Consider the following 115,343-nt stretch of genomic DNA (forward strand, 5'->3'; position numbering starts at 1 on the left):
TCAGAAATTTATCTCCTTGAAAATGTCCAGCTTTAGGATTTATTAGATAACCTATCAATCGAGTGTGAAAACGAGCTTCATCGCTTTCTAAATCCAGTGCATGGATAAAACTGAACCCGTTACCTGAAACCCGAAGGTTCTTTTCATAATTCTGAACTACCAAACCAACTCGGTTCAATAAACTTTCTGCAGCTAAAAATTCATTCATCGTATTAAGATTAGTTGTAAGATGCTTTTAATTACTATTAACTCCAAAGAAAACATCAAATCTCATTTAACTCCGAGACTATCCACTCATCTGCCTTTTCATAAGCACTCCTAAGAGCGAGATTCCCATATCGATGGCGTATTTCATCCAAGCAGTGGGAAGTGGGTTCACGGCGATTATCAGCCAAAACATAGATAGCTTGATCCGCATTTTTGCGACTGTATATTCCTTCAAAGTAAAAGGGCATGGTGGCAAGCCATTCCAATCCCTGCGTATGGGTTCGATAATGGAGGCCAAGGGACTGAAAAAGCAAGGTGCCGGTCGCTCTTCCCAAGCCTGCAAGGAATACCAACTCCCCTTCCAAAGTCCTGAGATGCGTCTCGATGTCTTGGGGAATTGGAAGAATAGGCAAAGGTTCCTTCTTCAGAAAACGCACATGTTCATAAGGCTCATAGAGGTATTCTGGAGGGATGAACCGGAAAAACTTCGCGTGAACATTCACTTGACTTGGTAATTCACCATCTATCAGCGTAAAAGAATCAAAATTTAGCTTCTCCCCGTCTTTTGCCACCGATCGGCATGCAGCCGTTCCCAAGGCAATCAGATGCCGTGAATGGGCGGGGGATGAAGCTGGGATTGCCGCCATGGCCAAAGGCGTCGCTGCGAAGACCGGAAACGTTTTGAGAAAGGTTCGTCTTTTCATTGGATGATTGATTGATGGGTGATGGCTGTAAACTTCCATCCACCCCGGAAATCGAGCTGGATGAAATTGGGTTGGATGGGTACTTTTTGGGTCGTTCTTGGATGCTGCCTGAATACCGGAAGAAAGAAATCTATGGCGGCACGTTGGAGTTGTACATTGCTGAGTCTTTTGTAAAAAATATAGGCCAGGAAGTAATCCATCGCATTGAGAGTTAATTTGACCTGTGTGCCAAGCATTTTAGATCCCATTTCCTCCAGAGCCTGTGTAACCCTTTGGAGTTCGATCGCCAGTAAGATGTGGATAGGCTCATCTTTGGAAAAGAATACCAGCTCCTCTTTTCGCAGATAGTCTTGCTCCATTAATCCCTGTAGTTCTACTGGCACATAACTCTTCCTGATTCGGTCCAAGTGACTTTCTTGCTGGCTCCACAGAAACTGGAACATGAGCCGGGTCCTTACGAAATCACAATCTCCAAAACAATCCAGGAAGCTAATTATCAAGCTTCCCCGCGCATCTGAGGGGCTGATTTCGAGTTGGGAGATATCGAGCTTTTTCCGCTCCCTGAGAAATTTTTGTACCCGTTGCCCTTCCCTGCATAAATTGGATTCCAAGAAGAAGTCATGGAAAAAATCAGTCAACACGACCTTTGGGAAAACAAGATAGGATTCCTGAAAAGCCTGAACCTGAGCCTTTGAAGAAGGTGCATTGTTATCCCAATTTTCCCATAGAATGATGGATTCACTTTGCCAGTCCAGCAGCTCCAGTAGATCAGTCAGGATTTCCCTTGCTTTTTGCCTTTTCCCGTACCCAATCAGGTGGATAAAGTGCACCTCCTCCCGGGACTGGATACCCAGCCAAAAGGGTTGCAGCAGATCCATCACCTCATCGATGAAAAGCAGCCATGAAGGGTGAAGTTTTTTCAATGCCTTTCGGGCCATGGAGAATTGAATCATATCATTCATACCTCCAAAGAAATTCGGCACCTCTGCCAAAAGCCGCCCGAGCTAAAAGTTTTTTCTATCTTCCTACCCTCAGCCATCTTTTGGCAAACCCTCGCGCTTTCTTTGAAGAAGAATTTTCTGCTATGAGCAAACTCACTTCCCTATATCGACAACTGGAAATCATCAAACTCGCCAAAAAAGGCCCGTTTGAATGGGACGAATTGGAACGCCATCTAGAACGGAGATCTGTTGGCAGTGACCTCAATCTCCTTATCTCCAAACGGACGCTCAACCGAGACTTAAAGGAAATCCAACAGCTGTTTGGCTTGGTGATCGAGTTTGACTTCAAACCCGCCAAATACACGCTGAAGGAAGAAGAAAGCTCAGAGGACCACATGGAACTTCTGGAGTCCTTTGAAACCATTCAGGCGTTTGGTCGAGCTAATAAACTGAGTGGCAGTGTGTTTTTTGAAAAGCGCTTGGCCCGAGGCACGGAGTACCTCAGACCTATTCTGGATGCGATTGAAAATCAGGAAGCGATTCAGATCGAGTATGAGAAGTTCTGGCTTTGGGAAACGGAAACCCGGCAGCTGCGGCCCATTGCACTCAAAGAATACCTGCATCGTTGGTATGTGATGGCCTGGAATGAAAAGGATGAACTCCGATTCTATGGGCTTGACCGGATCAAGACTTTGATGCCTATCTCGGGAAAAGTAAAACTTCCCAAATCACCTGACCTCGAATGCCGCTTTCTGGAAACCATTGGCATCATCAACGATCCCAACGAACCGGTAGAAACTGTCATCCTCACATTCACTGAATTCAAGGGCCGCTATATCCAATCCATGCCCCTCCATCCAACTCAGGAAATACTTGTTAATGATGGAAATACCCTAAAAATTAGACTTCGGGTAAAAATCAACTACGAACTGATCTCCGTGATACTTTCCCATGGAGACGAAGTCAAAGTAGAAGAACCAGAGCGGTTAAGGGAGATGGTAAGGAAGAAGGCAGAGAATTTTGTCAAACAAAAATTACAATTTTCAAGATGAACAAATCAATCAAAATCAATCCGGAATTATTGTTCCAAACTATTCAAGGAGTTGCCAGGTCGATAGAAAACGAGCTTGCTTCAATCAATGAAACAGGAATTTTCTTTGTTCCTGAACTTCATTTGGCATTCGAGGTAGGAAAAAAAATCTACATACACCGAAAAGAAATTTTTGGAACCAATGAACTGAAATGGGTCAGAGAAAAAAACCTTGGCAATGGCGGACCATGTGACCTAATCTTTGAAAATGATTCTGAATCGGTTGTTTTTGAGTTTAAAATAGCTGACACCTGGAATTCCTATGAAAAAGACATCAAAAAACTTCAGTCACTGCCAAACGAGGATTCGCATAGCTATCATAAATTCTTTGTGGCTGTCGTCGATCAATTTAGAGAAAAGCAGGATGGAAGGATTGATTACTTGAAAAGTTTTGATCAACTCCATTTAAGAATGGAATCCTTTGAAGTAGGATATTCAGGTTACCAAGGAAATATCAACTGTGTGTTGGCGCTCTATCGGGTTAATTGAGACCAAATCCAATCAATTAATCATTTCTGAAGACAACCAATACAAAATTGGTCAAATTTCAGAGCTCTTTTCTACATGATTTCTAATTAAACTTTTCAGCTATTTCGAAACAAAAGATCAGTTGAAACCTCGACTGAATACGAGATTATTAAAAAGTTCCGGTGTCTTAAGATACAATTTTTCAAGTGATTTTACAAGAGTTAAACAATTGCCGGTAGAATTTTGAATAAATAATAGGTTGATTATCAACACTGTTTAAAATACAGACCCTAGTAAGTCACGTAATTACCTATAATCCAAATACTCCACCATAGGCCAATGATATTTATCCTCAGGAAGGTTCATCTTCTTTTCATGCAGTGAACTTGTTAATGCTCGATCCATTTTACTGTAGGGCTTCATTTCTTCATCAGGATCTAAGTACGATATTTTGTACTCATTATTCACCGAGAGAATTCCTGTATCATAAAGCAAATGATGATTGGCGCAGAGAAGTATTCCATTTCTCACATCAATTCTCTCTTTACTACTACATGCAACCCAAGGCTTTATATGTGATGCTTGAAGTAGCCCTGGCCATGATATTTTGCAGAATGCACATTTCCCAGCATACGCTTTCATTACAGCCCTCCTGAATACAAGTTGAGCTATTCCGCGAGATTTAACTTTTACATAGACTTCGCTACTATTTTCTGGATATTCCAAGAGTTTCTCAACCAAAGAATGACTTGACTCTCCTCCTCTGGCAAATTCAAACGGGTTCTCATGTAACAACCAATTCCATCCATATACCTTCTTCTCTCCCTCTTCGATAGAATCCACTCCATAATAGTAAAACCCTGCGCCAACTCCACCTTTGTAATTTCTCACAAGTATTGTCAAAGGAGGCAAATTTTCCGAATTGCAATATTCTTGAATCAACCCCAACACAGGACCAAGCTTCCTATGATATACTCCAATTAGCCTCCCAAGCTCAGTATATGTATAAATTCGCCTTTCATTGACGGCAACTAATAGTGCATCCCAAGCGAGGCAGGCCCGCTGTTCTTGATTAACCATGGTCGTATTTATTGAAATTGATGAATATGCTTGGTGAAAAATGAATCAAATGCCTGGTTTCCAAAATTGACAACAAATAAATTTTTCCGACATCTGGTGATGGCAGTATAAATTAATTCCTCTGAGTTAAAACCTTCATCACTTTCTGATGCGGGATCTATTGATTCTTCATTCAAGCCGCTAGATTCTTCGTCGTTTGTGATCAATAAAATTAGTGTATCCACCTCCCATCCTTTAAAACTGTGGACTGTAGAAAGTTTCAATAAACCACGATTATCCCAGTAATTAAATTTCTTGCTTCTTCGCACCTTGTAGATGTCATTTTTAACCAATTTGACATTTTTCAGAATCTTTTCTTCTTCGTCATTTATAGATTCACCTTCTTTCATTTTCTTTCGAATGGCCTTGTAATCCTTTTTGAATTGTTCATTCGAAAGCTTTCTGTTTTTTAGAATCTCAAGGTAGGTTTCTTGCGATTCAAACATGGTATTTGTCTTCTGACTCGATGTCGTGGAAATATGTTCATCTATAAGTCTGAGAGGTTCAACTGATGCCGATTGAATGCAAATATCATTGTCATGTAAACCGTATTTCTTGGCTACTTTTCTATAGATTCTGAATATTTCATCAGCGCTAAATGCCTGAAAATTATGATAGCCAATCTCCGACTGATCAAACAAATCACCTTGAGTCAGTATTTCATCAAATTCATACCTCCCATCGAAGAAGTGTTTCTGAAATAGTTCTGCAAGCCGTCCAATTTTATTAGAAACTCTATACGATTTTTTCAATAGATTCCATTGACCGCCGATTTTAGTGAAAGGTTTCTTCTCTTGATCATCGAATACTCTTTGGTAGATATTCTGCTTTTCATCTCCATAGGCGACATATTCACTACTCTCAGCATTTAAAAAGTATTTGAGAACTAACTCCACCCAAGGCTTTTGATAATCTTGAATTTCATCTACGAGGATGGTGTCATATTGATCAATTGCATCCTTTACTATTTCAAAGAATGAAGTATTCTCCCATGAGTCGAAGGATAAAATTGGGCGGCTATGGTTATTGGCCATGTTGGAAAAAAACTGATGGTAATGGATGATGTGAAAATATTTCCAATCAAATCCTTCTCTCACTTCACTGATCTTATCTCGAATATAATTCCGAAGGGTGATATTGAAAGTCAGAATTAAAACGTTTCCACCATGCCTTAAATGGGCATTTACTGCCCTTTTAGCAAGGCATAACGTCTTACCGCTTCCAGCTACACCTTTTACTTTTTGCCATGATCCAGCCCTTGATTCGATGATCTTTTCTTGTTCCTTAGAATAGGTTATTCTAATTCCCTGTTCCGAAGTATGGGTTGAGGGTGAAAAACATCTTTTGAAACTCTCGTACAATTCCTGATCAAAAAGATAGGACTTCTTCGACACCCATCTTTTCTCCATTATTGATTGGATGTTACCCTCTGTAAAAGTGTTTATACCCAACAGATCAAAGTATGACAAGTATCCTAAGTACTTATTCCAGTGCTGAGAGTCTCTTTCATCTTTTTGAAACTTGGTCTTGACAAAATCATTTAATTCCTGAGTAGAAGCATTGTGAAAATAGACTACACAATTTACGATATTGAGCATCTTGAAATTCTGAATCTGCTTTTCCAACAAGCCTTCTACATGTAGGTTAAACAAATTCTCTTTGTAATTGAGCACTTGTTTGACTGGAGATTTTATCGGGTGTCGATCTCTACCTCCGACATTCACATGCCAATTTCTTTTTTCATCAATCGTATAATGCCTCAAATCCCAATCTTTGACCTCAACGATAATCACACCTCCTCCTTTTCGCATTACGACTATGTCAGGAATATCACCATTGATGAAGGGTTGGAAAAACACTTCATATTCATCAGACAACGCTTTTCCCAAAACATCAAGCGCATGCAGCTCGCCTTCAGTCGGTTTTTGCCGTAACTTCTTGATCGTTTCTAAATTTGGATAAAATACTGCCATAAGTAATCTTTTGGGGTATATTTCACTCCGACATATACATCGGATTTTCCTTTAATTACAAATCCCTTAACCTTTACCTCCCGAACGAAAAACTGAATCTATCAAACCCGGCATGGTCGGTGATGAATCGTCCTTCAGCAAGCCTGTATCCGCCCGGCTAAACAGAGATTGAAGTACCAGCTGCCGGTCTTTCTCGTCTATCTTTTTGTCATTCACCAAAGACAAATACACATAGGTAAGCTGATGCCGCTCTTCGGCATCTCGTTTTAGATGGTAGGTGCTATAAGCAAGTTTTGACAGGGTCTTGATACCAAATGCCAGAAAGGAGATAAAAGTGACATAGACAATCGTCCACTTGATTGCACTGGCCTCACCCTTAAAAATATTTAGAAGCATCCCATCTGGAATCTGCCATAGCAAAATAAAAAGTGATACTGCTCCTATTCCAATCAACGTGTAAAGAAGCTTCAAATAACTCTTCCCCTCAACGCCTAATTCATCAGCTCTATCTTTCCAATACTTTGCTGGCTCTTTAAGAAAAAATATTTCATTATAAGTTTTTTCAAGTTCCTTTCTTCTTGTATCCATTGAATCTGACAAACCCCTAAACTCCTTCGTGGACTTATCAAACCATTCTTTAAAAAGGTCTTCCTTATTTTTTTTCAGTTCATCGATTTGAGTTGAAAATTCATCTGACTTCGTCTTTGATTTAGCCAGATGATCTAATAATACTTTTTGAGATTGATCAATTGCATCCTCTATTTGTAGGGACAATTTTGATAAAGTTCCTTTCTCAGCGGGAGGTCTGGAAATCTTGGATCCTCCGTCTAATGAGAATTCATAAGCCTTAAGTGCTCCTGCAAACCCTTGCTTATCCTTTGGAATTTCCTGACCTGTAAAATAATAAAATGCCCCCTGTAACATTCCGGGAAAGATCTTGTTGAGTTCAACCAGAAACTTGGTCTCAGGACTGTCAAAGTTCAAAAGATTTCCAATTTCCCTTTGGTATCTATTTCCAACGCTCGGCCAGGAATGCGCTAATTGGTTCTTGGTAGAATGGTTATTTCTGACAAATTCCAGAAGTTCCTTTTTTAAGCCCGAAAAATAATCTTTGGACCAGTTGAGAACACTGGGCAATTCTTTCCCAATAGAATTGAAACCTTTAATTTGCTTCTCAACAAATTCAAAAATTGATAACAACCCCTTCTTTTTGACTGTCCCCAAGGAACATCGGAATGGGAAAGAATATTCCACATTTTCATACCAATCCTTTGATGGGGATGCAAGTACAAACTCTCTAATGTCTTTAATTTCCATAATGGACTGGTTTGATTGAATAGTTATATGCCGTCGAAAAAACATTAAAGGACAAGAACTTCATTCCAGCCTCTCCCGACAACCCCGCCCCCGCCCAGCACCAACTTGTCCTTGAGGGCTAATTCCAAAATCTTCTCAAATAGATTGTCCTGATCCGGTGGCATTCAAAAATTGAGCTTATGAAAAATGTATTTCATGCTAATTATAAGAATTTTTACATCTCTCTTCCAACGAATTCCCTAATTTTCATAGAAATGGCTTTTCCTGCTTCACGGGTTTTCTATATATTCCCCTTCCAAACCCCTGTTCCGAATAACCCCAATATCCGATGTCTGACAAACTCGACCTTCAAAGTCCCGATCTGGTCAACCAAAATATAGAGAAACTTGCCGCACTTTTTCCTAACTGTGTCACCGAAGATCCTGAAGGCAAGTCAATCGACTTCGACCTGCTTCGTCAAGAGCTAAACCATCAAGTAGTAGAGGGAACAAAAGAGCGCTATCGCCTGGAGTGGCCGGGAAAAAAGGAAGCCATCGTCACTGCCAACCTACCCACTACCAAAACCCTCCGACCGGTACGGGAAGACTCGGTGGACTTCGATACGACAGAGAACCTCTATATCGAGGGAGACAACCTGGAAGTTCTCAAACTGTTGCAGGAATCCTACCTGGGCAAGATCAAAATGATCTACATAGATCCACCCTACAATACAGGAAAAGACTTTGTCTATAAGGATAATTTCTCAAAAGATGCTCAGGAGGAACTACTCGAAAGTGGGCAAAAAGATGAATACAACCAACGCTTAGTGGCTAATCCTGAAACTTCAGGGAGATATCATTCTGATTGGCTAAGTATGATGTATCCAAGGTTAAAGCTGGCAAGAAATTTATTGACTGAGGATGGGTATTTTACTATAAGTATAGATGATTCTGAGTATTCAAATTTAAAATCTCTTCTCGATCAGATATACGGCGAAATCAATTACATCGGAACTTTGGTGTTTGACAAAAACAGGAAAAATGATGCTCGATATTTTTCAATTGGCCATGAATACATGATTGTTTATGCAAGACAAAAAAGTAAACTGGATGAAAAAGGAACAATACTAAGAGAGGAAAAAGAAGGGATAGACGATGCAAAAACTTTTTTTAGAAATCTCAGAGATAAACATTTAGATAATTGGCATGAAATTGAAAAAGAATGGAGGCAGTATTTCAGGAAACTTGACAAAAACTCTGAGGCAAAAAAAATCGGAAGATATTCAAAAATCGAAAGTGAAAGAGGTCCATTCAGAGACGACGGAAATATTTCATGGCCCGGTGGAAATGGACCAAAGTATGAGGTCATTCACCCTTTAACAAAGAAAAAATGTAAAATACCTGATGGCGGTTGGAGATATTCAAAGCCTGAGAAGTTTTGGGAAGAAGTAGAGAATGGAAATGTAGGCTTTGGGCCAGATGAATTAACCCTACCTCGTCAAATCAGATATCTATTTGAAGGAGACGGACAGGTGATGACTTCAGTATCTTTTAGTTATGCCCAAACAGCCACTATGGACTTATTCTCACTAATGGGCTCAAAAGTTTTTGAAAACCCAAAGAACTACAAAGATTTAAAGCGAATATTCAAATATTGTAACTTAAAAGATGATGATATAGTCTTGGATTTTTTTTCTGGCTCTGCAACCTCTGCGCACGCATTGTTGGATTTGAATTCTTTTGACAACGGAAACAGGAAATATATTCAAGTTCAATTACCTGAACTATTAGATGAAAAAAGTGATACCTACAAAGCTGGCTATAAAACCATTTGTGATATAGGTAAGGAACGAATCAGACGAGCAGCCAAGAAAATCAAGGAAGAAACAGAAGCAGATATCGATTATGGATTCCGGGTATATCGCCTTGATAAGAGTAATATGCAAGATGTGTACTACCGCCCTCAAGATGTACAGCAGGGTACCTTGGATATGTTTGCGGACCATATCAAGCCTGATCGTACTGCCGATGACCTCTTGGTCCAAGTGATGTTGGACTGGGGCCTTCCGCTATCCCTGAAGATCGAGCAGAAATCGGTGGCCGGAAAGAAGGTCTTCCAAGTCGCAGGAAACTCCCTGATGGCCTGCTTCGACTCGGGTATCGATGAGGCCTTTGCGAAGGAAATCGCCACGGACAAACCCCTGCGAATCGTCTTCCGCGATGCCTCCTTCCGCAGCGACACCGCCAAGGAAAACGTCAAACAACTACTCAAACAACTCAGTCCGGAAACGGAGATGAAGGTTATCTGATATGGCCCTACCGGTAAATATCGAAGAGCTGGTGCATGGAAACACCATCGAATGGGAACGACTCGAGTTCAAGCAAGGCTGGAACCCGGAGGATACCATCCATTCCATGTGTGCCTTTGCCAATGACCTGCATAATTGGGGAGGGGGATATATCATTGTTGGAATAGGAGAAAGAGAAGGACAACCCATTCTCCCTCCAGCAGGACTGCCACAAAATCAATTGGACACCATCCAGGGAGAAATCATTCGACTGGCTGTCAACATCCAGCCCAACTATTTTCCGATCACCCAACCTTATGTATTGGATGGCCAGCATATCTTGGTCATTTGGTGTCCAGGGGGCGACAATCGACCCTATTCTGCTCCCCGTACTTTAGGGGAAAAAGGTCAGAGACACTATTATGTGCGGATCGGATCACGAAGCATTGCAGCCCAAGGAGACACCCTAAGAAGGCTATTGGAATTGACTGCCCGCATACCTTTTGATGATCGGGTAAATAATCGGGCAAGACTCGATGATTTAGACTTCGGATTAATCCGTGAATACCTGCAGGAAATACGAAGCGAATTATTGGAAGAAAGCATATATATGCCGTTTCCGGATGTATGCAAGGCCATGCTGATTGCCAAAGGGCCCAGCGAAGACCTCCGGCCAGTCAATGTAGGGTTACTGTTTTTTTGCAAGCATCCGGAGCGTTTTTTTGAAAGAGCCTGGATTGAGTTGGTCTGGCATAGAGATGATTCCGGTAAAAACTTCCGGGAGGCCACGTTCAAAGGACCTTTGCATGAGCAGCTTAGAGATGCACTATCTTTTATTAAGAGCTATATCCTATCTGAGCAAGTGATCAAGCATGCTGATCAAGCTGAATCGGAACGGTTTTTCAACTATCCATTTGGAGCCATTGAAGAAGCCTTGTCCAATGCGGTTTATCATAAAAGCTATGAGCACGGTGCTCCCATAGAGATCCAGATCTTTCCAGACAGCATGACGATTTTGAGTCATCCAGGTCCTGTTCCTCCAGTGAATGCTCAGGTTCTTTCTACCCAAAAGAGAATCATAGCCCGGGAGTATAGAAACAGGAGAATCGGTGATTTTCTGAAGGATCTCAAACTTACCGAAGGTCGGGGTACTGGTTTTCCCACGATCTACAACGCTATGGAACGAAACGGTTCTCCCAGTCCCACTTTCGAAACGGACGAACAAACCTATGTGCTGGTCACACTTCCTGCGAGACGTCTCGAAAGTAACACAGCCAGTATCGGAGCTAAAGTACCTTTATTCAATATTATTGAGGATGTTATTGAATATGGTAACGGAGTTGGTATCGGAGTAAGTAACGGAGCTCGGGATGGAGTTTCGATCATAAATGATTCAGTTCATGATCGGGTTAAGGAGATGCTTATGCTGTTGCTGGAAAAGAAAAAGCGCGCAGAACTTTTTAGGCGTATGGGATTGAGTAATCAAACCAAGAATAGAGAAAGGTATTTGGACCCTTTGATCTATTTTGGCTGGGTGCAGAAAGAGCATGAAGAAGACACGCATCCCGGTCAAAGGTATTTTACCAGTGAAAGCGGCAAGAGAATTTTAGAACTGATGTAGATGAAACTCCAATTCAAAGAACAATTTTTCCAGCTGCAGGCTGTTAAGTCAGTAGTCGATGTATTTCAGGGACAGGCCTTGAAATCCAATACCTTCACCTTGGAGCGAAGTAAGGAACTGATCCGAAAAGCCAAGGAAGCTGCCTTGGGTACTAAAGGCATTGAGTTTGAAAATGACTTGATGGAAGATATTGGCTACCGAAACGCTACCATCCAAATCGGTCCGGATGTGATCTTGGATAATATTCAGGAAATCCAGAGAAAAGACAATCTTATGGAAATCCCGCAGCTCCAAAAGCCAAAAAGCAATTTGGGCTACAATCTGACTATCGAGATGGAGACTGGTACCGGTAAAACCTATACCTATATCCGAACCATGTATGAGCTCAACAAGCATTATGGCTGGAGCAAATTCATCGTTATCGTTCCATCTATCGCAATTCGGGAAGGGGTATACAAAACTTTCCAAATCACACAGGATCACTTTCAGGAGCTCTATGGGCACCGCATCGCCCCATTTATTTACAATTCCTCCAGACCCCAGGACATTGAGAATTTCGCTTCGGATTCAAGGATCTCGGTGATGATTATCAATACCCAGGCTTTCAACGCCCGTGGGGCCGATTCCCGAAGAATCTACATGGAACTGGATCAGTTTGGCAGCAGGAAGCCGATTGAAATCATCTCCCAGACGAATCCTATCCTGATCATTGATGAACCTCAGTCTGTAGAAGGAGAAAAGACCCTGGACAGCATGCAGGATTTTAACCCCTTGTTTACACTCCGATACTCTGCCACGCACAAAAACGAATACAACAAGATCTATCGCTTGGATGCTTTGGATGCATACAACCAAAAGCTCGTCAAGAAAATCCAGGTTAAAGGCATCAATATCAAGGGTTCCACTGGGACAACTGGTTATCTCTACTTGGAGCAGATTCAGCTCAGTACTTCCAAGCCTCCCCGGGCAGTGGTCGAATGGGAACTCCGATCTGCCAGCGGTCAAGTCAAACGGAAAAGACAAGCTCTCGACAAAGGGGGCAATTTCTTTGATCTATCTGATGGCATGCCTCAGTACAAGAACTGGATTTTGACCGATATCGATGGATACCGAAATCAGATTACGGTTAATGGAATGATCCTACAGGCTGGTGAAGCGGTGGGAGATTTAGATGAGAAGACGTTCCGCAGGATTCAAATTCGGGAGACTATTCAGTCCCACCTGCAAAAGGAAAAAGTCCTGTTCAAGAAAGGTATTAAAGTCCTTTCACTTTTCTTCATTGACTCGGTGGACAAATACCGGGTGTATGACAAGGACGGAAATGAGGAACTGGGGGAATATGTCAAGATTTTCGAAGAGGAATACAACCTGCAACGAAGCGAGTTCCTGGATCTTTTCAATGAGGAATACAACACCTATCTGCAGGAAACAGATCCTGGAAAGGTCAGGGCCTATATGCCCACGGATTACCTGGACTATCTCAATCGAGACGATGCCAGCAAGGTTCACAATGGATACTTCTCGATCGACAAGAAAAAGAAAATGGTCGATCCATCGGTAAAAAGAGGTTCAGACGAATCAGATGATATATCCGCCTATGACTTGATCATGAAGGATAAAGAGCGATTGTTGAGCTTTGAAGAACCTACGCGCTTTATCTTTTCCCACTCTGCTTTGAAAGAAGGCTGGGACAATCCCAACGTATTCCAGATCTGTGCGCTCAAGCAGTCCGACTCAACAGTCAGAAGAAGACAGGAAGTGGGCCGAGGGATGCGACTCTGTGTCAATGATCACGGGATTCGGCAGGATTTTGAGACGGTGGGTGATGAAGTCCACGAACTGAATAAACTTACCGTGATTGCTTCTGAGGCATATGAGAAATTCGCCAAAGGGCTTCAGGATGAAATTGCTGCTACACTAAAGGATCGGCCTGTTAAAGCAGACGAACGATTCCTGATCGGAAAACTCATCACAGACGGCAAAGGCCTTCAAGTCCGCATTAATGATGATCAAGCACGAAAGATTAACCGGCTACTCTACAAGGCGGACATTTTGGATGAAAATGATTCCATAACTACCATAGGCCGAGAAAAAATAGAAGCCAGTCAGATTCCTGTTCCGGAAGAACTGATTCCCTTCAAGGAGGACATCGTGAAACTGCTGAAGTCAGTGTACAGCAGCGAAGTGATGAAGCCGGAGAATGACCGGGGAATGGTGACTGTAGCTGTGAACAAGAACTATTACCGGGAAGAGTTCCGGGCACTATGGAACAAAATCAATATAAAGAGCATCTATGAGGTCCAGTTTGACTCCGAAAAGCTAATCAGAGATTCCAAAATCCGGATCAACAAAGACCTGTACATCTCAGACCGGATATATGAAGTCAAGACTGGGGAATTCAAGGGTGGAGAAAAAGCTGATGTCGAATCAAATTCGGCATTCACTGATACCAACAGAACACATGGAAAAATTCGGGAAGATATCTACACCAATGCCACCTATGATTTGGTAGGAGAACTGGTTCAGCAGACCAATCTGACTCGAAGAACCATAGTGGAAATTCTGAAAGCCATCGAGTCTAACAAGTTTGCTATGTTCAGGAAGAATCCTGAAGAGTTTATCATGAAGTGCGGTTCCCTGATCAACGAAGTCAAGGCAAGCCTGATCATTCACAACATTGTGTACCACAAGACCGACGAGCGATACGATGCCGCGACAGTTTTCACTAATGACAAGCAGGCATTAAGGCAGTCCGAACAGCTCAAAAAGCATATCTATGACTTCCTGATTTCGGACTCCAAGACCGAGGCAGAGTTTGCCAAGAACCTGGAACTGAGCACGGCGGTAACCCTTTATGCCAAGCTACCCCAGAGCTTTTACATCACAACTCCAATAGCCCGATTCAGTCCGGACTGGGCTATAGTATTTGACAAAGAGCAAACCAAGTACGTGTATTTTGTAGCTGAGACTAAAGGTTCCGAAGCAGAAATGGAGCTCAAGGGTATCGAGCAGCTAAAAATCCATTGTGCTGATGAGCACTTCAAAGCCATCTCAGGCGCCGAGGTTAAGTTTGCCAAAGTGGCGAGTTATGAAAGGATGTTGGAGATTATAAATTGAAAAAAAAATGCAAGCAGGGCATATTAAAGGAGCAATTCTTGAATTCATTATTAGAAACATCTTAAAAAGCTGTGGATTCACTAATGTAGTTGCGGATCCGCCCTACACATTCAAAGATGGTGACTTATTTAAAATAAATGGAAAGGGAGCGGCTCATGATGCAGATGTAATTATGGAACCACCAATTCAAATTCCATTTTCATACCCAATGAGAATTATTTTTGAATGCAAAGCTTATGCCGACAAAATAAAACTTGAGGTAGTGAGAAATGCCGCAGGCCTGAGAGAAGACATAAATAATTTTGAAATTGTCACAAAGGATTTTCTTAATCAGAGAATTAGAAAAAAAAGGTCAGAATTTGCTTTTGAAAACAGAAACCGACATTTATATCAAGTTGGAGTAGCATCGGTTGGTGAATTTACTAAACCAGCTATTGAATTTGCCGTTAACAATAAAATCCCGTTATTCTCAATAAATGAAAATTTTGATTCATTTACCGCTACTCAAATCAATTTGATTACCCAAACAATAATCGACTCATTTGATCAAGATGAGATTCAGAATTTATATACTTTTTTAAAAGATAGAGAGGGGGATTTGGATGACCCTAAATATCAAAGAGCCTTAAAAGTACTCCAAACAGAAGGTCCTTTAGGAGATATAACTTCAATTTCGGGCTATTTAACAAAAAGAACAAATGTCGGAATTCTTAACAATGGACAGATTATTTTCTTATACAGTGTCCAAGATCAAAATCTTCTTTTTGATTCAAACATGAATTTGAAATATAAAGCAGAACTTCATTGGCATCGTCCTAATTACAATAGTTGGACTTTGGAAGTATTTCCTGAAAATGATGCAACCTCAAAAATCGATTTTAAATTTTTTCTTCCCGCCCAAATATTAAAAGAATGGGGAGACTCCAATTTCGATAAAGCTAAGGCTCTTGAATTGAAAGGCAATTACTTTTCAAAAATCATGGTATTCAATAAGGGTGGTGATAATATTTTCCCATTATCAATAATCAAGTTAGATGAAAATTGGCTTTCCCGACTGAAAAGTGAATTAAATGAAAATCCAGGTAATGAACCTTATTGACAACATCACCACCCGTCTTGGAGACGATCTGAAGCAGGAAATCAAGCGAGGAAGTAGAATGGCTATTGCTGCCTCCTCATTTTCAATTTATGCCTTTGAGGCACTAAAGAAAGAGCTTCGGGGAGTTGAGCAATTGAGGTTTATTTTTTCCTCACCGGCATTTGTGGAAGAAAAGTTTCAAAAGCAATCCAGACAGTTTTACATCCCTCATATCTTCAAGGAAGCTGATCTATGCGGGGGTGATTTTGAACTCAGACTCAAGAATGAATTGACCCAACGTGCCATCGCCAAGGAATGTGCTGCTTGGGTTAAAGAAAAAGTACAATTCAAGTCGAATATTCAAGTCAACCAGCCGCTCTATGGAATGATCCATTCTGAAGACAAAGAAGGGCAAGGGGTAGCATACACGAATATTAACAACTTTACCACCGCTGACCTAGGATTTACGCCAAAGCTGGGTTTCCCCACATTAATTCATAAGATAGCCACGCCAGAAAGCAAGGCCTACTTGGACTGGTTCAATCAGGTTTGGAATAATCAGGAAAGCCTTCAAGACGTTACCTCACATGTTCAAGAATACTTTGAAAATGCCTTCAAAGAGAACAGCCCCGAATTCATCTACTTCATTACCCTTTACAACATCTTTAATGATTTCCTGGATGACATATCCAGTGATTCCTTACCTAATGATCAAATAGGATTTAAAGATACTCTGATCTGGAGCAAGCTGTACAATTTCCAAAAAGACGCAGTGATCGGAGCTATTAACAAGCTTGAGAAATATAATGGCTGCATCCTTGCAGATTCTGTGGGACTTGGAAAAACCTTCTCTGCATTGGGAGTCATGAAATATTATGAACTTCGAAACAAGGATGTGCTGGTACTTTGTCCTAAAAAACTTGAAGCAAACTGGAATACATACCGAAACAATGACAAGGACAATTTTTTAGCAAAGGACCGATTCCGATATGATGTACTTTTTCATACTGATCTGAGTCGAGATAAGGGCGAAAGCAATGGAAGAGATCTGGAGCGAGTCAACTGGGGCAATTATGGTCTAGTGGTCATCGATGAGTCACATAACTTCCGAAACAACAACCCAAACATTGATAAAGAAAATCGGTATCAAAGACTCCTTAGGAAAATTGTCAAAGAGGGTATTGAGACCAAAGTCTTGATGCTATCTGCAACTCCGGTCAACAACCGATTCAATGATTTAAAGAATCAACTTGCCTTAGCCTATGAAGGTAATCCAGGAAAGATTGATGGGAAGCTCGATACTGAAAGAGGAATCGATCAAATCTTCCGTAGAGCGCAAACTGCCTTTAATACTTGGTCCAGGTTAGATAATGTAGAAAGAACAACCGAAGTCCTCTTAGGCATGCTTGACTTTGATTTTTTTGAAGTCTTGGACAGCTTGACCATTGCCAGATCAAGAAAACACATTACCACTTATTATGATACCACTGACATTGGAGAATTCCCGGCGAGGAATCAGCCAGAGTCCATCCAGGTTCCATTGAGTCAATATGCATCTATTACCTATCGGGAAATTGCGGAGAGTCTGGTAATGCTCAACCTTTCAGTGTATTCGCCGATGAACTACATCAAACCAAGCAAAATTCCGTTTTACGAGGAGCGCTATGATCAAAGAGTAGGGACGGGTCGTCTTAGGCAGAAAGACCGTGAAACAAGCTTAAAAGTGCTCATGCGGATCAATCTTTTGAAACGTCTGGAAAGCTCAGTTGACTCATTCAGAATTACACTTCGGAACATCCGAAATCAAATTCAGTCAGGAATAATAGCAATTGAAAAAGGAGATTTATCAGATACCTATTCCGGCATCGAAGCCAATTGGGGTGATGAGGAATTTGATTGGGAATCAGCTTGGGGCGATGAAGAGCAAGTCTTTGGCAGGAAGGTTAAAATCCATGTCGCTGATATGGATACGAGGAGATGGGGAGAAGACCTCAGAGAAGACCTTGCGGTAATTGATGGCCTCTTGCTTGAGATTTCTGAAATCAAAGGAAAGAATGACTCTAAGCTTCAAAAACTGAAGCATATCATATCTACCAAAGTAGAGTCCCCATTCAACCCGGGTAATAAAAAAGTACTTGTCTTCACAGCATTCGCAGATACTGCAAATTACTTGTATGATGAGTTGAAGGATTTCATGTTGGAAAAATTTGAAATCAACACTTCAATCATCACCGGTTCAAAAAGAGCTTGTACCTCAAAGAGAATCCCAACAGAATTGAATGCGCTTCTAACCTGCTTCAGTCCCATTTCAAAAAACAAGGAATTGATTTATCCTGGTATAAAGGATTCTATAGATCTCATAATCGCCACGGATTGTATATCAGAAGGTCAAAACCTGCAGGATGGTGACTATATGATCAATTATGACATCCACTGGAATCCGGTAAGAATCGTCCAGCGGTTTGGCAGGATAGATCGAATCGGTTCTAAGAATAAGACCATCACCATGGTCAACTTTTGGCCGGATATCACCCTGGATTCTTATATCAACCTTAAGCAGCGCGTAGAAAGCAAAATGGCCATAACCAATATGGCCAGCACAGGAGACGATAACTTATTGAGAGTTGAGGAACAGGAAATGGAGTATCGAAAGATTCAACTTCAAAAGCTCCAGAAGGAAGTGATCGACCTTGAGGATTTGCGTGAAGGCGTCAGTATTACTGACCTTGGATTAAATGATTTCCGCATTGATTTATCGAACTATATCAAAACCTATGGGGATTTAAAAAGTATTCCTCAGGGGTTACATGCAGTGGCTGCCTCAAAATTCAATCTACCTCCAGGTGTGTTCTTTGTTTTGAAAAACATTAATACAACCGTGAATATCGACAAACTGAACAGGCTCCATCCTTACTACATGGTTTATATTTCCCAGGACGGTCAAGTTATACACAACCATGTTGACGCTAAGAAGAATTTGGACGACTTCCGAGCCTTAGCTAAAGGATTAAACACTCCTGACAAGAAACTATGCGATCAACTTGCGATCGAGACGGAAGATTACCGGGAAATGGCCAACTATTCCAATTTGCTCAAAAAGGCGATTGGCTCAATTCTAAAAAGCGAAGAGGAAAAAGATGTATTAAGCCTGTTTAGAGCTGGTGGCACCACTGCGTTGGTTGAAAAAATCAAAGGCATTGAGGATTTTGCGTTAATTTCATTTTTGATTGTGAAGTAGAATGACTCCGATCAGTCAACTACCCAAGCCAACCCAAGTTAACAAGGTAATCCCCAAAAATGCCTTTGATTCTTACTGTACTGCCCAACAGAAAAGACTCTTTACTGAAAAGGTTGAGAAAATCAGATGGACGAATAAATTGGCCTGGGAAACCATCAACTTACCGTCAGTTCAAATAAAAGAAATCCAATGCTTTGAAATCGACCTCAGAGATCGAGAAGGAATTGATGAGGTTTTGAAGATTATAGATCGTGCAATCCCCTACCCGATTCTTTTTAGTCTTTCATTTGGGACTTTCATGAAAAGGCTAATCTCTCAAAAACACCCTCACCCTACCAATGAGGATAATGCCGTGGTTGACTGGACTTTTGAGTCTCCCTGGACAGCAGAGCCCATTGAAATCCATTTTGATTTGAGAGAGAATTTAGATGAGGTTTTCCGGAGGCTATGTTTAGCGGTATCAGGGGAGAATGAGCTTCAAATGGGAATTGATCAGCTGGTCACATTCAAAAAAGAATCACAGGACTTAGAAAGCAAGATTCAAAAGATCAAATCCCGAATTGCAAATGAGAAGCAATTCAATCGAAGGGTTGAATTGAATCTGGAATTGCAAACTCTTGAAAGAAGGTTAAAGTATTTGGTTTGAATAACTGAACAACGAAATGCAGAAAACATTTTCCCAGCCAAAAAAAAAGCCCCGAAGGGCTTTTTTCAAGATTCATCCGAATCCTGTTCTTTGACAGAAACGTAAACCGTGTGGGTTTTTCCGTACTGATCAGGTTCTTTTAGCTTGGCGACATTGAACTTGACGAAGGTTTCTCCTTCATACTCGAAGGTGTGGTTTTGAAGCTCGGCCATGTTCAGGCTCACTTCTACGATGTCCATGTTTTCGACTTGCTTTCCTTTACGGGCCCACTACTACAGAACTAAAAATCGGATACTTTGGGTCTGTAAAATTTGCAAAGGCAAAGGACCTTTCTCTAGCAAATTAACTAGATCAAATTTGACCCTAATGGATCTTCAAAAGAAATTAGATACTTTTTAAAAATATGCTTTAACTGTCGTTTTTATAGCTCTGTTGTATACTGAATTGGAAATTTCGCTTATGTTAGCGAATCCATGTTCATAAATTAATTGTATCTGCAAGGTTTTTGAAGGGCTATACCCTAGACCAAAAACTCCTGCAATGTCGGTGTCTTTCCACAATGCCTTTGCTTCGGCTCCTTTTACTGTAATTTTAGTATCTCCTTCTCCGAAAATCATTGCAGAGGATAAAAGAAATGACGGCTGGGGTCCTCCAATAATACTGAACCGCTCTCCCAGTTGAAAATCAAAAAGTAAAGGAATATCTAAATAGCCATTTCTCACCAATGAATTAACATTGTCTAAATTCGTCTTAGCACCCTTAGTTGCAAAGTCAACACCAGGTTCAAAACGAATAGCACTTGAAATTGGAAGGGATGTAAAGGCACCCAACGAAAATCCGTTTCGGAAATTGGTGTCCTTCCCTCCAGAATCTTCTCCTTCAAAAGTGGTTATTGAAAATCCCAACCTGAATCCGTATTTAACATCTTGAGCATTGATGGACGTTGTAAATGCAAATGCGAGTACAAAAAAGAGAATCCTTAACATGGTCGTTATATTTAAGTGAATTGAATCAAATGGATTTTGAAATTTTCAACAAAAAAATTCTCATTGACAACTGAACAAAATTTAATATTAGTTGAGTTCTCATATTGTCTGATACGATATCCATGAGATTAATGTTTTTCCTTTACTAAGAAATTATTTTTCATGAAATTAATAGTTGTTGGTTCTATACCTTTTGTATCTCCACGTAATTTGGGCCATTAGCTAGTTTGATTCCGTTCTGACAACTTATTTGCACCAACAGAGAAAAAATAAACAATTATAAAGAAGCCCCGAAGGGCTTTTTTCAAGATTATTCTGAATCCGATTCTTTGACGGAAACGTAAACCGTGTGGGTTTTTCCGTACTGATCAGGTTCTTTTAGCTTGGCGACATTGAACTTGACGAAGGTTTCTCCTTCATATTCGAAGGTGTGGTTTTGAAGCTCGGCCATATTCAGGCTCACTTCTACGATGTTGCTATTTTCGACTTGCTTTCCTTTTCCGATGTACTTTTTTGAGAATGCCATAGTATTTTGGTTTTAGTTAAAATTTATGCAGGTCATTTAGGATAGCCGGGAAAGTGAGAAAAAATTAGAATTTAAAAACTGGGAGGTAGTCCGTAGGAGACCCTGTTTTTAGAAAATTCTGCTGGAAGCCTCAATTTTTTGAAACTGACAGGCTGTCCGACCTTTGTGCATACAATTGGATAAAACCGGAATAGGGCTTCGTTTACTCGGTTCGTATAGCTAGGAAAACTACAATTAGGAAGTCGATTGCCATCATATATTCAAGCCAGCCGACGGATGAAATCTTCTGTTCTGGACGAGAGCGGAAACTACATCAGTTTACCAAAATCACTGAACGAATTCTCTCTTAACAGTTCTTTCACCTTCCCTTTTCTAACCTTGTTGGCTTCAATTTGCTCAAAGGACAGCAAAAGCTTCATCAACATAAATCTCAGGTCCTTATCGGTTAGATCAATTCCGTTCTGCCGAAACGACTCCTCTATAAAGGATTTGGCATTGTAAGGATATACCACTTGACCTTTGAAAGCTGCGTCTGCCGGGTGTACCACTTCATTATACATGTTCATCAGAACTATTCCGTCATCAGCCTTGTCAAGTAGGTTCAAGGCATTTTCTACTACTTTTTTGATACTCATTGGGTGTGTTAAGTTTCTGATTTAAAAATAGGCAAATGTTCGAGATAAGGAGCTTTCCCCTGCTTATTGGATAGTGATCTCTTCAGCAAGTGGAACCGAAGTTTCACCAGGTGGCAAAGCCTCATAATCGTATTGTAGATAAACCTCACCATCGGCCAAAACACTGACTGTCGCCGAAAGCGGCTGGAAAGAATCGTTAGTATCCGTTCCCAAGTGAACGGCATTGAAAACTAAGCCCAGGCTGTGGATTGGGGCTGAGGAAGTGGCCGCAATGGTGGATATTTCAGGCTCAAAAGAAAGCGTATAGGTATTGCCCTGTTCAATTACCTGAGTCCAATCGAGTTCGGTCGGCTGGTCCAACACAGGAGCGACAAAAGTAGATGTGCCGCTCAGCATACTATGAACCGAAAATGTCACCAGATAGTCATCGTAACTACCATCCATTGCAATTTCGATGATAACGTCCTTTTCCACCAATTTGGGATTTTCATCTTCTGAAGAGCAGGCAAGGGACAGGCTGACAAGAAAAAGGAGGAGGAGGTAATTCAGTTTTTTCATCGTGAAATTGGTTTAATTTAAAAATTCTGGTTTAAGCATAGTGAGCTGATAAATATAGCATAACCATATTAATTGACCTCGTTCAAAAACCGTTTATCGTCTTGATTAAATGACTTAACCCCCTTCTGTTTTGGTTTTTATGTGCTAACTGTTGGCAATAATACCTTGTGAACGAAATAGGACCCTGGCGAAAAATTGAAAAATGAATACTTTTTCAGTTTATAGGCGTACAACGACAAATCTCTAAAATCAAATGTCAGTAAAATGTCGGTTGAATGTCGTGGTAAATCCCATTTTAAGATTAAAATTAAACTCTAAATTGTAGTTGGGATTTCTCAAAACATCTATCAGAATGACTAAAGAAGACTTTGGAAGAAAATTGTTTCAAATCAGGAATGCTAAAGGATTAACACAGGATGATCTTGCAAAAAAATGCAAAATCACAGCTAGGACAGTTCAGAGGATCGAGGCCGGCACAGTTACTCCAAGAGCTTTCACCATCAAATTAATTTCCGAAACTCTTGAATTTGACTTTTTTGATAGTCATTACCGCTTACCTGAAATTAATTCTGACAATCAAAAATTCAATGCTAGTCGAAACCGAGTAACCCACTTCTTTAAAGATCTCCTTAATTTAAAATCCAATGCCATGAAAAAGATTTCAATTCTGTCTCTATCCCTATTGCTGACCAGCTTTTTTTTCGCGAAAATCTTAAAGACTGATGCACAATCTGTCCCCTTGGATAAAACAAAAAATCTATCTATAGAGCTTAATAAGGATAATTCTATATCAAAGGTTAACGCATTTTTCACAAATGATCTTAGCCTAGATGAACTTACTGAAGTAAAAAACAAATTAGCTGAAAATGGTATTAACATTCATTACAGATCTCTTGAGTTTGATGAAAATGGAGGTTTGTTAGGCATTACTTGTGATGTTGATTGCACAGATGGTTTTAAAGGAAGTTTTTCAATTGGCATGTTGAACTCCATAAATAAAGATCGACGGGTAGGATTTGTTCGCAACTACTCGGATGATGCAGAAACACCATTTTGTACCGGTGGATGCAATCTTTAAACATAGCAAAATCAAATTATCAGACCGCATTCCAATACACTTGATTAAGCTGATAAAAGGACTCAACTCCCTTTTGCTTAGGTTTAAATGTCCGGACGGTTTGAGAGATTCCTTGTGAAATGCAGTAGGTTCGAAGCGAAAAGGTGAAAATCGATTCCTTCGAGACTTTATCGTTCTTTTGGTTTTTAAGTTGAACCCAATCATCGGACAAAAGATACCGGCAGTCCCTATCGTGAACTAGATCCTGGACTTTACAATCCATCACCCTTCCCAAAATCGAGGCACTAAAAACCGTATTGACCTTCGCTTTTTTTGAGACCTTCTTGAATGCTTGGTTCAGCAAGTTCCAGTCAAACTCGGCCCCAATGATTAAAAAGCCAGCTTCATGAAATGAAATTCTGGCTTTGAATTGATTGGCAAAGCAGATGAGAGAAGCATAGGAGTCGGAGACAAAAATTGACTGAGAATTTTCAGAAAGATTCAGGACAGAAATCCCTTTGGAAGCCTGCTTGTTCCGGTAAAAACTCAGGATTTCACAATCCACTTTCTTGCCATGTTTACCAAAGAAGTCAAAAACGATCTGGCCCGTTTTATCCTGATAGGCAAATTTGGAAAATAGACGTTGGGTATCTATTTCAACCCCTTTGTAGCTCAAAATATCAAAGGTCTCTGTCAAAGCCATTGTCTTGTTCGGAGCGTTTTCTTGGTTTTTTTCCTTCTTCAGTATCGATGCTGTTTAGCCGTTTGATGGAATTTATATCAAAGTCATCCCTAACCGCTTTTGGTAGTGTGGAATCTGCCGAAATTTTGGAATATTCCTTCTTGATGTTGTTCAAATCACGGACTGCATCCCTGTCATTTGGGTTTCGGGAAATCCTTTGCTCTACTTGTTTTTGAACCTCCTTGATCGCTTGAAGGTATCCTTCGCTATAGGCTTTATCCTCCTGCCTTTCCTTTCCGAGCAATTTCTGGACGCCTGTGAGCAGTAGGTAGGACAGTCCTCCATCCAGCAAAACCGAAAGAACTAATCCGGATTTATTTGATCTGATGCCCTTTGGAGAGGAAGGCGAAAGTTGAAATGCTGTTCCATCTGCCAACAGCACTGTTTCCCCTTCCTTGTATTTCTTCTTTTGCTGTGAATTGAGTTCTTGCCCGTTTACCAATTGGGGAGCTTTGATGTCTCGGGGATTGTAGGAGAGAAATTGTTTGGTTCGCTGGTCGTACTCAATGATTTCGGTCTGAATGTTACCTTCTTTGTCAACATAGCTTTTCTTGATGTTGGCCAATTCCTTTCGAACAAGCCGATAACGTTCAGCTTCATTCAAATCCGGATGAAGATTCGGTTCCCTGTAAACCGGATCAATCCGCAAGGCCGGATTCCCATCTTCTCCTCTTACTATAGAAAGTCTGGCCGGTAATTTATCGATGTAAATATCCTTCCCTTTCAGGTCGGTCAATTCCACGATATCGGTTATCCCTCCATTCTTCAGTGCGTTGACTTCCTTTTCTGGAATAGTAAACTTTCCGTTTTTGATGACTCCAAAAATCTCCAGATCCTTCATCGGTAATCCATTTTGGCTTTGCATGTTGTTTGCTTTATGGTTTTGATAAATAATTGATTGCCTCTTCTTTGGTCGATAGTCTTGAGATCAATTGAATGAATAAGACTGGATTGACATATTCCTTTCCCTTTTTGATGCTCAGGTGCAGATGATCCCCGGTAGCTCTTCCCGTACTTCCGGAAATTCCCAGGATTGTACCTGGTAAGACTCGCTCGCCCTTATCTACAAGGGATTGAGAAAGGTGACCATAGATCGATTCATAGTTGCCGTGTTGGACTTTGATAAAAATTCCCAAAAGCGGATCATCGCCCACTGACACAACGGTTCCGTGGAGCATGGAAAAGACCTTTGAACGATTGGTTTCAAGATCGATTCCCCGATGAAATTTTGGCTCTCCTGAAAATGGACCGGAGCGGTAGCCAAACTCTGAAGTGAGGGAAAAATCTTCCAAGGGAAGGGAAGCCAACACAAGCTCTTCCTCTTTTTCAAAGGGTAGTACTCGTTTTGACAAAGGGTGAATTTCGGATCTCTTCGCTTCTTGCTTGAATTCAGTTGGCTTGACCACTTTCACAGAAGTCAATTCCTTTCGAAATTCAATGGAATTGAATTGAGGATATGCCTGGTGAGCGGCAAAAAGAAGAAGTAAGATCGATAGCGTCCTTTGCATGATTTCGATGACTTAATTTACGGTTGCCATTTCCCTGTGCTTTTCAATAATGTCGGTAACCTGTCGGTGGATTTTTTCAAAGTGCTTGGTCAGGATCTCTTCTTTCTTGCCTTGGAAATCATAGAATTTTGGAGTGGTTCGATAGGAATTTTCTTCTTGCTTGATCTCTTTCATTTCAAGATTGACCCGACAATGAACATTTGAGGTTTTGTATTTCCCGTCAAACTGAGTCCCTTCCGTAGCGATAATTCCCGCAATTTCCCCGGTATGCATGGACGCTATTTTTCCCGCAGGAATCAGTGGATCGTATCGCTCACTATACGAAATCGAGGTTTTGTCCCGATCTATAGAAACACTCTGGCCCAACTGCCTACGCTTTCCAAACAACATCTCCAACCAAGACAGCGTATCCTTATGGCGGACTGAGCCACAAAGCACGTTTCCGATCACCGAGGTCATGGTCGATGCCGTATCCTTTCCCTGAAGCTGATTTAACTGGGGCAGTTCCTGCAAGCCGAGCAAAACAGCTACTTTATTGCTCCGGGCAGTAGAAATCAAGTTTTCGATTTTATGGATGTAAAAAGTCGGCGCTTCATCCGCTATCAAAGCGGTTGGCAGATTCCCTTTGGTGTTGATCAACCGGGTCAGCCGGTTGATGATCACAGAATAGCAGGTACCGGTGATACTCTGCGTTTCGGTACTGTTGGCAAGGACTAGAATGGATGGGCTACTTGGATCCGAGATCTTGAGGTCGAAATCATCCCCGCTGAAAACCCAAGCGGTTTCTTTGGTATTCAGTCTGGAAAGGAAAATCTTCAAGGTTCCGACCTGCCCTTCCAGCTGTTTGTAAACCTTCTTTTCAAAGGCACTTCGAAAGGGAGATACCATGGATCTGAGTTCGGGATATTTGGTCAGACAGTTAAAAATATCCTCGTAATCCCTGTTTAGAAAATCCAGCACATGGGCGAAGGTGGAATATTTGCCCTCCTCGTATCGAGACACAAAAAAGATACAGGCCGAGAGAAAGTTGATGGCCGATTGCTCGAAAAACTTATCAGCTCCTCCGGACGAATCAGATTTTTGAAGGGATTGAAAAATAGCTTCTGCTGTTTCAGAAGCATTGGCCACTGTTCTCAAATACCTTCTGTTCATCGGATTGATCCTTCTGGAATATTCTACCTCGTCCAGATTGATCACATGGAATTTGAAATTTGGGTTTTTCTTTTTGTCCTGAGCTTTCAGATAGTGGATGTAGGCAATCTGAGCCAAATCAGGAAACTTGAAATCGTAAAGACACATGGTGAATCCCTTGCCAATCATCTGTCGAATAAAGGGATTGATCACACCAAATGACTTCCCCGAACCTGGGGTTCCAATCACGAAAGTCCCTCTGAATGGATTGACTAGGTTGATCCATCCTTTTCGGACTTTTCCCCTGTAATAGAACTTCATAGGGATGTTTACTGAGTAAGGATTTTCGATTTTTTTGGTGTCTTGCATGAAGGACTCCCCTTCGACATTCCATTCATCCTTTCCCAGACCCGATTTTATCAATTTCGACACATTGTCCAATGACGTATGGATCAAAACAGCCCCTATAAATAAACAGAGACTGTACCCGAGGTCTTGGATGGAAGTGAGGTCCAACACCAAAAATGAATCTTCCAGTGTGTAGAGATAGATAGAACCAAAGAATAGGATCAACCCGATGGTAAAAGGAAAAATGATCTGACTTCTCGGGTTATAATCCAGGTTCTTCCTAGAAACTGTACCTATGGCTGATAGGCAAATTGCTATCAAAATGGCCACTTTGCCAATAAGTACATTATCGTAAATCTTCAAGTTTCGCAGCTTTTCAAAAAGAGGAAAAAGAAACCTCCCCATCCCATCCATGGCTAACAACTGTGGAGCATAGACAAACATCAGAATGTCCAGAAACACCATCAGGTAAACAATGAATTGAAAGGTTGCGTGAAGGCTTTTTAATTCTCTCTTCTCATTCATAGCACGGACTTAGCTGAGGGGAAAATCATTCATTGGTAGATTTTACAGTGTGTCTGCCGCCAAAAGATCGGCGTACTTTATCTCTAAGGAGAGCGTCCTTCCGCTGATTTGGGATTCCGAAAGCTCGATGGTAAACACCTTGGAATTGGGGAAGGTGAATTTTTTGAACACGTAGATATTGCGATATTTCTTCTCAAAGCTTTCTGGCGTGAAGAGCTGATATTCCGGTTCTATCTCAATGGATTGGACATTGGTTGCTTTGGTGATTCGCTTGTCCTCGATCTCAAATCTCACCTGGTCTAGATCAAATTTGAGATTAGTCTTGTTTGTGAAGGAGATGTCCAAAAAGATATAATCGTCAACGGTGTAGATACTATTTACCTGACCGGAAATCCCATACTGGCTGCTTTTGGTGATCTTATCCTTCTTCTTCCCTTTAAATGCCTCTATTGAAAAGTATCGAAGCTCTTGATCACTCAGGGGGATTTTACCGACTTCCAACGGACTGGTATTGATAGGAAGAATTTCAATTTGGGTCTTCAGCTGGCGCTCATCATGAGCATACCATAAATCGTACTGAGCGATGAATTTCTGTCCTATTATGGTGATCACCCCCAAGGATTTATTGTATCCATTTAAGTCGGAAACACTGTCACGAATTGCTTTTACCCGAAACACATTCTCCAATGGAATATCCCCGATCATATTGTCAGTCGAGATATCGACGTACTGGATAGGCTCAGGAGAAAGAAAGTGAAGGGAAATTTCCTCGTCGATATAGATCCTTGGAAGCTCTGTTTTTAACCGAGTTTCGTTTTGTTGAGCACAAACCGAAACGGAGAGGACCAAAAATAAGAGTGTTATGATTTTGAGTTTCATGGCGAATCAGTTTTGGTTTTGCATCCTTTTTTCGTTTTCCTGCAATTCGTTGGCATCAATCAGATAGACAGAAGTTCCATATTTGATATTTGCCTTGTTCTTTTTGATGGATTTAGAGACGGCTTGGGAAGTTGAGGTGAACATTCTCTGAAGAGCTGACATATACAGTTGGCTCATTTCATCCGAATTTTGCTGCATGCTGATATTCATTCCGCCCGCAGTATTGCTTCCGAGTTCTTTGGAAAACTCGCGAAATGCACTAGCCGGGACATACAGTCCTTCCATTCCGTCCACATCATAAATGGAAAGTTCAATCGGATAGATTTGATCGCCCAGCATCACGGATGAAATTGTCAATTTCACGCGTTGGGCGTCATACCCTGAAATCAATGCATAGAGATAGGTCCCTTCCCTGACTAGGGCATTGCCAATCAGTATATCATCTAAAAGTCGGATTCTCAATCTGGCTCCGAGGGTACCGCTCTTGATATCCTGGTCAATGATTGCTTCGATGAACTTTCCTTTTTTTTTTATGGTGACGGTATTGAATAAAGTAGCTGAACCTTCAGACTTTTGAACTCGATAAACTGCGTTTTCGGTGTCTTTTGCTTCTGGTTGGCTCTCCTTCTCTTTTTGCTGTAACTCCTGATAAGCCGGATCATTCGCTTTGGAAATGGAGTCTATCACAGCCATTTGAGCTTTGAAAAGATCCATGGGATCTTCGTATTTGCTTGCCGGAAGTTGGGTCTTTTTCCCTTCCAGCTGATTGATGGCATTCAGCAATTCTTCATCTTCCTTAGAAAAGCTTTGTCGTCTGGAAGGTTGGGGAGTAACCGACGGAATCGAATTGCCCGCATCAGCTTTGGCAGAGTAGCGGCCTGAGTTTTTTAAAGCGTTGTCGATGGAATCCAAGAGCCTTTTTTCCTGCTCATTATAAAGCGTTTTGATTTGGCTGGATTCTTCCACCTCGAGTTCCAATCCTTTGATAGCCGTGTATCCATCATTTGCCCTTTTATAGGTTTCTCTGGAAGCATTCAGTTTGGAATCAAGCGGTTTTTTCTGGATCTGTTCCGATACTTCGCCGATCTCAGATTGGATTCCACTGATTCCCTGAACAGGCTCATCAGGACTGTCTTGGCTGAATGATTTATACCCGTAAAACAGCAAACACAAAAACGGGAGCATGATAATCGGCAGAATGTATTTGGGTTGTTTGAAGTCAATTTTCATGGGAGTGGTTATTAAAGTATTGTAGATGTTCAATTGCTTTTTCCAGATAGGCTGAATCCGTCTTGGAAATGGAATCCTGAGCGATGATTCTGTCTATTTCAGCTTTTAACTCCGCCATTTTCGCAGCTCTAAGGGTCAAATCCTGTATTGCTGAAAATTCGCCTGACAGCTCTCCCGGGATGGGCTTTAGCTCTTTTTTGAAATTCTGAGCCTGATTTTCTGAGGTAGGCTTCAGCACAAAAAAGGTCAGTATGAAAGAGGATACGATGAGAAGGAGCATGACACAAAAAATGATTTTGGCATGACGATCCATCAACCCCTTCAAATGGCCATTAACTCCAGCCAGGTGAGGAGAAAGCTCATTTTTAAGCTCTTGGAAAATGGTTGTATCCCGATCCTTAGAATGTGTTTTTCGAAACATTGCTCAGGTCTTTATTTTCAATGGTTTTCCAATTCGTGATCAATACCCCGTGGCTGTTATTTTCACTTCTCGGGATATCAATCAATTCCCCCTCTGTGATGATCGACCTGGTGATCGTGGCACTTCTCCGATCAATCTTTTGCCTACCGTAATACCGAAACCTGTTCTGATCGAGGACAATCGAATCCGTCTGAATAGAAAGCACAGAACTTGAGGAGAGAATGGAATTGAAGTAGCCCTTTTCTTTCAGGTTATTGTATTGGCCAACCCCTGTCTCATCCACGAAGTACATAGCCCTGCTCATTTGATATTCGATGTGCTTATCGTCGGGAGTCAGGTTGAAAAAAAGGCTATGGAATAAGTCCACTGCTGCTTTGTACTCAGCTGGCCTATTCATTTGCATATTGGCCTGCTTGGCCAAAATGGGGATATCATTATCAAGGATATAAATGGACTGCCTTGCGTTGGCTACCTGTTTATAAGCGTAAACCGAAACGAACCCGCAGATAATGATTGAGGTAATCAGGCTCCCCAGTGAAAGAACCGTTGCCAATCTGATTTTTGATTCAATGTTTTGGATGATCATGGTTGAATTAGTTTAGCTCTTGAAATTGATTTTGACGCTGAAGATCCCATCCTTCCGGCGGTGGTTGCTGCCGAGGAGATTCCTGAAGTGGAAATGATCCAAGTGGAAATCGAGGGCACGGTGGTAATGGCAATAGCGCTGACAAAAAATGCCACAATCACCAGCCCGAAACTCAAAAAGCCATTGGATGCCAGCCAAGCCATTTTTTCAAGTCTATCCGCCCCGCCACCGGTTGAAAGCAAGTACTCGTACTTGTCAATCTCGACCTCCAACGCATATTGTTGGAGTCTTCCTGTGATGTAGAGAATCAAATAGGCCACTCCCACATAAAGGTTGACGGAGACGAACCTTGCTATCCAAGTGGTGAACGCATCTCGAAATGCAGGAAGAATACTCGCCACAACTGAAAATGGTCCGAGTATTACCAACACCGTCGAGTAGATTATCTGCAACATGAAGATGATATAGACACAAACCCTAAGAATCCATATGGCCACCAATTCGATGATTTGGGTAGCAAGCAGTTGAAGGCTGGTTTGCATCCTTATCCTCATTTGGACAATTGGAGCTAAAATCTGATCGGAGAAAAACCCTTTTACTCCATCCACCACCACCGTCCCTAAATCTTTATCGGATTCTTGCGCCTGTTCAGATGCCATCTCAGTCACTGCCTGATATTCTACCAGCTGATCAGCCATCTCGATCATGTAGGCCGCGCGGTCAAGTCGCAACGCATTATTGGTGTCGTTTTGAGTCCCGAAAAGCACTTCTGTTTTGGTTGCAATCAAATCGGTAGGAAAAGCGATGATCTGACAGAAAATTGGCCACCACATCAAAAGAATCACCAAAGCAAATGGCCTCAAGAGGGGCATAATTTCAAGTTTCTTGTCACCTGCCATCATTTCGTAGCATTTCAGACTGAAAAAAATCAGCATGAAAATACATGCCAACGTCTGCGCGTCTCTCATGAAAGGATCGGAGTGAGCAAAGCCATAATTCCTCATTTCTTCAAAGAAGGTCATCACTCCCCTGTCGTAAATGCTGTTTCCCTGCAAATAGCTTATGGTCTCCTTGTACTGGTCATGGTTGGCCGATTGTGCAAATCCGGAGATTGACAAGCCAAGGAAAACAGATAGTCCTGTGAACAACTTCTTCATTTTAGGACTTGGGTTTGGTTAGCAATTTTCTTGGCTCTGTCCTCCTCGCTTTTTGGATCTGAAATGATAATCTCTCCGCTGATTTTCCACTGGTTCAACTTCCGGAAGGCAAGCATATTTGAAGTCATGTCCAGCTTGTATTGCCACTTTTTAAGGACATCTCTCATTTCAAGCATGATTCTGTGATACATCAGAATTCTTTGCCCTCTTTCCATATCCAGGTTCTTGGCAAACTCATACCTCTCTGAAAGCGAAGCCATGTTGTCAACATACCATTGGTAAGCACCATGATCGGTCATGTAATTGATTTCTTCTGCCCGAACTCCCTGGAAAGCTGTGGCTTCAGGATCTTCCAAAGGCTTCAGCTCTCGCTTATAATAGAATTGGTAAAGAGGATCTGTTCCCGAAAAAGCGCCTGAAATGCGAGCCATCTCAGCTGTTGCAAGGTTCTTGACAGTATCTGAGTGCTGCTTGTAGTAGTTGGAGGAAATCTGCATGGCCGCTGCCAACCCTAACCTTTGAGTTTGTTCTCCCCTTGGAGATAATGGCCTTCTGTCCAGATCCGGATAATTGGGATGCAATCCCCAGGTGGCATACCAAATTGGATTCGTCGGGATCCCAAGTATTCTCTTCGGTTCAGGATAGAATTTATCCTCATCCCATTGCTTAAAGACCATCCGTTCCTGCTGAGCTACAATAGCTTTATCATGGATGGGAGTCTGCCCGTAGCTTTGGATACAAACAGAAAAAAGGATCAAAAATGAGAGAGTATGCTTCATCGGGTAAGGATTTTCTGTTTGACGATGATTTCATTGATCAATCCTAAATCACGATTGATGTAAGCTTGGTAAGGATTGAGGGATCGGATTATCCAGTTAGTCTTAGCCCAATAGATGCTGTTTTTTGCTGCAAGTACCAAGGCAAGAATTACCTGCAATTCCTTCTGGACTGTATTAAGCAGCTCGTCCCGGACATTGTAATTCATCAGGAGGTTATCCCCTTCCTTGAGAATAAGGGATGAAACGTCCGTGGCCAGGTTGAGACTTCTGTTTTTCGCCTGAACCGTGTACTCTTCCACAAAAAGAAAAAGGATGGGATTGTCGGCTGCCAACTGGAACGCCTCGGCGGAAATGGAACTGATATCCAAGACCGTCTCAACTATCATTCTTACCTGAATTGCGTTCTTGAACCCTTCATTAATTTGGGTCAGGGAGTTGACAATCATGGTTTGAACCAGTGCCAGGCTGGATGAATTGAGAATGATATCATCGGTGTTTTGCCTGATGATATCCAACGTTTGATGATACCCTATCTCGCTGGCATTCCTTACTGCAGCATTGGCATTGACTATCGAAAAATGTTCTTTGTCAAATACAACGGTCTGGGCGTAGGATTCAAAAGCCCAGAAACACATGAAAAGAAAAAAGAGATTCTTCATCGAGTCAGGGTTTTGGCGTTTTGAATGATTTCTTCTACCAAAGCCATTTCCGTTGCTACATACTGTAAGTATGGATTGACTCCCCGCTTCCTTTCGAGATGGTGTTGAAGTGATTTGGAAACGGTATAGGAAAGTCCGTTGATCTCCCTTAGTTCGTCCAGAATATGCTGGAAAAGGATTCTTCTTTCCGAAACTTTCATCTGGTTGACCACTCCGATACTTGCCGAAAGCCCAAGGAGGTAATTCAACAGCGAGTAGGATCTTTCGACGAAAACCCGCTCAGACTCTACAGCAAAGAGCAATAATTCCGAATCTTGGCTACAGTAGAAAACGATTTGCTGTTGGTTATCAATAATAGAGTTGACCAATGGCTCAGCCGCAGCACCTATTCCAAAAGCATCGATAACTATGGAGAGTTTTGCAAATCGATCCTGAACGGCTCGGTATTTCTCCTTTACCGACTTGACCAAATTGTTATTGACCTCTTCATTAACCGAGTTTCTTCCTTGATTTTCCTTTGCCTCTTTTTGAAGGTTATATTCGGATTTAGATTCCTCGACTAGCTGGTGGAGAAGGGCCACATTGGTTTGGGCAAAATTCATCCCAATGGTTGCCAACAAAACAAAAGGTAAAAGCCAAATTGATTTCATGGTTGCAGGGTTTTGGCTTTTCTGGCTATATCCTGAGCAAGCTGGATATCCATGTTGATGTAACCTTGAAAGGGATTTAAGGCCCTCACAAACCCTTTCATCTGAGCGAAATACATGGATCGATACATGCCATAAGTGTAGGATCGAAGGATGACCATCTCAGTCAAAATCTGATTGATCAGTTTTGACCTTTCTCCTGCATCCATGAGATTATTCTCTCCTCCCCTCAACACAAAAGACCTGACCTCCAAAGCCAAAGAAGTTGCCCTTTGCTGAAATAGGGTGGCATTCCGTTCGGCAAACAAGAGTAAAGCGGGATTCTCTCCGGCCAATTCCACCACTTGGCTGAGGTCACTTGAAATCCCGGTGGCTATTCGTGCGATTTCCTGCACATTGGAAAGATTGGTCAAAATCGAACTGACTTCAGAAAGCCCTTTATAGATTTTGTCCTGCATCGTGTTGACAATGGTCAGGTTTCCGGTAATCGCCAGCTGACCCCTCTCAATCAAAGTCAACCTTTCATTGGTGGCATTAAGCTGGGAATTGATCACCGCAGAATGAGCAGCCGTTGCACCCGCTACCGCAGGATCCACATATACAGTCTGCCCAAAAGCATATCCCGAGAGGATCAGAAATACCAGTATGTTCAAACTTCTCATCTTAGTCATGGTTAAAAAGTGGCAGCTAGTGTTTCTCTAATCGGAGCCCCTTGCTTGTTGACCTCCCCAAAAAACTCATGAAGGGAAAGCTCAGAAGCTTTGAAATCCTCGACAAAAGCGTCCAGTCCTTTTTCGTATCTTCCAAAGGCTTGGATATAGATTTCGATGGCTGATTTTTCGGGCTTTTCCGTGGTATAAGTCAGGTATTGGTACAAGGAAACTTCCACCCCATACACCTCACCGGCAGATCCTCTCCTGATATATACTTCCTTGAATCTTCCCCTCCCTTCCTGGTTATCCAGCTGATTGATCGTGAAAATCTTTTTCCTTTCATTTTCATTGATGGAAAGCAGAGAGGCGATTTGAGAATAATTGTCTTTGAACTTGGTCTGATCCAAAAGACAGATGGTATCTGAATTATTGACGATACTGTCTTTGACCACCGCATTTCCGATGATATCTCCCAGTTCTTGGGTTACCACTATGGCTTCACCCCAGAATTTTCGAACGGTTTTATAGAGATATAAAATATAGCCTGCCATGAGTGGGGAGGCGATGGCCTTCCAAGCCTCTTCGATGATGAGCGCTTTCCGGTATTTGGTTCGGAATCTCATTTTCTGGATGAAGACATCCATAATAATGAGTGTGACTATCGGAAAAAGTACCTTATGCTCCTTGATGCTGTCAATCTCAAAAACCACAAAAGATTCGGTAAATAAAGACTGGTCCACTTTCTCATTGAGCAGATTTTCAAACTCTCCTCCCTTATAAAATTTCTTAAGCACGAAGCGGAATTCTTCAAGTTCAAATCCAATGCTTTCACGGTCTTTGATTTCGGGGATTTTCTCCAGGGCGAATTCATAAAAGCTGTTGAAGCAAAGCCGGTCGATCGTACTTTCCTTGGAGAAAAAAGAGGAATAGTAGGCCGAAATCGTACTGGAAATAACATCAGCTTCAACCTGAGAAACTGTTCCTTCCGCTGTCTTCCACAAAAGGGAAATCAGGGTCAGGAGATAGTCTTTCTTCTCGATGTTATACTCTTCTTCAGTAATGGAAAAAGGGTTGGTGGTTATTGGCTTTTCCTCGGTGTAAGTGATGTATTTCCCTTGGTAGTATTGGCAAAGTCCGGAATACGAGTGGCCGGTATCGACAATGACCACATCCATCAGCCATTTCGGATTGGGTCGCTTATTCCACATGCAATACTGCTCGATCAGCGCATTCATAAAGAATGATTTCCCCGAACCGGAAGGTCCCAATACGAACTTGTTTCGATTGTTGATTCTGTTGGTTTGCATTGGCAAATCAGCCGGATCAATCTTCAAAGGGATTCCTTGCCTATCCGTAAATCGGATCTGGAAACCGCTTTTCTCATCCTTGTTCAGTGACTCCTTCAAGAAAAAACATAATGCACCATCAGAGGTGGTTAGGAAGTAATCATAAACTTTCAACTCAGCGGTATTGCAGGGAAGTAGAGTCCTGAAAAGCTCCAATTGGTTATAGGAATTCTTGTTTGCTACAATGCCTTGTTGGAAAAGCGAGGATTCCACATAATTACAAGCTCCTTGGATGTGTTCCTTCTTGGCAGAAACGACCACATTGAAGTGGCAATTGACCAAAAGTTGGTTATGCCTGGCCACGTCTTCCAATAACCTGTCAATATCTTCGACGCAAATATTATTGGCTGGATCGGGTATCCCGGAATGCCGCTTTCGCTTCAATTCAAGCTTGGTCAGCGTGGATCTCTGCTCAATAATTTCAATGACCTGGTTGTAAACTATGGTTTGGAAATTAGGGACAACGAAAAGGAAGGCCATATTATCTACCGGAAACCCTTTAAGGCTATCCTTGTCGTTACGCTCCAAATGGGTGGTTACTTTTTCCGGAAGTTCTACTTTGTCGGTATCAACCAAGGTGATCGACCGAAATGCTCTTTCTCCACTTTCCACTTGGCTTTCTTCGGCAAGTAGATTGTCCAGTACAATCTCTTCCTCATGGAAGTTCATACTGAGAATTCGTTTCACATATCGGTCAGTCTCAATTCTTGAGAGTGATTCCGCCTTAATTCCTGCACGTTCAAAAAGGTCGGTAACCTTACCAAGTGTCTGGATAAAATCAACCACTGACTTTTGATTGTACCTGCCTTTTGCCCGTTTGGTAATTACCAAAAATGTCTTCAGCGAAGTATATTGACGCCCTTGGAAATGATCATCATACTTTTGCTGTAGGTATTCTTTTGAAAATTTTTGGCTGTAGGTTTTTCTTGAAAAAATGTCCTGTTTTTGGATCAAATGCCCTTCTCCAAGTATTTTGATCAGGTTGGTGTATAGCTGGTGAAAGGAATCGTATTTGGATGAATCGGCCGAATACTGCAATACTGGATTTTCCAATTTAAGAATAACACCAAAATCGCCCTTGAGATTGAATAGACAATGAAACCCATGGATCTGATCTTCAACCCCCAAGTAGGGCAGCTTAAATTCATTCCTTTTTTTCCTGAACATGATTATTTAGATTTTAAGGATGTGGCGATCTGAAACACTCCTATGTACCTTGTTTTGCTATGCAGGCCTTTTTTCTGTTGCTGAGAAGTGATGAGTAGTCCGGTTGTCATCACTGATATTGTGATTACACCGCCTAAAACCATGCTGGTTAAGCTTCCAATCAATCCTCCCGAGACGACACCAATGACAAGTGAGGCGACTCCCCAGCCGATAAACTTTCCCTGAAAACCCCGATAAATAAGAGGCTTCTGAAGCCCCTTATAGATCGGAAATTGTTTAGCCATTAGACACCGAAAAAAGCTTTGATGATCACACTTACTAGGACTAGAAACAGGCAGGAACCTCCCCAGCCCATCAATTCTTTATTGATATCCTGATCTCCTGAATTCCACTTGATGTAAACTCTCACACCTCCAATGAGCCCGACCACGGCTCCAATTACTAGACAAAGGCTTGCCACTGGATCGACATAGCCGAGTAGTGAAGATTCAGCCGCCGTGATTCCTGCGACACCTTGAGCTTTGGCGGATATTGTTGCAAGCGTCATTACAAATGCGCTTGCTAGGATTTTTTTGGTTCTGTTGAACATGACTTTTGTGGTTTTGGTAAGAAAATATTTGACTAACTATATATGATTGGATTTATAGTCTCATGTGAGAGGAACTCCGAAAAGGCCGCTGAGAAAAAAGCCTATGATTGACAGGAATAGACAGGCGCTAAACCAGCTTATTACCTGAATATCTATATGATGCTTTCCCATCTGCCAATTATTGTAGACTCGAAGCCCACCCAATATTCCCGAGACAGCACCAATGACAAATGACAGTTGGGAGAGAGCGACATAGATCCTTTCCATATCTGATTCTACCTCATTAAATTCTGTTACTCCAGGAGGGGATTGGCCATAGGCCTCAGATCCCGACAAAAAGAAAAAGAGGGAAAGGATAGCGCATAGGGTTAATCGATGAAATACCTTCATGAGAACACGACTTTCTTTTTCATTTCGATAGTGCCTTCCTTGGCGAGCACAAAGAGGGAATTGAGGGTGGTCACTCCTCCCGTAGATTTGACAGGGCTGGGATCATTGATTTTAAATTCGACATCCTCTGAATCCTCATCGCTGTTGCCCCATATTTCAGTCTGGGAAGCCGATTCTATTTTGGGCTTCACAGGATCAACCATTGGATCATTATCCTCAATCACCATCGGACTTTCGTCAAACTCGTTTAGATCGGTTTGGAAAGTGTAGGCATTCCCTGCTGACATTTCTGAAAGTTGCGGTTTGCGCAAAACATCGAAGACGACATTTACAGCGTAGTACACCACATAGAAAAGGGATAGGTATTGAAAGAAGTCTGTCCAAGTCATAGCTTTATCTTTCGGTGTGATTGTTTGATTTCTTTGATCAATTCCGGATTTTCCTTCAAAAACTCCCAGCACAAAAAATTTACAAAGGAGGTCACATCCACTCGAAAAGTGGGATTCAATAACTTCAAGACCTTTTCGGTCCTGGAATCCATTCGGATCAATCTTTTGGTTTCTCCCTTCACTTTAAATTTTCTCATGCTTTCCAAAAGGCTGTTGATATCTGATTCTTCCTTGGCGACACTTTCATTTTCTTGAGAGTCTGAAGGCACCATATCTTGGTTTCCACTGATAGCCATCTCCCCTCGAACTCCTTGCACCAGCTTATTTATGTAGTCTCCGCTTCCCATGTGGATTCTGTTTCTATATGGTCATCAAAAAGTTTATTGAAAATTGGATCCAGAATTGGGACCAGAGTTTCAGGGGTGTAGGAGGTCGTCAGCCTCTGAAAATCAATTCTGTCAGATACCGGTGAGGATAGTTCCCCAAATTGACCCAATGCCTGGTTGACGCTTTCCAGCGTTTCGTATTTGACAGACGACTTGACTCGATTGGGAATCAAGATGATCTTGCTCGATGGATTCACCTTTTTGACCACATAGCAAAATTCAAAAGTGCTGGTCACGCTATATTCATCGTAGCAAAAAGGGCACATGATCAATTCAGCCTCTTTAAAAACTTGGATCAGATTATCGTCATCCATTTTCCCCGCAAGGTCTATGACGGTCAGCTGCGACGGATCTTGATTCGCCTTTTTTTGGATGGACTTAAATCCCGGAATGTTCGCAAGCTCGACCTCATATAGCTTTTCATTTTCTAGCAGATCCGAATTGAGGTATTTGTTGTACAAGGACTGCTGAAAGTCCATGTCAAAAACCTTCACCTTTCTTTTCCTTTTCTGGACGGCAAAATTTGAAAACAGAACCGCAAGGGTACTTTTTCCCACTCCGCCTTTTTGGTTTGCGAATAGAATGATCATGGCTAACCCTTTATCTCGTGATTTCATTGTCTCCCTTGCGTTTTTTGCTTCTTTTCCTGCCGTGCACCGCTTCATCATCGATGTCATTGGCAATATTTAGTACAGGAACCAGGTCAAAAATCTCATGACTCTGTACCCCTTTATCGGTTTCGCTTTCTTGGAAGTACTGCCTTAATGCCAGCTGCTGCTCGGGAGAAAGAATGTCGCTGGCGGCGATATCTCCTTGGACTGTTTTCAGATAAGGACTCCCCTCCCTATTCTCCACCTTCAATGAATGGTGCTCCAAGCCTTGGCGAATAGTCGAGAAATCATTGAGCGCTGATTGCAGTTTCACTTTTGCCTCGATCAAATCGACGGGCTTCTCCTTGCTTGACTTCTGTGATTGATAGAATTTTTTTTCGCCTTCCTGTTCAAAAAATCGCTGGATTGGAAATACTTCGCTGCCTTTTAAAATGACCTTGTTGGCATTATCAATCAGAGAATAACCATAGGGCCTTTTTTCATCTTTCCCATGGAACACAAGCTGAACCCCAAATTTGTCCTTTATAAAATCAGCGAGATCCGAGCGATACCCAGTTTGTTTTCCTTTTTTGCCGCCGTGTGTAGGTTCAAAAAGACAAGTGGGTTTGGTTTGGTAAACCTTGGAATACCTATCCAGAATCGCCTTCAGCTGCTTTGCGCGGTCCTTATCCAATTGATAGGACTGTATCTTTTGGTTGAATTCTGAAATAGGAATCTGACCTTGAATTGAACCATACTTAATCAATTCGATCTGCTCACCTTTTTCCCTCACTTTGAATCCCAAATTTTCGAGGATCATGAATCCTTGAGCTTTGGTACTGAAGCTAAATTCCATCAACCTATCAGCAGCCTTCACCGCTTCATGCTTTGGATTCAGTCTCATGATTTCATTGATCGCTTCTTGAGCTCTCAGTTTTTCAAAAGAATCGTTGATCTTCTTTCCTTCCTTATCAATTCTTGAGGAAACAATATGAACATGATTGTTTGCGGTGTCCTTGTGAAAAACAATCAGGAAAGGATTGCTTCCATATCCCATTTTGTCGATCCACTCATGGGCTATATCAGTCAGCTGCTCCTTGGAATATTCACGGCCCTTGCAACTGATCACCGCATGAAATTGCTTGTCCTTAACAATGGAATTTCTGTTGGAATGTGCCGTCAGATAGTTTTTTACTTCTGATGGCGTCACTCCTTTAGAATCCTGTAAGTACCCAAAATTCCGCAATCGAGTTAGCTCACCCTTTCCGTTATTGGTCTTGTCGGTGTTGTAGTCGACCCCGTTAAATGTGCTTGTACTGGATAGAATCTTAGCCCTCATTTGATAATCTGATATATCTGTTTTAAAACCTTATTCATGAAGTCCCGGTATTCCAGATGCTTTGTCATCAATACCTTATGATCTCGAAATACCTGGGGAGAAATCCTGTCTCTGTAGGTATTGGCATGTTTCGCCAATTGGTTGATGTTGTTGTTCACCCTAGCTTGCTCTGAAACAATTTTTTCTATCGCATTTAGGATTCCGGTGGTGTCAATGATCTTTGCTTCTGCACCATTGAGTAACCTTCTGACCAGCGCGCTTCTTGAGATGTTAAGCCGTTTAGATTCAGCTATTATTTGAGCTTCTTGGGTCGGATGAATCCTAAAAGCGACCAATTTCAAATTGGAAGCATTGTCTTTCATCGATCTGAATTTTGAGCAAATAATCAGATCGGCTGGGTGAAAAAAATACCTAGAACTGCGCAAAAACGAAAAATAGGTATATCTGCGTATCTATATATTTATATACGCAGATATACCTACCCCTTGGGTTTAAACCCGATTTTTTGTATTATGAATAAGAGTTTAACGAGTTAATCAACTCCACTCTGTTTTTGCTTTCAGACTTCTTGTAAATCGCCTGAAGGTGTTTATTTACTGTTCGTTCCGAAATAAAAAGTACCTCGGCTATCTCCTTACTGGTCAATCCTTGTGATACCCGTTCAGCGACTTCGCATTCTCTTTTGGTCAATCCGACCTCGGCGCATCTTTGACTGAAAAAAGCACTTTGATCAACCTGATATTTCTGGTCGAAATCATTAAGCTTCTCGAAAACTTTTCTGTTCTCGTAGATCATCTTACGGATGAACAAAAAAGTGATGAATATGAAGCCGACATTGGTACACATCACCTCTACAAATTGAGAAGCACTCACATAGCTAAAAAGCGGAAGCAATACCCATGGAACTGCAGCCGAATAGGTAAGGATTGCATCCAGTGAATTTTGGTATCCTCTGTATTTTTTCCTGATACTTAGAAATATCCTTCCGACCAAATAGACTGCATATCCCAGGGGGATTGCCAACCCATACCAAAGAATTGTAGGTAGATCATCTAACAAGGGAAGCCCTACACTAAAGAAAAGGAAGAATGGAGCGATTAAGAATATCCAGATCCCCGTCCGTGCATCCCACCTCAAATCATCCAGACCGAAAACCCGATAGAAATACAAAGGGAAATACGCTCCCATCATAAAACCTGAACCATAGGCCAAATTGATTTGAAGCTTTATGGAAAGCGGAAGTTCTGGATCTGGAAACAATCCGCCAGCTACGTTGTAAATGATTAACAACGCCAAAAGGATCAAGTAATATTTGCGATTTTCTTCAGCCGGATTTTGGAGATAGAAAACCAACTGCGACACAAAAAATAACACCTCACAAATGACAAAAATGAATGTCGCTACGTGCATGTCCGTTCCAAAAACTGTCATTGCAAATCCTTTCTGTAGAAGTAAAACGGAAAACCAAATTGAGCGGAAGAAGCATAGACTGAGAACCCGAAACGCTCATACCATTTAAAATTGCGCTCGGTAGAAGTCTCCAAACAGACTGGAAGATTCTTTTCTTTGGCAATTTCCAGAATTGACTTCATGAGTTTGGAGCCCTCACCTGCCCCCTGGCTTTCCGGTTCTACACCAATAAACCATACATATAAGAAAGGCTCTTTTGGCTGGACTTCCTCGATGCTGGATTCCCTTTTTAAGACTTTCGAAATCTTTGGGATTCCGATTCCACGAAGAGCAAGCTTAAGATCCCAGATCCAAAGACTTAATGGCTTCCTCTTTTGATCTGAATATTTGATGAGGACACACGATTTTCCCGAATCTGAAACAAAGACCTCCCCATTTTCCAAACAGTTTTCCAAACTATACTCCATCAAAACCTCCCGTCCTTTAGCAGAATCACCGACCACAAAATCGACGGATCTATTCCCCTTGAATGACTCTACCAGTATGTTGATGATTTTCTTTCGATCCTGTTCGATGAATTTCTTCATGTTTCAATCTTTTAAAATTTAACCGAGTTGCGAGGTTAAATGGCTCCTTTTGGGTGGATTCTGTAGAGAATCCCCTAAAAGGCAAAGTCGTGTTTGGCTAAGAAATTCGTCAGAATTTGTTATACAAATACACAACTTGCAAGGGTAACGCAATATGTACCTCAACCCTCATTTTGGGTAAAAATCCTGTCTAACCCTCAACGCTCGCTATGCTCTCCCCGTATCCAAAAACCCACAAACTTGACGAAGCCCTCAGGCAATTAATCTTCAATCCTCAGGATTACAGGTAGTTACAAATCTTATATCTACATATAGATATATATATATAGGCAGAAATACAGAAATCACATTTAACCCATTTCTAAATACATTTATAGGTATATATTTGTCCTAGGGTATCTTTCGAAAAGCGACAAAAGGAAAATTATGGGAACCGGTTACATCCTCCCGTTTCAAGCTCAGCTTTCCTGCGTATGGCACATTGTGGAGATTTTAATACCTTAAGAAATCGGTACCTTTTCCGACTTCAGTTCATCACCCAAAATGGATGATCTATAAAAGGGTATTGAACTATTCCGTTTGAATATATCCACATATACAAATATATGGTTTTGCGATATTTTCAGCGGCATTTAGTCAAACGGAATCATGACGGCAAATATTAGTGACTGAGAATCAGCGATTAAAAATTGTTAGGGGATTTTTGGATAAAACCCAGGTGGAATTTGCTTCATCGATTGGGCTGACTCAAGCTGGCTATTCAGACATTGAAAGAGGCAAAAACAATGTCTCTGGAAAAATTAAAATCCTTCTAAAAAGGGAACACCGTGTAAATGTGGTTTGGCTCGAGTCCGGTGAAGGAGAAATGTTCCTGCCAGCAGATGAAAATCAGAATTCCGAAGAACAAACTCTAATTGCCAACTTCCAATTGGAAATTCAAAGACTCCAAAAGGAAATCAATCAGCTTGCCGCTGAGAACAATCAGTTTCGCGAACAAGCTGATTCAATGAACCAAATCATTGAAAAGCTTAAAACCGATCTGAATAAAAAGTAATTACACTTTTATATAAATATATCTTTAATTAAATGATTTTTTGTATCTTGGAATAAACCCCAAGGCGATGAAAACAATATCAATAATGAACCACAAGGGAGGAACAGGCAAAACCACTTCCTCAATCAATATCGGTGCTGGTCTCGCAAAAAAAGGACTGAAAGTCCTGCTCCTAGATATCGACTCCCAAGCAAATCTAACAGAGGGACTGGGAGTCGGAGATCCTGAGGAATCGGTCTATGACTCCATCAGGGAGAACAAAAAACTACCCATCCTGAACATTTCTGATAACCTGGACCTGGTTCCGTCATCCATCGATCTTTTGGGTGCTGAAATGGAGATCGTATCCAAAATTGGCCGGGAGCAAATCCTCCATAAACTCCTAAAGCCAATCCGGTCAGAATACGACTATATCATCATTGACTGTCCCCCTTCAGTTGGGCTGTTAACCGTCAATGCCATGGTAGCAAGTGACACCATTCTCCTACCACTTCAAGGCGAGTATTTTGCCTACAAAGGAGTAGATCGTCTACTGGGGATAGTAAAGGAAGTCCGGGACAACCTAAATGACAAATTGGAAATCGGTGGTGTATTCATTACCCAAATCAACCCTAACCGAATTCTGACCAAAACCATTGTAGAAAAACTCACCGAGGATCTACAGGATAAAGTGTTCGATACCAAAATCCGGATCAATGTAGCCTTGGCTGAAGCCCAACTCCAAGGCCAAACCATTTTCGACTATGCACCTGACTCCAATGGGGCCAAGGACTATGAAATGCTGGTCGATGAAATTCTAAACCGATTAAACTGAGCAACACATGGCTAAGAAGCTAAACGACCCAAGTAAGGGCAATAAAAACCTCGGCACCAAACAGCGAGGAATCGGAGTGCTAATCAATTCCGAACCAGAAATTCAACAAAAAGAAAAAGTATCGAGTAAGGAGTTTGATACCGAAGATGTGAAAATCTATTCCCTCCGAATTCCCTCAGCCATGTTTGACAAGCTCAAGTATGAAATCGGCCGAGAGACCAAAGCTTCCATGCGAGATATGATTTTGAAGGCGGTTGCGGAGTATTATGGGATTTAGGGAAGGAATGCACTTTATTTCTTGAAAAAAAACACTCCCTGGTAGTGCTATTTTTTATTGAAATCGCGACTATTGAGTTTGGCGCTTAGGGTATTTTCGAATTTAAGAGGACAAAATTGTCAGTTCAAAATAAAAGTAGCTACGTGGTAGAATGTCCAATCAACATTTTCACCCGCCCTTAGGCTAATGGCTCTTACTATCCCCAATGATTCATAGTTCGATTTTAATGTTATTATAAAGTTCGGGGTAGGTCTTTTTTTTCTTTTCAATAAGTTGTATTATATAAAACGCAAAGATTTTAGCATATTTGAGAGCTTGTTCTGTTTCATATAATTCTGGAATAAAACCAACATGCACAACCCGATTTCTTAGAGAATAGCATTTTTCATACCAATTCCCTATTTCAGAACCCTCTTTTGTAATATCCCATATACCACCAAGTCTTTTAGATAATTCTTTTTTAATCATAGACATAAATGTAGTATTTTCCATTACCTCAATAATTTCATCTTCATATAAACCTTCGACATTAAGGAAGTAGTAAAAAAGCCTTTTTATCTTAACCTCTATTGCTGTTTGAGCAAATGTAACCGCCTCTGAATACAACCCTTTATTCAGTTTATTTTTTGCCAATAAAAGGTACTTTTCAGGAAGTAAAAACATATATTCATTTGAAATAATATGATTACTGAAATTTTGAAGTGCATCACATTGCTTCAATGTGATTTCATTTAAATTCACATCAATATTGTTATGCAAGACGAATAAAATGCTCTCAACGGACCATTCTGTTGTGTTAATAAGCTCATAACCACAGAATGGAGGCAGATCAAATTTTGTTATCTGGTAAACGTATTCATCTTGAAAATGAACAGAATAGGCTAGAATAACAGCGTTCAAATGGTCTAGAGATTTGTCGAAAAAGTATGTATGCTCATCTGAAAGGATTCTTTCAACGCCGTCTTTCTCGAACGAGTCAAATTTAAATTCGGATCCCACAACACAAAGGGTCACTTCCGTCTTTTTTGTATTTAATGGTACACTTTTATCAAATATTCTTACCTGATTTTCTATATTACGGGATGTGAAATACAAAATTGACCAATATTCGCTTCTATTATCAAAATCTGAAATAACGCAATAGCCATCTGGGACTGGTATTTGAAAAGGAAGTTCTATTTTAGTTTGAAATAAAAATTTCCCGCTTACATTAAGCTTCTCGAAAAGGTTCTTGAATGATTTATTATAAGTTTCTTCTGTTATCATTGTATATCTTTACATTATGTGGATTAAAGCTTGGTTATGATAGTCAGGAAATAAGAATCAATGGCTTTTTATTTCAATCAACGTAATACGAGTTTGTGTAATTCTCATCAAAATCGTCTCTAAACTTATTAAGAATGTCCCTTAAATCTCCATTTTTTGGATCTGATTTTAAGAGCTCTTCAATTATCTTGACTCTTAGTTGATGAAGGGTCAACTTAAAGTGGGAATTGAAGTTTGGCCTTCCGATATTGTGAAGCTCCCAGTTTCTATTGACAAAGGGATTTTCATAATATGGCACTTTCTCTAGTATGTCCTTTTTTATACCAACCTTTGAGAGCAGGGTTGATAGGTCTTCATGAAGTCGTTGAGAACTATCAGATTGAGCGCAAATGTCACAATAAGACATAACGCTTTGGAAATGCTCTTCAAGTTCGTCCAAAAGACCTAAGACTCCTTTATTAAAATCTCTTTCGATTTTTAAATCATGAAACTCAAAAGACTTCCTTGAAAGCTGGTCCCAATAACTGTTGATTTCCAAAAGCACTTGCCTTATCATGTTTTGAGTTGCCTCTCGTCCTTTTTCGGTAAATTGTGACTCATGATCCTGCTTCATAGATCGCAGTGCGTCAGCGGTCAATGGGTCAGTTTCTTTATGGTGACGGTGACACATGAACAGCAAATTATCTGATGATCTTCTTTCTTCGTCCGATTGCTCGTGATTATAACGTTGCCCTCCTTTCTCCGCCGCATGAATATGGCAAAGCTGAGCAATGTAAAGTCCGTCATTATTAAAGATCGGATGGCTGCAATCCGGATAAGCACATACATTTCCAGATAACACATACAAATATTTTAAAGTCTCAGCGTTTGGTGATTGTCTCATTCTTAAACTGGTTGTAGGATCCTTACAAATCTAAATTCTATTTCAAATGTGATAAATATCCGTCTTGCGTGTAGCCTATTTTACGTCAAATTAAGCAATTGGGTGATTTGATCAAGGCCCAAAATCACATTTAAATTGGACAATGTCAAAACGCGACTGTGATTGTTTTTAATCCTACCACTTTCATCCTAGCATTCAGTTAAAAGAAAGGAAGTCTAAAGTTCCCCTTCATCTGCAAAGGAAAAATATCCTTCAGAACTCAAAATAACATGATCTACAATAGGTAAATCTAAAGCACGACCGATTTCAACCAGTCTTCGGGTAAGTCTTCTATCCTGTTCAGATGGTTGAAGATTTCCACTGGGATGATTGTGACTAAGAATTAAGGAGGATGCATTCGCTTTCAATCCACCAGCAAAGACCACTTTAGGATCTACAACAGTTCCTGCCGTTCCACCGGTACTAATGCCGCAAATACCCAACACACGGTTTCCCCTGCTGAGTAACATCACTTGAAACTGCTCGATGTATTCCAGCGCGTCAGAATTCCAGAATTTCAACAGGACATCATAAACTTGCCTGGAGCATGTAACCTTCGGACGTTGGCTTGCCTTGATTTTTGGTCGATAAGCCAGTGTAATTTCTGCGACTTCATTAAAGTGAAATGATTGATTTAAAGCCTCCATAATTTTTTGAGTTTTGGTGAAACATGAATTATGGAATGATCCCAGCCCTGTTCCGAGCGAGGCCAAGAGGAAAAGGAATAAACCAGCTGAGGATTGCGCGCGAGCTTTATGCCGGAAGCTCTTTGCCGCCCCGAGGATAAAGAGCTAACTTATTCCGGAATTCAATGCCGCCCACGTCTTTCTTTTTCAAAAAGTGTGAATGTCTCGAAGTAATTCTCTTGATGATGCATTTTTGAATATCCCACGAAAGTTGGCCAGGAAATCCTGGTCGAGGAAATTCTAAACAGATCAAACTGAGCAAAACATACAGAAGAAGCTAAATCTCCCTACCGACATGTTTGATAACCCCAAGTGCGAAATCGGCCGAGAGACCCAGGCTTAATTGACGGATATGATTTTGACTGCTATTGGGAAGCATTATAGGATTAAAGATAAAAAAATCCAACTATATTAGACAGACCCTAAATCTTCGAAGTATTTTCTATTAACTTATCAAATTCTGAATACAATTTCGCTAAATCCATTAAGGGCTTATAATCATTCATCTGATTCGCCAACAAAGAAACAATAGAATCGGAATTATCCTCAATTTCGAATGCGGAGATCAAGCTTGTCAGGTTATATTGAGATTGAGCAGAGCCGTAATAATTCCTGATATCTAAAAGCAAATTAGTCAACGGTGTCTCAGAACTACCAAATCTAATTTCAGAATCATCTAAATTTCCCTTTTGTTCAAGAGTTTCCTTTCTTAAATCAGCTAGACGCTTTATTATGGAAAGTTCAGAAACATCTTCTTTGTTAAATAAAGTTGAAATAACGTCAAAAAACGAACTGGTCTTATTGGAATAATTAAAATTTGTTTCCGCAAGTGCAATCACATTGGAAGTGACTGCCTTAGGAGATATCTTAAAATTTAAGATGGACAATCTATCCACCATTTTCAAAGGTGAGTAGATATACCAAAATGACAATTGCTTATTTATCCTTGAAAGCTCCTTCCTAAATCCATAAAAAGCTGAATCCCAGGTTATCAAAAATGGCTCATTGTGCTGACCCGTCTCTACTTCTTTATGATTTTCAGGATTTGATAAATATAGCATAGTTCTTAAATCATGCTCCCTAGCCTTATAAGAACGCTCCTTTCCAGCATATGCTAAATTGATTTCGTAAGCTTTCTTTATCCCTTGATAATCCTCATATTTAGGATGATAAATAATCTCAAAATTCGCAGCCTCAAATAAGTCAATCAATCTGTCTAATATCTCATCGAAAAAATGTGACTCTTTATAGCTTGTTATAGGTTCACCAATCAAATCCTCAATAAACTCATCAAAATCCATATCAGAATCAATAATATCCTTTGCCTTAAAAGTCAAAAAAGCGTTGAAAAATACATTTTTAGATGAACCGATATCTTCAATGAATGGAAGCTTTAGAAACCTTTGAAGTTTAATTGCCTCTTCAAAATGTCCAGCCACTTCCTCTACGTAATCTTCTGTGGTTTGCAATATAATAGATGATCTGTATCGATTAAAGGCGGTCATCAACTTCTGCACTGCATCAAATGCCGTATCGTTGAATTCAACAGATTGTTGGTACCATACACAAAGAATACGTATTAGAATTTGCGTATCAATAACAATTGTCTTTTTCCTATCATTTATATAAGATTCTAATTTATCAGAAGCATAAAGATTGGAAAATAGGGATGTTGTTGCTAGTTTGTTAAAATAGGAATTCTCGGAACATTTCTCTAGTAGTTCCTTCGTAATTTTCTGTATCTCCTCTGATTTACCTCCCTTGGATTCAATAAATCGCTGAAGATCGCTGTAAGATCTCCTGAGCGACGCACTAAATGAACTTTCTGTTTGATTAATCTCTTCAATATCTATTTTATAGTTTTCAGTATGAATTTGCTTTAAAAACTCAACAAGTTCTAACGAAGTACAATTTAGATTATTATAAGAAATAAAGTCCTCAATCTCTTTTTCTACTTGATTCTCCTCAAGGATTATACGATCATTAATTTCTTCAATTTGTAAACGTTTCTCTTCTGATAAGCAATAATGTGATTTAGCGTTCGGTGTTAGAATAAATCTTCTAGATTTCAGATAGTTTAGCTCTTGGAGCAAATCATGTGTATCAATTTTTGTCTGTAAGTGGGATCGTAAACCTTCCGATATTTCATCAATTGTAGAATCTCCTGCTGTATATAAATAAGAGAATATCAGGGAATAGATAATATTTTTCCTGACCTCAACTGTATTACTATTCAAAGTAAGTACATCAAATAGAAGTTTAGATTCCTTACTAATTGTTGAGAAAGAGTTTGTCTCATTTATTCCATGAGATTTATATGCAACCTTTCTTATACTACTAAAGGAACTTGCCTCACTTGCAAGACTCTTTGCATCAATTATTTTCAAATCAATTCCATACTTCACCTCAGCATTTAAAACTAATTTATTAACCGTGTCCTTAGGTACATCTTGGCTTGTATAAAAATCCAGCTTGTTCAAATAACCGTATTTGGCTACATTTTCAGCAGACTTAACAATATCCTTTTCGAGCTTACGTTCATATCCAGATTTTTGTACAGTAATTTGAATATTTTTTCTTAATTCCTTTCCATCAACAATAATCTCTAAGTCATTTCCACCATCATAGGGACCATCGGTTATTCGAACATGTTTAGTTGAATACTTTTCTTTGCAATATTCCTGAACAAGATCTCGGAAACTATTGACTGATAGAGTATTAATTAATTTTTTAAGTTCTTCGCTCATAATTCAAAAGTAAAAATAGAACTGGATTTTTTTTTTAACTCACCCCCAAAGATTCTTGTTTTACAATTAGAAATCCTAAGCTTCCAAATTAACAATTTCAGCGACTACTTCAAGGATATTCCTTAGCGTTTTTATAGAATTCAGGAGTTCCCTAAGAAACCAATAAAAAATCCGAAGTACCATCATTTCCCACCAAAAACATATTTAAATCTTCAAAGCCTGAATAGATCTTCCGCTGATCAAAAACATCTACCTCCATTTTCCAAATTTTCTCCTCATTCGAAGGCTCGATGCTTAAGTTGGATAGTAGCTTCCTTATTTTTTTCTTACTTCCTCTCAACAGTGTCAAATCCCAGTCAGTAGCCAATCCACGTTTGACGCAGTATTGGTACAGCTGAGCAATCTCGATAAATCCATTGGAACAAGCTCCTCCAGTAGCGTCATTATCCAGATAGAGCTCTACTTTCTGCTCTTCCTTTAAAATATCAAGCATTAGCCGCATACTTAGATTGGCCGTACTGTTCAAAATGATGGCTTTAAAATCTGTCGCTCCGGAAAGCTTCAGATAGCTCAGAAAGTCAAACCAGCCTTCAAAAACTTTGATACTTCTAATAGTCCCAAGGATCTGAATCGAAATGCCACCTCCCAGAATATTTCCTTTAAAAATAGAGGATCGGAGTACCCATCCGCCCGATTGATTAGGAAAACCCACAGCGAAATATCGCTTTCCCTTGTTCCGCCAATGCACCTCTTTGGCAAAGGGGGCAATATCCTGAAGATCTATTCCCCTGCATCTCAGGTATTGGATCAATGCATCGTGGCTGATCTCAGATACCTTCTCCACCACTATCTTTTGGGTGATTTCCGTTATTTGCCGGGAAACAAACTCTCTTTCTGAAACAGATCCAGAAAGGCTTTCTACTGACTCAAAAAAGGTTTTGTTCTCAAATTTCTGTACCGCTGCGATAATATCTCCTCCCTTTCCGGCAGCATGATCATACCAAACATTGGCTTTGTCATCCACCGCAATAGAGCCAGTTCGCTGTTCCAAAAAGCCGAAGAAATATTCTTTCCCGTGAATGCCTTCGTATTTAAGAAATCCGGATTTGACCAAGCTTTGGAAATAATCGAGCACCGGGAAATCCTGTTTGATCCTGGCGGCTTCTTGTTTTACTTCATAGTAGTTCACAATATTTACATTTTTATATAAATACATCTATACATAAATAATACATCTTCCTGATTTAAAGGAGCCTTATCTTTCCTTTTGTCGTGAATTGTCAGATTACCTGCAAAAAGAAAACGAGGGGTAAAAGGAAGGTGAAATCGTACGATTCGCACACCTCGTACCCCTCGTACAGTTCGATTTTTACGATTGAGCTTACTCGTCTACCTCAATTTGCTTTAGCCATTTCCTCACAGCCCCTTCTGACACTCCGAGTTCTTCAGCTATCTTCACATTCGTGTGGCCCTCATTTTTGAGTTCCAAGGCCTTGGTCTTCATTTGAGATCTATCGATCTGGTTCAGTTGCTTTAAATGATCAGACTCTTTTCCAAATTGGAGGAATCGAAACGAACTGAAATTTGAGTCTTTGCCGATTTTACAGACTAAGACATTTTCAGATGGGTATTTAAAAGCCCCATACCTGACTTTTATCTGCTTCAAATATTTAATGGAAGGGTCTTTTTGACTTTCACCCACAGCGAAACAAGAATCGATTAGATTAATAAAGCTCTTGCTGCCTTGGATATCGTTTCTACTGATCGGAGAAAATGGGTTCCTCTTTGGAGTATGAGCAATTAAGAGGATTGACCAGCCATAAATCTTCTTCAGATTGTTTAGCCGAATCAAAAATGGAGTGGTATTCCTAGCCTTCTCATTATCTGAAATCACACAAGACAGATTGTCTATAACGAGGATTTTTGCACCTGACTTGGAGGCCTGAACCTCTATCTCTTTAAAAAGAAAGCTTTCATACTCTTCAAAAGCCTCATCAAATCCATAGGGATTGATTTCTGCCCTCAAAAAAAGATCGCTGAATTCGAAATGATCAAACAAAATATCCCTTTCCTTATCGTACTGAGCATATCTCATTTCAAATTGCTTGGCTGTCAATTCCAGGTCGAAGTAGATGACTTTGGACGCTTTCAGTTCCATTTCCAATCCCAGGGTCGGAACTCCTTTGGACACACTGTCGATGATTTGTACTGCGAGTAAAGACTTACCTTGATTAGTATCAGCGAAGAGAATGCACAGCTCTTCTTCATACCAAAATGGGCCAAAGATCTTCTTCGGAATTGGTTTACTCTTGGCTTCATCTATCCATTCGTTGGCGGACTTGATGATCAAAAAATCCCCAGGCTGAGGATCATTGGAGTTGTTATTTTGATTAATTGAGGTCATATTTTTTTGGCAATAAGGTTTCGACTAGCATTTTGTCTTAAATGCTATTTTCAATTTTTCGTAAACTTTTAGAATCCATCCGATTAGCTATGAGCAGGATAGCAGGATCTTGTCAGCATTGTCTTGAGGATGCAAAAAGTTGAATGAACCGTCTTGCCTAGGTTGATTTTGACCAAAAGATTGTTCAAATTGGAGCATGTTTTTAATTTTGCGAAGGTTAAAAGCGCACCAAGGAACTGCCTATTGAGCATTTTCAACAAAAGGAAAGGACGGCCATCCTTTCCTTTTTTAATTCTCAAACTCCCCCGCAAAAAATCTATCCACCTCACTCTGGTGAATAAACCGTCTTTTTCCTCGGTACATGGAGCGAAACTCCTGACCCTTTAACTCCGAAACTGATTCCATTTTTGAAATCGAATAATGAGATTTCACCCCTGTCGCTTCCATGAACTCCTGAAGCGACAACCATTCATCTTTGATGGACTTACTAGCTGGATTAATACTTGAGATTTTCTCTTCCAGATTTCTGAATTTCTCTTCCAGCCATTTTTGGCTAACAGCCGAAAACGGAATAAAAGTGTCTTGATTCATCTTGATTTGAGTTTGATTTACTCAAATATAAAGAAAAAATGTAAATCGGTCACCGGGTACCGATTTTTTTATTGAGTCAGATTTATTGGATTGAGATCATATCGGTGCCGCATTTCGGCATCAAACTTTACATCAAGCCATTTTTTCAATCTGATCAAATCTTTATTATCGTCAGTTTGTGCCATCCGAAATTGTAGCCTATCTACCTCCTGCCAATTCAAAGACTTGTAAATCTCATAATACTCGAATACTTCCTTTACCGTCTCGATTTCCATTATTCTATCAAAAAGGTCCGAGTCAAGATGTCGGAGGCCAGACAAAAAACGGATGGGACCAGCTGCCTCCAAAAGATCAATCAAATCTTGATCTATCTCTAATAGAATCAACTTGAGTTCTTTGTCCTCCAATATCTGATCGAAAAAATCAGCCACATTTTCCAAAGCAGTACTCTCATAGAATTCATCTACTACCATAGACGGCGTAAATTCCACTCCCAGGCAATCTTCAAAGTAATCCCTCAGCATTTCAATATGCTTGACGTCGGCGTCGATAATGTTGATTACTTCTCGGTTCAAGCCGCTTAAAGCCGCAGCATCCCCTCCATTTTGCTTCACATACCTTATCCCGAACCTAGAGGCAAATCTGGTTTTGACATTTTTATATCTCACCATTACATACAAAGGAAAAGCAGCTGATGACTTCCCAATCTTTTCAAGTTCATTGCCGTGATAATGCTTTATCGAGAGCTTACTTTTCTTTTGCATATTATCTCTGAATTACAGAAAGGATTCTCCTATAGGTTTCTACCGTTTTCCTCTCGGTATAGTATTTCTTTAGTACCGAACCTGGGGAATGACCGAATATCATCCTGATATCATTGTCATCCATTCCCAAGCGATCAGTCCACGTACCAAAGGTCTTCCGTCCAACCTTATTTGAAAGTACATCCGGAAATTTAATTTTCTCAGCGAGAACTTTCAGGTGCTGGTTAAACTTCTGCTCCGATATCGCCACATCCTTTGGGAACAATAATTCTTCACCTTCTCGAAAGTACTTTTTGACGATCCTTTTGGCTGTATCGTTTAGAGGAATCCAAAATTCCTCCCCATTTTTCTTCCGCTCTCCCTGGAGCACCATGTGCTCAGGATTTTCCTTTAATAAGTTCCAGTCAAACCCGGTTCCAGACCGAATCCCGATCAAATCATTATAATAAAGAGCTGTATTGCAAAGCACCAAGAAAAGATCCCTAGTGATTTCAAGTCTACTTTCCTCCGGTAGAAACTTCAACCCCGACAGCAGTTCATATTGTTTATCATTAACATAGATAATTTTGTCCGGCCTTTTGGTTGAGTCAACGTCCAATCTTTCAAAAATTCTCTTCTTAAAGAGGATCCCATACTGATCACAATACTCCCGATAGATCACTTTGAGACGGTCCACATATTTTGCCACAGTAGTATCGGAATTAATCTCCGTTGCATTGCTCCGCAAGAAATCTATGAATCCCAAAACATAGGCTTCATCTAAATCCGCCATGACAGCCTGGCTTTTATAACTTGTGACCAAATTTTTTAAAGTCAAATAAACCTTCTTCGTCCCGGCCGCCTTCTTTGATGTTGCACCAAAATTGAAGGAGTAGTCGATATAGGATGAAATTTTATCACTTGCACCTGGAGCTGTTGCCCCATTAATGCCCTTTATTCTTACCCCTTTATATTTAACCAGATAGTAGTTTTTCAATTTTTCAGCGGTCAAAATCTCACTCCGCTTATAAAAATCCTGAATAATCTCTCGGAGAAGATAGATTTCTCTGGCAATTACCTGATTGTAAAAATCCGCATATAGGTATTGACTATTTACCCATTTTAATGGTTTTCCCGACCAAACATTTTTGGGGATCTTTTCAAGGTTGAGATTGATGTAGTGTCTTCCCTTACGATTAATGCACAAGTAGATCGCTTCACCGTCGGGCGACTTCTTACTTTTCGGATTCAAAACCGCAGAAATCTTGAAATCTATCATGGTTCAAAATACCGATAAAAATCAAGGCGGACAAGAAGGGGGACAAATTGGGGGACAAAAAGGGGGACAAAACCATCGGAATTTAACGGAATCAAACAGATTCGAAATAATGCTAAACCCCTGAAAAACAAAAAACTCCGAACAATTTTGACATTGTCCGGAGTTACCAAGTAGCGGGAACAGGACTCGAACCTGTGACCTTCGGGTTATGAGCCCGACGAGCTACCAACTGCTCCATCCCGCGATATATTTTTAAGGCTATGCCCTTATTTCTATTTTGTCACCCACCCTTCCGGCGGATTGTGATACAAAGGTAAGGACAAACTCTACAAAATCAAGTACCTTTGCAAAAAAATCTTGAGAAATGATCGATTCTAACCACAAAGCAGGCTTCGTCAACATTGTCGGAAAACCCAATGTAGGCAAGTCAACGCTCATGAATATCCTTGTGGGTGAGCGACTTTCGATCGTTTCTTCCAAAGCTCAAACCACCCGTCACAGGATCTTAGGCTTAATCAACACCGAAGAATATCAGATCGTTTTTTCGGATACCCCTGGCATGCTGAAGCCAAAATATGAGCTTCACAAGAACATGATGGGCTTTGTAAACCTGTCGCTGGAAGATGCGGATGTGATCGTCTTTGTGACGGATCTATTCGAAAATGACGAGGAAATAGAAGATGTGATCACCAAAATCAATGCCTCTGGGGTCCCTGTTTTGTTGGTAATCAACAAGGTCGATCTGGCCAAAGAGGGGCAATTGGATGAAATCACAGCGTATTGGACCTCAAGAATAAAATCCGAAACGGTTATTCCGATTTCCGCTCTGGAAAAATTCAACACTGAGCGAATCCTCCAGGAAATTATCGATCGGCTGCCGGTGCATCCACCTTTTTACGACAAAGAGGAACTAACCGACCGCCCCGAACGGTTCTTTGCCTCCGAGATCATCCGCGAGAAGATCTTCAACAACTATAAAAAGGAAATCCCTTACAGCACGGAAGTTTCCATCGAGGACTTCTACGAAGAAGAGGCGATCATCAAAATCCGCGCAACTATTTACTGTGAACGGGACAGCCAAAAAGGCATCATCATCGGAGATAAAGGCAAGATGCTGAAGAAAGTAGGGATTGAATCCCGGGCCGAACTGGAGAAGTTTTTCGGGAAAAAAGTCTTTCTCGAAACCTTTGTGAAAGTGGAGCAAGACTGGAGAAAAAATAAATTGAAACTTAAAAAATTTGGGTACGACCCATCCTGATCATGGCAAATATTGTAGCAATAGTAGGTAGACCTAACGTGGGTAAATCCACGCTTTTCAATCGCTTGGTAGAAGAGCGAAAGGCTATCGAAGACAACATGAGCGGCGTCACCCGTGACCGCCATTATGGACATGCCCAATGGTCTGGGAAGTATTTTTCGGTTATTGACACCGGTGGATATGTGACCGGTTCGGATGACGTCTTTGAGGCTGAGATTCGCAAGCAAGTCAAACTTGCCGTCGAGGAAGCCGATGTAATCTTGTTCGTCGTCGATTGCCTAGATGGACTGACCGATCTGGACATGGAGTTTGCAAACGAACTCAGAAGCACGACCAAGCCCCTATACATCGTTGCCAACAAGGCTGACAACCGGGAAAAAGCCATGATGGCACACGAATTCTATTCCCTTGGCATCAGTGACTTTGAGGTCTATCCGATTGCATCTGCAAGCGGTAGTGGCACAGGTGAGCTGCTGGATGAAGTGATCAAACACTTCGAGGACGAGGGTGTGGAAGATCCCGATGCCGATATCCCCAAAATCTCCATCCTTGGCCGTCCCAACGTGGGTAAGTCTTCTTTTCTGAATGCGCTCCTTGGGCAGGAGCGATCCATCGTTACTGATGAAGCTGGCACCACGCGTGATGCGATTCACACCCGATACAAGCTGTTCGGCCAGGATTTCATCATCACCGACACCGCGGGAATCCGCAAGAAGGCCAAAGTAAAGGAAGATATCGAGTTTTACTCGGTGATGCGTTCACTGCGAACCCTGGAAGAATCCGACGTTGTGATCGTAATGGTCGATGCTACCCGGGGAATGGAAGCACAGGACATCAACCTGATCTCACTTGCAATCAAAAACAACAAGGGAGTGATGATCATGGTCAACAAATGGGATTTGATCGAAAAGGATCACAAAACCATGGACAAAATCAAAGTTCAGATGCTCGAAAGACTTGGGGAACACAAATGGATCCCGATCATCTTTACCTCTGTGACCGAGAAACAGCGAATCATGCAGGCAATAGAGCTAGCAGTGAAAGTTTTCGAAAACAAAACCCGAAGAGTACCTACCTCAAAAGTCAACGATGCGCTGCTAGCCGACATCGAGAAGTACCCGCCACCAGCATGGAAAGGGAAATACATTAAGATCAAATACGTCACCCAGCTTCCAACCAAAAACCCAGTTTTTGCTTTCTTCTGCAATCTCCCTCAGTATATCAAAGATCCCTATACCCGATATCTGGAAAATAGGCTCCGAGAACATTTTGATTTTGAAGGTGTTCCTGTAAAAATTGTTTACAAGAGCAAATAAAAAATATTTGAGCGGCTCTTGTACAATTGAAAATAATACTAGTACCTTTGTACTGTAATTAAGAAAACCATAACAAATGAAAAAGGTATTTGCAATTTTCGCAATCGCTGGCTTGATCGCTACTGCATCTTGCGGTAACAAAGCAACTGAAGAAGTTGTTGAAGAAGTAGTTGTAGTTGAAGAAACTCCAGTAGTAGTTGAAGAAGCTCCTGCTGTTGACACTGCTGCTGTTGCTGCTGACACTACTGCTGCTACTCCAGCTCAGTAATCAATCCGCGAAGGAAAAAATTAAGAGTCCCGAATTCGGGACTCTTTTTTTATTTTAGGGCAAATGAATCCCACAGATCAGCTCAGGAAAATTTTTGAAAAACATCTGCCCTCTCCAGCCATTGACTACTGCCTGGATCTTTGGCTGAAAATTCCCTTCACTTTTAAGGTTCAAAAACCCAGAGCTACCAAACTGGGCGATTTTCGGTACCACAGAGACCGGAAAATCCAGACAATCACGATCAACTCAGATCTAAATCCCTATCAGTTTCTACAGACTTACATCCATGAAGTCGCCCATCTGCATGCTTTCGCGCAGTTTGGATTAGGGCATTCTCCACATGGCTTGGAGTGGAAGAAAACCTTTCGGACACTTATGGAACCGATCCTAAATGACCGAGTTTTCCCGAAAGACATCCTGATTCCCCTCAGAAATCACATGCAAAACCCGCCCGCTAGTTCATCACGCGATCTTTTCCTTCGGAAAGAGATGAGCAAATATGACAGTTCATCGGCAGCTGCATCAGATGAAATCTTTCTTTCCGACCTGATGACTGGGAGGCAGTTCATCCTTTCCGGCAGGAAATTCAAAAAGGGAGAAACGCGAAGGACGAGGGTACTGTGTGAGGAAGTCGACTCAGGTAAAAAGTTTCTGGTATCCAGTCTGGCAAAGATAAAACCTGTCTGAGCGATTACTCCCGCTCCTCGCCGATCTGATTTTCGGGTTGGGAAAAGTCCTTTGGCTGCGGCAAATCCTTGATCGAATTGATCCCAAAGTACTCCATAAACTTCTCCGAAGTCCCATAGATTAGTGGCTTGCCTACACTTTCCGATTTGCCTTTTATCTCGATGAGTTCTTTCTCCAGGAGCTTTTGCACAGAATAGTCGCTGTTTACGCCCCTGATCTGCTCCACCTCTCCTTTGGTAATCGGCTGCTTATAGGCAATGATTGACAGCGTCTCTAGCTGGGCGCTCGAAAGTCTCTTCTGAGATTGCTGTCTCAACAAGATGCTGATGCTGGCTTGATAGGCAGGTTTAGTCAAAAATTGATACCCGCCGCCCAGATGCTCCAAGGAAAACGCAAAATCTTCCTCGTTGTACTTCTTTCTCAAATCATAAATCGCCGACTCGATGTGATCCAAAGGCACCTCAGCAGCAAACATCTCACTGAGACACTTGGAAATCTCGGCCACGGCAAGCGGCTCTGGAGCACAAAAAATCAGAGCCTCAATATGCCGATGAAGAAAATCCACTTTTACTTTTTGGCGAGTTTGGCCTCGATGGAATGCATGGTGTGTGGCACCGCTTTCAGTCTTTCTTTTGAGATCAATTTTCCGGTATCTACACAGATACCATACGTGCCGTTTTTGATCCGGATCAGCGCATTTTCCAAGTTGATCACAAACTTTTGCTGACGGGCCGCAAGCTGGCTCAAGCTCTCTCTTTCCAAGGTATCCGCACCGTCTTCCAAAAGTTTTGAAGTGGAAGCAGTATAGTCCGTCCCACTGTCATTTTTCTTGCTCAGGCTCTCCTTCAACGAATTCAGTTCCTCTTTTGCACTGGCGAGCTTCTGAAGGATGATCACTTCAAATTCTCTCAGCTCCTCTTGAGAATAGGCGGTTTTTTCTTCCAAGCTCATGATAAGTAATGGGTTAAAATTTAGTACTGAGACGGATTGTTAACGGTTTGGTTCCCTAAAATACGTCCGACTTTTACAATTGCAAAAATTAAAAAAAGTGACTTGGGAAAAGTAGGAGGTTAAAAAATCAGCTTCAAAAACAAACCCACTCCCTACCTGTTCATAATCAGGTTATTATCGTCCAGCCCGGATTCAGGAGCTGCGAAAGAGTGGTGCGTTTTTATTCAAATTGAAAAACCAACCGTCAGGCGACGGCCTTTTCGGTATGGAGGATTTTCTCCAATCGCCTTTTCAAGACCAGCTCATCAGCCTCGATTCGGTACCTCATCCTCAGATACCTTTGGACTTCTTTCAGGTCTTTGCCATCCTGAAGCACAATTTCCTGAAGGGCTGTCAAAATCAAATCGCGGTTCATGGGTTTAGATGTTGTTTCTTCCAAAATACTGAAAATTTGCTTTGGAATCCACTTATCCCGCGGATTAAAGTCGCGTAGCCACCACCAACGTTTTCTTCAACACCTTTGTCCGGCCACTCGGCTCATATAGCTCGACCACCAAGACATAGTAGCCCGCCCGGACAAGTTTACCTGTTGTATCTGTGCCTGACCACACAAAAAAGCCAGTTGTACCCAAAATTTGATTTTGAGCCAACGTCTGGATTAATTGACCTGAGGTAGCATATATCTTGAATGTCCCCGTCCAGCCCGGCTGATCCAATTGATAGCTGACGGTGGTAAATGCCGCCCCGGCGCTTCCCTCTGGATCAAATACCTCCGGCTCGATCTGGATCCAATCGGACTGAAGCTCGTCTGACATAGTCTGCGAGTTTTTCCTCCCCGGAGTTGCAAAATCTTCACTCCCTGAGGCAGACTGCCAGTTGGACGGATCTAAAGCGGCCGAAAGCGGGGAAATTCGCTCCAAAGAAACACCCTTGGGATCTCTCAAAAGCGGATGGTGTAGATCCTCATCATAGGCAAAAGTCTCTACTATTTGACCTTTCGGTGAAAGTAAGACCACCGTCCCACCGGCTATCGGGTAGCTCGGCAAAGTAGCTATTTCAGAAAAATTACCTTGGAAAGACTTAGGGTAGGCCTTCTTCAAGGCACTCGAGTCAGTGGTGACCGCCAGATATCCGTCTGGCTCCAAGATTGACCCCAACCCTCCAAATACCTTGGCCTGATCGGGATTTTCTGCTTCGTCCAACGCGGAAAGAGCCCAATTCTCAAGGCGAAGGTATTTCTGGCTTGTATTTCGAAGTTCGACAAACTTGGGTTCACCGGTTCGCGGGTTAAACAGCAGCTCATTGATGATCAACTCTCCCAGTTGCGGACTTTCCGGCAAAACAAAGCTGAAACTTTGCTCAGCAAGTGGATTCCCAAAGCAATCTTCTATCCCAACTATCTTTATCTCGTAGACTTTGTTGGATTCCGCAGGAGACTTCAAGGAAATCAAAACGTCTTTGTTCGTCATAAATCTCAAGCTATCAACCGTCAGGCTTGGTAAAAACATCATATTTCCAGAGTCAAAGTCAGGAAACACCGGTTCTGTAAAAACCAACCGGACCTGAAGTGAATCCATAAAATACACCGACTCCAATTGCGGGGACATTTGCACAGGATCTGGAGTGTAGACGGAGTTCTGAGAACCAGGAGTACCCCGGTTCGGCGCCATCGAAGGTCTTAGCAAACTGGTGTTGCTACATAGGAAATCCGGGCTTGGCACCTCCAGACTGTATCCACCATCCGCAAAGTCGCTTCCTCCCCAAGTGGCAGTCGCAAAGGAAATTTGATCAATCTCCGATCCTGAGGCGGATTTTAAGGTGATTTGGTCGCCCGAATTGAGTAGAGTTGGCCAATTCTTCACGGGCAGCACTTTCCCAAATTCATCTAATAGATAAGCTTGGCTCTCAGGAGCCACGATCAGATATTCACCCGGCTTGATCCAATATTCGCTCAGCGCGGTCTCCGTTCGGGAGTTGGAAAGCCGTACGCCTTCCAGCCTAAACTCATTTTCCCCGTTATGAAACAATTCAATGTATTCGACATTGGGCAGGTCCCGGTCGGCTCGAGGCGCGGGCATCAGCTCATTGATTACCAATCCTTTCCGAGGGATATCAGTTGGGTCAAAAAAAGTGAACTGAAAGCTCGTGTCATTGAGAAAATTTCCCTCCAAATCTGCAAGTTGTCGGAGGGAAAGGGAATAGGTTCTTCGCGGCTCTAATTCTTCTGAAAAAGAAAGCATTACCGTCGAATCTTGCCTCAATTCCGCACTTTCCGGATTCTGCCCATTCAGTTCGTAGGCTAGTTGAAATACCGAAAATACCGGGTCAAGCTTTTCAGAAAACCGGACTAAAACCGAACGGTCACTGTATCCTTTCACGTCGGTGACGCTTGGAGGGATTTCATCCTTCACAAAATCCCCAAATTCAAAGTCGTCCATCAGCCATCGCGCGGCGCTTCCGGAGCCAGAGCCATATCGAATCTCGAAGAACAGAACTACCTCCGATTCATCTCTCAATTCGTCAGGAATCCGAATGGAGAACTTTCTCCACTCTTGATCTTCATTTGCAAATTCTGAGTCCGTGCCAATTTGAGTCGGTGTCGAGAACTCTCCATTCAAACTTTCCCCCCAAGAATAAAAGACCAACGCCGGCCGCGTCCCGCTTCCATTCCGTACGGACCTCGCATAAAAAATCACCTCGGGACTGTCAAAATCCTGGGGAAAGAGACGCACCCAAATTTTACCATTAAAGGTACTGATCGGCTGGACGGCCAAGGATTTACTTGCGTTTCGTCCCAGCGAAGCGCCTTGAAAAATCCGGGATGAGCCAGCATTGACTTCATTTCCATACCAATTGGGAAGAAACTCTGCGGGGAAACTAACCGCCTGAAAATCGGCTTCGAACGTCTGCACTTGAGCAACCGCAAAGGATATCCCTATCCAATACAAAAGCAGGACAAGGATCACCAAGCATCGTGAAAAATGACGTTTCATCAAAAAATGCTTTAAAAAGTCTTACCTAAATATATAAAAACCGGAGAATTTCTTTTGCCAATTCTCCTAAAAACAATTGAAAATTTTCGAACACAATCCTGAAAATGAACGCTTAGTCCTTACTTTTGCAGACCGAAATCAATTTAAACCTATATTAAAATGAAACTGGCTGTAGTAGGTGCTACCGGACTGGTTGGCACCGAAATCCTCGAAGTGCTCGCGGAGCACAACTTCCCTTATGACGAACTTCTATTGGTCGCTTCCGAGCGGTCTGTAGGTAAACAGATAGAGTACAAGGGTAAGAAACACACTGTGATCGGACTTGCTGATGCAGTGGCAGCCAAACCCGAAATCGCCATCTTTTCGGCGGGCGGAAGCACTTCTTTGGAGTGGGCTCCGAAATTTGCCGAAGCAGGCACTTTTGTCATCGACAACTCATCAGCCTGGAGAATGGACGCTACCAAGAAACTGGTGGTTCCTGAAATCAACGCCAAGGAAATCGGTAAAGACGATAAGATCATCGCAAATCCAAACTGCTCTACTATCCAAATGGTGTTGGCATTGGAGCCTTTGCGTCAGCGATACGGCATCAAGCGTGTGGTTGTCTCTACCTATCAGTCTGTAACAGGCACGGGTAAAGCCGCCGTGGACCAGATGATGGCTGAGCGTGCAGGAACGACTCCTGACATGGTCTATCCTCACAAGATCGATATGAACGTCCTTCCTCACATCGACGTATTCCAGCCAAACGGCTACACGAAAGAGGAGATGAAGATGATCAACGAGACCAAAAAAATCTTCAGCGATGACACGATCAAAGTCACTGCTACTACGGTGCGAATCCCAACGATGGGCGGTCACTCAGAGTCGGTAAACGTGGAGTTCAAAGAAGATTTCGACCTGGCTGAGGTTCGCTCCCTGCTGGAATCGGCTCCCGGCGTGATCGTACAGGACGATCCGGCTAACTTCATCTATCCAATGCCGATCACAGCGCATAAAAAAGACGAGGTATTCGTGGGTCGACTGAGAAGAGACGAGTCTCAAGCCAACACGCTGAACATGTGGATCGTGGCAGACAACCTGAGAAAAGGTGCCGCAACCAACGCCGTTCAGATCGCAGAGTACCTTTTGGAAAATAAACTGGTGTAATGGATCTCAGCGAAATCAATAGCGCTGAACTCAGACAATTTGTGCAGGATCATCTCAGCGAAGATCCTGCACTTTTGCTTTTAAAGCATCAGGGCAAAGTTAAGTTTGATCTGAAAACTGCGGTTCAGCAGATCGCTGCCCGTCAAAAAGCTGCGAAAAAGCTTCCCGATTGGGTAGCAAACGCTGACTTGATTTTTCCAGCTACGATCTCCTTGGAGCAAAGTTCGTCTGAAGAAACCGCGCGATTCAAAACCGACCACCTATCCGGAGAAGCAATGATTGACCTCACGGGCGGCTTTGGCGTTGACTGCTATTATCTCAGCGAGAACTTCGGGAAGGCTATCTATTGCGAGCAAAATGAAGAACTGGCAGCGATTGCCGAGCATAATCTCAACATGCTCGCTCCCAGGAAATTTGAAGTTGTCAGCTGTGACGGCTTGGACTTTTTGCAAAAAACCGAACTTCAGTTTGACCTGATCTACGTGGATCCGGCCCGTCGCGGCAGCGGCAACCAAAAACTCTACAAACTCCAGGACTGCCAGCCGGACGTGGTCAACGCGTGGGAACTGATGAAAAGCAAGTCCAATCGGATTCTGCTCAAAGTCTCTCCGATGCTGGACATCTCGCAGGCTTGGTCGGAACTCCCGGAAATTCAAAAAATCACCGTCGTCTCAGTCAAAAACGAGGTGAAGGAGCTTTTGCTGTATTGGGAAAAGGGTCGAGAGGAAGCTGAAAAGCAAATTGAAGTCAGAGATTTGGGAAGCGATTTGCCGGGATTCGATTTTTCTCCCAGCGAAGAAGAAGCGGTTTCGTCAGTTTTGGGTGAAGTCGAACAATATCTCATTGAGCCAATCAGCGGAATATTGAAAGCAGGTGCCTTCACGCTTTTCGGAGAACGGTTTGGACTGAAAAAGCTGGACAGAAACAGCCATTTGTACACCGGGCCTGCTATCCCCAGTCAAATCCCCGGGCGGATTTTCGAGGTGATCCGGGAGATTTCTCCCAAAAAGCAGGAGATCAAATCCCTTTTCCCTGCGGGAAAAATCAACGTCATCTGCCGAAACTACGTCACCGGAGCTGAGGAACTCAAGAAGAAATTGGGCTTGAAAGATGGCGGCGAAGACTTCCTGATCGGAACCAAAACGCAAAGCGGATACAAGGTCTTTTGGTGTAAGAGAGTAAATAGCCTTACGCAAAATCCACTCACTCCACAATCGTCCTGAAAGTCAAATTCACTCTGGGTCTCGTGATGAGTTTCGTAGGCGGGAGCCGGTGTAGCCAATGCGTCTGAGTCACCCCTTTCATGACCAAGAGGCTTCCGTGCTCCAAGACAAGCTCCACTTTCTCCTTCGTCTGCTTGTGCTTGAAGGCGAATTTCCGCTCCGCTCCAAAGCTCAGCGAGCCAATGGCACCGTCCTTTTTCAGATCGGTTTCTCCGTCGCTGTGCCAAGCCATTCCCTCGTCGCCGCTATGATACAAGTTGAGCAGGCAAGAGTTAAACGTCTCTCCAGTTTCATCCTCAATGAGCGCTCTTAACTCCAGCAGTTCCTTCGTCCAGGGCAAAGCACGCTTGGTGGTATTGGAATAAGTGTACTCGAAAGGCTTTTCTCCGTACCAAGCCACTTTCCGTTTGGTGATAATCTTCTTCCCGAAGATCACTGCCTCGTCATTCCTCCATTCGATGTTTTCGAGCAGGTTTTTAAAGTAGAAACCCGCCTTCTCAAGGGACAGGAGTCTCCCGTAGTAGTTTACCGTCCCCTCGTAGGGAAGCCAGTTTTTGTGTTTATCTATTGCTTCGCTGAACAGATCCATAGTTTGTATTCTACCCTCATGCAATGTCCACAAGGACGATAATTGTGTTGAAGAGCTTCTTTCTCCGACGAAAAGAACACTCTGTTTTCTCTTTTCATTCGCTTGCCTGACTTGCAGTCTAAGGTTCCGTAGATCTTCAGCCTGCTGTTCCCGCCAAAAACAAGCTCTTTGCTCCTGATTCTCTTCCAGAGTTCTGAATCGGATAGCCCACCATGCTCAACCATCATTCTCGAACAAAGTTAACTGACCGCATCGTGAAAGATGATTCCCAAGGTGTGACGCTGGCCCTCTTTCACTTCGCTGACGCCATGTTTCATATTCACCCGATAGTAGCCCTTTGCTCCTTTTTCGGGCTTGAAATTAGTAGTGAAGATCAACACATCACCTTTACTGGGCTTCAAAACAATCGCCTTCGATTGTGCTCTGGGAATCTGTTGCGTCAAGACAAACTCTCCTCCTGTGAAGTCACTGTCCGGCTCATTCAGGAAGAGAACGATCTGTATTGGGAAATACACGTCGCCATACAGATCCTGATGCAAGGTATTGAATCCACCTTTTCCGTACTTGAGGATCAAGACCGTTGCTTTCTGCTGCCCGCTTTCGTGGCATTGTCGGAGCAGTTCTTGATGCTCCAAAGGAAACTGGACCCCTATCTTCAGCGCGTTAAACCAAGCATTTGCGATGGGGGACAGATGCGGATAAATGCTTGTCCGGATTGTCTGAATCAGGTCAGGCAGGGGATAGTTGAAGTATTTGTACTCTCCCAAGCCAAACCGGTGTCGGGCCATGACGACCGTCTTTCGATACAATTTCGGGTTGTCATAGGCAGCTTTCAAGGCCTCACATTGCTCCTCGGTTAACAATCCGGAAAGGATGGCGTAGCCGTTTTGATGCATCTCTTCGGTGATACTGCCCCAAGCCGCATCTTCGATCTTTTGAGTGATTGTCTGCATGGTTTCCGCTTTAGAATTCCAATTGAGTCTTTGCCCCTTCCCAGCCGATGATGGCAGCCTTCCGGGTTGGTCCCCACATGTATCCGCCAAAGGTCCCGGAAGATTGGATCACCCGGTGGCAAGGAATGAGAAAGGCCACGGGGTTGCTTCCGATAGCAGTACCGACCGCGCGGGAAGCGCTCGGATTGCCGATTTGCCCGGCGATGGTGCCGTAGGTTGACAGTTTTCCCATCGGGATTTTGAGCAAGCTCTCCCAGACTTTGAGCTGAAAGTCGGTTCCCTTCAGGTGTAGTTTGACTTCGCTCAGTTTGCTCCAGTCATTCTGAAAGATGAACAGGGCATTTTGCTGCAGCAAGTCAAGTTTCCGTTGAAAATCCGCATTTGGAAACCTCAGTTTCAGATCTTCCAAAGCAAGGTTTTCGTCATCCTGAAAAGCCATGTAGCAAACTCCTTTTGCCGTCGAAGCTACAATTAAAGATCCGAAGGGACTTTCTGCAAAACTGTAGTTGATCGCCAGGTCTCGGCCGCCGTCTCTGTACTCCGCCGGGGTCATTCCCTCAATGTTTACAAACAAATCATGCAAGCGGCTGGTGCTCGAAAGGCCAGTTTCATAGGCCGTTTCAAACAAAGTCGCCTGCTCGTTTTTGAGGAGTCTCTTTGCGTGCTCCACGCTGATGTACTGCAAAAACTTTTTCGGGCTCGTTCCCGCCCAGTCTGTGAACAGCCGCTGAAAATGGGAAGGACTGAGGTGAACCTTTTCCGCAACTTCATCCAGGTTAGGCTGGACTTTAAAGTTGGCTTTGATGTAGTCAATCGCTTCCGCGATTCGATGATAGTTGAGATCTGCCTGTGTTTCCATAATGTTCAATTTATAGGACAAATCTTCAAAATCGCCGCGAGCCCTAAAATCCGAATTTTGCGATGTTTAAAACAGCTGCCAAATAAAAAAGGTCTGTGCGGACACAGACCTTTAATTTTTATAAGATTAGCAAAGACTACTCTTTTACTTCTTCAAAGTCGACGTATTCCCCGCCTTCGATATTTTTCTTCCGTTTTTCCAGCTCCTCTTTCGGGATAAAATCCACGTTCACTGAGTCCTTTGGCCTAGAAGCCTGCTTTTGAGCTCGTTGTTGCTCTTCGGCTGCCGCATTTACCTGTTTGGCAAATTGCGCAAGTTTGGATCGGAGAAAGTAGCGGATTAGCTGGCCCAAAATCCAACCTACGCCAAGAAGTATTACAAGAAATTTTACCAAAACATTACGGATTTAATGGAGTCGGATTATCTACTCAGATAGAGATTTCGCTCCGAATAGATTTTCAGGAAATAATCATCCATCAGGTCATCGATGAAGTAGATCGCTTCGCCGGTGGATTTCATTTCAGGGCCGAGTTCCTTGTTGACATTCGGGAATTTATGGAAAGAAAACACAGGTTCTTTGATAGCATAACCCTTTTTCACAGGTTTGAATTCAAAGTCTGTCACCTTTTTCTCCCCTAGCATCACCTTTACGGCATAATTCACATAAGGTTCCTGATAGGCTTTGCAAATAAACGGCACCGTTCGGGACGCTCTCGGGTTGGCCTCGATGATATATACCTTGTCGTTTTTGATCGCAAACTGGATGTTGATCAAGCCGACGGTCTTGAGCGCAAGGGCGATTTTCTCTGTATGAATCTCGATCTGACGCACGACCAGATCTCCCAAGTTGTAGGGAGGAAGCACCGCGTAAGAGTCACCGGAGTGAATACCCGCAGGCTCGATATGCTGCATGATTCCGATGATATAGACATTTTCGCCATCGCAGATCGCATCAGCCTCCGCTTCGATCGCGCCTTCCAGGAAGTGATCGAGCAGGATTTCATTGTTTGGAATGTCATGCAGTACGTTGACCACGTGCTCTTCCAGTTCCTTTTCGTTGATCACGATCTTCATGCCCTGTCCACCGAGCACGTAGCTGGGACGAACCAAGAGCGGGAAGCCGATCGTTTTGCAAAGCTCCAAAGCTTCGTCCGTATTGTGGATGGTACCAAACTCAGGGTACGGGATGCCCAAGTCTTTGAGCAGCGTGGAGAACCGGCCTCTGTCTTCTGCAAGATCCAGCGCTTCATAGCTCGTACCGATGATCTTGATTCCGTATTTCTCGAGCTTTTCAGCCAGCTTCAAAGCCGTCTGTCCTCCTAGCTGAACGATCACTCCAACCGGGTTTTCCTGAAGGATGATTTCGTAGATATGCTCCCAGAATACCGGCTCAAAGTAAAGTTTGTCCGCGATATCAAAGTCCGTGGAAACCGTCTCTGGGTTGCAGTTGATCATGATTGTCTCGTAGCCGCATTCTTTCGCAGCCAGGACTCCATGCACGCAAGAGTAGTCAAACTCAATGCCTTGGCCGACGCGGTTAGGGCCAGAACCCAAGACCACGACTTTCTTCTTTTCGGATCTTACAGATTCATTCTCCTCTCCAAACGTGGAATAATAGTATGGAGTCTGTGCTTCAAACTCAGCGGCGCAAGTGTCTACAAGTTTGTACACCCGCTTGATCCCCATCTCGTCGTACCGCTTGTTGAACACTTCACTTTCCAAGCAATCCAGCAGATGTGCAATCTGTCGGTCAGCGTAGCCCATCTTCTTGGCGCGCTCCATCACTTCCTTAGGAATCGTGCCGATTTTATATTTCTCGACTTCCGCTTCGAAATGGATCAATTCCTCGATCTGTCTCAGGAACCACTTGTCGATCTTAGTCAGGTCGTGGATCGTGCGGAAAGAGATACCCAGCTTGAAGGCGTCATAGACATGGAAGAGTCTGTTCCAGCTTGGATTGGCCAGCGAGTACAGGATTTGCGCCTGGTCTTTCAGCTCTTTGCCGTCGGCACCCAGACCATTTCTTTTGATTTCGAGTGATTGACAGGCTTTTTGCAAAGCTTCCTGGAAGTTGCGGCCAATGCCCATGACTTCACCCACGGCTTTCATCGAAAGTCCCAGACGACGGTCAGAGCCTTTGAATTTGTCAAAGTTCCAACGCGGAACCTTTACGATCACGTAGTCGATCGCAGGCTCAAAAAATGCCGAGGTTGTGCCGGTAATCGTATTGGTCAGTTCATCCAGGTTGTAGCCGATGGCCAATTTCGCAGCTACTTTTGCGATTGGATATCCGGTCGCTTTGGACGCCAAAGCCGAAGATCTAGAAACCCGTGGGTTGATCTCGATCCCGATGATGGTCTTATTGTCCGGGCTTACCGCAAACTGGACGTTACATCCACCCGCGAAATTTCCGATGCCTTTCATCATCTTAATGGCCTGATTTCGCAGCTCTTGATACACCGTATCAGGAAGCGTCATGGCCGGAGCGACCGTGATAGAGTCGCCTGTGTGTACACCACAAGGGTCAAAGTTTTCGATAGAACAGATCACGATCATATTTCCAATCGAATCCTGCATCACTTCCAGCTCGTATTCCTTCCAACCCATGATGCTTTGCTCGATGAGCACTTCGTGGGTTGGAGATGCCTGGAGGCCTACGGTCAGTGCTTTTTCGAAGTCCTCTGCTTTCTCCACAAAACCTCCACCGGTACCGCCTAACGTGTACGAAGGACGAATAACCAGCGGGAAGCCTATCTCCTGAGCAATTTCTTTGCCTTGCAAAAAGGAAGTAGCCGTGTCTCCGACACAGACGCCAACTCCCAATTCCTCCATCAGGGCTTTAAATTTCTCACGGTTTTCAGCAGTCTCGATGGCCTCGATATCCACGCCGATCATACGGACATTGTATTTTTTCCAAATGCCAGCGGTATCACAATCTATCGCCAGGTTCAGCGCAGTTTGACCGCCCATGGTAGGCAGTATCGCATCAATGTCCGGGTGTTCATTTAGGATTTTGACGATGGATTTCTTTTCCAAAGGAAGCAGATACACATTGTCGGCAGTCACGGGATCTGTCATAATCGTGGCTGGATTGGAGTTGATCAGGGTCACGATGATGCCCTCTTCACGAAGGGAACGTGCCGCCTGGGAACCTGCGTAATCAAATTCGCAAGCCTGGCCAATCACGATGGGACCTGAACCGATGATGAGAACGTGCTTGATGCTACTGTCTTTTGGCATTGTGAGGTGGGATAGAGGAAGAGTTTTTACTGATGTCCAAATTGGCGCAAAATTAGGAAAAATATCCGAACCGGGAAGGATAAACTCGGATAAAAGCCCCTTGGAATCAGAGAAAAGTCGGATCAACTTCGTTTAACCCCACCTGCCAAATTATTCCATCCGATCGGCTAATTTCACCGAATGAACTGGAATGAATTCGAATTTTTCCCGGTATTGGGAGAAGTATTAACTGCCAAAAACACGCTCAAACTGGACTTTACCGCAGCAAATGCTGATCTGGAGAAAATCAATTTGACGGAAACGGCGCTTTTTGAAACCTATGTTTTAGAACAGCTGGAAAGTGCCGGAAAAACCTACGGTATCGGAGGATACTTGGAAAAACGGGCTATCTATCGCAGAAGTGACGTATTTGGCACTGCAGCGTCCGACTTCCGGGATATCCATCTCGGTGTCGATATATGGACGAGGGCTGGAGCTCCGATTTTTGTTCCGTTTGATGGGAGAATTCACAGTTTCCAGGACAATGTCGGTTTTGGCAACTACGGCCCGACGATCATCCTGGAGCATGAGCTCGGAGGAGAAAAACTCTACTCGCTCTATGGACATCTCTATCGCTCCGATCTGGAAATGCTACAAGTCGGCAAGGAAGTAAAAGCCGGAGACCTGCTCTGCCATATCGGTTCCTTTCCGGAAAACGGCGATTGGCCAGCCCATTTACATTTCCAGTTGATGTGGGACCTTCACGGCAACAGCGGAGACTATCCGGGAGTGGCCGCGGAAAAGGATGTGGAATTCTTCAAGAAAAATTGCCCGGATCCTGACTGGATATTGGGATTCGGACGACAGGACCAGTGAGCAGCTTGTAGATGCTATTCACATCCACAATCCTTCACCATGGCAGCGATTCCCTTGTCAGCTCCATGAAAAAGAACCCCTGAGATACTTGCAAAATTCCAGTAATCGACTCCGCCTTCTTCATCGGAATTACTCCAGCCGGAGTTGTTCGAGATGACTGTTTTGTCGGAGACGATCTGACCGGTGTTCGTCTCAATCAATGCGATTCTCAGTGTCGCACTGACTTCCAAATCCGGATCGGGCACGGGCACATTCGCGTTCACCTCCTCCGGACTGAGGTAAGACCAGTCCTCTCCATCCCGGGTTGGGCCAAGCGAAAGCCCCAGAAGATAGGGATACCCGAGCTCAGACTCGACTTTTGCCAGTTGGGCCGGATCATTGAGGTTTTTAATCCCTGCCTTTAGCAACTCGTAATCCATCCGGTCATAGAGTTCTACTTTGGTGAAGCCCCGGCTCCGCAGTTTGTCCAGAATCTGGCTCTCCAATTGATTTTGCTCGGAGGTACTCAACTGGCGAAATCCCGGCTGCCAAGCCAGAGGAAGTACCAAAATCCCATCCGTTTGGCTCAGGCAAATTTTGCAAAACTGCTTCGTGTAAATTTTGGAAGTCGTGCAGGAGGTACTTAAAAATATCAGCGCGGCAAAAAGCAGCATTCTAAAATCTCTAATCATCCGGCAAGTATAACTAAATAATCAAATACAGCAGGGAAGTATGTGTCTTCTCTGCCCGATTTTGAGATAGAGTCCTTTTCTAGATTTTACTTGAAAACCCGAACCTCAAACGGGCCTTTCCAAGGATTCAGAACGGCTTATTTTTAATTAGTACAAATTCATATTGGTTGACTGTCAGAACCTTATTGGATTTTCGAGGTAAATTAGAATACACCAAATGCACTAAGCCATGTCTATCCGTATATCCTCCAGCTGCAACCACTGCAATTCTTTCACCGAAGCCAACGTCTGCAAAACCCATTCGCTGAAAGTAAGCGAAGAATATACCTGTGATCAGTTTTCGATCCTCAAGTAGCTCGACAAGTCCATGAATTGCAACACCTGTGTCCGCCACCGCCGTGACGATTGTGCCCATCCGGATCTGGCCGCCGACGGGATGCTGTGTGCGAGCTGGGCTCCTAGGGTTTAGCCAGACGACGATCTCTCGTTTAAGAAAAATATCTATCTCAGGAGTTGACAAGGTTCGATTTGCCAACTCCTGTTTTTTTGCTCTATCTACTCGGATCAAACTTCTGCAAGCTTATTTAGCAAACAACAATCAGCGGATGGTGTTTTCCAATACCACGACAGATGGGCCATCTTTTAGCCACTTTTTACCCAATCCCGTGGTATCTCCCATGGGTTCGAAGTAGACAAAGGATCCAAGCGCAAGATCGATATCGCCGTCCCCGTCCATATCACCCGTATCCATGACAAACCACCGCCCATTGGTGGCCTCTGGAAAAGAATAGTCCTGAAAGGTCAAATCACCCTTGTTTTCCAGATAGACGAAGCTCTCCTCCGGAGACTGGACGTAGTCTGGGAAATAGGAAATGGCCGCAATGTCAAGATCGCCGTCGAGGTCATAGTCACGCGGGATAGCCTTGTAGGCTCCATTCAGCTGATAAAACCAAGACTGCGCAAAATTGAAATTGCCGTCGTTCTGAAAAATGTAGATGCCGTGGTACGATTTCAGAAAGGGAGTACGGTCGGCATTGTCACCGCTGACATAGATCAGATCATCAAATCCATCGTTGTTGAAGTCGGCAAGCTCGATGTACAGCGAGCCATTGAGCGGAGAAAACGACAGCAGCTTCTTCTCGGCAAAACTGCCATTGCCCTTGTTGGTATATAAAAACACACCTTCGTCGCCCTGGGCCATCAGCACTACGATATCCTGAAGCCCATCGCCGTTTACATCTTTGATGATGGAGGTAATTGCGCCTGGTTTGGCCCGCAGGATTTTCTTGAAGTAGCGATTCCTTCCCTTATTCTCAAACCAAACCAAGCTACCCGTCAGATCGCCGTATTCGCAGGCGACAATGTCTTCCAGGCCATTGTTGTTCAGGTCTCCGTAGGCCATTTGCACCGGTCGCTGCATTCCTCCGATCACCTGTGTCGCGGCATTATAGGATTCTGAGCCTCCTGATTTGGAGAGTTTTTGAAGCGATCCCCCAGGCAGATCATTCGGAAATACACCCACTCCTGCCATGGTCAGGTAGAGTGTATCGGCTTTTTCATAAAAACTTACCGGTGTCGTGCCAAATCCCAAATCATAGCTTTTCTCCAGTTCAGGCGTCAAGAAGGTCAACACGCTTTGTTCTCTTTTGCCGTCGCTGTAGGCGATTCCCCTATGATCCGAAAGGATTTTGACCATCGTCGTCATCGCCGGACGATTTGCGTAGGAGGCTTCCTTGTAGGCAAAATGCCTTAAACCCATCGTGATTTTTTTGCTTCTCCGGGGCGGCAAGATGGTGTCTGGAGCATTCTCCAGATAATAGGCCACGATCTTGGCCCAATCCTCTTTAGCCATTGCCGGGCTTTCCGGATAGACATTGGCATTTCTGATGATTCGCTCATTCTCCCCGCGACCAAACAAACTGTCGGGCTGGTGATCGCCTTTGTAAAACCCGAGCCGATGTCCCATCGAAGGAAGGACGTCGTCCCTCCAACTCGATCGAGGAAGCGTACTGGGCTCTACAAACAAATGGCACCTGGCACAATGAGTGGCGGCAAGCTCTTTGCCCGAAAGATTTGAGCGTGCTGGGAGTAGATCGGGGGCGCCTGCAGTTTCTGAAGTCTTTCTTCCGGTACAGGAGAAAAGAATCACGATAGCGACTACAGTCGAGAGAAACTGCTTCATAGAAGCCGTAAGTTGGGAATTTAAATTGAATCTCGAGCCGACAAGACGGTTCCCTTCGAGGTGCCGGTTGGAGCTGTGGTAGGTTCTCGACCTCACTTCCGCGGATGAAAGTCTGTCAGCACCTGTCTCAGATAATCCCGGTCCAAATGAGTGTAGATCTCAGTGGTCGTGATGCTCTCATGGCCCAGCATCTCCTGAACGGCGCGCAGGTCTGCTCCACCTTCTATCAAGTGCGAAGCGAAAGAGTGGCGGAAGGTGTGTGGGCTGATATTTTTGTGAATTCCGGCTTTCTCAGCCGTCTTTTTGATGATCAAAAAGACCATCACGCGGGTCAGTTTTTGGCCACGGCGATTGAGAAAGACAAATTCCTCGTGGCCTCTGGTCGGAGTCTGATGAACGCGTACGTGGTCTTCGTAGAGTTTCAGATACTTCAAAGCATCTTTTCCGACGGGTACCAGGCGCTCTTTGTTTCCCTTGCCGACCACTTTTAGAAAGCCGATTTCGCCAAAGACCTGGCCTTTTTTCAATTCGACCAGCTCACTCACCCGCAAGCCGGAGCTGTAGAGCATCTCCAGCATGGCCCGGTTGCGATGGCCTTCCGGATCGCCAAGCTTGATCGCCTCCAGCAGCTGCTCGATTTCCTGAAAACTCAACGTATCCGGGAGCTTCCTGCCGAGTTTGGGAGCCTCCAGAAGCTGGGAAGGATCTTCCTTGATCCGATCCTCGTACATCAAGAAGCGGTAAAACCCCTTGATTCCGGAGATGATGCGGGCTTGCGTGAAGGGTGAGATTTCGAGTTTTGCCAGGGCGTTTACAAATCTCCGGAGATGCTCCAGTTCCAAGTCCAAGGGGCTTTTGCCGGGAAACTCCCGCTCTGAAAAGTCTGCCAACTTCTCCACGTCGCGTGAATAGGCCTCGATGGTGTTATCGCTAAGCGACTTCTCAAGCTTAAGGTGGTGGCGGAATTGTCGGATAAGGGGAGTCCACATTTGGTCGGAAAGCGGTAAGGTTGCAAAGTTGGAAGGATGGCCCAACTTTGCAACATTCCAACCTTCCAACTTTTTTCGAACACTTGTCATATAAAGGGTTGAAGAACCCGATTAAACCATGTAAATGAACCGCAGCCAGCTAGAATCTTTTCTCCGCGACCATCACAGAGAAGCCTTCCTTTGGGCGAGGCAGTGCTGTGGCTTCGACGGGGAACTGGCCAAGGATGTGATCCAGCAGGTTTACCTGAAGATCCTGGAAGGGAAAGCGAAACTGAAGCACGATACCAACTGCAAAACATGGCTCTTCACGATCATCCGGTTTACCGCCATCGATGAACTGAGAAAATCGGGAAAATCGGAAAGTCTGGATTCAGAAGTCGAAGTCATTTGGGACGAACCGGAGGCTGAACCGGAAAACTACGAAGCCTTGGTTCGCCGTCTTCCTAAGATGCAGCAGGAGGTCATGTTGATGGTTTTCTACCATGAGATGACCCTGGAGCAGACAGCTGAAGTGCTCAAGCTCCACATTGGCACGGTACGAACGCACTACGACCGGGGGAAGAAGAAACTGAGAGAGTGGATCGAAAAAATGAGGATAGAAAAATGAGAAAGCCAGAAGTAGACCAAGAATTACAGGGGTTCTTTCAGGCCATGAAAGAAAAGGATCAAAGTATTTCGGTGCCGGATTTTCCTGAGATCAAAAAGACCAACACGATCAACTGGTGGATTCCGGTGGGAATTGCTGCGTCTTTGGCTGCAGGATTTTTTCTCCTTGGAGAAAAAGAACCCCCTGCTCCTCCTGCCCCGATAGGCGAGGTAGTGATCATCACCTTGGAAGAGGGCCCCAATCAAGAAATGCAATTCAACATCGAACATACCAACGAGATGGACATCTGGGAATCCCCGACAGCCTCTCTCCTCACCGAATACTAGCTAAACCAACTATTCCAGTTCAAAAATCAAAATCCCATGAAAAAAATACTCTTTATCTACCTGTTCTGCTTGGCCGGATTTGCCCACGCGCAACAGAACTATGTGACAATTGCTGATCCAAACATCTTCAAAGACAAGATCTACACGACCACAAATCTGATGGAAGTGAAAGATGACATCGAGCTGACCGATGCCCAAGTGGCCAAAATAAAAAAACTGCACGCGGACAATGCCGGGTCCTTTTCCACGCTAAAATGGGACTTGGATGATGCCACGGCTAAGCTGAAAAAGATACTGGATCAGCCCAAGATCGATGCAGCGGCAGCTTCCAAGCAAATGGACGAAGTTCTCAGGCTGGAAAACCAGATGAAAAAGACGCAGCTCAACACCATGGTTTCCATTAAAAACGAGCTGACTCCCGAGCAAATCACCAAGCTCGAAGAGCGCAAGGTTTATAAAGTCGCAACAGCAACTTCGATCTCCGGCAACTCTGTCCATGTGATCTCGGGCACCGGTACAAGTACCGCCACTGTCAATGGAGTGTCGATCTCCTCTTCGCCAAAGATCGCCGTGAGCGTAAATGGAAATGGAAGCCAACCGCTTTACTACATCGAAACCAAATCCGGATTGAAAAAAGTAGTTTCCTTTGAATCTCTAAACCCCGATGACATCGAAAGCATGTCAGTGTACAAAGGAGAACAAGCCATTGAAAAATATGGAAAAGCTGGAGAAAACGGAGTGATCGTGATCAAGCTGAAAAACATGCCGGATTGAGTTCTTCAACCTATCAAAAACAAAAAAGGAAGCTTTCGAGCTTCCTTTTTTTATTAATTGATTTTCATTTTGGATGGATTCATTCGAGTGGGAAAGAAATCCGTAACAAATACCCTCTGAGCTAGTTCCTCGACATAGAATAAAATCTTCAGTTCAAAATTGTTGCTAGCCCGATACAGGAGATACCGAACAGCTTTGGGGCTTTCACTCAAAGTCGGCTCTCTAGAACTACGGTGTGGCTGATATCGAAGTGAGCCTACTATCTCAAAAATTTCTACGTCGATTTCAAAAACCCGTCTCGGACTAAAGTTTGAATTCAGGTACGGATAAATATCATCTTGGTACCTCAAAATGGCCGACCTTGTGAGGACTATTTCGAAGCTCGTTCCTTCCACCATTTTTCATTCATTTGTTTAAATTCTTCCAATGAATGAACCCTCCCTTCTTTAATATCCTCCAAAGATTCTTTGAACCTTGCCTGCATTTCTTCTTGGATGATTAAATCCTCAATCCTTTCCAATGTGGCGGTTTTTTCAATCTTCATCACTCGTTGGATGAGATTCAGCTTGAGTTTTTCTGCGTTCACAGGATTGACATTTAAAATTGAGAACTAGTCGAATTTACGTTTTTTTCTTCAAAGCTGTTTCAATCCAAAAACCTCCAGCTGGCTTTATGATTCTTGTCCAAAGGCTTGCCAGTTACTTTGGCTCTCAGGATCTCAATCGGCATCGCATTTTGCGTCATGATCAGGTCGTGGAATTCTTTTTCAGGCATCTTGCCGGAGTCTACCATCTCTTTGCGCATGGAGTAGATTTCCAAGGCTCCAATCATGTAAGCAATCTGGTACAGCGGACCGTAGCTTCCTTCAAATGATCTTCTCACTTCGGCCTCAGCGTTAGCGCGCTCATGACCAACTTTGTCCACGAGCAGGTCGATGCACTGCTGCGGAGTCATGTTTCCAAGATGATAGTTGAGGGAAAAAATGATCCGCGCGCAGCGGTGCATCCGCCAGAAAAGCATCCCGACTTTGTCTTTGGCATCCCGTGGAAAATTGCGATCCCAAAGTACAAACTCCCAATAAAGCGCCCAGCCTTCGGTCCAAAACGGCGTCCCGAACATCCGGCGGTGGGTCATATGGCGCTGATTCATGAACTGCTGCAAATGGTGTCCTGGAATCAACTCATGCTGGACGGTAGCGCGTGAAAAATGCGGATTGTTACCGCGCATGGACATCATCTTGTCGTCGTGGCTCATCTCAGAAGTAGGATAAGAGATCTGGATAACTTCTCCACCGAGGAAGAACGGGCTCACACGCTGTCTTTCGGCAGAGATCATCGTTGTTCTCCAGGTTTCTTTTGCCAATTCAGGAACGGTAATCCAGTCATTTTTTTCCATAATTCCGATCGCTTCCTCCCCCAGCCTGGCCACTTCCTCCGGCCAAGCTCCGGCTGGCAGATAGGTGTTTTTCACCATCTCCAGCGCAGCTTTCCAGTCATTGCCAAAGCCCAGTTCATTGGAGGCCTTCAGCATCTCTTTCTCGCACCAGGCAAACTGCTTCTCCGCTTCTGCAATCAGCTCCTCCGGAGAATAGGCTATCATTTCAAAACCCAATTGCTTCTCCAAAGCCTCCCGTCCGATCGGCTTTCCGATGATTCCACTGCCGTCATCTTTGACGGAATTGGTATAGTGCTCGCGCAACCCTTTGGCATAAGCCTTCATACTCGCATCCAGTTTACTCCAAGGCTCCGGCATCCACCAGGTGAATGACGGATCGTAGTCAAAGTAGAAGTCGTAAGCTTCCTTTACCACCTTGTTTAGGCTCTCCACGGATTGGGCGGCGAGGTCGGCCTTTTGCCAGGACGTGTATTTGGTCGACGCCGGGAGCGCTTTCAGCTGCGCATCCACTGCCTTGGCTACCTGATCCCAGCTGGCGGCCAATTTCTGCGAATCGGGCTGCTTGGCTCTTCTCCTCGCCACGACGAATTCCTCCAGAGAACTTCCAAATGCCACGACGGATTTGACCTCATCAAATGCTCTTCGCTCCAGATCCAGCTCTGCAAGCTGCTCTTCGAGGGAATTTCTAAAGAGGACGTAATCGATCTTTCCGTCTTCGGAAAGATCATCGTAATTCTGAGCTTGCAGCGTCTTCAGATAGTCCTGATTGAACGTCAGCATCCGTGTGAAATATTCTGCTGATAATCGGTTGGTGTAGAGTCGTCCGAGCGCACCCCTATCCGCCTGATAGGTCTGGATCAGGTTGACCAACTCGGTCGCCCAACCCAACGTGGCGCAAAATACCAGCGCCAGGGAAAGTATTATTTTTTTCATAGTCAGTGGTTTATATCGGTTTTTCAGTTTTTCGGTAAAAAAGATCCATTCCAATTAGGGCTATTTTTTTGAAAAATCTGTAACCAATCACGGAAATTCTGCTCTAACAAGCAGTATTCCGCATTTAACAAAATTTTATGGAAGTCGTTTGAAACCAATTAATTATATTAAAAACCGAAGCTGACTCCCAATAATCCCACAGACTTCCACCAACAACCTTTACCCACTTTTCCCAACACGTATGGAATTAATCATCTCGAACCTCACCAAAACCTACTCCAACGGAGTGAGGGCTTTGAACGCTATCTCTCTCACCATCCCGCAGGGAATGTTCGGTCTACTCGGGCCAAACGGCGCGGGAAAATCCACGCTGATGCGCACGATCGCCACGCTTCAGGACGCGGATCTGGGCTCGATCATGCTGGATGGAGTGGATGTCCTGAAGGACAAACAAGCGGTGAGGGAGCGACTGGGTTACCTGCCGCAGGATTTTGGATTGTATCCCCGGATCAACGCGGAAACGATGCTCGACCATATCGCCCAGATGAAAGGCATCGGAAACAAGGCGGAAAGAAAAGAACTCGTCGAGGCGCTTCTCAACCGGGTGAACCTCTTCAAGGACCGTAAAAAAGGCCTCGGAACCTTCTCAGGCGGGATGCGCCAGCGTTTTGGAATTGCCCAAGCTTTGGTGGGAAATCCGTCCCTGATCATCGTGGACGAACCGACGGCTGGACTTGACCCTTCGGAACGAAACCGATTCTATAACCTCCTGTCGGAAATCGGGGAAAACACCATCGTGATCCTCTCCACTCACATTGTCGAAGATGTCAATACGCTCTGCTCCAATATGGCCATCATCTGTATGGGGGAAGTGCTGATGCAGGGAAAACCAAAGGACGGACTCGCGATGGTCAATGGAAAAATCTACCAAAAATCCATCGAAAAAACCGAACTGGACGAGTACAGAAAGGAGTACCACGTGATCTCCACCAAGCTGATCTCAGGCAAACTGAGTCTCCGGGTCGAGAGTGACACAGACCTGGGCAACGGCTTTGTGCCGGTGCCGGCAGATCTCGAAGACGTGTACTTCAGCTTCATTTCCAAAAAAGTCGATCCTATCACGATCTGAGTCACGCCATGTTCAAAGACATCTTTCTCTTCGAGCTCAAATACCGATTTGGGCGACCGGCTACTTGGATTTATTTTCTTCTTCTGTTGGTCACAGCCGTGCTTTTGATCGGATTTGGCAATACGCCTGCCTCCGAAAAGGTCTTCCACAATTCCCCGTATGTGGTCGCTCAGCTGCTGGTGTTGATATCCATCTTTGGTATTCTCATCGCTTCTGCGATCATGGGCGTGCCGCTGTATCGGGATCTGGAGCACAAGACTGGCACCTTCCTCTTCAGCTACCCGATCACCAAATTCGCATACTTTCAGGGTAGATTTTGGGGTTCCTTTGTGACACTACTATTCATCTCTACGGGAGCCATCCTTGGTATCTGGCTGGGAAGCTTGCTCGGCCCCACGTTCGGGACAGATGCGGAGCGGTACGGGCCAAATCTGCTGATGAATTACCTCCAGCCCTGGTTCACTCTTTTGCTGCCAAATCTCTGGTTGGCGGGTTCGCTGTTCTTTGCGCTGATCGTCTTCACCCGAAACATCCGCTCGATCTATTCTGGTGGTATCGTCGTGTTCATCGTGTACCTGCTGGCGAATTTCCTTTCGCAGGATATCGAAAACAAGGACCTCGTCCAGCTGATCGATCCCTTCGGACTTAACACGCTCAATCTCCAGACACGCTACCTCACGCCTTACGAAAAGAACTCCTTTCTCCTTCCGCTGGAAGGAAATCTCCTGCTCAACCGCCTGCTGTGGTCGGGTCTTGGGCTGGTGTTTTTCATAGCCGCATACATGCGCTTTAGCTTTAGCTACTTCTTTCAGACTTCTCAGAAAAAGACCAAAACAAAGGCAGAAGCTACACCTGCTTTCATCAGCAAAAAGATCAGTGTGGTCTCAGATTTTTCCAAAAACTACCAATGGAACAGTCTAAAAACGCTCACGAAGATCGAGTTTCAGAACATCGGCAAGGACATCTATTTCCGCTCCATTCTCTTAGGCGGGCTGATCTTTCTGGTGTTGGACTTTTGGATAGGAAGCACGCTCTACAGCGTACCCAACTTCCCCTCGACGTCCTTCCTGATGGAGTACAAGACGTATGATTACAATCTATTCGTCTTCATCATCATCGTCTTTTTCACCGGGGAAAGCCTCCATCGCGACAAGGCCACCGGCTACTCGGTGATCAACGACACATTTCCGGTGAGAGACGGAGTCGTGATTGCCTCGAAGTTTCTCGGAATGGCCTTGATCTGTCTGATCCTGACTACCACTCCTATCTTGGTGGGCATCGTTGTGCAGACGCTCAAAGGGTATTTTGACTATGATTTGGACGTCTACCTGATCGACAGCTTTCTGATCTCATTCCCGGATTACCTGCAGATGGTTTTGCTGGTTTTCGCAGTGCATCTGTTGGTCAACAATAAGTTCGGCGGGCATGCCGCGGCCATCGGTATCTGGTTGGTGATGATTATTCTCCGGGATTTTGCTGACTACAACTTCAATTTGTTTTTCTTCAGCTACAAGCCCGGATACACTTGGAGCGACATGAATGGGCTGGGGCATTTTGCGAAGCCATTGATTTGGTTTAATATCTATTGGACCGCTTGGGGGATTTTTCTGGTGCTTTTCTTCAGCATCTTCTTCAGTCGCGGCACGGAAAACTCCTGGAAAAGCAGATGGATCACTGCCAAATCCCGACTTTCCAAACCTGTTCCGAGACTGTCGTTCGTTTTCCTTGCGATTGCTTTGCTTTCCGGAGGCTATATCTACCACACCGTGGTGTATGAGAATGACTACGTCACCTCGGAGGAGGGCACTAAGCAGCAAGTGGCCTACGAAAAGCAACTGAAAAAGTATGAGGGCATTCCTCAACCCAAATACACCAAAGTCAATATCCAGGCGGATCTGTATCCCATGGATCGGAACGCCTATTTCTTCGCAAGAGTCGAACTGGTCAACAAGACCGATTCGCCGATAGACTCCGTACACTTCAACTCTACTTCACTGAGCGATTTCAAAGTAGTTTTGGACGGTGACACACTCGCTCATCGGTTTCCCTTGGATCTTGAATCTCCAAAATTCCAGCTTTTTGGGAAGAAACCCGAGAAGGAATGGTATCAGATCACCGCGCTTCCGCAGACGATGATGCCGGGCGACACGCTCAACCTGACTATCGTCAGCAAGGTCGAAAACAAAGGCTTTCCTAACTCAGGATACGGCCGGGAACTGGTGTACAACGGAACGTTTTTCAGCGGAGGAATCCCCGAAATCGGCTACGATCCAAACCAAGAAATCACCTCCGACGAGGATCGTAAAAAATACGAGCTCCCGGAGAGACCCGAGGATCTTCCTCCCCATGACGACCCCAAAGGCAGGATGACCCTGCTATTCGCGGATGAAGCTGACTTTATTCAGTTTGAGGCAACAGTCAGTACGATCCCGTCGCAGATTGCGGTGGCGCCGGGCTACTTGCAGCGGGAGTGGGAGGAAGACGGCCGTCGGTACTTCCATTACATCCAGGACACGCCGATTCAGTCATTTTTTACCTTTGTGTCCGCAGAATATGAGGTATTGAAAGATCAAACAACCCTTCCGAGCGGGCAAAAGGTCGACATCGAGATCTTCCACGACGCAAAGCATGCGTACAACTTGGATCGATTCCTGGAATCATACAAAGATGGCTTGACCTACTTCTCGGAGACTTACGGAGACTTCCAGTTTAAGCAGATGCGATTGCTGGAGTTTCCCCGCTACGCAGGTTTTGCGCAGTCTTTCCCTAACACGGTTCCTTTCTCGGAAGACTTTGGCTGGGTGGCAAATTTCAGCGATCCCGATGCCTTTGACTATGTGTATTATGTGACCGCCCACGAGCTGGCGCATCAGTGGTGGGGACACCAGATCACTCCCAATGCGACACGTGGCGCCAACTTGATCTCGGAAGCCTTGGCCGAGTATTCCGCCCTGATCCTGACGGAAAGAAAGTATGGCAAAGACAACATGAAGCGGTTTCTGAAGGATGAACTGGATCGCTACCTGCGCGGAAGAGGCAATGAAGCCAAAAAAGAAAATACCTTCATCAACACCAACCGTTCGTATCAGTGGTACAATAAGGGAAGCTTGATTCTCTATGGATTGAGAGATCTGATCGGCCCCGAGGCGATTGATTCCGCGCTGTATTCCTTCAATCAGGAGTTTGGGCTGAAAGAAACCCCGCCCTTTCCCGGTAGCTCTGATCTCTATCGCCATCTGAAGGCTGTGACGCCGGACAGTCTCCAATATTACCTGGACGACACATGGAATAAACTGGCGCTATACGACAACAAAGCCGAAACAGCCGAAGCTAAAAAAATCTCAGAAGGAGAATATGAAATCACCCTGAAGATCAAGTCTCAAAAAATATATGCAGACGAGACCGGCCGTGAAACCAACGCCGAATATGAGGGGGATTACATCGATATCGGCGTGTTTGCAGCCGATGATACTGATGAAAATGGAAGAGCACGCACCAATCCACTTTACATCCAGAAGTACAAGATCAAGCCCGGCGAAACTACGCTGACATTCCGTGTGAAAGGCGAGCCTGCCAAAGCGGGCATCGATCCCTACAACAAGCTGATTGACCGGATTCCTGATGACAATACGATCAGTGTGGAAATCCCGTAACGTCAGAACGGCTATTGATCGAGTAAAATAAAAAAGGTCACCCATTTAGTTCAGGGTGACCTTTTTTGATAAATCCAACAGTTTACCTCTTCCTCCGCACTACGGCGAAGAGAATCAAGATAAATGCTGCCCCGTCGACCACCAATTCAAGTTCGCCGACATCAAGGTCGATGTCCAGCCCTATGAGATTATTTTATCAAATACAAACGGCCATTCGCATATTTTTCATTAAATTCTCTTCGATTAAAAAATTTAGAAAATCGCGGAACTTGATTGACCCATCCTCATCTGATATTGGATGATTTTTTAGCCAGTTCTTGCCTATTTGCTTCGCATAGTTTTTCAGTACCTAAACATTTATTTTGTTCCATTCTTCAACTAAACCCAAGTCCTATGCAAAAGTCCTTTTATCGTCCTTTTTTCCTGGGTGCCTTGATCGTCGGCATCAGTTATAGCTGTATCGAGCAGAAATTAGAGCCCAATGTCGCTCTCTCTGAAGCCGATGAGATCGCCTCCAAAAATGCTGAAAACATTAACGCAAGAATGCTCGGAGAAGACAGCCCCCAGTTTACCCTGGTAACAGGGCAATACATTATTATCTCCGCTTCTCATTCCCTTCCTTCGGGCTTGGAAGAAGCGGTGCTAAATGCAAATGGTAAAATCTCTGCATTGATGGCAGAGGTGGGAGTAGCCACAGCCAGCTCCGATGCTCCAGATTTTGCGACCAAAATGGCAAAAGTCCCCGGAGTCCAGTCTGTCATCCGGGATATCACGGGGATGTGGATCGAAACTCCAAAGACTTTTGAACTTGACGAAAGTCTCTTTCCTGAATCTTTCGACAATCCCAATACCAATACCCGCTTTCCACTTCAGTGGGGACATTTAGCTATTCATGCTCCGGAAGCTTGGGCTGCAGGCTACCAAGGTGAGGGAGTAACTGTGGCTGTGTTGGATGGTGGATTTCGACTTGACCACGCGGATCTGTCTGGGAACATTATCTATGCGAAGAGTTTTGTGCCTGGAGAGGGAGCACAATTTGTTGGAAATGGATTTAGCCATGGAAGCCATGTGGCAGGTACGGTGGCAGCCCTGGACAACAATATTGGGGTCGTCGGGGTAGCTCCCAAAGCAAAGCTGGCATTGATTAAAGTATTGAGTGATGCCGGAAGCGGGGAATTCTCCTGGCTTAACGAAGGTATTTTGGATGCCGTGGAACAGGATGTAGATGTGATCAATATGAGCTTGGGTGCATATCTTCCTCGAAATGGGAAGTTTTGGGATGACAACGGTACCCCAAATGATCCCTCGGATGATTTTATCGTCAATGAAACCAAGGCGATTCAGGAGTTAATCACTGTTTTGACCCGTGTAATCAACTATGCCAACCAAAAGGGAGTTACAGTAATTGCGGCCGCTGGTAATGATGGGGCCAATGGAAATAAAGATAAGTCCAACATCAATATACCTTCCGATATACCCAATGTACTTTCGATTTCCGCAACTGGACCAATGGGATGGGCTCTCAATCCTTCTACAGACTTGGATCGGTTTTCATCCTATTCTAACTACGGAACTCCAGCTGTCACTTTCGCGGCACCCGGAGGAGATTTTGCGCTACCTGGCAATGCCCCTTGTACTGTTTCGGGGGTAACAATCCCTTGTTGGGCCTTTGATATGGTGCTGAGTGTCGGCAATATCGGTTCTTATAACTGGTCTGCAGGCACAAGCATGGCGTCGCCTCATGCAGCTGGTGTAGCTGCTTTGATTATCGGCAAAAATGGAGGCTCGATGAGTCCCACGCAAGTTGCTGCAGCCATAAAAGCTTCTGCAGATGATTTGGGATCACCTGGAAGGGATCCTTTGTATGGGATGGGTAGAATAAATGCCGCCAAAGCGGTGGGAGTAAGTTACTGAAAATAGAAATTCATCAAGTTTTTACAGGAGGCTGTTTCCGATCTATTGGAAACAGCCGCTTTTATTTTCAGCCATTTAATTAGTTTTTTCCTTCATCCGATTTAACACCAATACCCAGATTACAACTAACAATTGGTGACAATTGAGCCAACAACGTTTTCACTTGCCTTAAATAGATCAAAAAAGACGGGCACAACACCAAAAAAAAGGTCGCCCTTCATATCAAGGCGACCTTTTTTGCATGCTCCGGTGACTTACCTCTTCCTTCGCACCACAGCGACGAGAATCAAGATAAACGCTGCCGCGCCAACGACCCAGACCCAAGGCTGCTCGTACCATTCTGGCTTACCGAGGTCAATGTCAATATCCAGACCTCCATCTTGCGCAAAGATCTGAAAGGAGATCAACAGGCCCAAAAGAGCCAAAATCGTAATTTTCGAGTACTTGTTTTCTAGATAGTTCATGGTAAAAAGTGGTTAGATGAATTATTTAAATCGAATATTGTAGGTCCACGCAATCCCTAAGCTCTGTACGTCGTTGAAGGGATCGGAGACTAAGATTTGGTTATAGTAGGCGAAGATGTTCCAGTTGTAATTGTGGTATCCGATCTGCGGACGGAAGTAGGCCCCGCCAGTCTCCCCGCCACCGGTTCCTGTGAAAAAGGAATATCCTAAGTCAGTCCCGACAAAGAACCCTTCCGGCTGTGGGTAATACCTAAGCATCACTCCCAACGGGATTACACCAAAATCATCAGATCCTAGTACATCTGATTTTTTGAAATAATGGGAATAGCCCGACGCGATTCCGAGACCGAAATTGTCGGTTCGCATAAACTGCCCCGCTACATCAAGGCCCAAGATAAAGGAGGAGAAATCCGCAGTGTTTCCGAGAGGAGCTGCAATATTCACACCTGCCTTCAGCCAGGAGTTATCTTCGTTGATATCTTCCAGGTCTCTTTCCGTTTGTGCATAGGTCACAATTCCTGTGAATAAAAATGCACCGATCAGCAATAGTCTTTTCATAGGTAGTTTGGTTTCCCTTATTAGTCCCAAACTAGGTGCCGTTACTCGGAAAACTCTGCTAAAAGCCCCCTTACGAGCCCTATTCATCGATTTCCAGGTTTTATAGCCCGAAATAATCAGGCCGTCAGATCCCTTTTTCGGGGAAATTTTTCCCCGTTATGACGCGCTTCTATCTATTTTCCGCCAAGAATTTGGGTTCACTCCCGTCACCGATTTGAAACTTCGATTGAAATAGGAGAGGTTTTCGAAGCCTACCTTAAAGGCGATTTCAGAGATTCCCAGATCGGTCTCCTGCAAAAGCTTTTGCGCCTCGCTGATTCGGAGCTGCAGGAGGTATCGGGTGAAGGTCATCCGGGTGCGCAGTTTGAAAAACCTGCAAAAGGCCTCTTTACTGAGGTTGGCTCGCTCAGCAGCCTCTTCCAAAGCAATCGGACGAAAGCGGTTTTCAAGCAAAAATTGCATCACCTGATTCATCCTCTTCCCATCCCGTTCCGATAGTCCCCGTAAAAGCGTCGGACGGTTGAGCGGAACGATGTCTTCTCCGGATTGATCCAGGATGGAAAGTAACTGAATAGCCAACTGGAAGCGACCTAAGCCGACACTCGGGGGAAAAACCTCAAATATCTCCAGGATCCTACGCTTGCTCTCTCCAAAAATCTGAAAGCACAAACCCGAAAACTCTTTGAATTTGCGCAGCGCCTCCAGTTCCTCCAAGTCACCGAGGGCCTTTCCAAAAGCAGCAAAATCAAAGAAAACAGTGTCTCCTGCCGAGGTCAGGGTGCCCAATTCTTCAAAATACTCCGGGTCACTCCGAAAGACGTGGGGGGCATTTTCCCCCAAAAAGAACACATCCCCGGCCTGAAACCGGCCGACATAGTCCCCGCTCAGAAACTGCCCCTTTCCCTCCAAGATCACCGTCAACTGCAGCTGCGGATGCTGGTGGAGTCTATCGTAAAAGTGCCGCCCACGATCCTGCTGATAGCGGACAAATTCCCGATGGGACTTCGGAATCTGAAAGGAAATGATCTTCGCCATACTCAGAAAGTGGTATCAAATTGAATTCAATATTAAATATCAATCAATTAATCGATCAATATAGTACCATAAACTACTAATCCTGTGAAAGAATTCCGAAATCTGAACCGCTACTTTTGAATTGAATTTCAAGAGGGGTTCAAGTCCCTTCCATCAATCGCAATCATCAAAACGAACATACTATGAATTGGAAAGGCGTATTTCCCGCAGTCACCACCAAATTTCACGCAGACGGAAGTCTGGACATGGACTTGTTTTTCAAAAACCTGGATTTCCAACTGGAATCCGGCGTGAACGGGATCATCCTTGGCGGAACGCTGGGTGAAAGCTCTGTTTTGTCCCAAGAAGAAAAGATCACACTCACTGGCGAAACTGTAAAATACATCAACGGGAGGGTTCCTGTAATCTTGAACATCGCCGAAGGAGCGACGCAGGACGCACTTTTCTGGGCTAAAAAAGCCGAAGAGCTGGGAGCTTCCGGCTTGATGATGTTGCCTCCGATGCGCTATGCGGCAGATGCGAGAGAAGTGGTGACCTACTTCAAGACCGTCGCCAACTCGACCAAGCTTCCGATCATGATCTATAACAATCCAATCGATTACAAGACTTTGGTGACGATCGACATGTTTGCGGAGCTGGCTGAATGTGAAAACATCCAGGCTATCAAAGAATCGACCCGAGACATCTCTAACGTGACTCGAATGATCAACCGTTTCGGTGACCGATATGCGCTGCTTTGTGGTGTGGACACCCTGGCGATGGAAGAGTTGCTGATGGGTGCCGTGGGTTGGGTAGCTGGGTTGGTTTGTGCTTTTCCCAAGGAAACTGTGACCATCTTCAACTTGGTGCAGGAAGGAAAGATCGAAGAGGCGAGAGAAATCTACCGTTGGTTTTTGCCTTTGCTGGAGTTGGATATCCATCCGAAACTGGTGCAATACATCAAGCTGGCCGAGCAGCACTGCGGCATCGGATCTGAGCATGTGCGTGCACCAAGATTGACCTTGATCGGAGAAGAACGAGAAAGAATCGAAGGAATCATTACCGAGGGCTTGGCAAAAAGACCGAAATTGTAAAATAGACTCAAGAAGCAAGATATTAGACACAAGACCTGTCGAGTAATGCTCTTTGGGGCCAATTTTCCAATTTTGCAATCTTACAATCTTACAATTCTATGAACTTCGACTCAATTTTCAGTGCCGCCCAAGAAGCCTTTCTTTTTTACAAAAACCTCCCTGGAAAAGAAAAAGGCGCGTTTCTAGAAACTCTGGCGGAAATCCTGGAGGCAAACAGAGCGGACATCGTCCCCTTGGCTGTCAAAGAATCTAATCTGCCTGAGGGACGAATCAACGGCGAATTGGGAAGGACAACCGGCCAGATCAAGCTTTTCGCCAACCTGGTCAAAGAAGGTTCTTGGGTCGAAGCGACCATAGATCCTGCCGATCCAACCCGCGCTCCACTGCCTAAAGCAGACATCCGTCGATTTCTGACTCCGCTGGGTCCAGTCGTGGTTTTTGGTGCAAGCAATTTTCCTTTGGCGTTTTCCACAGCCGGCGGTGACACCATCTCAGCTTTGGCGGCAGGCTGTCCGGTGATCTACAAAGCCCACCCAGCACATCCTGAAACCTCCAAAAAAATAGCAGACTGCATTCATCAGGCAATTCTGAAATGTAGCCTGCCGGCTGCGCTCTTCACGCACGTTGAGGGCGGGATCGCCGAAGGTCAGGCATTGGTGAAGCATCCTATCGCAAAAGCGGTGGCTTTTACCGGATCGCATGTGGGTGGCATGGCGCTTTTCGATCTCGCTAACAAACGCGACGAGCCGATTCCGGTTTACGCGGAAATGGGTTCGGTGAATCCGATTTTCACCTTTCCGAAAAAGCTGGAAAACGAGTTGGAGTCGATGGCAAAAGCCTTTATCGGGTCGCTGACCTTGGGAGTGGGACAATTTTGTACCAACCCCGGACTGATCTTCGTGCCGGAAAGCCAGGCAAAAGCCTTTGAAAGCGCCATCGCTGCCGAACTCAACGCAATTGCTTCTGCGCCGATGCTGCATCCAGGAATCGCCCAAGCCTATTACGATTCGATCCAATATTTGCAATCCCGAGAGGAACTTCGCTGGGTCAAAGTGGCGGATCCGAAGCACCTGATCAACGGAAGCACCGCTTTGGCGGAGATCAAAGCTTCCGATTGGCTTTCTGACGCCGTTTTCCAAAAAGAAGTCTTCGGTGCGTTTGCCATGATGGTGGTCTATCAAAACGAAGACGAGCTACTCGAAATCTCCAAAAAACTGCATGGCCAGCTGACCATCACCGTTTGGGCGGAGGCAGAGGAGCTGCAAAACCAGCTTTTCCTGCTTAATCTTCTCGAAGAAAAATGCGGCCGACTGCTATTCAAGGGCGTGCCGACAGGAGTGGAAGTCGGCTATGCAATGCAGCACGGCGGGCCTTACCCATCGACGACTGCGTCAAACAGCACCTCTGTCGGAGCCCATGCGATCAAGCGGTTTGCAAGACCGATTGCCTTCCAGGACATGCCGCAGGAATTGCTTCCTGATGCCCTGCGAGATGGAAATCCACTGGGAATCATGAGAATGATTAACGGAGTCCATACGAAGTAGTAGATGTGGATGTTTACGATTTACGAATTGCGATTTACGGGCAGATGAGACGACTTGATGCTAATACCAGAGTTTTGCTTACACCTTTCAACCTTAAAACTCTCGTGCAGAGCATATTGAAGCACACCACCTTCCATCTCAATATTCCAATCTTTCAATTTTAGAATTTTGCAATCCTAAAAATGCCCTCCCGCCATACCTTTAGCTGCATCGACGCCCATACCTGCGGCAATCCCGTCAGGGTTGTTTCCGGTGGAGTTCCTTTTCTGAAAGGAAACAACATGCTCGAAAAACGTCAATATTTCCTGGAAAATCTGGATTGGATTCGCACCGGACTCATGTTTGAGCCGCGTGGTCACGACATGATGTCTGGCTCGATGCTTTTCCCTCCACACGATCCGGAAAATGATTTCGCTGTCCTCTTTATCGAAACCTCGGGTTGCCTGCCGATGTGTGGACACGGTACGATCGGCACCATTACGATTGCCATCGAGGAAGGCTTGATTCATCCGAAAACACCCGGCTTTCTGAGAATGGAAGCACCAGCCGGTCTCGTACTGATTGAGTACAAGCAGGAGGGCAAAAAGGTCAAATCCGTCAAACTGACCAACGTAAAGAGTTTCTTGGCCGCGGAAAGTCTGGAAATCGAGATCGAAGAACTTGGCAAGCTCACCGTGGATGTCGCTTATGGCGGCAACTTCTACTGCATCGTCGATCCGCAGGAGAACTTCCCCGGAATCGAACATTTCAAAGCCGAACAGCTTATCTCCATGGCGCGAAATCTCCGCCAAAAGATGAACGAACGATACGACTTTGTCCATCCGGAACACGACAAGATCCGCGGACTTTCGCATGTCCTTTGGACAGGAAAAACGCTCGATCCGACCAGCACGGCACGAAATGCGGTATTCTACGGAGACAAGGCCATCGACCGCTCACCCTGCGGCACCGGTACGTCTGCGCGAATGGCGCAGTGGTTTGCCAAGGGCTGGCTGAGGCCGGGCGATGAGTTCGTCCACGAGAGCTTCATCGGCTCTAAGTTTACCGGGCGAATCGAGGAAGTCACCGAGATCGGGGGAAAACCGGCCATCATTCCGAGCATCGAAGGATGGGCCAAAGTGTACGGATACAATACCATCATCCTGGACGACGACGATCCGTATGTCCATGGATTTCAAGTGATTTGAGAGATAAGATGCAAGAGCCAAGAATCAAGAATTCTGGTTCCAGCGTCTAGGCTCTTGGTTCTAAGCTCTTGACTCTATTATGAAACCAACCCTCATCATCGGCGGCGGAATCGTCGGTTTGTTCACTGCTTATTTTCTGAACAAAGAAGGAATCGAAGTCACGGTTATCGACCGGACCGACCTTTCGGAAAATTGCTCCACAGGCAATGCCGGCATGATCGTGCCCAGCCACATTATTCCCTTGGCCGCTCCGGGTATGATCAGCAAGGGGATTTCCTGGATGTTTTCTTCCAAAAGCCCCTTCTACATCCATCCCCGCTTGGATATGAAGCTGGCCAAGTGGTGCCTTCTTTTCTTCAAAGCCGCCAATGAGGCTCAGGTCAATCGTGCGATTCCTTTCCTCAAAAACCTCAGCCTACTGAGCAAATTCCTCTATCTGGAGTTTAAAGAAGCGCATCCTGAGGCGGCTCTGGCACTTCAGGAGAAAGGCCTGATGATGGCGTATCAGACACAGGCTGTAGAAAAAGAAGAGGTTGAATTTGCTCATTTGGCGAGAAAGCACGGACTGGAAGCGGAAATCCTGACACCGGACGATCTCCGAAAAGTGGAACCCAATCTCGAACTGAAAGCCCGCGGAGCGGTACTTCTTCCCGGTGATGCGCACCTGGATCCCGGAGCTTTGTATGGCTTTTTGAACAAGTATCTGAAAGAAAAGGGCGTCAAATTTCTCTCCAACACGCAAGTGACAGACTTTGAAAAGACCGGCTCGAAAGTCTCCGCAGTCATCACAGACAAAGGAAAGATCGATGCTGAAAAGGTCATCCTTTGCGGTGGTTCCTGGTCTGGCGAACTCGCCCAGATGTTGGGTTTTTCACTTCCGATGATGGGTGGCAAAGGCTACTCGTTCCTCCAGGAAAACAAACCGGAGATCATGCAGGCCACGATCCTTACCGAACAAAAAGTCGCTGTCAGCCCTTACGGTGCACACATTCGATTTGGCGGCACGATGGAGATCGCCGGTACGAACCAATCGATCAACCGAAACCGGGTCAAAGGAATCTATGAAGCCATCAACCGCTACTATCCGGACTTTCAGGCGAAGTTTCCCGAAGAAGGAAAGATCTGGAAAGGGCTCCGACCTTGCTCCCCCGACGGATTGCCCTACATCGGTTTCGCGCCAAACTACACCAATGTCCTAGTCAACAGCGGACATTCGATGATGGGTGTCTCTTTGGCTCCGGCTTCTGGGAAAATCGTCGCCGAGCTTCATCAGCAAAAAGACACTTCCACTGAAATCGCAGGATTTGAAGTGGGTAGATATGCTTAAAAATTTTGGATTGGGTCAACTAAACGAAAGGCAGCGGGAAGTCCCGCTGTTTTTTTGTTTTCCCCCGCCAGGTTTATTCCTTCACCTCCGGTTTTGAGGTGATCGTCGCCACCATCAAGTCAAAGGCCTTACGGATCTCGGCAAACTGCCGGTCTCTGGATTCCTCCAGTTCTTCTTTGGCAACACCGGTCGCGGTCATAAATCGGTCAAACAAGCCGGAAAACTCCACCGCGTCCCGATTGCCCTCCACGCCCCAAGTCCCCAGATAGGCACTCAGCTTCTCCACCTTCAAGCCCACATGCGGCACCGCATAGCTCATCGCTGTGATGGCCCCATGGAGACTCGTCCCGATATAGCATTTCGAATTGGCGATCAGGTACATGATATCCCAGATCGTGTCCGCATCAAAATAGGTAAAGGGTGACTTCACCAACTTGCCCAGATGGTGTAGTGCTTCATGATCGTCATGATCCAGCGCTTTCCCGATCGGGCAAAAGCACAGCTCCGTATGTCCTTCTTCATGCACCCGGTCCAGCTCCGCAGCGATGGTCTTTTCATGGCCTCGGGTTGTTTTTTTGTTGATCTGGACAAAGGCATAAGCTCCCCGATGAGTCTCCACATAAGCTCGCACGTCCGCACTTACCTTGTCTTTCAGAGTTCCCAGAGGAAAAAACTCAGCCATCAAAATCGCGGAATCGGGAAAAAGATGAGCCTCCAATCCAGCGTTCAGGACATTTCGAAGAGTCACCTCGTCCCTGACGGCAAAATAGTCCGCGTGCTGCAACTTGGGTATAAGCTCCCGGTATTTCAAAAAGGTCGCGTCACTGAGTCCAGATCCCCCCAAAGAATTGAGAATAATGGATCTGATCCCGGGGAATCGCTTTTTACCCAACAGAAACGGAAGCCTAGTCTTACCTCCCAGAAACTTCCTCGTCAGTCCATTGAGATCAAGAATCTTGTTGATCCTTTTGTGACGATAGTTGATCTTCTGAAAAACCGGACTGAGCGCCGCATAGAGTGAATTCCAAGTCACCCCCAAGGCTTCGCCGCCGGCGATGATGACATGCACCGGGTGATCGGGATCACTGCATTGCCGGTAAAAGTCCTGAAGGCCCTGAGTCGGAATCCCGCCTTCGGGCCTCAGATCACTTTTGACCAAACCAAAAAACTGAAATCGGAAGTCAAGTCCGTAGGTCTGTAGCTGTTTTTCTAGAATGATCGGAAAAAGTAGATCGCCGTAGTTGTATCGGTCAAAGGCACCGATAATGAGTATGTCTTGCATTGGATTTTTAGGTTTGAGCTGCGGACTGATGACCCATCCGCAAAAATTGATTCAGAAAAGATGACTAAATTCCTTGCCAAGCCTGAAACCTGCCGGTCTTTTTTAGGACATTAAAACCACCGGACCAACGCAGACCGGAAAAAGACTTGGCTTTTGGCCGACTTTTGGAAAGGTGGCCAGTAGAAATTTCATCAAAAATATCTTAATTGAAAAGTCCATCTCCAGCAGCTAAACGCATTTTTTCCGGTTCGGTGTGGGGCATCGTCTCCAAAATTCTGGATGCAGGAGCCAAATTCATCACCATTCCTTTGCTGGTAGGATACTATGGCAAAGGCGATTACGGCCTGATTGCTTTGGCTTTTTCGCTCAACGCCTATCTGCGTCTGATGGATCTCGGAATGAACGTCGGCTCTGTCAGGTTCCTTTCCCAATGGGAAGCAAAAGGCGACTGGGATTCGATCAGCCGGGCCTCCAGGTCCGGGGTCATCTTCTATGGCGTCATCGGCTTGGTCAATACGCTGGTTTTCTTGTTTATGGCTTTCAACGGGGAGTATTTCTTCAAGCTTTCCCCAGACCAGATCCCCGTCTATCGCACGATGATGTTTATCCTTTCGGCCAGCACAGTCCCCAACTGGCTATCCAATGTCGTCGTGCAGCTGCTCAGCGCAAAAGACGAGCTTGGACACGTGAACCGGGCATTTCTGATCAGCAGCTTGGCCAATTTCGGTGTCGCGTTGATTGCAGTTCAGTTCAAATGGTCGCTTCCGGCTTACTTCCTCGGCTATACCTTGGCAACCCTTCTGCCTATTCCACTGAATATCTTTAGGTTGAAAGTATTCCCAATCAAGCTCTCCCAGCTCCTGCTTCCGAAGTGGGACTTGCCGATCTTCAAAGAGATCATCGGCTACAGCGCTGCGATCTTCCTGATGGGAATCTTCCAGCTGACTGCCAACGAGCTCCGACCAATCCTCTTGGCGAGATATGCCTCCAGCATCGATGTGCTCACAGATTACCGGGTGATCCAGACGATAGCGATGCTGGTGATTTCATTTGGAAGCATCTTTCTACAGGTGCTACTTCCTTCTGCGTCAAAGATCTACGCGGAGGGAAATCACGACAAGATCGAGCGGATGGTCTTGGAAGCGACCCGCTACATCTCGCTATTCCTCTGTTTTGTGGTCTTCATCCTGATCCTCAATTCCCACGATCTACTCGGTCTATACATGGGACCCGATTATCTCTACCTCGCTCCCTGGCTCAATCTCTGGCTGCTGACTGTCCTGCTCAACATGCACAATACACCGGTGGCGAGCCTGGTACTCTCTTCTGGCAAGACCAAGGCGCTGATCTTTTCCTCGGCGATCTCCTGCATCGTTTCACTTCCCATCACGGTGGTCCTCGCTCCCACGATGAATGTCGGCGCGGCGGTGTTGGGATATCTGGTGTACATGTCGATTCAGATTGGGTTTTTCTATGTGTATTACATTCCCAAGGTGCTTAAGCTCAGCAGCTGGAAAATCCTCGCCACCTCCTTCGTGCCAGCTTTAATGGTAGGGCTTTTGTCCTTTGGCGGAGCGTACGGATTGCAAAAGTGGCTCGGGTTGGGGAATTCGGAATGGGTCAAGATGATTCTGAACTCAGGCATATTTTCCCTGATATTTCTGGCTGTGGCCGGAGTATTTTTGATCAGACCGGGCGAAAAACAGCTCCTGAACGCCTATTTACAACGCTTTACAAGACGAGCCAACTAAACAAAGATGGTCAAGTTTTCTATCTGCATACCCGCTTTCAAAAGCAGCTTCCTCGAAGAGTGTATCTCCAGCATCCTTGCCCAAACGGTCGGAGACTTCGAGCTGATCATACTCAACGACTGCTCTCCTCAACCCGTTGACGAGGTAGTGAGAAAGTTTACAGATCCTCGGATCCGATATTTCACCAATGAAAAAAATGTCGGAGCCTACCACTTGGTCGACAACTGGAACAAATGCCTTTCGCTCGCAATTGGGGAATTTTTCCTCATAATGGGGGATGACGACCTCCTACACCCAGATTATCTTCGTGAGTTTTCTAAGTTGATCGAAAATTTTCCCGGCCTAAATGTCTACCACTGCCGCAGCAAAATAATCAACGATGCCGGAGAGACTGTCCGGTTGACTCCGGCACTTCCCGCGTTCGAGCACGTATTTGATTCCATCTGGCAGCGTCTCGAGCAACTCCGCTCCAACTACATCTCGGACTATGTCTATCGCATCGACTCGCTTCGCGCGCAGGGTGGATTTTTCAATCTTCCCCTAGCTTGGGGTTCGGACGATATCACGGCATTCATTGCCTCTCGGGATCTGGGGATTGCACATACCAACCGTCCGGTGTTTAAATACCGCAGTAACGCCCAGTCTATCACTTCCACCGGGAGCGATCTGATCAAGATGGAAGCAAATCTCGGCTATGCCGTTTGGCTGCGGGATTTTTTGAAAAACGAGCCCGCCGATGACACGGACCGGATCGCCAAGGATTACCTACAGACGCACTTTGCGCAGCTGATGCAAAAGCGAAAAGCCTATACCATGCTGCTGTCCATGAAGAGCAACAGCTGGGAAAAAGCGATGAATTGGTGGAAAAGCCGAAGACAGTTCGACCTGTCTAGCCAGGAAATTGCAACGACATTTTTAAAGAGTTTTCGAAAATCATGAGCCAGGCGGAAGCAGCTATCCCCATCATTTTTAACCCTCCGGACAATTCGGAAAATCAATACATCCACATTCTTGTGAAGGGAATCGAGGAAAAAGGATTCGTGGTGAATCCCTTGGACGACCTTTTCAAGAGCAGGGCTCATTTCCAATCCATCCGACTGGTTCATTTGAATTGGTTTGAGAATCTGGATGAAAGCTCGAAGGGTGCGATGTGGAAAAGTTTTTCCCGAAAAATCGTCGCACTGCTGGCCATCAAAGCGAGCGGAAAAAAGCTCGTCTGGACGATGCACAACCGCCTTTCCCACGAAAAGGGGTCCGGAAAGCTGAGTACCATTCTGGTGAAATTGCTTCTGAAAAGCGTCGATGCCGTCGTCATCCACTGCGCCGCCACGGAGACCTTTTTGAGAGAGATTTATCCGAAGTTTCGGAGCAAAATCCTGTTGATTCCCCACCCGCATTTCATCGACGTATACGGGAAAGCCCTTGAACTTCCCAAAAACCCACAAGAACCCCTGAAGCTTTTATTCATGGGGGCGGTGAAACCTTACAAAAATCTAGAACTCCTGATCCGGGTGTGCAGGGAATTTGGAGATGCTATTCAACTCACGATTGCGGGCAAGCCTGCGTCACAGGACTATGCAGAGGATCTCCGGAGGCTGGCATCCGGCGCAGACCAGATTGATCTACGCCTGGGTTTCGTGGAAGATCATCAAATCCCGGACTTCATCGGGGCATCTGATCTGCTGGTCTTGCCCTATGACCTGAGAAGCAGTCTCAATTCCGGGACGGTGATTTTGGCCTTCTCCTATGGCCGCACGGTGATCTGCCCGAGAATTGGCACCATTGATGAACTGGCTGCCGCGGATTCCGGAGTGTTTTCGTATACCTATGCATCCGAGTCCGAGCATGAGTCAAAGCTCCGCTACGCCATCGGGCACGTACTTGAACTGAAAAAAAACGACCCGCTTGCGCTTCTGCAGATGGGGAGGACCATGAGAGAGCACGTACAAAAAGCAAACGACCCCGTTGTCGCGACAGATGGCCTTAGCAAGCTGTATCGGGATCTTTTATCTTGATCTTTTTTAACACATGAAAATACTGTACGTCAACTCCTTGTATAGCCCTCTGATCAAAGGAGGAGCCGAGCTTTCGCTCCAACTGATCGTCGAAGGGATGAAAAGCCGGGGCCATGAGGTGGTGGTAGCGAGTCTTCATGCCGAAAAAACCAAAACAGTCGACGAGGTGAATGGGGTCAAAGTGATCCGTGTTCCGTTAAAAAACGGGTATTGGCCGTATGGTGACGCGCAGGCCCCAACCCTCTCCAGAATGGCGTGGCACTTTCGGGATCGGAAAAATGTCGGGATGGGAGAGACCATCCGGCAAATCCTCCAGGAAGAGCGCCCCGACGTCGTTTCGTGTCACAACCTGGCGGGCTGGTCAATAGCAGTTTGGGACGAGATCCATGCGGCTGGAATCCCCATCATCCAGGTGCTTCACGACTTCTATTTGCTTTGCCCCAACAGTAACATGAACAAAGCTGGAGTCCCCTGCGAAACGCAATGCCTGAGCTGTCAGCTACTACGAAGCAACCATCCCACCACTTCTTCTAAAGTCTCGGCGGTCGTAGGTATCAGTCAAAGTATCTTGAATCGGTTTGTTTCTGCAGGCTACTTTTCCAACGCCTCCAAGGAAGTCATCTATAACGTGAGGACTGCACCCGAGTCGCTGCCTCCCCGCATACGAAAACCAAGAGAAAAGCTCGTTTTGGGGTATTTGGGTACCATCTCAAAAGTCAAGGGCGTCGAATGGCTGATCGAGCAATTTCAAAAGTTGAGCATTCCCGCGAGTTTGAAAATCGCCGGAAATGGCAACGAAAATACCTTGGAGGAGTTTCGCCACCTCGCTAAAAGTTCGCAAGTGGAATTTGTCGGGTTTGTCAAACCAAGCGAATTCCTTAAAACAATTGATGCGCTGGTAGTTCCCAGTCTGTGGGAAGAGCCGCTCGGGATGGTGGCCATCGAAGCCCTGGCGCATGGTGTTCCGGTCATCACTTCCGGAAAGGGCGGACTCGGTGAAAGCGTCAAACATGAGCTAAACGGCCTGATTTGTCATCCGGAGCAGGCAAACTCTCTGGGTGAGGCGATGGTCCGACTTTATGATTATCCTGCACTCTATAACCGTCTGAGTGCAGCTGCTTCTGATTCTGTTTCGCGTTTCCTGGACAAAGACCGCCTGATCTCGGAGTACGATCAAGTCGTCCGCGCAGCTATGCTCCAAAAATCCCGCGCCTGATATGAGTTCCCATTCTCTCACAGGCCCGCCGACCCGATCTGATTTCAGCCGGAAATCCGTCACCCTGACGGAAAGTCTCCTTTTGCTTTCATTGGTCAGCATCTTTCTTCCCTGGAAAGTCTACCCCGTCTTTTTCCTGATTTCCTCTTTCTTCTTCGTTCGGGAATCGTGGTCTATCCATCTTAATAAATGGATGATCGCGTTGGCCGTGTATGTTGGATATGGGCTTGTAGTCGTAGGATTGACGTACTCAGGAAGCTCTCAGGAGATCGGAAACGCAGCAAAGTTGCTGGTCAATCCCCTCTTTTTAGTGTGCTCCATCCACTGGCTCAGTAAGCGTGAAAACACCCGCTTGACCCACTTTCTCGACTGGACGCTGGGCATCCTATTGCTGCTCAGCTTACTTCAACTGCTGGTTTACCACGCTTCGTTTGACTTTCGCCTGATTCTGGGATCCGACACGTCGGGTCAAGCCAGCGGACTGTACCGACCTGGACTTTATTACTGGGGATTGGACGACAAAAATATGTTTGGAGCCAGGATAGCCCTCTTGGGGTTTGTATTTGTCTTCATACCTGTTCTACAAAAGCACAAACTGAGTGCAGTCCGCATTCTCTTTGTCTTTTTGATCGCCTTCCTGAGTCTTTCCAGGACGCCGATGGTCGCGCTTTTGATTGGAATTTTTGCCTTGAGTTGGATGATTCTGGAGCGAAAATGGAGAATCGTCCTCCTCGTCGCAGTGGCGATCGCGCTCCCGTTCTTTCTCACGCAGGTCGTACGGATCGACTCGATCACTTCTTCCAACGACGGCATGGGCATCCGGATCGTGTATTGGACAGCGTTTTTCACTCACTTTTCTGAGCTTTCTATTTGGGGAGGTGGATTCTTGGAAGCGAGAGACTTTCTGCAGGAAAACGCAAAGTTCTATCGCGGCGAACCGCATATTCACAACACCTTCATGACCACTTATGTGGAGTTTGGAATCATTGGATTCTTGGCTTTCACCGCTTTTATCGGCCTGTTTTTCCAAGCCTGCCTTCAACGAATCGGGCAAATTGGGATGTTGATCGTGCTTTTCCTCCCCATCCTCGCCATCATGATGATCCTGTATTCGGGATATGACAATGACGTCGCGGTGTATTTTGTCCTGATCTGGCTGGTAGGATCCCAGCATGCAATCGACTTTCACCATACCAAAATCAAGACCCTATGAACGGGAAAAAAGTATTGATCGACTCCAGCTGGGACGGAGATACCGGCATCGGAAGACTCTATCGCGAAGTGATGGCCCGCAAGCCGGACTTTGTGAAAGCGATTCCGCTTCCGCAGGAGGAAAACGCCGCCGGTTTTCTGGCTCCCTTCCACCTGGCCCAAAAGATCAGAAAATCCGAAGCGGACGTCTTCTACAGTCCGACGTTCATCCCGCCGCTGTTTTCGGCAATGCCCTTTGTCTTTACTATACACGACTTGATGCACTTGTTTTACTACTCACGGCTGCATAAAGAATACTACCGCTGGGTGATCGCCCCTTTGGCAAAAAGGGCGAAAAAGATCATCACCGTGTCCGAGTATAGCAAGTCTCTTTTGGTGGAAAAATTGGGCATTCCAGCCGACTTGATTCGGGTGATCTACAACGGTGTCGGGGAGAACTTCCTGCAAAACGAACGGGAATACGAGCTGGACAGACCTTACTTTCTCTATGTCGGCAACCGGCGGACTTATAAAAATATCCCTGCGATGCTCGAAGCTTTCGCTCAGGCGGATATTTCGAAGGATTTTGTGTTCGCGCTCTCCGGACATCCGGAACCGGAGATTGACACCCTCATCCGCACCTTAGGAATCGAAAGCCGGGTAAGGTTTTTGGGTATGATCCCGGAGGAAGATCTTCCCTCGGTGTACAAAGGGGCACATGCAACCCTGTTTGTCTCCAAGATGGAAGGCTTCGGACTGCCCGTAATCGAATCGATGGCTTCGGGTACTCCGGTACTGACCTCGTCCGAGTCTTCACTACCGGAAATCGCCGGGGGTGCCGCCATCTGTGTCACTCCGAGTGAAGTCAGCGCCATCCAGCAGGGAATCGAGATGCTGGTCCACGACGAAAAAACCTATCTCTACTGTGTAGAGAAAGGACTCGAACGGGCAAGAGACTTCTCTTGGGAAAAAACCGCAACCCAGACATGGGAAACCATCCTAGAGTAAACCTATTATTGATATGCAACTGCTTCTTACACTTCTTTTGTTTCTGTTCACCTCTGACCAAAGCTCTGGCAACGATTCGCTTCCGGCGGCTTCCAGCACCGGAATCCGGCGGACAGTGACTGATTTTGGCGCTGTAGGTGACAGTATCCGCGACAATACTGCCGCCATCCAAAAAGTTCTGGACGAATCCTCTCCCGGCGACACGGTTTTTATTCCCGAAGGAAATTTTATGATTCGGACACTCCAGCTCCGATCAGGAGTCCATTTGGTTTCCACAGGAACCTTGGCCCACCATCCCGACGCGAAGACTGGCGACTACTCGATCGAAAAGCAAAGCTCGCCCAATCCGCTGATCAAGGCGGACAGCGTGACCGACATTTACATTTCGGTGAGGGCAAGATCAAAAAATGAGGCAATACACCTGCGAAAAAGCCAGCGAATCCGCATTGTAAACTCGGATTTTCAAGGAGACTCTACTAAGCTTCGTGCTTATCCGGGGATATTGGCTTTTCAATGTAGCGGATTGGAAGTGCTTTCATCCAGGATCCATCACTTTGGAAGCAGCAGAACGGAGACACATTCCTATCAACCGGGCACCGGAATCAGGATTCTGACCAGTAACACGATTTCGATCAGAGACTCAGAAATCTTCAAAAACGGAGAAAACGGCATTTTCATCTACGGCAGTCGCAAAGCGGAAGTCCTGAACAGTACCATCCACCACAATGGTATGTCTGGGATTCAGGTGGCGTTTGGCGATAGCGGCAAGGAAAGCGACTACACCTTTTCCGGCAACGTGCTGGATCGCAATGCGGCCGATGGGATTGATATTAACAATCGTTCCCCCGAAAGAGCAAAAGAAATCTCGACCACGATTGCTTACAATCTGAGCTGCGAAAATGGCTTTGTCAAGGGACAATCCACTCCCGACGGCTCCGGCTTCGGCACGCTGATCAATATCTCCGGCTTGGTCATCTACCGAAATCAGGCCATCGGCAACAACCGTCCCGCGCTATATATCGAGGACTGCGGCATCATCCTGACCAGAGAAAACCAAGCTGACAATCAGGTGGAGATCGTGCTGGGTCTCGCAGATCTCAGGATCGAATCCAGCCAGTACAGCAGCATCAATCTCATGGCGAATACCAAGGCGAAGCACATCCTGATCAAAGACAGCCAGATCGGCTCGCTCTCCCTGCCCAACAAGATCGAGGTGGAGCAGTTTGAAGTGCTTTCCAACTCCTTTTCCCATGCAAGATTCAATATCAACATGAAAGGAAATCTGGTGTTGAAAGGCAATGATCTGAAAAACAACAGCGAATCCAACGTCCTCTTCATAGCCGGGGCAGGAAGTGTAGCCGTTGAGGACAACCAAATCGAAAGTCTGAAGACCACCGCGGTCATCGTGAAAAAGTCCGCGACTGATATCCGTCTGATCGGAAATGAGATACGCTCCGCAGGTCCGGTGATTCTGGACGAGGGCAGTCCCAATCTCCTGATCCAAGACAACAAGATCGAGCTACTCCCTGGAGGAAAGGAAAATGTCACGTTAAGGAGCAACTATCCCGACAGGATCCAGCTATTGGGCAATGAACATCATGGCGCCGAGGGCAAACCGACGCTGGTATTTGTCGGCAAAGGCAAGGCAAAAGTCAACGAGAAACTCGTCAGCGGCATTGCAGACTACGCGGAAGTGGAAATAGAAAACGATTAAAAAAGCTCACTCACAAATGAAAGTCAATCTCTATATCCCCACGCTAAACGGCGGCGCTAGAATGGAGGAGGTGGTAGCGGGAATTCTGAAACAGACTCAAGCTATCAACCGACTGGTGGTGGTCGATTCTGGTTCCACGGATGGCACTTTGGGCTACTTCAGTGGCATTGCGCACGATTTGATCACGCTAGACAAGAAGGATTTTGATCATGGAGGGACGCGAGATCTGGCAATCAAAGCGTATCCGGATGCTGAAGTCTTTGTCTTCCTGACACAGGATGCCATCTTGGAAAACGCTGACGCGCTGGAGAAAATGGTCTTAGCTCTTGATTCGAACCCAAAGCTCGGAATGTGCTATGGGCGACAGCTGCCCCATCGCCATGCGAAAGTGCTGGAATCTCATTCCCGCCTCTTCAACTACCCGGAAAAGTCCCAGATCCGCACCTTTCAAGACCGGGAAAGATTGGGTATCCGCACGATCTCCTGCTCCAATTCCTTTGCCGCATACCGAGCGGAAGCTTATTTTGACGCGGGAGGATTTCCATCGGGCACCATCCTCGGCGAGGACGTGCTTATCGCCGGACAGATGATGCTCAAGGGATGGGAACTGGCCTATTTGGCCGAAGCTCGTGTGTACCATTCACACGACTATTCCCTGGCGGAGGAATTCAGGAGGTATTTCGACATCGGGGTATTTCACCGGGACAATCCCTGGATATTTGAAAAGTTCGGCAAAGCCGGCAAGGAAGGTTTCAGCTACCTTCGCTCAGAGATTGCCTATGTTTGGGAGCATAGTCCGCGACTACTGCCAAAGACGTTTGCTTCGCTTTTTGCCAAGTGGACAGGCTATCGGCTGGGCATACTCCATCAATCGCTTCCGCTGGGTATCAAACCTTCCCTTTCCATGCATTCTGCCCACTGGCGGAAACAATAAACGCCCCAAGCTGCCAGAAATTGGCAGTGGGGTGTAGCAGGTCTGAACAATGTGTGGAACGTGCCGCACAGCGATTTCTTCGCCAGCCGTACAAAGAAATCAGTTAACAAATATTTGGATATTTTTTTAAAAAGACCCTTCAGCGCATCCATTCGAACTTTTTGAGGCTTTTACCACTAAAATTCTCTGCCTTTTCCTTCCAAAAGAACCCGCGATTCCAGCCCCCGGTAGGTCATGGTATGTTAATTGGATTTTAGCAATCACCAACTACCACAATAAATTCTTTTAACGATGGCAGGATCTAATCAAAACCAAGAATATGTACTCACGGAGTACAGAGGACAATCATCTCTTCCGACTTTCATAGAGATGTACCGTGTATCGTCAGACACCGTAAGGGAGGCTATCTTCGACGGGATCGAGATCACCACACGATTTGTCAAGCGGAGCTTCGACATTGCGTTTTCCAGCGTGGTCATGCTCCTGGGACTCCCAATCTTCCTTACCGTGATGCTGATTACCAAACTTACCTCTCCCGGGCCGGTCTTTTATAAGCAAGAGCGGATCGGTCGAAATGGTATTCCATTCTACATCTACAAGTTCAGAAGCATGATCGTGAAGTCCGAAGTGAACGGCCCGCAGACGACCAGCGACGACGACCCTAGGATTACTCCCTGGGGAAATATTATGAGAAAGACTCATTTGGACGAGTTGCCGCAATTCTGGAACGTACTTAAAGGCGATATGGCCATCGTAGGCCCTCGACCTGAGCGGGCGTTCTTTATCCGACAAATCACCGAAAAAGCGCCGGCTTACTGGAAACTCCTTGCACTGAAGCCTGGGATCACCTCAATCGGTCAAGTCGATTATGGCTATGCCGAAAGTGTAGATCAAATGGTCGAGCGAATGAGAGTCGACTTGAGATATCTGGAGGATGTAAGTATCCTGACCGACCTTGAGATCATCTTCAAAACAGTCGGAACAATGATCGGCGGCAAAGGGAAATAATTGCTCAGATGCTCTAAAACAAAAAAAGCTAAAGCCTTGATTGGCTTTAGCTTTTTTCGTTTTCCTACGACCAGAATCAGAATCCAACAAACTCAGGAGGGGCGATTCCCTTGAAACGAAGGTAAGCGATGGCCGAACCGCGATGATGCGTGCAATGATCCATCAGCAGCGCTTCCACTTGTCTTCTGGATACAGTAGTAGTACCGAAAACCTCGATTTTCTCGGCCGCGTCAGCATCACTGAGCGCTTTCACGGTCGCTGTGCCATAGTCATAGGTGGCGGCCACAAATTTTGCCAAGTCAGCTTTGGATGCCGTCGCCAGTTCGATCGCTGGCGCATCGTCCGCTCCCTTGAGGAATCCTTTGGAGATGCCGACAATTGATTCTGCGATGTGATGAATTTGCTCCTTAAATGACATGGCTTCCGGATCGGGCTTAAAGTCCAACTCCGTCTCTGGCATTTTGTCCAGCACATCCAGCGTGAATTGTTTGCCATTTTCCCATTTAGCCAAAAATTCCTCTTTGGTGGTTTGGGCCTCCGCCAGACCGGCGAAAAGCATCATCGTCGCAGAGAAAAGCGCGGCGAAAGTAAATTTGATCGTAGTTTTCATGGGTCAGTGTTTTTGGTTTTTTGTTAAAGTTCTTCTATTCCAAGTTCAATTCAAATGGAAAACCTAATTTTGACCATGATGAAATCGAGCATGATGAAAGTGTCATACGCCAGAATGATTATCCAGAAAGCGAGATTCGATATGAAACTGTTGGCTTTGCCGCTTCTCCTCTTGGTCTTAGCCGGATGTGAAAATACATGGCTGCCAAAACCGACCGGTTACAACAAGATTGACCTTCCCAATCACTCCTACGACAGCCTTTCGGGCGACTATCCTTATGAGTTGGATTTTGCGAAAGCCAGCAGCGTCGAGGCGGATTCTTTTAACTTGAAAGAAAAAGCCTGGATCAATCTGAACTACAAAGACTTCGGCGCAAAAGTCCATCTCACTTACAAAAAAATAGGCGAAGACGGAGCCGATTTCCAAACCCTGTCCAACGATGCCTTCAAGCTGACGGCAAAGCATCAGATAAAAGCCTACGGGATCGAGGAAGGAGTATTAGTGACGCCGCATGGCTACACGGCCGTCGTGGCCGAGTTGTCGGGAGAAGTACCGACTCAGTTTCAGTTTTTTGTCACTGACTCCACGCGTCATTTCCTCAGGGGAGCGTTGTATTTCAATACCGCAATGAAAAACGACTCTCTGGCTCCCGTGATCGAACACATTAAGATCGACATGACTCATTTGATGAACTCGGTGAAGTTTGTGGACTAGTCGGGCACTTTTTTTCACGTAGTCGGCAGCATAGATTTTCAAAGTGAACCCGCTTAATCAAGCATCTCCAAATTGCCGTCTTTGCAATCCCCTTCAGGAACATTTCCTTATCTTTGCCCCCTGATTTGACCAAACCACGCCCCGGATTTCGGGGTTTTTAGCTGACACGAGATACCCATGAGCAGAGAAGTTAGAGTACGATTCGCCCCTTCCCCGACAGGCGCACTGCATATTGGCGGCGTCCGCACCGCGCTTTACAATTACCTTTTTGCCAAGAAAATGGGAGGAAAATTCCTCCTGCGAATTGAAGATACAGATCAGACCCGCTTTGTACCGGGTGCTGAAGAATATATCAAGGAATCCCTCGAATGGCTGGGGATCTCCCCTGTCGAGAGTCCCTGGAATCCGGGTGACTGCGGCCCTTATCGCCAGTCTGAGCGCAAGGCGATGTACATGCAGTATGCGCTGGACTTGGTGGAAAAAGGCCACGCCTACTACGCATTCGACACTTCCGAGGAGTTGGAAGCGATGCGTGAGCGCCTCACTGCCGCCCGCGTCGTCTCTCCACAATACAACAGCATCACCCGCACGCAGATGAAGAATTCGCTGACGCTCCCTGCTGAGGAAGTGAAAGCGCGTCTTGCCTCTGGCGAGCCCTATGTCATCCGCGTCAAAATTCCCCGCAACGAGGAAGTGCGGCTCAATGACATGATCCGTGGCTGGGTGTTGGTACACTCCAGTACCCTCGACGACAAGGTGTTGATGAAGTCCGACGGGATGCCTACTTATCATCTGGCCAACATCGTCGATGATCATTTGATGACGATTACGCACGTGATCCGTGGCGAAGAATGGTTGCCATCTGCGCCGCTTCACGTGTTGCTTTATCGGTTTTTTGGCTGGGAGGACACCATGCCCACTTTTGCGCATTTGCCACTTTTGCTGAAGCCTGACGGCAACGGAAAGCTTTCAAAACGTGATGGGGATAAGCTTGGTTTTCCGGTTTTTCCGTTGAATTGGGTTGATCCTTTCTCGGGTGAAAAAGCCTCTGGATTCCGTGAAGGCGGCTATTTGCCAGATGCTTTTCTGAATTTCCTTGCGTTCCTCGGTTGGAATCCTGGCGATGAGCGGGAGCTTTTCACCTTGGACGAGTTGGTGGAAGCTTTTTCTGTCGAGCGCATCGGCAAGTCCGGAACCAAATTCGACATCGCCAAAGCCAAGTGGTACAACGAGCAGTATTTGAGAACCAAGCCCAACTCCGAATTGGTCGACTTCCTGACAGCTGACGCAAAAGCGGAGGGCTTGGAAGTGCCCGGCGACAAGGTCGAGGCAATCTTGAATCTTGTCAAAGGACGGGTGACATTTCCGGCGGATCTGTGGAGAGAAAGTAAGTTTTTGATCAGCGCACCGACGGAGTTTGACCAAGACGTAGCCGCCAAGAAATGGAATGCAGATGCCGCCAAACTGCTGGGCGACTATGCCACAGCATTGGACGTCTTCGAAGAGGCCTTCGACGCAGCGACTGCCAAGTCTTTGCTCGAAAGCACAGCCGAATCTGCTGGGATCAAACTCGGCAAAGTCATGCAGGCTGTTCGTTTGGCTGTAACTGGAATGGGCGGAGGCCCGGATTTGATGGAGGTTTTTGCTATCTTGGGTACTTCAGAAGTGGCCAAAAGAATCCGATTTGCGTTAAATACTTTGACAATTGTAGCATAAGATGACAAAGAAAAAGAAGAAAGAAGCCGATCCTCGGGTTCACGATGAGCTGAAAGGCTTCAAGATGGAGATCAATTCCTTTGGTGAGATTTCGTCAAGTTTTCCGATTGACAAGATCAATGAGTTTCTCAACAAAAATGTGGAGGACAAGAAACTGAAGGATCGGGATGATCTTAAGGAAGATTGAATTCTTGCCTGAATAAACAAAACTAAAAGCTCCTGATTGGAGCTTTTTTCATATACTTGAGTTCAATTCTAAAGAACCGGCGAAAATGGGGAAAACTACTTTTTTGATCATCGTTTTTCTACTCGTTTCCATTCAATCTTTCGCCCAAACCAGCACGGTCACCGGTGTCGTGAAAGACGCCGATACAGGCGAGACACTTCCTTTTTGCAGCGTATTCGTCAACAACACCACCATCTCCACGGCCACAGATATGGACGGGAAATTCACCCTCTCCGGTTTGGAACCGGGCGCTGTGGAGATTGGATTTTCTTTCATGGGCTACGTGGCAGAAACCAAGAAATTGACCCTAAATCCGGGCGGGACTGCTACGCTCAATCTTGCGCTGAAGCCCTTTGCGCAGGATCTAAGTGATGTGGAGATCCAAGCCTCGCGGGACAAAAACTGGGAGCGGGATCTGCGGAAATTTCAAAATCTCTTCGTCGGCATTGATGAGGCTGCTGCCCAGACTCAGATTCTGAACCCATGGGTGATCGATTTTCCTGCAGCTTCGGAAAAAGGAGCTTTTACCGCCAAAGCCGATCAGCCAATCGAGATCGAAAACCAGTATCTGGGATACAAAATTACCTTTAACCTTAAGGAGTTTTTTGACTCTCCTACCAACTATCGGATCGCCGGAGCGGCGAGATTTGAAGAATTGGCTCCGACATCTGACATCCAAAAATCGACTTGGGAAAAGAACCGGGCAGACGTGTATCGCAAGTCGCCTATGAATATGTTTCGAGCGATTCTCAGCGGGAGCCAGGAGCAGGAGGGCTTTTACCTCTACGGAGACAAGGCAGGCGGATCTGCCACTATGAACATGCGATCGGACATCTTTGCCAACGAACTGGGCAAATCAGTCGTGCCCTATAAGTCTGATCCACTTGTCACTCCCACCACTCCTCCGGGAGAATTTTTCATCAATCTCAAAGGCCGGATCGAGATCCACTATCAGAAGGGTTATGCACAGGCCAACACCTACAAAGACGCGCCCTATCCGGTCTCTTGGCTGGAAGTCAGCGGGGGCAAAGTGAAAGTCCGTGAGAACGGCACGGTGATGAATCCGCAGGATCTGGTGTTTTCCGGAGACATGGATCGCAAGCGCATCTCCAACCTCTTGCCGCTGGATTACGATGCAGAAAAGGCGATTATGCTCCAAGACGTGGCCAAGACGGCTAAAAACTACCAGGAAAAAGTCTACCTGCACACCGACAAACCTTACTATTATGCGGGAGACCAAGTCTTTTTTAAAGGATATTTTGCCTACGGCAATCCCTACCTGCGGGATGAGCTGAGCAAGGTGCTCTACGTGGAGGTGATCGGCATGGACCGAGACCTGGTCATTGAAAAGAAATTCCAGATCAGGGATGGGATCGTCGTGGGTGACTTCTATCTGCCGGATTCGATGGATGGGGAAAAGTATTTTCTCCGAGCCTATACCAACTGGATGCGCAATTACGGCCCCAATCAGTATTTTCTCCAGACGCTGACCATTCTGGATCCCTACAAACGGATCGCTCCGGACGAAGCTGCGACATCTTGGTCAACGCAAGGAGTGGCTCTCCGCTCTGACAAGGAACAGTTTGGTCCGAGAGAAAAGGTCACTCTCACCCTCAAAGTAAGTGGCAGGAATGGGAAAGCCATCCCCGCGACGCTCTCAGTAGGAGCTTGGGATGCGAGACAGCTGGTTCCCGTGGCGAGAAGTCTGGAAATGGGAGCTGCGCTGGATCTACAGGGTATCTCAGAGACGCTCGGACTGGATCGATTCTCGTATCCGATCGAGAAAAGCCTCCACCTGGCGGGCAAAGTGACTGATGAGAAAGGCAAGGGAGCGTCTGCGGCGATGACTGCCTTCGTCAATGATTTCCAAGGAATGATTGACCTGGAGTCTTCGGGCGATGGTTCGTTCTTGTTGAACGACTTGGAGTTCTACGGACCGATGAAGTTGGCATTTTCCGCGATGGACAAGAAAGAGAAACCGCTGAATGTGGAATTGGATGTGCCGCTGAGAGCTCCGGTGGCGCTTCCTGCAGATGCCTTTTTCCCAAAGATAACCATCCTAGCCACGCCGGTAAGGACGCCGGTCGTCGAGGAAATGGAAGCCCTGAGCCCAGCTGCTAACAGTCCGGGCGGGAAGCCTGCGATCTATGGCAATCCAGATTTCGTGGTGCCGGGAGAAGACCTCATGAAAACAGGTAATAGTTCCGATCTGGTCAGCAGCCTGGCCGGGCATGTGCCAAGTATGAGAGTGACTCAGGTCGGAGCGACCGGTCAGCAACAGATCCGAATCCGTGGAGGGGCAGTGTCGGGCGGGGGCAGCATGGAGCCCTTGGTCATGCTCAATGGCGCCATCATGGGCGCTGCCGGAGGCGCATCGGCGGCGGATAATCTCAGGGGAATCAATCCCTTCGACATTGATCGGGTCGAGGTCGTGACTCGTATGGCTCCGATGCTGGGCGATCAGGGGCGAAATGGTGTCATCTCCGTCTATCTCAAGGACAATGTTGGGATGGGTGATCTGTCCGGTCAACCAGGAATGAAGGAGTTTGTCGTGCAAGGCTATCAGCCTCAGGGGAATTTCGTGGCGGTGGACTATGGGCAATCGACTGAGAAAGTGGAAAAAGACGACCGACAGACCTTGTATTGGAATCCTTATCTGGTGGCAGACGAAAAAGGTGAAGTGACCGTTTCGTATTATACTAACGACTCGGAAGGGCCAGTCGTGGTGGAGGTGAGAGGTCTCGGGATCGATGGAGAAATCATCACCGGAACCTTTATCCTCAATAAGAAGTAGCACCGGTTGTCCGAATTCCCTTATTTTTGGAAATGAATAAAATTCTGATTTCCTTTTTTCTGTTGACATTGCCGTTGGGTGCTTTTGCGCAGCTCAGCGTAGGAATCAGAGGAGGATATGCCACGTCCAGCTACAGCTACCAGGGAACCGCCTCAACACGAAGCACTTCAGTGGACGGAATCGGAGCACCGACCTTTGCGGTCGTAGTGGAGTATTTCAACGCAAAAAATGCCGGGGTTGAATTCAACGCTCAGCAATTGACACTTGGGTTCAGGCAGTTTTCTGAGGAAGAACACCTCAATCACACAGAGCTGACTTACCTCAAGATGCCTCTGTTGGCCAGTTTTTTTGCGGGAAGGTCAGGCCGCTTTCAGATCAAGTTCGGTCCACATTTGGGAGTTTTACTGAAAGCGGAAGATATCACCCGGGAGTACTCGGGAGCGACGCCACCCGAATTGCCGACCTACGGCGGATCCACGGACAATCCCAATAAGTTGATGTACGGACTGACGGCTGGAGCGGGAATTTCTAAGCTTTTTGGGAAAAGTACTATCTCGGGTGAAGTTCGGTTTGCCTATGATTTCACCAATCCAGAGTCCCAAGACAGAGTTTATGACATGGGCTCAACCAATCTGGAGTTTACTTTGGCCTACCTTTTCCGAATAAAAGAATGGAAGTAGAAAAGTTGAATGCTTCGAGGGACTACTTAACTTTGAGCCAAAGCTTTAAACCTAAAATGCCTTGAAAATCCAAATCATCAATGGCCCCAACCTAAATCTGCTGGGTAAAAGAGAGCCGGAAATCTACGGAAGCGAATCTTTTGAAGACTACTTCGCGCAACTGCAAAAACGCTTTCCCCAAGTCGAACTCCACTATTATCAAAGCAATGTAGAAGGCGAGTTGATCAACAAAATCCATGAAGTCGGGTTCACCTTCGACGCCATCTTGCTAAATGCAGGCGGCTACACCCACACCTCGGTGGCGATCTCCGATGCGATCTCGGGAGTGACCACACCGACGTTGGAAGTCCACATTTCGAATATCTACAAGCGCGAAGAATTTCGTCATAAAAGCATCATCTCCAAGTCTTGTGTCGGCATGATATCCGGCTTGGGACTCAAGGGTTACGAACTTGGCATTACTTATTTTCTCCACACTCCAGCACTATGATCACCTTTGCTCCCGGCCCGTCTAAGGTTTACGACGCGCTACCAAAATACATGCAGGACGCCTACGATCAGGGGATCCTCAGTGCCAATCACCGCAGTGGAGTGTTCATGCATCTCTATCAGGAGACTGAGCAGCTGATGCGGGACAAGCTCCACATGCCGGATGATTACAAGCTTTTGCTCACCTCCTCCGCTACTGAAAACTGGGAGATCATCACCCAGTCCATCGTGGAGCAGGCGAGCTTTCATATCTACTCGGGATCCTTCGGGAAAAAATGGGTGGAGTTTGCCAAACACATCATTCCCGCTACCGGAGCTTTGAAGCTCGACGCCAATCAGGCGGTGGACGTAGCCGGATTGGAAATCAGCGAGGATTTTGATCTGATTGCCGTCACCCAAAACGAAACGGCAAACGCAACTCAAGTTCCGATGTCGGTCTTGGAAGCGATTGGAGAGAAATTTCCTGAGAAGATGATTGCCGTGGACACTACTTCGTCGATGGGGGGAATCGAGCTGGACTTTGCGCTTGCAGATATTTGGTATGGCTCGGTGCAAAAATGCTTCGGTCTTCCGGCTGGTTTGGGTTTTTTGATCCTCTCTCCAAAAGCCGTCGAAAAATCCCAGCGCAAGGGTGAAAAGGGCAGATACAACAGCCTAAGCTTTATGTTGGAAAACGCGGCTGGCTACCAGACCCACTACACTCCAAATGTCTTTGGGATTTACTTGCTGAACCGTGTTTTGAAAGATCTGGAAGAAATCCAGCACGTCGACGCCCGTCTGAGGGCTCGAATGTCCAAGTTGGAGAACACCATCGCCCAGTCGGACAAATTCAGGATGCTGGTGGACAATGCTGAGACCCGAAGTACCACAGTGATGGCGGTGGCAGGAACCGAGGAGCTGATTTCGGCGGTGAAAAAAGCGGCCGAAAAGGGAGGAATGCAACTCGGAAGTGGGTACGGACCACATAAGCCAACGAGCTTTCGTATCGCAAATTTCCCCGCAATTACAGACGCGGAGTTTGATCGCTTGATTGACTTCCTGAAAAACTACTAAGAGGTTTTCACCGATCAGTATTGAATAAAAAAGCCCGGAGCCAAATCCGGGCTTTTCTGTTTCCGTTATTCTTGCACGCTTTCGTTTGCAGTGAAAGGATTGCTTTTTCGGATCAATCCCTCCGGAAGCTCACCCTCCGTACTTGCGACCACGGTACAGACAACCACATCCCCAGTCACATTGACGACAGTCCTAAACATATCCAGGATTCGGTCAGGAGCAATGATTAGCGCTATCCCGGCTGCAGGGACCTGGATAGATTCCAACACAATAATCAGCATAATCAATCCGGCACCTGGCACACCAGCCGAGCCAATGGAGGCCAAAGTCGCCGTCAGTACGATCATCAGTTGCTGTGTCCAGGTCAATTCCATGCCGAGGGCCTGCGCGATAAATACCGCTGCCACACCCTGGTAAAGGCTCGTGCCGTCCATATTCACCGTAGCACCCAGTGGCAGCACAAAGCTGGAGATGTTTTCAGATACACCGATTTCCTCCTCTGTCTGCTTCATCGTGACTGGCAAAGTAGCGGAACTGGATGAAGTGGTAAAAGCCAAAAGTTGGGCGGGACGGATGGCTTTGAAGAAATCCTTGTAGGGAACTTTGGTAAAGGCTGCCAAAATCGAAGGATAAACTGCAAAAACCATTATAAACAGTCCTCCTAATACGACCAGGCTATATTTCAACAAAGCCAAAAGCAGTTGAATGGCAGAATCCGGATTGTTTCCAGCGATCTCGACAATCAGTGATGCCATGAGTGCAAAGACACCATAGGGCGCGACCATCATGATAAAATTGACGATCTGGATGATCACATCGTTGAAACCGTCAAAGAATACAATAATCGGATCGGCCTTTGACTTTGGCACTTTCAGCAATGCGACTCCCACAATCAGCGCAAAAAATACGACTTGGAGCATTGCTGCATTGTCTGTGGTGGCAGCAAAGATGTTTTCAGGAACGATGTCAATGACCGGTTGCAGGGGACTTTGTTCTTTTATTTCTTCAGCCAGACCGACTTTGGAGCCTGCGTCGCCTTGATACAGGGTCAT

At 45.0% G+C, this 115,343-nt stretch carries 109 protein-coding genes and 1 tRNA gene (2 of these 110 cut by a window edge); 45 read left to right on the top strand and 65 right to left on the bottom strand.

Features of this window, described 5'->3' with window-relative positions:
- The 3 genes in view from G459_RS0104350 to G459_RS0104360 are tightly spaced (at most 55 nt apart) and all read right to left on the bottom strand, a layout consistent with a single transcriptional unit that may run on beyond the window.
- Positions 1–208: the start of a PDDEXK-like family protein gene (locus tag G459_RS0104350; RefSeq protein ID WP_026966543.1), read on the bottom strand. It extends 1,025 nt beyond the left edge of the window; 208 of the gene's 1,233 nt are visible here — the first part of the coding sequence; it begins with the start codon at positions 206–208; its stop codon lies beyond the left edge, outside the window.
- A gap of 55 nt (positions 209–263) precedes the next feature.
- Positions 264–911: an FtsZ/tubulin family protein gene (locus tag G459_RS0104355; RefSeq protein ID WP_026966544.1), complete on the bottom strand. Its 648-nt coding sequence runs from the start codon at positions 909–911 to the stop codon at positions 264–266.
- Positions 908–1,873, bottom strand: a complete 966-nt coding sequence (locus G459_RS0104360) for a hypothetical protein (RefSeq protein WP_157373274.1) — start codon at positions 1,871–1,873, stop codon at positions 908–910. The genes G459_RS0104355 and G459_RS0104360 overlap by 4 nt, the downstream gene beginning before the upstream one ends.
- 122 nt (positions 1,874–1,995) lie before the next feature.
- On the opposite strand from G459_RS0104360, the gene G459_RS0104365 reads away from it, so the two are divergent.
- Both G459_RS0104365 and G459_RS0104370 read left to right on the top strand, forming a co-directional pair.
- Positions 1,996–2,904: a helix-turn-helix transcriptional regulator gene (locus tag G459_RS0104365; RefSeq protein WP_084454354.1), complete on the top strand. Its 909-nt coding sequence runs from the start codon at positions 1,996–1,998 to the stop codon at positions 2,902–2,904.
- Positions 2,901–3,431 (top strand): hypothetical protein, encoded by a 531-nt coding sequence (locus tag G459_RS0104370; RefSeq protein WP_026966547.1) that lies wholly within the window; start codon positions 2,901–2,903, stop codon positions 3,429–3,431. The genes G459_RS0104365 and G459_RS0104370 overlap by 4 nt, the downstream gene beginning before the upstream one ends.
- A 285-nt stretch (positions 3,432–3,716) precedes the next feature.
- Here the strand turns inward: G459_RS0104370 and G459_RS28805 are convergent, their stop codons facing one another.
- From G459_RS28805 to G459_RS28810, 3 genes are all read right to left on the bottom strand, one after another.
- Positions 3,717–4,490, bottom strand: coding sequence for an HNH endonuclease (locus G459_RS28805; protein WP_026966548.1), 774 nt, complete (start codon positions 4,488–4,490; stop codon positions 3,717–3,719).
- Between the two features lie 8 nt (positions 4,491–4,498).
- Positions 4,499–6,502, bottom strand: a complete 2,004-nt coding sequence (locus G459_RS0104380; protein ID WP_026966549.1) for a nuclease-related domain-containing DEAD/DEAH box helicase — start codon at positions 6,500–6,502, stop codon at positions 4,499–4,501.
- A 66-nt stretch (positions 6,503–6,568) separates the two neighbouring features.
- Positions 6,569–7,819 carry a DUF6161 domain-containing protein gene (locus tag G459_RS28810; protein WP_051315065.1) on the bottom strand — a complete coding sequence of 417 codons (1,251 nt, stop codon included), beginning with the start codon at positions 7,817–7,819 and terminating at the stop codon, positions 6,569–6,571.
- Positions 7,820–8,147: 328 nt separating this feature from the next.
- Here G459_RS28810 and G459_RS0104395 point away from each other — a divergent pair, with 328 nt between their 5' ends.
- From G459_RS0104395 to G459_RS30615, 6 genes are read left to right on the top strand one after another with little or no spacing between them, the layout of a single operon-like run.
- Entirely contained in the window at positions 8,148–10,106 is a 1,959-nt protein-coding gene (locus G459_RS0104395; RefSeq protein ID WP_026966550.1) for a site-specific DNA-methyltransferase, read from the top strand.
- Between the two features lies 1 nt (position 10,107).
- On the top strand, positions 10,108–11,706 hold the full coding sequence (locus G459_RS0104400; protein WP_026966551.1) for an RNA-binding domain-containing protein: 1,599 nt from the start codon (positions 10,108–10,110) through the stop codon (positions 11,704–11,706).
- Positions 11,707–14,823 (top strand): type III restriction-modification system endonuclease, encoded by a 3,117-nt coding sequence (locus tag G459_RS0104405; RefSeq protein WP_026966552.1) that lies wholly within the window; start codon positions 11,707–11,709, stop codon positions 14,821–14,823.
- Positions 14,824–14,830: 7 nt separating this feature from the next.
- On the top strand, positions 14,831–15,922 hold the full coding sequence (locus G459_RS0104410; RefSeq protein ID WP_026966553.1) for a hypothetical protein: 1,092 nt from the start codon (positions 14,831–14,833) through the stop codon (positions 15,920–15,922).
- Between the two features lie 58 nt (positions 15,923–15,980).
- Positions 15,981–19,139: a helicase-related protein gene (locus G459_RS0104415; protein WP_245588126.1), complete on the top strand. Its 3,159-nt coding sequence runs from the start codon at positions 15,981–15,983 to the stop codon at positions 19,137–19,139.
- A gap of 1 nt (position 19,140) precedes the next feature.
- Complete coding sequence (locus tag G459_RS30615) at positions 19,141–19,785, top strand: DUF4391 domain-containing protein (RefSeq protein WP_026966555.1); 645 nt, start codon at positions 19,141–19,143, stop codon at positions 19,783–19,785.
- Positions 19,786–19,850: 65 nt separating this feature from the next.
- Here G459_RS30615 and G459_RS30130 read toward each other — a convergent pair whose 3' ends face one another.
- The 5 genes from G459_RS30130 to G459_RS0104445 form a co-directional block, all read right to left on the bottom strand.
- Positions 19,851–20,024: a hypothetical protein gene (locus G459_RS30130; RefSeq protein WP_169724997.1), complete on the bottom strand. Its 174-nt coding sequence runs from the start codon at positions 20,022–20,024 to the stop codon at positions 19,851–19,853.
- 156 nt (positions 20,025–20,180) lie between these two features.
- Positions 20,181–20,771: a porin family protein gene (locus G459_RS26805; RefSeq protein ID WP_051315066.1), complete on the bottom strand. Its 591-nt coding sequence runs from the start codon at positions 20,769–20,771 to the stop codon at positions 20,181–20,183.
- A 310-nt stretch (positions 20,772–21,081) separates the two neighbouring features.
- Positions 21,082–21,297: a hypothetical protein gene (locus G459_RS0104435; protein ID WP_026966556.1), complete on the bottom strand. Its 216-nt coding sequence runs from the start codon at positions 21,295–21,297 to the stop codon at positions 21,082–21,084.
- 308 nt (positions 21,298–21,605) lie between these two features.
- Complete coding sequence (locus G459_RS0104440) at positions 21,606–21,932, bottom strand: hypothetical protein (RefSeq protein ID WP_026966557.1); 327 nt, start codon at positions 21,930–21,932, stop codon at positions 21,606–21,608.
- Between the two features lie 63 nt (positions 21,933–21,995).
- Positions 21,996–22,490 (bottom strand): hypothetical protein, encoded by a 495-nt coding sequence (locus G459_RS0104445; protein ID WP_026966558.1) that lies wholly within the window; start codon positions 22,488–22,490, stop codon positions 21,996–21,998.
- A gap of 352 nt (positions 22,491–22,842) precedes the next feature.
- Between G459_RS0104445 and G459_RS28815 the strand changes: the two genes are divergently transcribed.
- Positions 22,843–23,568: a helix-turn-helix domain-containing protein gene (locus tag G459_RS28815; protein WP_157373275.1), complete on the top strand. Its 726-nt coding sequence runs from the start codon at positions 22,843–22,845 to the stop codon at positions 23,566–23,568.
- 19 nt (positions 23,569–23,587) lie between these two features.
- On the opposite strand, the gene G459_RS0104455 is transcribed toward G459_RS28815, so the two are convergent.
- From G459_RS0104455 to G459_RS0104570, 22 genes are all read right to left on the bottom strand, one after another.
- Positions 23,588–24,250 carry a hypothetical protein gene (locus tag G459_RS0104455; protein ID WP_157373276.1) on the bottom strand — a complete coding sequence of 221 codons (663 nt, stop codon included), beginning with the start codon at positions 24,248–24,250 and terminating at the stop codon, positions 23,588–23,590.
- The gene (locus G459_RS0104460) at positions 24,228–25,154 is read right to left on the bottom strand and encodes a DUF4099 domain-containing protein (RefSeq protein WP_026966560.1); all 927 of its coding nucleotides are present in this window, start codon (positions 25,152–25,154) and stop codon (positions 24,228–24,230) included. Before G459_RS0104460 ends, G459_RS0104455 begins: the two co-directional genes overlap by 23 nt.
- A 10-nt stretch (positions 25,155–25,164) precedes the next feature.
- Entirely contained in the window at positions 25,165–25,797 is a 633-nt protein-coding gene (locus tag G459_RS26815; protein ID WP_051315068.1) for a M23 family metallopeptidase, read from the bottom strand.
- 12 nt (positions 25,798–25,809) lie between these two features.
- On the bottom strand, positions 25,810–27,801 hold the full coding sequence (locus G459_RS0104470; RefSeq protein ID WP_026966561.1) for a type IV secretory system conjugative DNA transfer family protein: 1,992 nt from the start codon (positions 27,799–27,801) through the stop codon (positions 25,810–25,812).
- 42 nt (positions 27,802–27,843) lie between these two features.
- On the bottom strand, positions 27,844–28,680 hold the full coding sequence (traN, locus tag G459_RS0104475; RefSeq protein WP_026966562.1) for a conjugative transposon protein TraN: 837 nt from the start codon (positions 28,678–28,680) through the stop codon (positions 27,844–27,846).
- Positions 28,681–28,686: 6 nt separating this feature from the next.
- Positions 28,687–29,910 carry a conjugative transposon protein TraM gene (gene traM / locus G459_RS0104480; RefSeq protein WP_026966563.1) on the bottom strand — a complete coding sequence of 408 codons (1,224 nt, stop codon included), beginning with the start codon at positions 29,908–29,910 and terminating at the stop codon, positions 28,687–28,689.
- Entirely contained in the window at positions 29,900–30,190 is a 291-nt protein-coding gene (locus G459_RS0104485) for a hypothetical protein (RefSeq protein ID WP_157373277.1), read from the bottom strand. Before G459_RS0104485 ends, traM begins: the two co-directional genes overlap by 11 nt.
- Positions 30,191–30,308: 118 nt before the next feature.
- Positions 30,309–30,917: a conjugative transposon protein TraK gene (gene traK, locus G459_RS0104490; protein ID WP_026966565.1), complete on the bottom strand. Its 609-nt coding sequence runs from the start codon at positions 30,915–30,917 to the stop codon at positions 30,309–30,311.
- Positions 30,914–32,074 carry a TraJ family protein gene (locus tag G459_RS0104495; RefSeq protein ID WP_026966566.1) on the bottom strand — a complete coding sequence of 387 codons (1,161 nt, stop codon included), beginning with the start codon at positions 32,072–32,074 and terminating at the stop codon, positions 30,914–30,916. Before G459_RS0104495 ends, traK begins: the two co-directional genes overlap by 4 nt.
- Positions 32,071–32,853, bottom strand: a complete 783-nt coding sequence (locus G459_RS26820; protein WP_051315069.1) for a hypothetical protein — start codon at positions 32,851–32,853, stop codon at positions 32,071–32,073. The genes G459_RS0104495 and G459_RS26820 overlap by 4 nt, the downstream gene beginning before the upstream one ends.
- Positions 32,850–33,512 (bottom strand): hypothetical protein, encoded by a 663-nt coding sequence (locus G459_RS0104505; RefSeq protein ID WP_026966567.1) that lies wholly within the window; start codon positions 33,510–33,512, stop codon positions 32,850–32,852. Before G459_RS0104505 ends, G459_RS26820 begins: the two co-directional genes overlap by 4 nt.
- Positions 33,509–34,162, bottom strand: a complete 654-nt coding sequence (locus G459_RS0104510; RefSeq protein WP_026966568.1) for a hypothetical protein — start codon at positions 34,160–34,162, stop codon at positions 33,509–33,511. The genes G459_RS0104505 and G459_RS0104510 overlap by 4 nt, the downstream gene beginning before the upstream one ends.
- On the bottom strand, positions 34,159–34,821 hold the full coding sequence (locus G459_RS0104515; protein WP_026966569.1) for a hypothetical protein: 663 nt from the start codon (positions 34,819–34,821) through the stop codon (positions 34,159–34,161). Before G459_RS0104515 ends, G459_RS0104510 begins: the two co-directional genes overlap by 4 nt.
- 11 nt (positions 34,822–34,832) lie before the next feature.
- Positions 34,833–37,325 carry a TraG family conjugative transposon ATPase gene (locus G459_RS0104520; RefSeq protein WP_026966570.1) on the bottom strand — a complete coding sequence of 831 codons (2,493 nt, stop codon included), beginning with the start codon at positions 37,323–37,325 and terminating at the stop codon, positions 34,833–34,835.
- A gap of 283 nt (positions 37,326–37,608) precedes the next feature.
- On the bottom strand, positions 37,609–37,914 hold the full coding sequence (locus G459_RS0104530) for a DUF4134 domain-containing protein (protein WP_026966572.1): 306 nt from the start codon (positions 37,912–37,914) through the stop codon (positions 37,609–37,611).
- A gap of 60 nt (positions 37,915–37,974) precedes the next feature.
- Positions 37,975–38,304 (bottom strand): DUF4134 family protein, encoded by a 330-nt coding sequence (locus tag G459_RS0104535; protein ID WP_026966573.1) that lies wholly within the window; start codon positions 38,302–38,304, stop codon positions 37,975–37,977.
- The gene (locus G459_RS0104540) at positions 38,301–38,693 is read right to left on the bottom strand and encodes a hypothetical protein (RefSeq protein WP_157373278.1); all 393 of its coding nucleotides are present in this window, start codon (positions 38,691–38,693) and stop codon (positions 38,301–38,303) included. The genes G459_RS0104535 and G459_RS0104540 overlap by 4 nt, the downstream gene beginning before the upstream one ends.
- Before the next feature lie 325 nt (positions 38,694–39,018).
- Positions 39,019–39,669 carry a ParA family protein gene (locus G459_RS0104550; RefSeq protein WP_026966575.1) on the bottom strand — a complete coding sequence of 217 codons (651 nt, stop codon included), beginning with the start codon at positions 39,667–39,669 and terminating at the stop codon, positions 39,019–39,021.
- Positions 39,670–39,679: 10 nt separating this feature from the next.
- Positions 39,680–41,008, bottom strand: a complete 1,329-nt coding sequence (locus tag G459_RS26830) for a relaxase/mobilization nuclease domain-containing protein (protein ID WP_051315071.1) — start codon at positions 41,006–41,008, stop codon at positions 39,680–39,682.
- Positions 41,005–41,370: a plasmid mobilization protein gene (locus G459_RS0104560; protein WP_026966576.1), complete on the bottom strand. Its 366-nt coding sequence runs from the start codon at positions 41,368–41,370 to the stop codon at positions 41,005–41,007. Before G459_RS0104560 ends, G459_RS26830 begins: the two co-directional genes overlap by 4 nt.
- Before the next feature lie 148 nt (positions 41,371–41,518).
- Positions 41,519–42,439, bottom strand: coding sequence for a helix-turn-helix domain-containing protein (locus G459_RS30540; RefSeq protein WP_026966577.1), 921 nt, complete (start codon positions 42,437–42,439; stop codon positions 41,519–41,521).
- A complete protein-coding gene (locus tag G459_RS0104570; protein ID WP_026966578.1) occupies positions 42,436–43,005 on the bottom strand; it encodes a GNAT family N-acetyltransferase in 570 nt (189 codons plus the stop codon). The genes G459_RS30540 and G459_RS0104570 overlap by 4 nt, the downstream gene beginning before the upstream one ends.
- A gap of 664 nt (positions 43,006–43,669) precedes the next feature.
- On the opposite strand from G459_RS0104570, the gene G459_RS28830 reads away from it, so the two are divergent.
- From G459_RS28830 to G459_RS0104585, 3 genes are all read left to right on the top strand, one after another.
- Positions 43,670–44,059, top strand: a complete 390-nt coding sequence (locus G459_RS28830) for a helix-turn-helix domain-containing protein (RefSeq protein ID WP_051315072.1) — start codon at positions 43,670–43,672, stop codon at positions 44,057–44,059.
- Between the two features lie 67 nt (positions 44,060–44,126).
- Positions 44,127–44,873, top strand: a complete 747-nt coding sequence (locus tag G459_RS0104580) for a ParA family protein (RefSeq protein ID WP_026966579.1) — start codon at positions 44,127–44,129, stop codon at positions 44,871–44,873.
- 7 nt (positions 44,874–44,880) lie between these two features.
- A complete protein-coding gene (locus G459_RS0104585; RefSeq protein WP_026966580.1) occupies positions 44,881–45,150 on the top strand; it encodes a hypothetical protein in 270 nt (89 codons plus the stop codon).
- A gap of 210 nt (positions 45,151–45,360) precedes the next feature.
- On the opposite strand, the gene G459_RS0104590 is transcribed toward G459_RS0104585, so the two are convergent.
- From G459_RS0104590 to G459_RS0104645, 10 genes are all read right to left on the bottom strand, one after another.
- Positions 45,361–46,416 carry a hypothetical protein gene (locus G459_RS0104590; protein ID WP_026966581.1) on the bottom strand — a complete coding sequence of 352 codons (1,056 nt, stop codon included), beginning with the start codon at positions 46,414–46,416 and terminating at the stop codon, positions 45,361–45,363.
- Positions 46,417–46,489: 73 nt separating this feature from the next.
- Positions 46,490–47,299, bottom strand: a complete 810-nt coding sequence (locus tag G459_RS28835; RefSeq protein ID WP_026966582.1) for a hypothetical protein — start codon at positions 47,297–47,299, stop codon at positions 46,490–46,492.
- A 215-nt stretch (positions 47,300–47,514) separates the two neighbouring features.
- Positions 47,515–47,985, bottom strand: coding sequence for a JAB domain-containing protein (locus tag G459_RS0104600; protein WP_026966583.1), 471 nt, complete (start codon positions 47,983–47,985; stop codon positions 47,515–47,517).
- 461 nt (positions 47,986–48,446) lie between these two features.
- Positions 48,447–50,771 carry a hypothetical protein gene (locus tag G459_RS0104605; protein ID WP_026966584.1) on the bottom strand — a complete coding sequence of 775 codons (2,325 nt, stop codon included), beginning with the start codon at positions 50,769–50,771 and terminating at the stop codon, positions 48,447–48,449.
- A gap of 151 nt (positions 50,772–50,922) precedes the next feature.
- Positions 50,923–51,987 carry a toprim domain-containing protein gene (locus G459_RS28840; protein WP_051315073.1) on the bottom strand — a complete coding sequence of 355 codons (1,065 nt, stop codon included), beginning with the start codon at positions 51,985–51,987 and terminating at the stop codon, positions 50,923–50,925.
- A gap of 165 nt (positions 51,988–52,152) precedes the next feature.
- On the bottom strand, positions 52,153–53,175 hold the full coding sequence (locus G459_RS0104615; RefSeq protein WP_026966585.1) for an AAA family ATPase: 1,023 nt from the start codon (positions 53,173–53,175) through the stop codon (positions 52,153–52,155).
- A 288-nt stretch (positions 53,176–53,463) separates the two neighbouring features.
- On the bottom strand, positions 53,464–53,766 hold the full coding sequence (locus G459_RS0104625; RefSeq protein WP_026966587.1) for a hypothetical protein: 303 nt from the start codon (positions 53,764–53,766) through the stop codon (positions 53,464–53,466).
- Between the two features lie 68 nt (positions 53,767–53,834).
- A complete protein-coding gene (locus tag G459_RS0104630) occupies positions 53,835–54,530 on the bottom strand; it encodes a hypothetical protein (RefSeq protein ID WP_026966588.1) in 696 nt (231 codons plus the stop codon).
- A gap of 1 nt (position 54,531) precedes the next feature.
- Complete coding sequence (locus tag G459_RS0104635) at positions 54,532–55,788, bottom strand: tyrosine-type recombinase/integrase (RefSeq protein ID WP_026966589.1); 1,257 nt, start codon at positions 55,786–55,788, stop codon at positions 54,532–54,534.
- Between the two features lie 171 nt (positions 55,789–55,959).
- Positions 55,960–56,032, bottom strand: a tRNA-Met gene (locus G459_RS0104645).
- A gap of 120 nt (positions 56,033–56,152) precedes the next feature.
- Between G459_RS0104645 and era the strand changes: the two genes are divergently transcribed.
- The 4 genes from era (at position 56,153) to G459_RS0104665 (ending at position 59,317) form a co-directional block, all read left to right on the top strand.
- Positions 56,153–57,046, top strand: coding sequence for a GTPase Era (era, locus tag G459_RS0104650; RefSeq protein WP_026966590.1), 894 nt, complete (start codon positions 56,153–56,155; stop codon positions 57,044–57,046).
- 2 nt (positions 57,047–57,048) lie between these two features.
- Positions 57,049–58,362 carry a ribosome biogenesis GTPase Der gene (gene der / locus G459_RS0104655; protein ID WP_026966591.1) on the top strand — a complete coding sequence of 438 codons (1,314 nt, stop codon included), beginning with the start codon at positions 57,049–57,051 and terminating at the stop codon, positions 58,360–58,362.
- 76 nt (positions 58,363–58,438) lie between these two features.
- Positions 58,439–58,630, top strand: a complete 192-nt coding sequence (locus G459_RS0104660; RefSeq protein ID WP_026966592.1) for a hypothetical protein — start codon at positions 58,439–58,441, stop codon at positions 58,628–58,630.
- A 63-nt stretch (positions 58,631–58,693) separates the two neighbouring features.
- Complete coding sequence (locus tag G459_RS0104665) at positions 58,694–59,317, top strand: SprT-like domain-containing protein (protein ID WP_026966593.1); 624 nt, start codon at positions 58,694–58,696, stop codon at positions 59,315–59,317.
- 4 nt (positions 59,318–59,321) lie between these two features.
- Here G459_RS0104665 and scpB read toward each other — a convergent pair whose 3' ends face one another.
- The 4 genes from scpB to G459_RS0104685 form a co-directional block, all read right to left on the bottom strand.
- Positions 59,322–59,882, bottom strand: a complete 561-nt coding sequence (scpB, locus tag G459_RS0104670) for an SMC-Scp complex subunit ScpB (RefSeq protein WP_026966594.1) — start codon at positions 59,880–59,882, stop codon at positions 59,322–59,324.
- Positions 59,883–59,884: 2 nt separating this feature from the next.
- The gene (locus G459_RS0104675; RefSeq protein ID WP_026966595.1) at positions 59,885–60,268 is read right to left on the bottom strand and encodes a TraR/DksA family transcriptional regulator; all 384 of its coding nucleotides are present in this window, start codon (positions 60,266–60,268) and stop codon (positions 59,885–59,887) included.
- 244 nt (positions 60,269–60,512) lie between these two features.
- Positions 60,513–60,683 (bottom strand): hypothetical protein, encoded by a 171-nt coding sequence (locus G459_RS30135; RefSeq protein ID WP_169724998.1) that lies wholly within the window; start codon positions 60,681–60,683, stop codon positions 60,513–60,515.
- A gap of 64 nt (positions 60,684–60,747) precedes the next feature.
- Positions 60,748–63,261: a lamin tail domain-containing protein gene (locus tag G459_RS0104685; protein ID WP_084454341.1), complete on the bottom strand. Its 2,514-nt coding sequence runs from the start codon at positions 63,259–63,261 to the stop codon at positions 60,748–60,750.
- 159 nt (positions 63,262–63,420) lie between these two features.
- On the opposite strand from G459_RS0104685, the gene G459_RS0104690 reads away from it, so the two are divergent.
- Together G459_RS0104690 and G459_RS26855 are read left to right on the top strand one after the other, a co-directional pair.
- On the top strand, positions 63,421–64,410 hold the full coding sequence (locus G459_RS0104690; protein ID WP_026966597.1) for an aspartate-semialdehyde dehydrogenase: 990 nt from the start codon (positions 63,421–63,423) through the stop codon (positions 64,408–64,410).
- Complete coding sequence (locus G459_RS26855) at positions 64,410–65,633, top strand: class I SAM-dependent methyltransferase (protein WP_051315074.1); 1,224 nt, start codon at positions 64,410–64,412, stop codon at positions 65,631–65,633. Before G459_RS0104690 ends, G459_RS26855 begins: the two co-directional genes overlap by 1 nt.
- Here the strand turns inward: G459_RS26855 and G459_RS0104700 are convergent.
- The 6 genes from G459_RS0104700 to carB form a co-directional block, all read right to left on the bottom strand.
- The gene (locus tag G459_RS0104700) at positions 65,614–66,222 is read right to left on the bottom strand and encodes an alpha-ketoglutarate-dependent dioxygenase AlkB family protein (protein ID WP_026966598.1); all 609 of its coding nucleotides are present in this window, start codon (positions 66,220–66,222) and stop codon (positions 65,614–65,616) included. The two genes, G459_RS26855 and G459_RS0104700, sit on opposite strands and share 20 nt — an antisense overlap.
- Positions 66,198–66,449 (bottom strand): Ada metal-binding domain-containing protein, encoded by a 252-nt coding sequence (locus G459_RS29365; protein WP_342664315.1) that lies wholly within the window; start codon positions 66,447–66,449, stop codon positions 66,198–66,200. Before G459_RS29365 ends, G459_RS0104700 begins: the two co-directional genes overlap by 25 nt.
- Before the next feature lie 12 nt (positions 66,450–66,461).
- A complete protein-coding gene (locus G459_RS0104705; protein ID WP_026966599.1) occupies positions 66,462–67,175 on the bottom strand; it encodes a 2OG-Fe(II) oxygenase in 714 nt (237 codons plus the stop codon).
- Positions 67,176–67,185: 10 nt separating this feature from the next.
- Positions 67,186–68,034 carry a methylated-DNA--[protein]-cysteine S-methyltransferase gene (locus G459_RS0104710; protein ID WP_026966600.1) on the bottom strand — a complete coding sequence of 283 codons (849 nt, stop codon included), beginning with the start codon at positions 68,032–68,034 and terminating at the stop codon, positions 67,186–67,188.
- 136 nt (positions 68,035–68,170) lie between these two features.
- Positions 68,171–68,428, bottom strand: a complete 258-nt coding sequence (locus G459_RS0104715) for a DUF4834 family protein (RefSeq protein WP_026966601.1) — start codon at positions 68,426–68,428, stop codon at positions 68,171–68,173.
- Between the two features lie 26 nt (positions 68,429–68,454).
- Positions 68,455–71,274, bottom strand: coding sequence for a carbamoyl-phosphate synthase large subunit (carB, locus tag G459_RS0104720; protein WP_026966602.1), 2,820 nt, complete (start codon positions 71,272–71,274; stop codon positions 68,455–68,457).
- 180 nt (positions 71,275–71,454) lie between these two features.
- On the opposite strand from carB, the gene G459_RS0104725 reads away from it, so the two are divergent.
- Entirely contained in the window at positions 71,455–72,129 is a 675-nt protein-coding gene (locus G459_RS0104725; protein ID WP_026966603.1) for a peptidoglycan DD-metalloendopeptidase family protein, read from the top strand.
- A gap of 14 nt (positions 72,130–72,143) precedes the next feature.
- Here the strand turns inward: G459_RS0104725 and G459_RS0104730 are convergent, their stop codons facing one another.
- From G459_RS0104730 to xerD, 4 genes are all read right to left on the bottom strand, one after another.
- Complete coding sequence (locus G459_RS0104730; protein ID WP_157373279.1) at positions 72,144–72,800, bottom strand: hypothetical protein; 657 nt, start codon at positions 72,798–72,800, stop codon at positions 72,144–72,146.
- Positions 72,801–72,927: 127 nt separating this feature from the next.
- Complete coding sequence (locus G459_RS0104735; RefSeq protein ID WP_026966605.1) at positions 72,928–73,368, bottom strand: hypothetical protein; 441 nt, start codon at positions 73,366–73,368, stop codon at positions 72,928–72,930.
- Between the two features lie 30 nt (positions 73,369–73,398).
- Positions 73,399–74,982: an FG-GAP repeat domain-containing protein gene (locus G459_RS0104740; RefSeq protein ID WP_026966606.1), complete on the bottom strand. Its 1,584-nt coding sequence runs from the start codon at positions 74,980–74,982 to the stop codon at positions 73,399–73,401.
- Positions 74,983–75,074: 92 nt separating this feature from the next.
- Complete coding sequence (gene xerD / locus G459_RS0104745; protein ID WP_026966607.1) at positions 75,075–75,971, bottom strand: site-specific tyrosine recombinase XerD; 897 nt, start codon at positions 75,969–75,971, stop codon at positions 75,075–75,077.
- A gap of 124 nt (positions 75,972–76,095) precedes the next feature.
- Here xerD and G459_RS0104750 point away from each other — a divergent pair, with 124 nt between their 5' ends.
- Genes G459_RS0104750 through G459_RS0104760 form a run of 3 tightly spaced genes read left to right on the top strand, consistent with a single transcriptional unit; the run spans position 76,096 to position 77,678 of the window.
- Complete coding sequence (locus G459_RS0104750; protein WP_026966608.1) at positions 76,096–76,578, top strand: RNA polymerase sigma factor; 483 nt, start codon at positions 76,096–76,098, stop codon at positions 76,576–76,578.
- Positions 76,575–76,904 carry a hypothetical protein gene (locus G459_RS0104755; protein ID WP_026966609.1) on the top strand — a complete coding sequence of 110 codons (330 nt, stop codon included), beginning with the start codon at positions 76,575–76,577 and terminating at the stop codon, positions 76,902–76,904. Before G459_RS0104750 ends, G459_RS0104755 begins: the two co-directional genes overlap by 4 nt.
- Before the next feature lie 36 nt (positions 76,905–76,940).
- Positions 76,941–77,678: a Spy/CpxP family protein refolding chaperone gene (locus G459_RS0104760; protein WP_026966610.1), complete on the top strand. Its 738-nt coding sequence runs from the start codon at positions 76,941–76,943 to the stop codon at positions 77,676–77,678.
- A gap of 370 nt (positions 77,679–78,048) precedes the next feature.
- On the opposite strand, the gene G459_RS0104770 is transcribed toward G459_RS0104760, so the two are convergent.
- Positions 78,049–78,264, bottom strand: coding sequence for a hypothetical protein (locus G459_RS0104770; RefSeq protein ID WP_026966612.1), 216 nt, complete (start codon positions 78,262–78,264; stop codon positions 78,049–78,051).
- A gap of 59 nt (positions 78,265–78,323) precedes the next feature.
- Positions 78,324–80,006, bottom strand: a complete 1,683-nt coding sequence (locus G459_RS0104775; protein WP_026966613.1) for a DUF885 family protein — start codon at positions 80,004–80,006, stop codon at positions 78,324–78,326.
- Positions 80,007–80,247: 241 nt separating this feature from the next.
- Between G459_RS0104775 and G459_RS0104780 the strand changes: the two genes are divergently transcribed.
- The 3 genes from G459_RS0104780 (at position 80,248) to G459_RS0104790 (ending at position 86,702) form a co-directional block, all read left to right on the top strand.
- Complete coding sequence (locus tag G459_RS0104780; RefSeq protein WP_026966614.1) at positions 80,248–81,135, top strand: ABC transporter ATP-binding protein; 888 nt, start codon at positions 80,248–80,250, stop codon at positions 81,133–81,135.
- An 8-nt stretch (positions 81,136–81,143) separates the two neighbouring features.
- On the top strand, positions 81,144–84,788 hold the full coding sequence (locus G459_RS0104785) for an ABC transporter permease/M1 family aminopeptidase (protein WP_026966615.1): 3,645 nt from the start codon (positions 81,144–81,146) through the stop codon (positions 84,786–84,788).
- 393 nt (positions 84,789–85,181) lie between these two features.
- Positions 85,182–86,702 carry a S8 family peptidase gene (locus tag G459_RS0104790; RefSeq protein WP_245588127.1) on the top strand — a complete coding sequence of 507 codons (1,521 nt, stop codon included), beginning with the start codon at positions 85,182–85,184 and terminating at the stop codon, positions 86,700–86,702.
- Between the two features lie 254 nt (positions 86,703–86,956).
- On the opposite strand, the gene G459_RS0104795 is transcribed toward G459_RS0104790, so the two are convergent.
- The 3 genes from G459_RS0104795 to G459_RS0104805 all read right to left on the bottom strand — a co-directional run bounded on the left by G459_RS0104795 (position 86,957) and on the right by G459_RS0104805 (position 88,759).
- A complete protein-coding gene (locus G459_RS0104795) occupies positions 86,957–87,166 on the bottom strand; it encodes a hypothetical protein (RefSeq protein ID WP_026966617.1) in 210 nt (69 codons plus the stop codon).
- A gap of 21 nt (positions 87,167–87,187) precedes the next feature.
- Positions 87,188–87,724, bottom strand: coding sequence for a hypothetical protein (locus G459_RS0104800; protein WP_035455183.1), 537 nt, complete (start codon positions 87,722–87,724; stop codon positions 87,188–87,190).
- 156 nt (positions 87,725–87,880) lie between these two features.
- Entirely contained in the window at positions 87,881–88,759 is an 879-nt protein-coding gene (locus tag G459_RS0104805) for a helix-turn-helix domain-containing protein (protein WP_026966619.1), read from the bottom strand.
- A gap of 182 nt (positions 88,760–88,941) precedes the next feature.
- Between G459_RS0104805 and G459_RS0104810 the strand changes: the two genes are divergently transcribed.
- The 4 genes from G459_RS0104810 to G459_RS0104825 all read left to right on the top strand — a co-directional run bounded on the left by G459_RS0104810 (position 88,942) and on the right by G459_RS0104825 (position 93,890).
- A complete protein-coding gene (locus tag G459_RS0104810) occupies positions 88,942–89,832 on the top strand; it encodes a dihydrodipicolinate synthase family protein (RefSeq protein ID WP_026966620.1) in 891 nt (296 codons plus the stop codon).
- A 77-nt stretch (positions 89,833–89,909) separates the two neighbouring features.
- Complete coding sequence (locus tag G459_RS0104815; RefSeq protein ID WP_281171884.1) at positions 89,910–91,376, top strand: aldehyde dehydrogenase (NADP(+)); 1,467 nt, start codon at positions 89,910–89,912, stop codon at positions 91,374–91,376.
- A 182-nt stretch (positions 91,377–91,558) separates the two neighbouring features.
- The gene (locus G459_RS0104820) at positions 91,559–92,563 is read left to right on the top strand and encodes a 4-hydroxyproline epimerase (protein WP_026966622.1); all 1,005 of its coding nucleotides are present in this window, start codon (positions 91,559–91,561) and stop codon (positions 92,561–92,563) included.
- A gap of 79 nt (positions 92,564–92,642) precedes the next feature.
- Positions 92,643–93,890, top strand: coding sequence for an NAD(P)/FAD-dependent oxidoreductase (locus G459_RS0104825; RefSeq protein ID WP_026966623.1), 1,248 nt, complete (start codon positions 92,643–92,645; stop codon positions 93,888–93,890).
- Between the two features lie 73 nt (positions 93,891–93,963).
- On the opposite strand, the gene G459_RS0104830 is transcribed toward G459_RS0104825, so the two are convergent.
- Entirely contained in the window at positions 93,964–95,172 is a 1,209-nt protein-coding gene (locus G459_RS0104830) for a polysaccharide pyruvyl transferase family protein (protein WP_026966624.1), read from the bottom strand.
- 206 nt (positions 95,173–95,378) lie between these two features.
- Here G459_RS0104830 and G459_RS26860 point away from each other — a divergent pair, with 206 nt between their 5' ends.
- The 9 genes from G459_RS26860 to G459_RS0104875 all read left to right on the top strand — a co-directional run bounded on the left by G459_RS26860 (position 95,379) and on the right by G459_RS0104875 (position 106,009).
- Positions 95,379–96,923, top strand: a complete 1,545-nt coding sequence (locus tag G459_RS26860; RefSeq protein WP_051315076.1) for a lipopolysaccharide biosynthesis protein — start codon at positions 95,379–95,381, stop codon at positions 96,921–96,923.
- 6 nt (positions 96,924–96,929) lie between these two features.
- A complete protein-coding gene (locus G459_RS0104840; protein WP_026966625.1) occupies positions 96,930–97,862 on the top strand; it encodes a glycosyltransferase family 2 protein in 933 nt (310 codons plus the stop codon).
- A complete protein-coding gene (locus G459_RS26865; protein ID WP_035455185.1) occupies positions 97,859–98,938 on the top strand; it encodes a glycosyltransferase in 1,080 nt (359 codons plus the stop codon). The genes G459_RS0104840 and G459_RS26865 overlap by 4 nt, the downstream gene beginning before the upstream one ends.
- Before the next feature lie 13 nt (positions 98,939–98,951).
- Positions 98,952–100,154 (top strand): glycosyltransferase family 4 protein, encoded by a 1,203-nt coding sequence (locus G459_RS0104850; RefSeq protein WP_026966626.1) that lies wholly within the window; start codon positions 98,952–98,954, stop codon positions 100,152–100,154.
- A gap of 1 nt (position 100,155) precedes the next feature.
- Complete coding sequence (locus G459_RS26870; RefSeq protein ID WP_051315077.1) at positions 100,156–101,367, top strand: O-antigen ligase family protein; 1,212 nt, start codon at positions 100,156–100,158, stop codon at positions 101,365–101,367.
- Complete coding sequence (locus G459_RS0104860) at positions 101,364–102,353, top strand: glycosyltransferase family 4 protein (RefSeq protein ID WP_026966627.1); 990 nt, start codon at positions 101,364–101,366, stop codon at positions 102,351–102,353. The genes G459_RS26870 and G459_RS0104860 overlap by 4 nt, the downstream gene beginning before the upstream one ends.
- A 13-nt stretch (positions 102,354–102,366) precedes the next feature.
- Positions 102,367–104,067, top strand: coding sequence for a right-handed parallel beta-helix repeat-containing protein (locus G459_RS26875; RefSeq protein ID WP_051315078.1), 1,701 nt, complete (start codon positions 102,367–102,369; stop codon positions 104,065–104,067).
- A gap of 16 nt (positions 104,068–104,083) precedes the next feature.
- Entirely contained in the window at positions 104,084–105,001 is a 918-nt protein-coding gene (locus tag G459_RS0104870) for a glycosyltransferase family 2 protein (RefSeq protein WP_026966628.1), read from the top strand.
- 291 nt (positions 105,002–105,292) lie between these two features.
- The gene (locus G459_RS0104875) at positions 105,293–106,009 is read left to right on the top strand and encodes a sugar transferase (RefSeq protein ID WP_035455188.1); all 717 of its coding nucleotides are present in this window, start codon (positions 105,293–105,295) and stop codon (positions 106,007–106,009) included.
- A gap of 76 nt (positions 106,010–106,085) precedes the next feature.
- Here the strand turns inward: G459_RS0104875 and G459_RS0104880 are convergent, their stop codons facing one another.
- Positions 106,086–106,619, bottom strand: a complete 534-nt coding sequence (locus tag G459_RS0104880; protein WP_026966630.1) for a DinB family protein — start codon at positions 106,617–106,619, stop codon at positions 106,086–106,088.
- Between the two features lie 141 nt (positions 106,620–106,760).
- Here G459_RS0104880 and gldD point away from each other — a divergent pair, with 141 nt between their 5' ends.
- From gldD to G459_RS0104915, 7 genes are all read left to right on the top strand, one after another.
- Entirely contained in the window at positions 106,761–107,333 is a 573-nt protein-coding gene (gene gldD, locus G459_RS0104885; RefSeq protein ID WP_026966631.1) for a gliding motility lipoprotein GldD, read from the top strand.
- 177 nt (positions 107,334–107,510) lie between these two features.
- Positions 107,511–109,049 carry a glutamate--tRNA ligase gene (gltX, locus tag G459_RS0104890; protein ID WP_026966632.1) on the top strand — a complete coding sequence of 513 codons (1,539 nt, stop codon included), beginning with the start codon at positions 107,511–107,513 and terminating at the stop codon, positions 109,047–109,049.
- Position 109,050: 1 nt separating this feature from the next.
- The gene (locus G459_RS0104895; RefSeq protein ID WP_026966633.1) at positions 109,051–109,236 is read left to right on the top strand and encodes a hypothetical protein; all 186 of its coding nucleotides are present in this window, start codon (positions 109,051–109,053) and stop codon (positions 109,234–109,236) included.
- Positions 109,237–109,321: 85 nt separating this feature from the next.
- Positions 109,322–112,069, top strand: a complete 2,748-nt coding sequence (locus tag G459_RS0104900) for a TonB-dependent receptor (RefSeq protein ID WP_026966634.1) — start codon at positions 109,322–109,324, stop codon at positions 112,067–112,069.
- Between the two features lie 32 nt (positions 112,070–112,101).
- A complete protein-coding gene (locus G459_RS0104905) occupies positions 112,102–112,749 on the top strand; it encodes a porin family protein (RefSeq protein ID WP_026966635.1) in 648 nt (215 codons plus the stop codon).
- 61 nt (positions 112,750–112,810) lie between these two features.
- On the top strand, positions 112,811–113,239 hold the full coding sequence (gene aroQ / locus G459_RS0104910; RefSeq protein ID WP_026966636.1) for a type II 3-dehydroquinate dehydratase: 429 nt from the start codon (positions 112,811–112,813) through the stop codon (positions 113,237–113,239).
- Complete coding sequence (locus G459_RS0104915; protein ID WP_026966637.1) at positions 113,236–114,291, top strand: aminotransferase class V-fold PLP-dependent enzyme; 1,056 nt, start codon at positions 113,236–113,238, stop codon at positions 114,289–114,291. Before aroQ ends, G459_RS0104915 begins: the two co-directional genes overlap by 4 nt.
- A 65-nt stretch (positions 114,292–114,356) precedes the next feature.
- Here G459_RS0104915 and G459_RS0104920 read toward each other — a convergent pair whose 3' ends face one another.
- Positions 114,357–115,343, bottom strand: the 3' portion of a protein-coding gene (locus G459_RS0104920; RefSeq protein ID WP_026966638.1) for a dicarboxylate/amino acid:cation symporter. 351 nt of this gene lie beyond the right edge of the window; the window shows 987 of its 1,338 coding nt (coding positions 352–1,338); its start codon lies off the right edge, out of view — the gene reads right to left on this strand; the stop codon is at positions 114,357–114,359.

The sequence above is a fragment of the Algoriphagus terrigena DSM 22685 genome (assembly GCF_000429445.1).
In the GTDB taxonomy this organism is placed as follows: Bacteria; Bacteroidota; Bacteroidia; order Cytophagales; family Cyclobacteriaceae; genus Algoriphagus; species Algoriphagus terrigena.

Bases quoted from the DNA above. Each gene is read 5' to 3' on its own strand.
- G459_RS0104355 (WP_026966544.1), bottom strand. From the start codon at position 911: ATGAAAAGACGAACCTTTCTCAAAACGTTTCCGGTCTTCGCAGCGACG.
- G459_RS0104360 (WP_157373274.1), bottom strand. From the start codon at position 1,873: ATGAATGATATGATTCAATTCTCCATGGCCCGAAAGGCATTGAAAAAA.
- G459_RS0104365 (WP_084454354.1), top strand. From the start codon at position 1,996: ATGAGCAAACTCACTTCCCTATATCGACAACTGGAAATCATCAAACTC.
- G459_RS0104370 (WP_026966547.1), top strand. From the start codon at position 2,901: ATGAACAAATCAATCAAAATCAATCCGGAATTATTGTTCCAAACTATT.
- G459_RS28805 (WP_026966548.1), bottom strand. From the start codon at position 4,490: ATGGTTAATCAAGAACAGCGGGCCTGCCTCGCTTGGGATGCACTATTA.
- G459_RS0104380 (WP_026966549.1), bottom strand. From the start codon at position 6,502: ATGGCAGTATTTTATCCAAATTTAGAAACGATCAAGAAGTTACGGCAA.
- G459_RS28810 (WP_051315065.1), bottom strand. From the start codon at position 7,819: ATGGAAATTAAAGACATTAGAGAGTTTGTACTTGCATCCCCATCAAAG.
- G459_RS0104395 (WP_026966550.1), top strand. From the start codon at position 8,148: ATGTCTGACAAACTCGACCTTCAAAGTCCCGATCTGGTCAACCAAAAT.
- G459_RS0104400 (WP_026966551.1), top strand. From the start codon at position 10,108: ATGGCCCTACCGGTAAATATCGAAGAGCTGGTGCATGGAAACACCATC.
- G459_RS0104405 (WP_026966552.1), top strand. From the start codon at position 11,707: ATGAAACTCCAATTCAAAGAACAATTTTTCCAGCTGCAGGCTGTTAAG.
- G459_RS0104410 (WP_026966553.1), top strand. From the start codon at position 14,831: ATGCAAGCAGGGCATATTAAAGGAGCAATTCTTGAATTCATTATTAGA.
- G459_RS0104415 (WP_245588126.1), top strand. From the start codon at position 15,981: ATGGCTATTGCTGCCTCCTCATTTTCAATTTATGCCTTTGAGGCACTA.
- G459_RS30615 (WP_026966555.1), top strand. From the start codon at position 19,141: ATGACTCCGATCAGTCAACTACCCAAGCCAACCCAAGTTAACAAGGTA.
- G459_RS30130 (WP_169724997.1), bottom strand. From the start codon at position 20,024: ATGGACATCGTAGAAGTGAGCCTGAACATGGCCGAGCTTCAAAACCAC.
- G459_RS26805 (WP_051315066.1), bottom strand. From the start codon at position 20,771: ATGTTAAGGATTCTCTTTTTTGTACTCGCATTTGCATTTACAACGTCC.
- G459_RS0104435 (WP_026966556.1), bottom strand. From the start codon at position 21,297: ATGGCATTCTCAAAAAAGTACATCGGAAAAGGAAAGCAAGTCGAAAAT.
- G459_RS0104440 (WP_026966557.1), bottom strand. From the start codon at position 21,932: ATGAGTATCAAAAAAGTAGTAGAAAATGCCTTGAACCTACTTGACAAG.
- G459_RS0104445 (WP_026966558.1), bottom strand. From the start codon at position 22,490: ATGAAAAAACTGAATTACCTCCTCCTCCTTTTTCTTGTCAGCCTGTCC.
- G459_RS28815 (WP_157373275.1), top strand. From the start codon at position 22,843: ATGACTAAAGAAGACTTTGGAAGAAAATTGTTTCAAATCAGGAATGCT.
- G459_RS0104455 (WP_157373276.1), bottom strand. From the start codon at position 24,250: ATGGCTTTGACAGAGACCTTTGATATTTTGAGCTACAAAGGGGTTGAA.
- G459_RS0104460 (WP_026966560.1), bottom strand. From the start codon at position 25,154: ATGCAAAGCCAAAATGGATTACCGATGAAGGATCTGGAGATTTTTGGA.
- G459_RS26815 (WP_051315068.1), bottom strand. From the start codon at position 25,797: ATGCAAAGGACGCTATCGATCTTACTTCTTCTTTTTGCCGCTCACCAG.
- G459_RS0104470 (WP_026966561.1), bottom strand. From the start codon at position 27,801: ATGAATGAGAAGAGAGAATTAAAAAGCCTTCACGCAACCTTTCAATTC.
- traN (WP_026966562.1), bottom strand. From the start codon at position 28,680: ATGAAACTCAAAATCATAACACTCTTATTTTTGGTCCTCTCCGTTTCG.
- traM (WP_026966563.1), bottom strand. From the start codon at position 29,910: ATGAAAATTGACTTCAAACAACCCAAATACATTCTGCCGATTATCATG.
- G459_RS0104485 (WP_157373277.1), bottom strand. From the start codon at position 30,190: ATGCTCCTTCTCATCGTATCCTCTTTCATACTGACCTTTTTTGTGCTG.
- traK (WP_026966565.1), bottom strand. From the start codon at position 30,917: ATGATCATCCAAAACATTGAATCAAAAATCAGATTGGCAACGGTTCTT.
- G459_RS0104495 (WP_026966566.1), bottom strand. From the start codon at position 32,074: ATGAAGAAGTTGTTCACAGGACTATCTGTTTTCCTTGGCTTGTCAATC.
- G459_RS26820 (WP_051315069.1), bottom strand. From the start codon at position 32,853: ATGAAGCATACTCTCTCATTTTTGATCCTTTTTTCTGTTTGTATCCAA.
- G459_RS0104505 (WP_026966567.1), bottom strand. From the start codon at position 33,512: ATGAAGAATCTCTTTTTTCTTTTCATGTGTTTCTGGGCTTTTGAATCC.
- G459_RS0104510 (WP_026966568.1), bottom strand. From the start codon at position 34,162: ATGAAATCAATTTGGCTTTTACCTTTTGTTTTGTTGGCAACCATTGGG.
- G459_RS0104515 (WP_026966569.1), bottom strand. From the start codon at position 34,821: ATGAGAAGTTTGAACATACTGGTATTTCTGATCCTCTCGGGATATGCT.
- G459_RS0104520 (WP_026966570.1), bottom strand. From the start codon at position 37,325: ATGTTCAGGAAAAAAAGGAATGAATTTAAGCTGCCCTACTTGGGGGTT.
- G459_RS0104530 (WP_026966572.1), bottom strand. From the start codon at position 37,914: ATGTTCAACAGAACCAAAAAAATCCTAGCAAGCGCATTTGTAATGACG.
- G459_RS0104535 (WP_026966573.1), bottom strand. From the start codon at position 38,304: ATGAAGGTATTTCATCGATTAACCCTATGCGCTATCCTTTCCCTCTTT.
- G459_RS0104540 (WP_157373278.1), bottom strand. From the start codon at position 38,693: ATGACTTGGACAGACTTCTTTCAATACCTATCCCTTTTCTATGTGGTG.
- G459_RS0104550 (WP_026966575.1), bottom strand. From the start codon at position 39,669: ATGATCATTCTATTCGCAAACCAAAAAGGCGGAGTGGGAAAAAGTACC.
- G459_RS26830 (WP_051315071.1), bottom strand. From the start codon at position 41,008: ATGAGGGCTAAGATTCTATCCAGTACAAGCACATTTAACGGGGTCGAC.
- G459_RS0104560 (WP_026966576.1), bottom strand. From the start codon at position 41,370: ATGAAAGACAATGCTTCCAATTTGAAATTGGTCGCTTTTAGGATTCAT.
- G459_RS30540 (WP_026966577.1), bottom strand. From the start codon at position 42,439: ATGACAGTTTTTGGAACGGACATGCACGTAGCGACATTCATTTTTGTC.
- G459_RS0104570 (WP_026966578.1), bottom strand. From the start codon at position 43,005: ATGAAGAAATTCATCGAACAGGATCGAAAGAAAATCATCAACATACTG.
- G459_RS0104580 (WP_026966579.1), top strand. From the start codon at position 44,127: ATGAAAACAATATCAATAATGAACCACAAGGGAGGAACAGGCAAAACC.
- G459_RS0104585 (WP_026966580.1), top strand. From the start codon at position 44,881: ATGGCTAAGAAGCTAAACGACCCAAGTAAGGGCAATAAAAACCTCGGC.
- G459_RS0104590 (WP_026966581.1), bottom strand. From the start codon at position 46,416: ATGATAACAGAAGAAACTTATAATAAATCATTCAAGAACCTTTTCGAG.
- G459_RS28835 (WP_026966582.1), bottom strand. From the start codon at position 47,299: ATGAGACAATCACCAAACGCTGAGACTTTAAAATATTTGTATGTGTTA.
- G459_RS0104600 (WP_026966583.1), bottom strand. From the start codon at position 47,985: ATGGAGGCTTTAAATCAATCATTTCACTTTAATGAAGTCGCAGAAATT.
- G459_RS0104605 (WP_026966584.1), bottom strand. From the start codon at position 50,771: ATGAGCGAAGAACTTAAAAAATTAATTAATACTCTATCAGTCAATAGT.
- G459_RS28840 (WP_051315073.1), bottom strand. From the start codon at position 51,987: ATGTATTTATATAAAAATGTAAATATTGTGAACTACTATGAAGTAAAA.
- G459_RS0104615 (WP_026966585.1), bottom strand. From the start codon at position 53,175: ATGACCTCAATTAATCAAAATAACAACTCCAATGATCCTCAGCCTGGG.
- G459_RS0104625 (WP_026966587.1), bottom strand. From the start codon at position 53,766: ATGAATCAAGACACTTTTATTCCGTTTTCGGCTGTTAGCCAAAAATGG.
- G459_RS0104630 (WP_026966588.1), bottom strand. From the start codon at position 54,530: ATGCAAAAGAAAAGTAAGCTCTCGATAAAGCATTATCACGGCAATGAA.
- G459_RS0104635 (WP_026966589.1), bottom strand. From the start codon at position 55,788: ATGATAGATTTCAAGATTTCTGCGGTTTTGAATCCGAAAAGTAAGAAG.
- era (WP_026966590.1), top strand. From the start codon at position 56,153: ATGATCGATTCTAACCACAAAGCAGGCTTCGTCAACATTGTCGGAAAA.
- der (WP_026966591.1), top strand. From the start codon at position 57,049: ATGGCAAATATTGTAGCAATAGTAGGTAGACCTAACGTGGGTAAATCC.
- G459_RS0104660 (WP_026966592.1), top strand. From the start codon at position 58,439: ATGAAAAAGGTATTTGCAATTTTCGCAATCGCTGGCTTGATCGCTACT.
- G459_RS0104665 (WP_026966593.1), top strand. From the start codon at position 58,694: ATGAATCCCACAGATCAGCTCAGGAAAATTTTTGAAAAACATCTGCCC.
- G459_RS0104675 (WP_026966595.1), bottom strand. From the start codon at position 60,268: ATGAGCTTGGAAGAAAAAACCGCCTATTCTCAAGAGGAGCTGAGAGAA.
- G459_RS30135 (WP_169724998.1), bottom strand. From the start codon at position 60,683: ATGAACCGCGATTTGATTTTGACAGCCCTTCAGGAAATTGTGCTTCAG.
- G459_RS0104685 (WP_084454341.1), bottom strand. From the start codon at position 63,261: ATGAAACGTCATTTTTCACGATGCTTGGTGATCCTTGTCCTGCTTTTG.
- G459_RS0104690 (WP_026966597.1), top strand. From the start codon at position 63,421: ATGAAACTGGCTGTAGTAGGTGCTACCGGACTGGTTGGCACCGAAATC.
- G459_RS26855 (WP_051315074.1), top strand. From the start codon at position 64,410: ATGGATCTCAGCGAAATCAATAGCGCTGAACTCAGACAATTTGTGCAG.
- G459_RS0104700 (WP_026966598.1), bottom strand. From the start codon at position 66,222: ATGGATCTGTTCAGCGAAGCAATAGATAAACACAAAAACTGGCTTCCC.
- G459_RS29365 (WP_342664315.1), bottom strand. From the start codon at position 66,449: ATGATGGTTGAGCATGGTGGGCTATCCGATTCAGAACTCTGGAAGAGA.
- G459_RS0104705 (WP_026966599.1), bottom strand. From the start codon at position 67,175: ATGCAGACAATCACTCAAAAGATCGAAGATGCGGCTTGGGGCAGTATC.
- G459_RS0104710 (WP_026966600.1), bottom strand. From the start codon at position 68,034: ATGGAAACACAGGCAGATCTCAACTATCATCGAATCGCGGAAGCGATT.
- carB (WP_026966602.1), bottom strand. From the start codon at position 71,274: ATGCCAAAAGACAGTAGCATCAAGCACGTTCTCATCATCGGTTCAGGT.
- G459_RS0104725 (WP_026966603.1), top strand. From the start codon at position 71,455: ATGAACTGGAATGAATTCGAATTTTTCCCGGTATTGGGAGAAGTATTA.
- G459_RS0104730 (WP_157373279.1), bottom strand. From the start codon at position 72,800: ATGATTAGAGATTTTAGAATGCTGCTTTTTGCCGCGCTGATATTTTTA.
- G459_RS0104740 (WP_026966606.1), bottom strand. From the start codon at position 74,982: ATGAAGCAGTTTCTCTCGACTGTAGTCGCTATCGTGATTCTTTTCTCC.
- xerD (WP_026966607.1), bottom strand. From the start codon at position 75,971: ATGTGGACTCCCCTTATCCGACAATTCCGCCACCACCTTAAGCTTGAG.
- G459_RS0104750 (WP_026966608.1), top strand. From the start codon at position 76,096: ATGAACCGCAGCCAGCTAGAATCTTTTCTCCGCGACCATCACAGAGAA.
- G459_RS0104755 (WP_026966609.1), top strand. From the start codon at position 76,575: ATGAGAAAGCCAGAAGTAGACCAAGAATTACAGGGGTTCTTTCAGGCC.
- G459_RS0104760 (WP_026966610.1), top strand. From the start codon at position 76,941: ATGAAAAAAATACTCTTTATCTACCTGTTCTGCTTGGCCGGATTTGCC.
- G459_RS0104775 (WP_026966613.1), bottom strand. From the start codon at position 80,006: ATGAAAAAAATAATACTTTCCCTGGCGCTGGTATTTTGCGCCACGTTG.
- G459_RS0104780 (WP_026966614.1), top strand. From the start codon at position 80,248: ATGGAATTAATCATCTCGAACCTCACCAAAACCTACTCCAACGGAGTG.
- G459_RS0104785 (WP_026966615.1), top strand. From the start codon at position 81,144: ATGTTCAAAGACATCTTTCTCTTCGAGCTCAAATACCGATTTGGGCGA.
- G459_RS0104790 (WP_245588127.1), top strand. From the start codon at position 85,182: ATGCAAAAGTCCTTTTATCGTCCTTTTTTCCTGGGTGCCTTGATCGTC.
- G459_RS0104795 (WP_026966617.1), bottom strand. From the start codon at position 87,166: ATGAACTATCTAGAAAACAAGTACTCGAAAATTACGATTTTGGCTCTT.
- G459_RS0104800 (WP_035455183.1), bottom strand. From the start codon at position 87,724: ATGAAAAGACTATTGCTGATCGGTGCATTTTTATTCACAGGAATTGTG.
- G459_RS0104805 (WP_026966619.1), bottom strand. From the start codon at position 88,759: ATGGCGAAGATCATTTCCTTTCAGATTCCGAAGTCCCATCGGGAATTT.
- G459_RS0104810 (WP_026966620.1), top strand. From the start codon at position 88,942: ATGAATTGGAAAGGCGTATTTCCCGCAGTCACCACCAAATTTCACGCA.
- G459_RS0104820 (WP_026966622.1), top strand. From the start codon at position 91,559: ATGCCCTCCCGCCATACCTTTAGCTGCATCGACGCCCATACCTGCGGC.
- G459_RS0104825 (WP_026966623.1), top strand. From the start codon at position 92,643: ATGAAACCAACCCTCATCATCGGCGGCGGAATCGTCGGTTTGTTCACT.
- G459_RS0104830 (WP_026966624.1), bottom strand. From the start codon at position 95,172: ATGCAAGACATACTCATTATCGGTGCCTTTGACCGATACAACTACGGC.
- G459_RS0104840 (WP_026966625.1), top strand. From the start codon at position 96,930: ATGGTCAAGTTTTCTATCTGCATACCCGCTTTCAAAAGCAGCTTCCTC.
- G459_RS26865 (WP_035455185.1), top strand. From the start codon at position 97,859: ATGAGCCAGGCGGAAGCAGCTATCCCCATCATTTTTAACCCTCCGGAC.
- G459_RS0104850 (WP_026966626.1), top strand. From the start codon at position 98,952: ATGAAAATACTGTACGTCAACTCCTTGTATAGCCCTCTGATCAAAGGA.
- G459_RS26870 (WP_051315077.1), top strand. From the start codon at position 100,156: ATGAGTTCCCATTCTCTCACAGGCCCGCCGACCCGATCTGATTTCAGC.
- G459_RS0104860 (WP_026966627.1), top strand. From the start codon at position 101,364: ATGAACGGGAAAAAAGTATTGATCGACTCCAGCTGGGACGGAGATACC.
- G459_RS26875 (WP_051315078.1), top strand. From the start codon at position 102,367: ATGCAACTGCTTCTTACACTTCTTTTGTTTCTGTTCACCTCTGACCAA.
- G459_RS0104870 (WP_026966628.1), top strand. From the start codon at position 104,084: ATGAAAGTCAATCTCTATATCCCCACGCTAAACGGCGGCGCTAGAATG.
- G459_RS0104875 (WP_035455188.1), top strand. From the start codon at position 105,293: ATGGCAGGATCTAATCAAAACCAAGAATATGTACTCACGGAGTACAGA.
- G459_RS0104880 (WP_026966630.1), bottom strand. From the start codon at position 106,619: ATGAAAACTACGATCAAATTTACTTTCGCCGCGCTTTTCTCTGCGACG.
- gldD (WP_026966631.1), top strand. From the start codon at position 106,761: ATGAAACTGTTGGCTTTGCCGCTTCTCCTCTTGGTCTTAGCCGGATGT.
- gltX (WP_026966632.1), top strand. From the start codon at position 107,511: ATGAGCAGAGAAGTTAGAGTACGATTCGCCCCTTCCCCGACAGGCGCA.
- G459_RS0104895 (WP_026966633.1), top strand. From the start codon at position 109,051: ATGACAAAGAAAAAGAAGAAAGAAGCCGATCCTCGGGTTCACGATGAG.
- G459_RS0104900 (WP_026966634.1), top strand. From the start codon at position 109,322: ATGGGGAAAACTACTTTTTTGATCATCGTTTTTCTACTCGTTTCCATT.
- G459_RS0104905 (WP_026966635.1), top strand. From the start codon at position 112,102: ATGAATAAAATTCTGATTTCCTTTTTTCTGTTGACATTGCCGTTGGGT.
- G459_RS0104915 (WP_026966637.1), top strand. From the start codon at position 113,236: ATGATCACCTTTGCTCCCGGCCCGTCTAAGGTTTACGACGCGCTACCA.